General features: G+C 49.4%; 107 protein-coding genes, 3 tRNA genes and 3 pseudogenes (1 of these 113 running past the window's edge). 81 read left to right on the top strand and 32 right to left on the bottom strand.

Going from position 1 to position 115,343, the window contains the following annotated elements; translation table 11 throughout:
• From HXZ99_RS08875 to HXZ99_RS08855, 5 genes are all read left to right on the top strand, one after another.
• A protein-coding gene (locus HXZ99_RS08875; RefSeq protein ID WP_194756935.1) for a DsbE family thiol:disulfide interchange protein crosses the window boundary here: on the top strand, positions 1 to 447 show its 3' portion. Its footprint begins 144 nt before the window's first position; 447 of the gene's 591 nt are visible here — the last part of the coding sequence; its start codon lies beyond the left edge, outside the window; its stop codon occupies positions 445 to 447.
• Entirely contained in the window at positions 444 to 956 is a 513-nt protein-coding gene (locus HXZ99_RS08870) for a cytochrome c-type biogenesis protein (RefSeq protein ID WP_228517850.1), read from the top strand. Before HXZ99_RS08875 ends, HXZ99_RS08870 begins: the two co-directional genes overlap by 4 nt.
• Positions 956 to 2,158 (top strand): c-type cytochrome biogenesis protein CcmI, encoded by a 1,203-nt coding sequence (ccmI, locus tag HXZ99_RS08865; protein ID WP_194756934.1) that lies wholly within the window; start codon positions 956 to 958, stop codon positions 2,156 to 2,158. The genes HXZ99_RS08870 and ccmI overlap by 1 nt, the downstream gene beginning before the upstream one ends.
• 59 nt (positions 2,159 to 2,217) lie before the next feature.
• On the top strand, positions 2,218 to 3,009 hold the full coding sequence (locus HXZ99_RS08860) for an MlaA family lipoprotein (protein WP_331458486.1): 792 nt from the start codon (positions 2,218 to 2,220) through the stop codon (positions 3,007 to 3,009).
• A 129-nt stretch (positions 3,010 to 3,138) separates the two neighbouring features.
• Positions 3,139 to 4,113 (top strand): response regulator, encoded by a 975-nt coding sequence (locus HXZ99_RS08855; RefSeq protein WP_194756932.1) that lies wholly within the window; start codon positions 3,139 to 3,141, stop codon positions 4,111 to 4,113.
• A gap of 75 nt (positions 4,114 to 4,188) precedes the next feature.
• Here HXZ99_RS08855 and galU read toward each other — a convergent pair whose 3' ends face one another.
• Positions 4,189 to 5,094, bottom strand: coding sequence for a UTP--glucose-1-phosphate uridylyltransferase GalU (gene galU, locus HXZ99_RS08850; protein ID WP_194756931.1), 906 nt, complete (start codon positions 5,092 to 5,094; stop codon positions 4,189 to 4,191).
• 1,179 nt (positions 5,095 to 6,273) lie between these two features.
• On the opposite strand from galU, the gene HXZ99_RS08845 reads away from it, so the two are divergent.
• Positions 6,274 to 6,648 carry a DUF6170 family protein gene (locus HXZ99_RS08845; protein ID WP_194756930.1) on the top strand — a complete coding sequence of 125 codons (375 nt, stop codon included), beginning with the start codon at positions 6,274 to 6,276 and terminating at the stop codon, positions 6,646 to 6,648.
• Positions 6,649 to 6,828: 180 nt separating this feature from the next.
• On the opposite strand, the gene cmoB is transcribed toward HXZ99_RS08845, so the two are convergent.
• Both cmoB and cmoA read right to left on the bottom strand, forming a co-directional pair.
• Entirely contained in the window at positions 6,829 to 7,806 is a 978-nt protein-coding gene (gene cmoB / locus HXZ99_RS08840; protein WP_194757028.1) for a tRNA 5-methoxyuridine(34)/uridine 5-oxyacetic acid(34) synthase CmoB, read from the bottom strand.
• 16 nt (positions 7,807 to 7,822) lie between these two features.
• Entirely contained in the window at positions 7,823 to 8,575 is a 753-nt protein-coding gene (cmoA, locus tag HXZ99_RS08835; RefSeq protein WP_194756929.1) for a carboxy-S-adenosyl-L-methionine synthase CmoA, read from the bottom strand.
• Between the two features lie 216 nt (positions 8,576 to 8,791).
• Between cmoA and HXZ99_RS08830 the strand changes: the two genes are divergently transcribed.
• From HXZ99_RS08830 to HXZ99_RS08750, 17 genes are all read left to right on the top strand, one after another.
• On the top strand, positions 8,792 to 10,468 hold the full coding sequence (locus tag HXZ99_RS08830) for a diguanylate cyclase domain-containing protein (RefSeq protein WP_194756928.1): 1,677 nt from the start codon (positions 8,792 to 8,794) through the stop codon (positions 10,466 to 10,468).
• A gap of 86 nt (positions 10,469 to 10,554) precedes the next feature.
• Positions 10,555 to 12,306 carry an aspartate--tRNA ligase gene (gene aspS / locus HXZ99_RS08825; RefSeq protein WP_194756927.1) on the top strand — a complete coding sequence of 584 codons (1,752 nt, stop codon included), beginning with the start codon at positions 10,555 to 10,557 and terminating at the stop codon, positions 12,304 to 12,306.
• A gap of 55 nt (positions 12,307 to 12,361) precedes the next feature.
• The gene (locus tag HXZ99_RS08820; RefSeq protein WP_194756926.1) at positions 12,362 to 13,099 is read left to right on the top strand and encodes a YebC/PmpR family DNA-binding transcriptional regulator; all 738 of its coding nucleotides are present in this window, start codon (positions 12,362 to 12,364) and stop codon (positions 13,097 to 13,099) included.
• 6 nt (positions 13,100 to 13,105) lie between these two features.
• Positions 13,106 to 13,606 carry a crossover junction endodeoxyribonuclease RuvC gene (gene ruvC, locus HXZ99_RS08815; protein ID WP_194756925.1) on the top strand — a complete coding sequence of 167 codons (501 nt, stop codon included), beginning with the start codon at positions 13,106 to 13,108 and terminating at the stop codon, positions 13,604 to 13,606.
• A gap of 46 nt (positions 13,607 to 13,652) precedes the next feature.
• Positions 13,653 to 14,276: a Holliday junction branch migration protein RuvA gene (gene ruvA / locus HXZ99_RS08810; RefSeq protein ID WP_194756924.1), complete on the top strand. Its 624-nt coding sequence runs from the start codon at positions 13,653 to 13,655 to the stop codon at positions 14,274 to 14,276.
• Between the two features lie 15 nt (positions 14,277 to 14,291).
• On the top strand, positions 14,292 to 15,305 hold the full coding sequence (ruvB, locus tag HXZ99_RS08805; RefSeq protein WP_194756923.1) for a Holliday junction branch migration DNA helicase RuvB: 1,014 nt from the start codon (positions 14,292 to 14,294) through the stop codon (positions 15,303 to 15,305).
• Between the two features lie 905 nt (positions 15,306 to 16,210).
• A complete protein-coding gene (ybgC, locus tag HXZ99_RS08800; protein ID WP_228517848.1) occupies positions 16,211 to 16,615 on the top strand; it encodes a tol-pal system-associated acyl-CoA thioesterase in 405 nt (134 codons plus the stop codon).
• Positions 16,605 to 17,324 carry a protein TolQ gene (gene tolQ, locus HXZ99_RS08795; protein WP_194756921.1) on the top strand — a complete coding sequence of 240 codons (720 nt, stop codon included), beginning with the start codon at positions 16,605 to 16,607 and terminating at the stop codon, positions 17,322 to 17,324. Before ybgC ends, tolQ begins: the two co-directional genes overlap by 11 nt.
• A 2-nt stretch (positions 17,325 to 17,326) precedes the next feature.
• Complete coding sequence (gene tolR, locus HXZ99_RS08790) at positions 17,327 to 17,755, top strand: protein TolR (RefSeq protein ID WP_194756920.1); 429 nt, start codon at positions 17,327 to 17,329, stop codon at positions 17,753 to 17,755.
• Between the two features lie 8 nt (positions 17,756 to 17,763).
• Positions 17,764 to 18,663 carry a cell envelope integrity protein TolA gene (gene tolA, locus HXZ99_RS08785; protein WP_194756919.1) on the top strand — a complete coding sequence of 300 codons (900 nt, stop codon included), beginning with the start codon at positions 17,764 to 17,766 and terminating at the stop codon, positions 18,661 to 18,663.
• Between the two features lie 12 nt (positions 18,664 to 18,675).
• Positions 18,676 to 20,028, top strand: a complete 1,353-nt coding sequence (gene tolB, locus HXZ99_RS08780) for a Tol-Pal system beta propeller repeat protein TolB (protein ID WP_194756918.1) — start codon at positions 18,676 to 18,678, stop codon at positions 20,026 to 20,028.
• Positions 20,029 to 20,095: 67 nt separating this feature from the next.
• On the top strand, positions 20,096 to 20,629 hold the full coding sequence (gene pal, locus HXZ99_RS08775) for a peptidoglycan-associated lipoprotein Pal (RefSeq protein WP_194756917.1): 534 nt from the start codon (positions 20,096 to 20,098) through the stop codon (positions 20,627 to 20,629).
• Between the two features lie 122 nt (positions 20,630 to 20,751).
• The gene (gene ybgF, locus HXZ99_RS08770; protein ID WP_194756916.1) at positions 20,752 to 21,510 is read left to right on the top strand and encodes a tol-pal system protein YbgF; all 759 of its coding nucleotides are present in this window, start codon (positions 20,752 to 20,754) and stop codon (positions 21,508 to 21,510) included.
• A 304-nt stretch (positions 21,511 to 21,814) separates the two neighbouring features.
• A tRNA-Lys gene (locus HXZ99_RS08765) sits at positions 21,815 to 21,890 on the top strand.
• A gap of 28 nt (positions 21,891 to 21,918) precedes the next feature.
• Positions 21,919 to 21,994, top strand: a tRNA-Lys gene (locus HXZ99_RS08760).
• 165 nt (positions 21,995 to 22,159) lie between these two features.
• A complete protein-coding gene (nadA, locus tag HXZ99_RS08755) occupies positions 22,160 to 23,203 on the top strand; it encodes a quinolinate synthase NadA (RefSeq protein ID WP_194756915.1) in 1,044 nt (347 codons plus the stop codon).
• 38 nt (positions 23,204 to 23,241) lie between these two features.
• On the top strand, positions 23,242 to 24,102 hold the full coding sequence (locus HXZ99_RS08750; protein WP_194756914.1) for an NAD(P)H-binding protein: 861 nt from the start codon (positions 23,242 to 23,244) through the stop codon (positions 24,100 to 24,102).
• A 211-nt stretch (positions 24,103 to 24,313) separates the two neighbouring features.
• Here the strand turns inward: HXZ99_RS08750 and HXZ99_RS08745 are convergent, their stop codons facing one another.
• A complete protein-coding gene (locus HXZ99_RS08745; RefSeq protein WP_194756913.1) occupies positions 24,314 to 24,442 on the bottom strand; it encodes a DUF3149 domain-containing protein in 129 nt (42 codons plus the stop codon).
• Positions 24,443 to 24,605: 163 nt separating this feature from the next.
• Here HXZ99_RS08745 and HXZ99_RS08740 point away from each other — a divergent pair, with 163 nt between their 5' ends.
• Together HXZ99_RS08740 and HXZ99_RS08735 are read left to right on the top strand one after the other, a co-directional pair.
• Positions 24,606 to 25,994, top strand: coding sequence for an SLC13 family permease (locus HXZ99_RS08740; protein WP_194756912.1), 1,389 nt, complete (start codon positions 24,606 to 24,608; stop codon positions 25,992 to 25,994).
• A 129-nt stretch (positions 25,995 to 26,123) separates the two neighbouring features.
• Entirely contained in the window at positions 26,124 to 26,339 is a 216-nt protein-coding gene (locus HXZ99_RS08735; protein WP_194756911.1) for a DUF2798 domain-containing protein, read from the top strand.
• An 86-nt stretch (positions 26,340 to 26,425) separates the two neighbouring features.
• Here HXZ99_RS08735 and HXZ99_RS08730 read toward each other — a convergent pair.
• The 4 genes from HXZ99_RS08730 to HXZ99_RS08715 all read right to left on the bottom strand — a co-directional run bounded on the left by HXZ99_RS08730 (position 26,426) and on the right by HXZ99_RS08715 (position 29,060).
• Positions 26,426 to 26,516, bottom strand: a tRNA-Ser gene (locus HXZ99_RS08730).
• A 75-nt stretch (positions 26,517 to 26,591) separates the two neighbouring features.
• Positions 26,592 to 27,185 carry a hypothetical protein gene (locus HXZ99_RS08725; RefSeq protein ID WP_194756910.1) on the bottom strand — a complete coding sequence of 198 codons (594 nt, stop codon included), beginning with the start codon at positions 27,183 to 27,185 and terminating at the stop codon, positions 26,592 to 26,594.
• Between the two features lie 160 nt (positions 27,186 to 27,345).
• Positions 27,346 to 27,957, bottom strand: a complete 612-nt coding sequence (locus HXZ99_RS08720) for a 4'-phosphopantetheinyl transferase family protein (protein ID WP_194756909.1) — start codon at positions 27,955 to 27,957, stop codon at positions 27,346 to 27,348.
• Between the two features lie 17 nt (positions 27,958 to 27,974).
• The gene (locus HXZ99_RS08715; protein WP_194756908.1) at positions 27,975 to 29,060 is read right to left on the bottom strand and encodes a methyltransferase; all 1,086 of its coding nucleotides are present in this window, start codon (positions 29,058 to 29,060) and stop codon (positions 27,975 to 27,977) included.
• A gap of 194 nt (positions 29,061 to 29,254) precedes the next feature.
• On the opposite strand from HXZ99_RS08715, the gene HXZ99_RS08710 reads away from it, so the two are divergent.
• The 19 genes from HXZ99_RS08710 (at position 29,255) to HXZ99_RS08620 (ending at position 44,987) form a co-directional block, all read left to right on the top strand.
• Positions 29,255 to 29,962, top strand: coding sequence for a beta-ketoacyl synthase chain length factor (locus HXZ99_RS08710; protein WP_194756907.1), 708 nt, complete (start codon positions 29,255 to 29,257; stop codon positions 29,960 to 29,962).
• Positions 29,922 to 30,719: a lysophospholipid acyltransferase family protein gene (locus HXZ99_RS08705; protein WP_194756906.1), complete on the top strand. Its 798-nt coding sequence runs from the start codon at positions 29,922 to 29,924 to the stop codon at positions 30,717 to 30,719. Before HXZ99_RS08710 ends, HXZ99_RS08705 begins: the two co-directional genes overlap by 41 nt.
• Before the next feature lie 6 nt (positions 30,720 to 30,725).
• Positions 30,726 to 30,980 (top strand): phosphopantetheine-binding protein, encoded by a 255-nt coding sequence (locus HXZ99_RS08700; protein WP_194756905.1) that lies wholly within the window; start codon positions 30,726 to 30,728, stop codon positions 30,978 to 30,980.
• A gap of 12 nt (positions 30,981 to 30,992) precedes the next feature.
• Positions 30,993 to 31,241 (top strand): acyl carrier protein, encoded by a 249-nt coding sequence (locus HXZ99_RS08695; protein ID WP_194756904.1) that lies wholly within the window; start codon positions 30,993 to 30,995, stop codon positions 31,239 to 31,241.
• Between the two features lie 101 nt (positions 31,242 to 31,342).
• Entirely contained in the window at positions 31,343 to 31,804 is a 462-nt protein-coding gene (locus HXZ99_RS08690) for a COG4648 family protein (RefSeq protein ID WP_228517846.1), read from the top strand.
• Positions 31,805 to 31,814: 10 nt separating this feature from the next.
• Positions 31,815 to 33,119 carry an AMP-binding protein gene (locus tag HXZ99_RS08685; protein ID WP_194756902.1) on the top strand — a complete coding sequence of 435 codons (1,305 nt, stop codon included), beginning with the start codon at positions 31,815 to 31,817 and terminating at the stop codon, positions 33,117 to 33,119.
• The gene (locus tag HXZ99_RS08680) at positions 33,116 to 33,496 is read left to right on the top strand and encodes an ApeI family dehydratase (protein WP_194756901.1); all 381 of its coding nucleotides are present in this window, start codon (positions 33,116 to 33,118) and stop codon (positions 33,494 to 33,496) included. The genes HXZ99_RS08685 and HXZ99_RS08680 overlap by 4 nt, the downstream gene beginning before the upstream one ends.
• A complete protein-coding gene (locus tag HXZ99_RS08675; RefSeq protein ID WP_194756900.1) occupies positions 33,496 to 34,239 on the top strand; it encodes a glycosyltransferase family 2 protein in 744 nt (247 codons plus the stop codon). The genes HXZ99_RS08680 and HXZ99_RS08675 overlap by 1 nt, the downstream gene beginning before the upstream one ends.
• Positions 34,232 to 35,185, top strand: a complete 954-nt coding sequence (locus HXZ99_RS08670) for an LpxL/LpxP family acyltransferase (RefSeq protein WP_194756899.1) — start codon at positions 34,232 to 34,234, stop codon at positions 35,183 to 35,185. The genes HXZ99_RS08675 and HXZ99_RS08670 overlap by 8 nt, the downstream gene beginning before the upstream one ends.
• A 34-nt stretch (positions 35,186 to 35,219) precedes the next feature.
• Positions 35,220 to 36,770 (top strand): HAL/PAL/TAL family ammonia-lyase, encoded by a 1,551-nt coding sequence (locus HXZ99_RS08665; protein ID WP_194756898.1) that lies wholly within the window; start codon positions 35,220 to 35,222, stop codon positions 36,768 to 36,770.
• 1 nt (position 36,771) lies between these two features.
• Positions 36,772 to 37,176, top strand: a complete 405-nt coding sequence (locus HXZ99_RS08660; RefSeq protein ID WP_194756897.1) for an acyl-CoA thioesterase — start codon at positions 36,772 to 36,774, stop codon at positions 37,174 to 37,176.
• Positions 37,173 to 37,721, top strand: a complete 549-nt coding sequence (locus HXZ99_RS08655) for a LolA family protein (protein ID WP_194756896.1) — start codon at positions 37,173 to 37,175, stop codon at positions 37,719 to 37,721. The genes HXZ99_RS08660 and HXZ99_RS08655 overlap by 4 nt, the downstream gene beginning before the upstream one ends.
• Positions 37,718 to 39,937 carry an MMPL family transporter gene (locus HXZ99_RS08650; RefSeq protein ID WP_194756895.1) on the top strand — a complete coding sequence of 740 codons (2,220 nt, stop codon included), beginning with the start codon at positions 37,718 to 37,720 and terminating at the stop codon, positions 39,935 to 39,937. Before HXZ99_RS08655 ends, HXZ99_RS08650 begins: the two co-directional genes overlap by 4 nt.
• 26 nt (positions 39,938 to 39,963) lie before the next feature.
• Positions 39,964 to 40,566 carry a DUF3261 domain-containing protein gene (locus HXZ99_RS08645; protein WP_194756894.1) on the top strand — a complete coding sequence of 201 codons (603 nt, stop codon included), beginning with the start codon at positions 39,964 to 39,966 and terminating at the stop codon, positions 40,564 to 40,566.
• A complete protein-coding gene (locus HXZ99_RS08640) occupies positions 40,559 to 41,752 on the top strand; it encodes a beta-ketoacyl-ACP synthase (RefSeq protein WP_228517844.1) in 1,194 nt (397 codons plus the stop codon). Before HXZ99_RS08645 ends, HXZ99_RS08640 begins: the two co-directional genes overlap by 8 nt.
• A complete protein-coding gene (locus HXZ99_RS08635; RefSeq protein WP_194756893.1) occupies positions 41,749 to 42,210 on the top strand; it encodes an ApeP family dehydratase in 462 nt (153 codons plus the stop codon). The genes HXZ99_RS08640 and HXZ99_RS08635 overlap by 4 nt, the downstream gene beginning before the upstream one ends.
• A complete protein-coding gene (locus tag HXZ99_RS08630; protein ID WP_194756892.1) occupies positions 42,207 to 42,929 on the top strand; it encodes a 3-ketoacyl-ACP reductase FabG2 in 723 nt (240 codons plus the stop codon). Before HXZ99_RS08635 ends, HXZ99_RS08630 begins: the two co-directional genes overlap by 4 nt.
• Positions 42,929 to 44,158 carry a beta-ketoacyl-ACP synthase gene (locus HXZ99_RS08625; RefSeq protein WP_194756891.1) on the top strand — a complete coding sequence of 410 codons (1,230 nt, stop codon included), beginning with the start codon at positions 42,929 to 42,931 and terminating at the stop codon, positions 44,156 to 44,158. The genes HXZ99_RS08630 and HXZ99_RS08625 overlap by 1 nt, the downstream gene beginning before the upstream one ends.
• 1 nt (position 44,159) lies before the next feature.
• On the top strand, positions 44,160 to 44,987 hold the full coding sequence (locus tag HXZ99_RS08620; protein ID WP_194756890.1) for a MipA/OmpV family protein: 828 nt from the start codon (positions 44,160 to 44,162) through the stop codon (positions 44,985 to 44,987).
• 38 nt (positions 44,988 to 45,025) lie between these two features.
• Here the strand turns inward: HXZ99_RS08620 and HXZ99_RS08615 are convergent, their stop codons facing one another.
• Positions 45,026 to 45,277 (bottom strand): hypothetical protein, encoded by a 252-nt coding sequence (locus HXZ99_RS08615; protein WP_194756889.1) that lies wholly within the window; start codon positions 45,275 to 45,277, stop codon positions 45,026 to 45,028.
• A 249-nt stretch (positions 45,278 to 45,526) separates the two neighbouring features.
• Between HXZ99_RS08615 and galE (HXZ99_RS08610) the strand changes: the two genes are divergently transcribed.
• On the top strand, positions 45,527 to 46,534 hold the full coding sequence (gene galE / locus HXZ99_RS08610) for a UDP-glucose 4-epimerase GalE (RefSeq protein ID WP_194756888.1): 1,008 nt from the start codon (positions 45,527 to 45,529) through the stop codon (positions 46,532 to 46,534).
• Between the two features lie 46 nt (positions 46,535 to 46,580).
• Here galE (HXZ99_RS08610) and HXZ99_RS08605 read toward each other — a convergent pair whose 3' ends face one another.
• The 13 genes from HXZ99_RS08605 to asnA all read right to left on the bottom strand — a co-directional run bounded on the left by HXZ99_RS08605 (position 46,581) and on the right by asnA (position 55,758).
• The gene (locus HXZ99_RS08605; RefSeq protein ID WP_194756887.1) at positions 46,581 to 47,903 is read right to left on the bottom strand and encodes a complex I subunit 5 family protein; all 1,323 of its coding nucleotides are present in this window, start codon (positions 47,901 to 47,903) and stop codon (positions 46,581 to 46,583) included.
• A gap of 28 nt (positions 47,904 to 47,931) precedes the next feature.
• Positions 47,932 to 49,437 carry a proton-conducting transporter transmembrane domain-containing protein gene (locus HXZ99_RS08600; protein WP_194756886.1) on the bottom strand — a complete coding sequence of 502 codons (1,506 nt, stop codon included), beginning with the start codon at positions 49,435 to 49,437 and terminating at the stop codon, positions 47,932 to 47,934.
• On the bottom strand, positions 49,434 to 50,888 hold the full coding sequence (locus HXZ99_RS08595) for a complex I subunit 5 family protein (RefSeq protein ID WP_194756885.1): 1,455 nt from the start codon (positions 50,886 to 50,888) through the stop codon (positions 49,434 to 49,436). The genes HXZ99_RS08600 and HXZ99_RS08595 overlap by 4 nt, the downstream gene beginning before the upstream one ends.
• Positions 50,885 to 51,169 carry an NADH-quinone oxidoreductase subunit K gene (locus HXZ99_RS08590; protein WP_194756884.1) on the bottom strand — a complete coding sequence of 95 codons (285 nt, stop codon included), beginning with the start codon at positions 51,167 to 51,169 and terminating at the stop codon, positions 50,885 to 50,887. The genes HXZ99_RS08595 and HXZ99_RS08590 overlap by 4 nt, the downstream gene beginning before the upstream one ends.
• Positions 51,159 to 51,848 carry an MnhB domain-containing protein gene (locus HXZ99_RS08585; protein ID WP_194756883.1) on the bottom strand — a complete coding sequence of 230 codons (690 nt, stop codon included), beginning with the start codon at positions 51,846 to 51,848 and terminating at the stop codon, positions 51,159 to 51,161. The genes HXZ99_RS08590 and HXZ99_RS08585 overlap by 11 nt, the downstream gene beginning before the upstream one ends.
• Positions 51,845 to 52,114, bottom strand: a complete 270-nt coding sequence (locus HXZ99_RS08580; protein ID WP_194756882.1) for a Na(+)/H(+) antiporter subunit B — start codon at positions 52,112 to 52,114, stop codon at positions 51,845 to 51,847. Before HXZ99_RS08580 ends, HXZ99_RS08585 begins: the two co-directional genes overlap by 4 nt.
• On the bottom strand, positions 52,111 to 52,398 hold the full coding sequence (locus HXZ99_RS08575) for a cation:proton antiporter (protein ID WP_194756881.1): 288 nt from the start codon (positions 52,396 to 52,398) through the stop codon (positions 52,111 to 52,113). Before HXZ99_RS08575 ends, HXZ99_RS08580 begins: the two co-directional genes overlap by 4 nt.
• Positions 52,395 to 52,676 (bottom strand): monovalent cation/H+ antiporter complex subunit F, encoded by a 282-nt coding sequence (locus HXZ99_RS08570; RefSeq protein ID WP_194756880.1) that lies wholly within the window; start codon positions 52,674 to 52,676, stop codon positions 52,395 to 52,397. The genes HXZ99_RS08575 and HXZ99_RS08570 overlap by 4 nt, the downstream gene beginning before the upstream one ends.
• On the bottom strand, positions 52,673 to 53,191 hold the full coding sequence (locus HXZ99_RS08565; protein ID WP_194756879.1) for a Na+/H+ antiporter subunit E: 519 nt from the start codon (positions 53,189 to 53,191) through the stop codon (positions 52,673 to 52,675). Before HXZ99_RS08565 ends, HXZ99_RS08570 begins: the two co-directional genes overlap by 4 nt.
• A 15-nt stretch (positions 53,192 to 53,206) precedes the next feature.
• Positions 53,207 to 53,677, bottom strand: coding sequence for a bacterioferritin (locus tag HXZ99_RS08560; RefSeq protein WP_194756878.1), 471 nt, complete (start codon positions 53,675 to 53,677; stop codon positions 53,207 to 53,209).
• Between the two features lie 11 nt (positions 53,678 to 53,688).
• The gene (gene bfr, locus HXZ99_RS08555) at positions 53,689 to 54,153 is read right to left on the bottom strand and encodes a bacterioferritin (protein WP_194756877.1); all 465 of its coding nucleotides are present in this window, start codon (positions 54,151 to 54,153) and stop codon (positions 53,689 to 53,691) included.
• 302 nt (positions 54,154 to 54,455) lie between these two features.
• The gene (locus HXZ99_RS08550) at positions 54,456 to 54,692 is read right to left on the bottom strand and encodes a bacterioferritin-associated ferredoxin (protein ID WP_194756876.1); all 237 of its coding nucleotides are present in this window, start codon (positions 54,690 to 54,692) and stop codon (positions 54,456 to 54,458) included.
• 103 nt (positions 54,693 to 54,795) lie between these two features.
• A complete protein-coding gene (gene asnA / locus HXZ99_RS08545; RefSeq protein ID WP_194756875.1) occupies positions 54,796 to 55,758 on the bottom strand; it encodes an aspartate--ammonia ligase in 963 nt (320 codons plus the stop codon).
• Between the two features lie 202 nt (positions 55,759 to 55,960).
• Between asnA and asnC the strand changes: the two genes are divergently transcribed.
• On the top strand, positions 55,961 to 56,407 hold the full coding sequence (gene asnC / locus HXZ99_RS08540; protein WP_194756874.1) for a transcriptional regulator AsnC: 447 nt from the start codon (positions 55,961 to 55,963) through the stop codon (positions 56,405 to 56,407).
• 33 nt (positions 56,408 to 56,440) lie between these two features.
• On the opposite strand, the gene HXZ99_RS08535 is transcribed toward asnC, so the two are convergent.
• From HXZ99_RS08535 to HXZ99_RS08510, 6 genes are all read right to left on the bottom strand, one after another.
• Entirely contained in the window at positions 56,441 to 58,021 is a 1,581-nt protein-coding gene (locus HXZ99_RS08535) for an FAD-dependent oxidoreductase (protein ID WP_228517842.1), read from the bottom strand.
• On the bottom strand, positions 58,021 to 62,499 hold the full coding sequence (gene gltB, locus HXZ99_RS08530; RefSeq protein WP_194756873.1) for a glutamate synthase large subunit: 4,479 nt from the start codon (positions 62,497 to 62,499) through the stop codon (positions 58,021 to 58,023). Before gltB ends, HXZ99_RS08535 begins: the two co-directional genes overlap by 1 nt.
• A 181-nt stretch (positions 62,500 to 62,680) precedes the next feature.
• Positions 62,681 to 63,865: an organoarsenical effux MFS transporter ArsJ gene (arsJ, locus tag HXZ99_RS08525; RefSeq protein ID WP_194756872.1), complete on the bottom strand. Its 1,185-nt coding sequence runs from the start codon at positions 63,863 to 63,865 to the stop codon at positions 62,681 to 62,683.
• Positions 63,866 to 64,000: 135 nt separating this feature from the next.
• Positions 64,001 to 65,008 (bottom strand): ArsJ-associated glyceraldehyde-3-phosphate dehydrogenase, encoded by a 1,008-nt coding sequence (locus tag HXZ99_RS08520; protein ID WP_194756871.1) that lies wholly within the window; start codon positions 65,006 to 65,008, stop codon positions 64,001 to 64,003.
• Between the two features lie 89 nt (positions 65,009 to 65,097).
• Complete coding sequence (gene arsB, locus HXZ99_RS08515) at positions 65,098 to 66,129, bottom strand: ACR3 family arsenite efflux transporter (RefSeq protein ID WP_194756870.1); 1,032 nt, start codon at positions 66,127 to 66,129, stop codon at positions 65,098 to 65,100.
• Positions 66,129 to 66,470: an ArsR/SmtB family transcription factor gene (locus HXZ99_RS08510; RefSeq protein ID WP_194756869.1), complete on the bottom strand. Its 342-nt coding sequence runs from the start codon at positions 66,468 to 66,470 to the stop codon at positions 66,129 to 66,131. The genes arsB and HXZ99_RS08510 overlap by 1 nt, the downstream gene beginning before the upstream one ends.
• 186 nt (positions 66,471 to 66,656) lie before the next feature.
• Here HXZ99_RS08510 and HXZ99_RS08505 point away from each other — a divergent pair, with 186 nt between their 5' ends.
• From HXZ99_RS08505 to HXZ99_RS08495, 3 genes are all read left to right on the top strand, one after another.
• Positions 66,657 to 67,493 carry a substrate-binding periplasmic protein gene (locus HXZ99_RS08505; protein ID WP_194756868.1) on the top strand — a complete coding sequence of 279 codons (837 nt, stop codon included), beginning with the start codon at positions 66,657 to 66,659 and terminating at the stop codon, positions 67,491 to 67,493.
• Between the two features lie 263 nt (positions 67,494 to 67,756).
• Entirely contained in the window at positions 67,757 to 68,341 is a 585-nt protein-coding gene (locus HXZ99_RS08500) for a TMEM165/GDT1 family protein (protein WP_194756867.1), read from the top strand.
• A 129-nt stretch (positions 68,342 to 68,470) separates the two neighbouring features.
• Entirely contained in the window at positions 68,471 to 70,051 is a 1,581-nt protein-coding gene (locus HXZ99_RS08495) for a Na/Pi cotransporter family protein (RefSeq protein WP_194756866.1), read from the top strand.
• A gap of 94 nt (positions 70,052 to 70,145) precedes the next feature.
• Here HXZ99_RS08495 and HXZ99_RS08490 read toward each other — a convergent pair whose 3' ends face one another.
• The gene (locus tag HXZ99_RS08490; protein ID WP_194757026.1) at positions 70,146 to 72,158 is read right to left on the bottom strand and encodes a BCCT family transporter; all 2,013 of its coding nucleotides are present in this window, start codon (positions 72,156 to 72,158) and stop codon (positions 70,146 to 70,148) included.
• A gap of 155 nt (positions 72,159 to 72,313) precedes the next feature.
• On the opposite strand from HXZ99_RS08490, the gene HXZ99_RS08485 reads away from it, so the two are divergent.
• The 8 genes from HXZ99_RS08485 (at position 72,314) to HXZ99_RS08450 (ending at position 82,970) form a co-directional block, all read left to right on the top strand.
• A complete protein-coding gene (locus HXZ99_RS08485) occupies positions 72,314 to 73,282 on the top strand; it encodes a calcium/sodium antiporter (protein WP_194756865.1) in 969 nt (322 codons plus the stop codon).
• 160 nt (positions 73,283 to 73,442) lie between these two features.
• Positions 73,443 to 73,907 carry a DUF3429 domain-containing protein gene (locus HXZ99_RS08480; protein WP_194756864.1) on the top strand — a complete coding sequence of 155 codons (465 nt, stop codon included), beginning with the start codon at positions 73,443 to 73,445 and terminating at the stop codon, positions 73,905 to 73,907.
• Positions 73,907 to 74,779 (top strand): 3',5'-cyclic-nucleotide phosphodiesterase, encoded by an 873-nt coding sequence (locus HXZ99_RS08475; RefSeq protein WP_194756863.1) that lies wholly within the window; start codon positions 73,907 to 73,909, stop codon positions 74,777 to 74,779. Before HXZ99_RS08480 ends, HXZ99_RS08475 begins: the two co-directional genes overlap by 1 nt.
• A 219-nt stretch (positions 74,780 to 74,998) precedes the next feature.
• Positions 74,999 to 76,033: a Fe(3+) ABC transporter substrate-binding protein gene (locus tag HXZ99_RS08470; RefSeq protein ID WP_194756862.1), complete on the top strand. Its 1,035-nt coding sequence runs from the start codon at positions 74,999 to 75,001 to the stop codon at positions 76,031 to 76,033.
• A 13-nt stretch (positions 76,034 to 76,046) separates the two neighbouring features.
• Positions 76,047 to 77,825, top strand: a complete 1,779-nt coding sequence (locus HXZ99_RS08465; protein WP_331458484.1) for an ABC transporter permease — start codon at positions 76,047 to 76,049, stop codon at positions 77,823 to 77,825.
• Positions 77,803 to 78,852: an ABC transporter ATP-binding protein gene (locus HXZ99_RS08460; RefSeq protein WP_407928513.1), complete on the top strand. Its 1,050-nt coding sequence runs from the start codon at positions 77,803 to 77,805 to the stop codon at positions 78,850 to 78,852. The genes HXZ99_RS08465 and HXZ99_RS08460 overlap by 23 nt, the downstream gene beginning before the upstream one ends.
• 298 nt (positions 78,853 to 79,150) lie before the next feature.
• On the top strand, positions 79,151 to 82,165 hold the full coding sequence (locus tag HXZ99_RS08455) for a hypothetical protein (protein ID WP_194756860.1): 3,015 nt from the start codon (positions 79,151 to 79,153) through the stop codon (positions 82,163 to 82,165).
• 127 nt (positions 82,166 to 82,292) lie between these two features.
• Positions 82,293 to 82,970: a hypothetical protein gene (locus tag HXZ99_RS08450; RefSeq protein WP_194756859.1), complete on the top strand. Its 678-nt coding sequence runs from the start codon at positions 82,293 to 82,295 to the stop codon at positions 82,968 to 82,970.
• Positions 82,971 to 83,130: 160 nt separating this feature from the next.
• Here the strand turns inward: HXZ99_RS08450 and HXZ99_RS08445 are convergent, their stop codons facing one another.
• Complete coding sequence (locus tag HXZ99_RS08445) at positions 83,131 to 84,537, bottom strand: MBL fold metallo-hydrolase (protein WP_194756858.1); 1,407 nt, start codon at positions 84,535 to 84,537, stop codon at positions 83,131 to 83,133.
• A gap of 459 nt (positions 84,538 to 84,996) precedes the next feature.
• On the opposite strand from HXZ99_RS08445, the gene HXZ99_RS08440 reads away from it, so the two are divergent.
• Positions 84,997 to 85,242 (top strand): hypothetical protein, encoded by a 246-nt coding sequence (locus HXZ99_RS08440; protein ID WP_194756857.1) that lies wholly within the window; start codon positions 84,997 to 84,999, stop codon positions 85,240 to 85,242.
• A 158-nt stretch (positions 85,243 to 85,400) separates the two neighbouring features.
• Here HXZ99_RS08440 and pgi read toward each other — a convergent pair whose 3' ends face one another.
• Entirely contained in the window at positions 85,401 to 86,906 is a 1,506-nt protein-coding gene (gene pgi / locus HXZ99_RS08435) for a glucose-6-phosphate isomerase (protein WP_194757024.1), read from the bottom strand.
• Between the two features lie 514 nt (positions 86,907 to 87,420).
• On the opposite strand from pgi, the gene rfaH reads away from it, so the two are divergent.
• From rfaH to HXZ99_RS08395, 9 genes and pseudogenes are all read left to right on the top strand, one after another.
• Positions 87,421 to 87,924: a transcription/translation regulatory transformer protein RfaH gene (rfaH, locus tag HXZ99_RS08430; protein WP_194756856.1), complete on the top strand. Its 504-nt coding sequence runs from the start codon at positions 87,421 to 87,423 to the stop codon at positions 87,922 to 87,924.
• Between the two features lie 326 nt (positions 87,925 to 88,250).
• Positions 88,251 to 88,493: a hypothetical protein gene (locus tag HXZ99_RS08425; protein WP_194756855.1), complete on the top strand. Its 243-nt coding sequence runs from the start codon at positions 88,251 to 88,253 to the stop codon at positions 88,491 to 88,493.
• Between the two features lie 118 nt (positions 88,494 to 88,611).
• On the top strand, positions 88,612 to 89,748 hold the full coding sequence (locus tag HXZ99_RS08420; RefSeq protein WP_194756854.1) for a polysaccharide export protein: 1,137 nt from the start codon (positions 88,612 to 88,614) through the stop codon (positions 89,746 to 89,748).
• A gap of 102 nt (positions 89,749 to 89,850) precedes the next feature.
• Positions 89,851 to 90,282, top strand: a complete 432-nt coding sequence (locus HXZ99_RS08415; protein ID WP_194756853.1) for a low molecular weight protein-tyrosine-phosphatase — start codon at positions 89,851 to 89,853, stop codon at positions 90,280 to 90,282.
• A 130-nt stretch (positions 90,283 to 90,412) separates the two neighbouring features.
• Entirely contained in the window at positions 90,413 to 92,677 is a 2,265-nt protein-coding gene (locus tag HXZ99_RS08410; protein WP_194756852.1) for a polysaccharide biosynthesis tyrosine autokinase, read from the top strand.
• A 15-nt stretch (positions 92,678 to 92,692) separates the two neighbouring features.
• The gene (gene tviB, locus HXZ99_RS08405) at positions 92,693 to 93,967 is read left to right on the top strand and encodes a Vi polysaccharide biosynthesis UDP-N-acetylglucosamine C-6 dehydrogenase TviB (RefSeq protein WP_194756851.1); all 1,275 of its coding nucleotides are present in this window, start codon (positions 92,693 to 92,695) and stop codon (positions 93,965 to 93,967) included.
• A 26-nt stretch (positions 93,968 to 93,993) separates the two neighbouring features.
• Entirely contained in the window at positions 93,994 to 95,028 is a 1,035-nt protein-coding gene (locus HXZ99_RS08400) for an NAD-dependent epimerase/dehydratase family protein (protein WP_194756850.1), read from the top strand.
• 208 nt (positions 95,029 to 95,236) lie between these two features.
• Positions 95,237 to 95,759, top strand: a pseudogene (locus HXZ99_RS12240) (integrase core domain-containing protein); the annotation flags it as partial.
• 51 nt (positions 95,760 to 95,810) lie between these two features.
• Positions 95,811 to 97,058 (top strand): lipopolysaccharide biosynthesis protein, encoded by a 1,248-nt coding sequence (locus HXZ99_RS08395; RefSeq protein ID WP_194756849.1) that lies wholly within the window; start codon positions 95,811 to 95,813, stop codon positions 97,056 to 97,058.
• 215 nt (positions 97,059 to 97,273) lie between these two features.
• Here HXZ99_RS08395 and HXZ99_RS12435 read toward each other — a convergent pair.
• Positions 97,274 to 97,378: pseudogene (locus HXZ99_RS12435) on the bottom strand (IS30 family transposase); the annotation flags it as partial.
• 94 nt (positions 97,379 to 97,472) lie between these two features.
• Here HXZ99_RS12435 and HXZ99_RS12420 point away from each other — a divergent pair.
• The 14 genes and pseudogenes from HXZ99_RS12420 to HXZ99_RS08320 form a co-directional block, all read left to right on the top strand.
• Positions 97,473 to 97,775 (top strand): annotated as a pseudogene (locus tag HXZ99_RS12420) (integrase core domain-containing protein); the annotation flags it as partial.
• A gap of 85 nt (positions 97,776 to 97,860) precedes the next feature.
• Positions 97,861 to 99,045, top strand: a complete 1,185-nt coding sequence (locus HXZ99_RS08380) for a hypothetical protein (protein ID WP_194756848.1) — start codon at positions 97,861 to 97,863, stop codon at positions 99,043 to 99,045.
• Entirely contained in the window at positions 99,045 to 100,133 is a 1,089-nt protein-coding gene (locus HXZ99_RS08375) for a glycosyltransferase (RefSeq protein WP_194756847.1), read from the top strand. Before HXZ99_RS08380 ends, HXZ99_RS08375 begins: the two co-directional genes overlap by 1 nt.
• A 561-nt stretch (positions 100,134 to 100,694) precedes the next feature.
• The gene (locus HXZ99_RS08370; protein ID WP_194756846.1) at positions 100,695 to 101,705 is read left to right on the top strand and encodes a glycosyltransferase family 4 protein; all 1,011 of its coding nucleotides are present in this window, start codon (positions 100,695 to 100,697) and stop codon (positions 101,703 to 101,705) included.
• On the top strand, positions 101,705 to 103,054 hold the full coding sequence (locus HXZ99_RS08365; protein WP_194756845.1) for a phenylacetate--CoA ligase family protein: 1,350 nt from the start codon (positions 101,705 to 101,707) through the stop codon (positions 103,052 to 103,054). The genes HXZ99_RS08370 and HXZ99_RS08365 overlap by 1 nt, the downstream gene beginning before the upstream one ends.
• Before the next feature lie 52 nt (positions 103,055 to 103,106).
• A complete protein-coding gene (gene wecC, locus HXZ99_RS08360; RefSeq protein ID WP_194756844.1) occupies positions 103,107 to 104,306 on the top strand; it encodes a UDP-N-acetyl-D-mannosamine dehydrogenase in 1,200 nt (399 codons plus the stop codon).
• Positions 104,307 to 104,315: 9 nt separating this feature from the next.
• Positions 104,316 to 105,449, top strand: coding sequence for a non-hydrolyzing UDP-N-acetylglucosamine 2-epimerase (wecB, locus tag HXZ99_RS08355; protein WP_228517838.1), 1,134 nt, complete (start codon positions 104,316 to 104,318; stop codon positions 105,447 to 105,449).
• On the top strand, positions 105,446 to 107,068 hold the full coding sequence (locus tag HXZ99_RS08350) for a heparinase II/III family protein (RefSeq protein ID WP_194756843.1): 1,623 nt from the start codon (positions 105,446 to 105,448) through the stop codon (positions 107,066 to 107,068). Before wecB ends, HXZ99_RS08350 begins: the two co-directional genes overlap by 4 nt.
• Entirely contained in the window at positions 107,065 to 108,240 is a 1,176-nt protein-coding gene (locus HXZ99_RS08345) for a glycosyltransferase family 4 protein (RefSeq protein ID WP_228517836.1), read from the top strand. The genes HXZ99_RS08350 and HXZ99_RS08345 overlap by 4 nt, the downstream gene beginning before the upstream one ends.
• Positions 108,241 to 108,308: 68 nt before the next feature.
• A complete protein-coding gene (locus HXZ99_RS08340; protein ID WP_194756842.1) occupies positions 108,309 to 109,439 on the top strand; it encodes an undecaprenyl-phosphate alpha-N-acetylglucosaminyl 1-phosphate transferase in 1,131 nt (376 codons plus the stop codon).
• Between the two features lie 105 nt (positions 109,440 to 109,544).
• Positions 109,545 to 110,561 (top strand): UDP-glucose 4-epimerase GalE, encoded by a 1,017-nt coding sequence (galE, locus tag HXZ99_RS08335; protein ID WP_194756841.1) that lies wholly within the window; start codon positions 109,545 to 109,547, stop codon positions 110,559 to 110,561.
• A 135-nt stretch (positions 110,562 to 110,696) separates the two neighbouring features.
• Entirely contained in the window at positions 110,697 to 111,440 is a 744-nt protein-coding gene (locus tag HXZ99_RS08330) for a YjbF family lipoprotein (RefSeq protein ID WP_194756840.1), read from the top strand.
• Complete coding sequence (locus tag HXZ99_RS08325; RefSeq protein WP_194756839.1) at positions 111,433 to 114,564, top strand: YjbH domain-containing protein; 3,132 nt, start codon at positions 111,433 to 111,435, stop codon at positions 114,562 to 114,564. The genes HXZ99_RS08330 and HXZ99_RS08325 overlap by 8 nt, the downstream gene beginning before the upstream one ends.
• 214 nt (positions 114,565 to 114,778) lie before the next feature.
• Positions 114,779 to 115,099, top strand: coding sequence for a hypothetical protein (locus tag HXZ99_RS08320; RefSeq protein ID WP_194756838.1), 321 nt, complete (start codon positions 114,779 to 114,781; stop codon positions 115,097 to 115,099).
• Positions 115,100 to 115,343 lie beyond the last annotated feature (244 nt).

Below are 115,343 nucleotides of genomic sequence, written 5' to 3'. Positions count from 1 at the left end.
TTGCCTGATTTGTACCAGCCTGATGTTACCCATGATAACGCCATTATTGGGTCGCGGCCGCTGTTAATTAATGTGTGGGCCACCTGGTGTCCTACCTGCTATGCCGAGCATACATTCTTAAATCAGCTGCTGGCCGATGAACAGGTGTATATTATTGGTCTTAACTATAAAGACGATTCTCGGGGGGCCGCAGTACGTTGGTTGCAAGATTTAGGCGACCCCTATCAAATTAACTTGTTTGATGAAACCGGTTTGCTCGCCCTCGACCTTGGGGTCTATGGCGCGCCCGAAACCTTTGTGGTGGATCAAGATGGCGTCATTCGCTATCGCCACGTAGGTGACCTCAATGAGCGCGTGTGGCGACAGCGGGTTGGCCCTATTTACTATCAGGCGATGCAAGAGGCGGGGCTTGAAATCCCTGAGCACCGTCGGGAGCTATTGCCATGAACCGTTTAATGGTGATGTTGAGCAGCATGCTGTTTGCGTTGGTGTTAGCGGCTGCGTTAAGCCCGCCCACTCACGCGGCCGGTGAATATTATGCGTTTGAAACAGCAGAGCAGGAACGCCGTTTTACGCAACTTACCGGTGAATTGCGCTGCCCCAAATGTCAGAATCAGAGCATTGCTGATTCCGATGCTCCGTTGGCACAAGATATGCGGCAACGGGTGTATCAGATGATTATGGAAGGGCAAAGTAACGCCGAAATTATCGAGTTTATGAAAGTACGCTACGGTGATTTTGTGCACTACCGTCCGCCAGTAAACCGCAATACGCTAGTGCTGTGGTTTGGACCATTTGCGGTGTTATTGATTGGTATTATCGCTGTGGTGGTGCATGTCCGTGGCAAGCGTCAGGGAAATGCAGAGCTGACCGACGAGGAGCAAGCACGCTTGGCTGCATTTGAAGCTGAGCAGGCGCAACGAGATGAATTAGAGAAGAAGGAGCAAGATCGCTAATGTGGTATCTATTGATCGCACTCCTGTTGGCTTTTGCATTGGTGTTCTTGTGGTTGGCTCGTCGCCAGCAGTGGGAAACCTGGACCATTATTCAAGCCAACAAAGAAGTTTATGAGAGTCGCTTGCAAGAGCTGCAAGAGGATTTAGAGCAAGGGGTTATTTCCGATAAAGAGCTGTTGTTGGCCAAGCAAGAGCTGCAAAAAACCTTTGTCACTGAGATCGACAACCCGGATGAACTGGTACAAGCCAAACCTGCCAATATTTGGGTGTTGGGCCTGATTTTGGTTCTGCTTGCCGGCGGTGTGTATGTTATCGATGGCTCGTGGAAACAACAGCAGCAAGCGGATCGTGCTTGGGACTCATTGCCTCAGCTTAGCGATTGGCTGCTTGGCGACGATAGCGCCGCACCACAAAACGAAGATGATTTGTGGGAATACGCCTTGGGTTTGCGGCAACGTCTGGCAAACGAACCGGAAGAGAACGCGTGGACGCTTTATGGACGCATGATGATGCAGTTGCAGCAGTTAGAGCAGGCACTGGAAGCTTTTGCGCGCTCTCATCGTATGAATCCAAATAATATTAGTAACCTGACTGTGTATAGTCAGGCGCTGATTTTCTCAGGTACCGATCGCGATTTAGCCATGGCAAATCGTTATTTAGGCCGCGTACTAGAACAAGACAACCGCAATGTGGAAGCATTCGGGCTGTTAGGCGTGGTGCATTTTGAGAGGGCGGATTACGAGCGCGCTGTGGCAGCGTGGGATATGGCGTTGATGATGATGGATGAACGTGATCCCCGTTATGCCAGTATTCAAAACTCGCTGCAGCAAGCACAGGATCGCCTCGATGGTACCGTCATGACATTGACCGTCACCATTGATATCTCCGAAACGCTGCGCAACGAGATGCCGTGGACGGCCAACTTGTTTGTTTTTGTGCGTGACCCAGATGGCGGCAGTGCGCCCATCGCGGTGACGCGACAACGCGTGACTGATTTTCCGGTGACGGTGACCCTCACCGACGACGATATGATGCTCGAAGGTGCTAGTTTATCGAATGCGTCCAGTTGGTTGGTGGGCGCACGGTTAACCACCGGCGATACCATGGAGCGTCGCAGTGGTGATTTTGAGGCGCGACCGCGTCTACTTGAACGTGAAACCGGTCAGCAAGTTCGCATTGTTCTTACGGAGTTAATTCCATGATACAAGGGCCCAGTAACGTGCTTCGTAACGGAATACGCTTCACGCTAGGTCTTTGCCTTGTGAGTATCTTACTAGGCTGTGCGAGCAAACCTGCCGAAGAAGAAAACGAGTTTGATTTTACCGATGAGCGTGATCCCTTCGAGGATGTGAATCGCGTCATGTGGGATTTTAATCGCGACGTTCTCGATAAGTATGTTGCCTTGCCCTTGGCCAATGCTTATGAAAATGTGCCCGCGCCAACGCGTCGCGGCTTGTACAATATGACCGAAAATATTCTTGAGCCCGCCTCGGTGGTGAACAATAGTTTGCAGGGCAAAGGCAAGGCGTCGGCCAAAAGCTTTGGTCGTTTCCTGATAAACAGCACCTTTGGCGTGTTTGGATTTTTTGATGTGGCCAGCAAAATGGGTGTTGGCTCAGAAAAAGAATCCTTTGGTGAAACCTTGGCGGTGTATGGCGCCCCGGATGGACCCTATTTGATGTTGCCAGGCGTGGGGCCTACGGTTGTGCTTGATCGCGGCGGCGATTTCGTCGACGACTATATTTGGCCGATGTCATTTATGAGCTTCCCATTAACGCTCACGCGCTACGCTATTCGTGGCCTAGAGCAGCGCATTGAGCTTAAGCAGCTCGAGCCGATGCTGGAAAATGCGATTGATGAATATAGCTTCGTCCGTGAAGCCTATTTCTCCGTATGGTTAGATAAGGTGTATGACGGTGATCCACCCGCCCAAGATGATTGGAACGATTGGGATGAATGGGATGATTGGGATAATGACTGGGACCCGGGCGTACCTACCGCCTATCGTTTAGATTTATCCGCCTATCAGAAAAAGAGCATGGCCGCTCAGTAAAGCGCGAATGTGAAGATTGATTAAAAAGCCGACAATTTGTCGGCTTTTTACGTTTTATTGTCTGTCCATGATTGACGGTTTCCTGTTTGTGAACAATGCTCAAAGGAGCAGTCCGCTTGGAGTACCCTTATGAGCAGAAAGATCCTCATCATCGAAGACGACCCCATCTATAGCGACTTGTTGAATCAATATTTAACGGGTCGGGGATTTGTGACGTCTATTGCAACTAGCGGAAACCAAGCGCTCGACCTAATGCACGAGGTGCATCCCCATGTCGTCCTCTGTGATTTAAATCTTCCCGATATTTCCGGATTGAAGGTACTTGAAAAAATCCTTGTGGAGCCCGACGCAGCCCCTGTCATTGTTATTTCTGCGTCGGATGATATGAAAGATATCCGTGAAGCGGTGCGGTTGGGTGCGGTGGATTATTTAGTGAAGCCAGTGAAGCAATTAGATGTGTTGGAATACGCCATTGAAAACTGTTTAACTCGGGCGTCTCTGGAAGATTCATTTGAGCACGAACGCTGGGAGCTAGATGATCACCTTGATGTGCTCTTTCAGGATAATGCCGTGGTAGAACGGCTCACCCAAGATTTGGTGCCTCACGATTTTCTTAATGTCGGCAAGTTTCAAATCAAGCACAAGCTTGGGGTGGATGATGGCGAGAAAGTATGGATTGATTACTACCGCTTACCTAACGAAAAGGTCGTAATGATTCTGGCCCATGCGAATGCCCTCAGTGGACAAGATGTGGTGTCGTTGTTGGTGCTGAAATCTTTGTTTAATCCTTTTTTGCGTGCGGCGATGTCAGAAGAGCACAATGTGTTGATGTATCCCCATCATTTGCTGGCGCGGCTGAATACCGAGCTGTGTCACTCTCGGATTCGTTCTGCCTTTGATATGACAGCCGTGTGGCTTGATGCGGCGACGGGCGATGTGCTCTGGTGTCAGGCGGGGGATAAAATCATGCTCAGCCATGACGGCAAACCTGATTTGGCACTCGGGATCTGGAACAATGCGAGTTACCGGGTGCATCAAGCCAACATTGCAAATGAGCCATTTTATATGGCGTGCTTAAACTCCCACGTAAAGGCATGGGCTTAATCTGTAAAGCGCATTTTCAGTCGAAGCTGGAGCAATATCGTGATTGCGCCAAGGCTTCGACCGAAATCTGTTTGTTTAGCGCTGAGCAAGCCACTCTTTAAAGGCGTTGCCTAGCTCAGGGTGACGTTCACCGTAAGCGACAATGGTCTGCAAATAACCTAATTTATTACCACAATCATGGCTGCGCCCTTCCATGTAGTAGGCGTTCACGGGCTCTTGGTTCAATAGCATGGCCATGGCGTCCGTTAATTGAATCTCGTTACCTGCGCCCGGTGGTGTTCTTTCTAGCAGTGGCCACAGGTTCGCGGAAAATACATAGCGGCCTACCACTGCGAGGTTAGAAGGCGCCTCGCTCACTTTTGGTTTTTCGACCAGTGCTTTAATCGGTGTTTGTTCACGCGGTTTAAGTTGCACGCCGTCTAAATCGGCAACACCATATTGATCGACACGTTCTTGCGGCACCTGCTCGAGCATCACTTGGCTTGCTCCTGAGCTTTCGAAATTGCGGATCATCTCTGCTAAATTTTCACGCTGGGCATCGTGGGTGTATTCGTCAATCAATACATCCGGTAGTACTACCGCAAAAGGTTCTGAACCAACAACTGCGCGACCACACAATACCGCATGACCAAGGCCTTTCGCCACGCCTTGACGCACGGCGGTAATGGTCATGCCGGGTGGACAAATGGCACGTACCTCATCAAGCAACTTTTGTTTATTGCGCTCAGCCAGTGTTGATTCCAATTCATAGTTCACATCAAAATGATTTTCGATGGCACCTTTACTGGCGTGGGTCACCAAAACAATCTCGGTAATGCCAGCTGCCGCGCATTCGTTCACGATGTATTGAATCAGCGGCTTATCCACGAGGGGCAACATTTCCTTGGCAATCGCCTTCGTGGCCGGCAGCATGCGCGTACCTAAGCCTGCCACCGGAATAATCGCTTTGGTGACACGGCCATGAGGGTATGAGTTCGTCATTTGAGATCCTTTTCATCGTTCCAATAAAAACCAAATACCTATCTTAAACCAAATCCCTCCCGTAACCAACGCACAGGCCCCCTGTAGCCAACGCACCGCATTGGTCCAACTCCGAGCGTTGCCCACGGCCCCCGGCGGTCAGGCAGATATTCAGCAACTTGCGGGACGCCGTGAATACATCCATGTAGGCTTGGGCGCGGCATCCATGCCGCGCACACCCGCCAGCCGCTGAACATCTCCCTCACCGCTGCAACCGATGCACTACATTGCCCAGAACCCCGGTAGCCAACGCATCGCGTTGGTCAAACCCCGAGCGCCGCCCAGGCACCTGTAGCCAACGCACCGCGTTGGTCCAACCCCGAGCGTTGCCCAGAACCCCGGCGGTCAGGCAGATATTCAGCAACTTGCGGGACGCCGTGAATACATCCATGTAGGCTTGGGCGCGGCATCCATGCCGCGCACACCCGCCAGCCGCTGAACATCTCCCTCACCGCTGCAACCGATGCACTACATTGCCCAGAACCCTCGGTAGCCAACGCACCGCGTTGGTCCAACCCCGAGCGCTGCCCAGGGCCCCCGGCGGTCAGGCAGATATTCAGCAACTTGCGGGACGCCGTGAATACATCCCTGTAGGCTTGGGCGCGGCATCCATGCCGCGCACACCCGCTAGCCGCTAAACATCTCCCTCACCGCTGCAACCAACGCACCGCGTTGGTCCAACCCCGAGCGCCGCCCAGGCACCTGTAGCCAACGCACCGCGTTGGTCAAACCCCGAGCGCTGCCCGCGGCCCCCGGCGGTCAGGCAGATGTTCAGCAACTTGCGGGACGCCGTGAATACATCCATGTAGGCTTGGGCGCGGCATCCATGCCGCGCACACCCGCTAGCCGCTGAACATCTCCCTCACCGCTGCAACCGATGCACCGCGTTGGTCCAACCCCGAGCGTTGCCCGCGGCCCCCGGCGGTCAGGCAGATACTCAGCAACTTGCGGGACGCCGTGGATACATCCATGTAGACTTGGGCGCGGCATCCATGCCGCGCACACCCGCCAGCCGCTGAACATCTCCCTCAACGCTGTAGCCAACGCACCGCGTTGGGGTGGAATTCACCGTTTCGTGTTACACTTATTGCCATAAATATGATTATTTTCATCAACTAATACGCAGCAAAGTGAGGATGCATGATCTACTTTTCATCTCGTAAAATAGAAGCCTTGCAAGCATATTCACCCACCGAGCGGGTGGCCATTATCCATCGCGCCACTCAAATGATGCCTTTTGAACGCAAGGCATTTGGTAATACGCTTAAAGTGATTATCCTCGTCGCCTTATTTTGGTCGGTGTTGTATGTGCCAGGTACGGGATGGAAATTATTAGCGATTTTATTACTAGGTTTGCTATATCGCGTTGCTGTGTTACCCGTCAATCTTACGTTAGCTGTGCCGTTTATCCCGCAAGCGATCGCCAAACATGAGGCATCCAAAGCGGCGGGTCGTGACGAGCCGGGCAGCGACAGCGGCGGTCACGATTCCGGTGGCGATAATCAAGGTCACTAGCCAACCCGTTTGAGAATATGCAGTAATGAGCTTTATGATTACGTTTACGTAAGCGTAAACTTTAGAAGCAAACGCATTGTGTTGGTCGGGGGAGCGGTCGAGGTGGATTTAATCCAACGCGATGCGTTGGCTACTCCACACCGAGTTCCACCCCTGGGGCGGAACTCTTAGGCGGAACGCTTAGGGTTTTTCGGCGATGAGCACGGCCCGTTTCGGGGCGGGGTAGCCTTCGATGGTGCGGGTGATGTCGTTCGGGTCGAGGAAATCGGCAAGCGATTGATTTTCCATCCAGTCGGTGCGGCGCTGCTCGTCAAGTGAGGTCGTATTCTCGTCAACAATGCGTACGTTTTTCATGCCTAGACGCTCTGCCCAATGGCTTAATGCGGCCGATGATGGAATAAACCATACATTGGGCATTTGCGCATAGCGTTCGCCGGGCACTAACACCTGGTTTACGTCGCCGTCTATCACTAAGGTTTCGATCACTAGCTCGCCGCCGGGGCGCAACTGATCGATACATTGCTGCAAAAAATCTATGGGCGAGCGGCGGTGATAAAGCACGCCCATGCTAAACACGGTGTCGAACGCCGCAAGTTTGGGCATGTGCTCAATGCCGAGCGGAAGTAATTCGATGTTACGGGCAATGGACTCGGGTACAAAGCGCCGTATCGCTCGAAACTGCATGACAAATAAATGGCTCGGGTCGATGCCGACCACTAAATCGGCGTTAGCGCCGAGCATGCGCCACATGTGATAGCCACTGCCACAGCCAATATCCAACACGCGCCGCCCTGTTAGTGGGGTAAGATGTGGCGCTACCCGATCCCATTTCCAATCAGAGCGCCACTCAGTATCAATCTGCACGCCAAACACATCAAAAGGGCCTTTTCGCCATGGTTTGAGCTGCTGGAGTAGTCCGTGTAAACGCGCTCGCTCAGAGTCGCTCGCCTCATCGACGTGACCCAATTGTACTTGTGTCGCTAAATCAAGCTGTGTTGCTGTGAGTGCGGGTAACTGGTCGATTAAACGTTCCCACTTACGACTATCACCATGTTGGCGCCGGGATTCCCATTGTTGTAATGCCCCAGGCAAGGTTTCGAGCCAATGGGCAAGCGGCGTTTCTGTAAGGCGTGCAAAAAAGGGATAGTAGGCTTGCATACCGCGAGCCGTGGGCTTATTCGAGCTCATTCGTGGTCCCTTTTATGGCAATCCATGAGGTGAAATTAAAACAGCGGAACCAGGCCTGAACGGTGGTGAATCCGGCAGCGCGCAGTCGAGCTTCATGCTCTTCAGGGGTATCAAGGCGCATGACATGTTCAAGGGCTGCACGCTTTTGGCTGATCTCTAAATCGCTATAGCCATTTTCTCGTTTAAATTCATGGTGTAAATCAATTAATAACTCATCCGCAACTGGGTCTTGGTGAGTAATCTTTTCCGATAATACAAGCATTCCTCCCGGAAGAAGTGCATTGTATAACTTATGGAGTAGTTCGTTTCTTTGCTCTCGGTCAATAAATTGAAGTGTAAAATTGAGTACGATAAGCGAGCATGCTTGAAAATTGTAGTCTAGAATATCAGCAACTTGCACATCAATTGGGATAGCGCCGCGGTACGCATTTACATGACTTTGGCAGCGCTCAACCATAGCCGCGGAGCTGTCTAAAGCAGTAATATGAACGCCAGACACAGAGCATTGTTGCTTGATTGATAAGCTCACGGCTCCTAATGAACAACCGAGATCGTAAATACGCGTATTTTCCTGCGCGTAGCGATTCGCGAGACGACCAATGGTGTTTACAATGGTCGCATAGCCCGGTACAGAGCGGTTTATCATGTCTGGAAATACGCTCGCAACTTGCGCGTCAAAGGCAAAATCACTTACTTGGGTAAGTGGTGTGGCGTAAATGGAATCCCGTTGCTTTGTCATGGACGTACTGAGTACCTATTTCGTGTGTAGCAGTGAGAAGCACTGCGAATGATGTTAGGAATGAATGAATTGTACCTTATAGAAGCAAGCCGAACCAGAATCGAGCGCGCGCAAACACATGCCTTTTTAAGGTGGGTGTTGCTATGCGTTGTATTTCTGATCTCAGGCTTCGCTGTTGCACAGGAAGAATCGTCTACCGCTAGTGGGCAGCCAAACATGCTTTATGTATGTTCTGACGACGCCATCCGCAACATAAATGCGCCGCTGGCGGCGTGGGTGATCGGTACCGAGATTGCCGCGGAATTTGAGGCCATCAGTCGGTTACCCAATCTCAGCGTTCGCTTATTTAGCGATGAAGATAAACTGCATGAGGCTATTGAATCCCGCGAACTGATGGCGTGGGTGTGCGACGCTAGCGTCGCGCAACGCCATATAGGTCCGGTATTTGAGTTGGAGATTGATCTCGCCCGTCCGCTAAACGCGGGTCCTCGTGTCGGGTTTTATTCGCGAGATGGCACCCTCACGTTACGCAGCGATGAAGCCGATTTATTGGATCAGATGGAACCATTGATTATTGGTCTTCCCGCCGATTCATCACCGGTTATTTATCGTAATCAGCAAGGTCAGGTGTCGGGGTTAGATGCCGACGTGATGGATAAACTGGCACGGCGGCTAGGACTACCCTACCGTTGGCAAGAGTGTGGAAGCTGGACCGAGTGCGTGGATGCATTGCAGCAGGGCAGTATTGATAGCCTTACGTTTTTCACACCGACGCAAGCGCGTATGCAATTTAGCACGTTTACGGTGCCTTATTGGGATGTGCCTTGGGCTGTGGTTGGAACCGAAAGCATGCGGCGCGTGCGTAGTTTTGGTGATTTAGTTGGCTTGCGCGTAGCCGTGGTAGAAAGTTACAGCATTGTCGATGAGTTAGAACAAATAAATCAAATGGACCTGATTACCGTGGGTTCTGCCGAGGAAGCGTTCTCGGCGCTACTCGATGGTGATGTTGATCTGTACCTCGATTCACTCCCGTTGTTGATTGGCCGCACCCGCGAGCAACACTTATCCCATTTGCGCTTATCGGTATTGCGTGAGGAGGAAGGGGATGCGGTCAGTATTGGTGTCCGCCGCGAGCTAGGCGCATTGATTCCGCTGCTCGACCGGGCCATTTTGTCGATGTCAGATGTGGATAAGGCGACGATCTCACAGCGTTGGTTTGATCCGCAGTATGAGCGCGGCATAGCGCCGGAGCAGCTGCGTAAGTGGGGTGGTGTTGCTCTCCTGGGTATTATTTTCATTGGCGCTGGCGCTGCTTTATGGCTGCAACACATGCGTAAAGAAGTGCATCGGCGCCGTCTGAGAGAGCAAGAAGCGCGCTATCGGGCGCTCCACGATGAGCTTACACAGCTACCTAACCGCGCCAGTATTCAAGAAAGCATTCGTTCGGCGTTAGTCACGCACAAAAATTTAGAGCAGAAATTTGCACTCATGTTTATCGATTTAGATGGCTTTAAACGGGTCAATGATGAAGAGGGGCATGATGTTGGCGATGAACTGCTTATCGCGGTATCACAACGCCTGCAACGGGTGATACGCAAATCGGATGTTGTCGCACGCTACGGCGGTGATGAGTTTGTTATTTTACTCAGCAATATTGAAAACCCAGAACAGGCAAAACAAGTGGGTGAAAAAATACTTCGGCGCATTGCCGAACCCTATAAACTCACTGGGACGGGTGGCGCATTAGACGCAAAAATTGGCGCAAGCATTGGCATCGCAGTATTTCCGGAACATGGGGACACCCTCGATGATTTAATCAAAGCCGCTGATGATGCAATGTACGATGTGAAAGAATTGGGCAAACATGGTGTGTCCTTGGCTTCGCTAAATTAGGCGAGAAGCGGTTACAACGGGTGACTTTTTGCCACGCTCTCCTTTATACTGTGCGCCTTTCTTTTGGAACACGGAATTTAGGTAGCATGCGTAGTCACTATTGCGGACAAGTCACAGAACAGGAACTCGGTAACACAGTCAGTGTGGCCGGCTGGGTACATAAAAGACGCGATTTGGGCGGGTTAATTTTCGTCGATATGCGCGATCGTACCGGGCTACTGCAAGTGGTCTTTGATCCTGATTTTGAAGCGATGTTTACCGAAGCCAACAAGCTCCGTCAGGAATTCTGCATCCAGATTCAAGGCGAAGTGCGCGCCCGCCCCGAAGGGCAAGTGAATGAGCGCATGGCCACTGGCAAAGTGGAGCTGCTCGCCAAAGAAATCACTATTCTCAATCGCTCGGCGCCACTTCCAATCGATTACAACCAACAAGTAAGCGAAGAGCAACGTCTGCGTTATCGCTATCTCGATTTGCGTCGTCCTGATATGAACGAAAAGATCCAGTTTCGTGCGCGGGTGGCAAGCGCCGTACGTCGCTATATGGACAGCCACGGATTCCTCGACATTGAAACACCTATGCTGACCCGTGCTACGCCGGAAGGCGCCCGCGATTACTTGGTGCCAAGCCGCACGCACAAAGGTAAATTCTTCGCGCTTCCGCAAAGCCCCCAGCTGTTCAAACAGTTGTTAATGATGTCAGGCTTTGACCGTTACTATCAGATCGTAAAATGTTTCCGCGACGAAGATTTACGTGCAGATCGCCAGCCTGAATTTACCCAAATTGATATTGAAACCACCTTTATGTCAGCCGAGCAGGTACGCGAGCTGACCGAAGGTTTGGTGCGTTCGTTGTTCCAAGAACTGATGAACGTGGATTTGGGCAACTTCCCCGTGATGGCATATAGCGAAGCTATGCGCCGCTTTGGGTCTGATAAGCCAGATTTGCGCAATCCGCTGGAATTGGTGGATATTGCTGATTTAGTAAAAGACATCGAATTTAAAGTGTTCTCGGGCCCTGCCAATGACGCCAAAGGGCGCGTGGCTGTGATTAAGGTACCCGGTGGCGCATCCTTAAGCCGTAAACAAATCGATGACTACACCAATTTTGTCGGCATCTACGGGGCCAAAGGCTTGGCCTGGATGAAGGTGAACGATCGCGCCGCGGGTATAGATGGCCTGCAATCACCGGTGTTGAAGTTTTTCCCAGAAGACGTAGTACATGCGGTATTGGATCGCGTCGAAGCGGCCGATGGCGATATCTTATTGTTTGGCGCAGACAAGGCAACCGTGGTTTCTGAAGCCTTAGGGGCGCTACGCTTGAAGCTGGGGCAAGATTTCAATTTGGTGGCTGAAGGTTGGAAGCCATTATGGGTGGTTGATTTCCCCATGTTTGAAGATACCGATGAAGGGTTCTTTGCGCTCCATCATCCGTTCACCGCTCCCATTGGCGTGAACGCGCAAGCGCTGCAACAGGACCCAGCAGCCGCACTGTCGAATGCCTATGACATGGTACTGAACGGCGTTGAAGTGGGTGGCGGCTCGGTGCGTATCCACGATAATGAAATGCAGCAAGTGGTGTTTGAAATTCTCGGGATTGGCCACGAAGAAGCGCAAGAGAAATTCGGTTTCTTGTTAGATGCCCTTAAATTTGGTGCACCACCCCATGCGGGATTGGCATTCGGCCTCGATCGTTTGGTTATGCTGATGGTCGGCGCAAGCTCAATTCGTGATGTCATCGCGTTCCCGAAAACCACCACGGCGCAATGTCCGTTAACAGACGCGCCTGGTTATGCGAATCCGGCCGCCTTGGCTGAACTGAACATTCAAGTGAAAGAATAAAGCCGCGCGCAAAGAGCGCGGCACTTTTGCACGAAATATCGAGAGGAAGCTATTTATGGCAGGTCACTCGAAATGGGCCAACATTAAACACCGTAAAGCCGCGCAAGATGCTAAGCGCGGCAAAATTTTCACCAAGCTAATTCGGGAAATCACCGTGTCGTCACGCACCGGCGCCGCCGATCCTGAAACCAATCCGCGCCTTCGGGCAGCGATTGATAAAGCCTTATCCAACAACATGAAACGGGACACTATCGACACTGCGATTAAACGAGGCGCGGGTCAGCTCGATGGCGATAACGTGGAAGAAATCACCTATGAAGGCTACGGGCCCGGTGGTGTGGCTATCATGCTTGAATGTATGTCTGATAATCGCAATCGCACGGTGTCAGATGTGCGCCATGCGTTTAGCAAATGTGGTGGTAACTTAGGCACCGATGGCAGCGTTGCTTATTTATTTAGTAAGCGTGGGGCGCTGAGTTTCGCCCCCGGCGTGAGTGAAGATGAGCTGATGGAAGCAGCGTTAGAGGCGGGCGCCGAAGATGTGGTGGGTTACGCTGATGAATCTTTTGATGTATTTACCACCCCAGAGAATTTTGGCGCGGTGAAAGATGCGCTCGATCAGGCGGGTTTTGCCGCCGATAATGCAGAAGTGACGCAGGTACCAGCCACCAAAGCCGAAGTAGATGACGACACCGCAAAAACCGTGGTAAAACTGATCGATATGCTCGATGATTTAGATGACGTACAAAACGTCTATCATAATGCTGAGCTTCCTGATTCAGCTTGGGACTAACAATTTATGACGCGAATCATTTTGGGTATCGACCCCGGCAGCCGAATTACCGGCTATGGGGTGATTCAGCAGGATGGCTCGCGTTTAAGCTATCTAGGCAGTGGCTGTATTAAGCTGGCGCGGGCCGGAGGCTCGACGTCCATTACCTTGGCCACGCGCTTGAAAATGATTCACGATGGCGTGAGCGAACTTATTCAGCAGTTCCATCCAACCGACTTTGCTATCGAACAAGTGTTTATGGCTCGCAATCCCGATTCGGCATTAAAGCTGGGGCAGGCGCGGGGCGCTGCTATCGTGGCCGCTGCAGTGGCGGGACTGGCGGTAGAAGAGTACGCGGCGCGGGCGGTGAAGCAGGCGGTTGTGGGTACCGGCGGTGCCGATAAAGAGCAGGTGCAGCACATGGTAAAGCAACTGCTTAAGTTACCTCGTATGCCGCAAGCGGACGCTGCCGATGCGCTGGCCGTTGCGATTTGTCATGCGCACAATACAGGTGTGCAGTGGCGATAGTTTCGCTATGATAAACATAGACCAATAACAACAACGGGATTTTACTGTGATAGGACGCTTGCACGGCACTATTGTAGCCAAACACGCACCTGAGTTGCTGCTCGACGTAAACGGGGTGGGCTATGAAGTGCACTTGCCCATGACATGTTTTTACGACCTTCCTGAGATTGGCGCGTCCGTTACCTTATGGACACATTTTGTGGTGCGCGAAGATGCCCAATTGTTGTTTGGTTTTAATAATGCCGATGAGCGTGCGTTGTTTCGCTTGTTAATTAAAGCGCAAGGCGTTGGCCCGAAGATGGCACTGGGCATTATGTCGGGTATGAGTGCCAACCAGTTTATTCAGTCGGTGCGTCAGGGCGATTTAACCACCTTGGTGAAGATTCCCGGTGTTGGCAAAAAAACCGCAGAACGTTTGTTGGTTGAAATGAGAGATCGCCTCAAAGATTTCACCGGTGCTGATTTTGATACCGGCGGATTAAAAGGCACGGCGCCGTATATAAACGACATTGAGCGCACGCCTGCTGCTAGTGCTCGAGACGAAGCGATGAGCGCGTTGTTGGCACTCGGCTATAAAGAAAATCAGGCCACTAAAGTAGTGAAGCAGGTTGCAACTGATGCCATGAGCGCGGAAGATATGATTCGTGCTGCCTTAAAAGCCATGATGTAAATTCAGGAATAAACCATGATTGAAGCGGATCGTATGATGCCAGAACGTCCTGTCCAAGCGAAAGCCACTGGAGAGGATGAAGTCATCGATCGTGCCATTCGCCCGAAGCGGCTTGCCGACTACACCGGTCAGGCACACGTGGTGGAGCAATTAGAAATTTATATCGAAGCGGCCCGTGGGCGCGACGATGCCCTTGATCATGTACTTATTTTCGGCCCGCCCGGCTTGGGTAAAACCACGTTGGCAAATATTGTAGCCAACGAAATGGGTGTGGGCATTAAAACCACATCAGGGCCTGTGTTAGAGAAAGCCGGTGATTTGGCGGCCCTGCTAACGAACCTAGAACCGCATGATGTGTTGTTTATTGATGAAATACATCGTCTGAGCCCCGTGGTGGAAGAAGTGCTCTATCCAGCCATGGAAGATTATCAGCTCGATATTATGATCGGCGAAGGGCCAGCAGCGCGCTCGATTAAGCTTGATTTACCGCCGTTTACCTTAGTGGGTGCCACCACGCGTGCGGGAGCGCTCACCTCGCCACTCCGTGATCGCTTTGGCATTGTCCAGCGTCTCGAGTTTTATTCGGTGGATGAACTCACTACTATTGTGCGTCGCTCCGCGGCTTTTTTAACGATGGAATTAGCCGACGATGGTGCCCGTGAAGTAGCCGCTCGTTCGCGAGGAACGCCCCGTATTGCCAATCGTTTGTTGCGCCGAGTGCGTGATTTCGCGCAAGTAAAATCAAGCGGTCCAATTACCGCTGAGGTTGCAGCAGCCGCGCTGGATATGGTCGACGTCGACAAAGCCGGCTTCGATTATATGGATCGCAAACTACTCAGAGCGATTATCGAGAAATTTATGGGTGGCCCCGTGGGTCTAGAAAACCTGGCCGCTGCTATTGGTGAAGAAAAAGATACCATTGAAGATGTGCTCGAACCCTACCTAATCCAACAAGGCTTTATTCAACGCACCCCGCGCGGACGTATTGCCACCCCCCATGCCTACACCCATTTCGGCCTGAAACCGTAGCCAACGCAACGCAATGGTTCGTTGCCGCATGCGGACACGGGGTCAGGAATGCCACCGCGCGGGACGCTGCAAGTACATCCCTGTAAGCTTGGGCGCGGCATCCATGCCGCGCACACCCGCTCGGCACCATGTCCTAATCCCGTATCCCATCGCTAACGCACCGCGATGGTTCGTTGCCGTATGCGCACACGGGATCAGGAATGTCACCACGCGCTGCGTAAATGAAACGCAAAAAAAAGCCCACTCAAGGATGAGTGGGCGAAGTTGTAACAACAACAAGGAGGAAGTTAAATCCAGGAACTACCGATGAAAAAGATGTTTATCCGTTCATCTGTTTCACCGTATTAAGGAAAGCGACAATCGATCCTTAAAACTGGTTGTCAGAGCGTTGCCCTGAACATGGGGCGTATTATAGGGGTTATCCGACCAGTCTCAAGCGAGAAAAACTGCCATTTCGCATTAGAAAAAATAATGTGTTAAAAGTTTGTATAGAATAAAAAACAAACAACTTTTCTTTAACAAATCCCTCTAACTCTTTTAATTTCGCTATTTTTGTAATTCTTCTGTAATTTTTAAAGATTAAAAAAAGTCTGGTGAAACTCTTCTGCTAGGATAATGTCATAGCGTCGATATTGCACCATTTATAGAACAGAGTTCCGCCCTAGGGGTGGAACGGGTTTCGCGGGGTGTAAAACGGGACGAAAACAGAGTTATACCCCAGGGGCGGAACTGTTGTAGCCCATGCGGAGCGGCGTTTTTTTGAGTTTTGAAAAGGGACGAAAACAGAGTTTCACCCCAGGGGCGGAATTGTTTAACGCATTCGTGGCGTGGGCTCTTTAATTTGTGCGCGTAACTGCGATATAGTACGTTGCTGTTGCAACCAATGGCTCATAGGGGGAGTGAGGTTGGTGGATTTTTCTTGGCCCGTTCGTGTGTATTACGAAGATACGGACGCAGGCGGTATTGTCTACTACGCCAATTACCTGAAGTTCTGTGAGCGAGCGCGCACGGAATGGCTTCGTGCAGCGGGTGTGGAGCAAGATATATGGTTGCAGCAAGGGATTGGTTTCGTGGTACGTCATGTGGCCCTAGATCTGCAGGCGCCGGCACGGTTTAACGATACCCTGACCGTCACGGTGGAACCAAAACGAATCCGTCGCGCCTCTATTGAGTGCCAGCAACAAGTTTTTAATGCCGCGGGCGAGCTTTTATGTGTAGCTGATGTAAAAGCCGCCTGTGTGAATTTACATACGATGAAGCCGGTGGCGATCCCCGGTCCAATTCTAGAGGTTATCGGACGTGGAAGCTGAATTATCCTTTTTTGATTTATTTTTAGAAGCCAGTTTGGTTGTACAGCTGGTTATGATTCTGCTCGTGCTGATGTCAATTTTGTCATGGGCACTGATCTTCCAACGTCGCAAAGTATTGCAACAAGCGGAACAAGAAGCGCATAAGTTCGAGGAGCGTTTCTGGTCGGGTGTCGATTTAGCCAAGTTATACAAAGAAGTAAGTGCCAAAGGTAAGAAAATCCAAGGCACCGAACATTTATTTCACTCTGGCTTTCGTGAATTTGCGCGCCTGCGTCAGGTACGAAATGCCGACGGTGTGATGGTGATGGCCGGTACTCAACGGGCGATGCGGGTAGCTCACTCGCGAGAAATGGATCGCTTGGAAACCCATTTATCGGTGCTCGCTACCATCGGTTCAATCAGTCCTTATGTGGGCCTGTTTGGTACGGTTTGGGGGATTATGAACGCCTTTATCGCCCTTGGCTCGGTGCAGCAAGCTACACTGCAAATGGTCGCTCCAGGTATTGCCGAGGCATTGGTTGCAACGGCGATGGGTCTCTTTGCAGCGATTCCAGCGGTTATTGCATACAACAAATTCTCTGCGCAAGTGGGTTCTATCGACGGCAACTACATTAACTTTGCCGAAGAGTTTACGTCGATTTTGCAGCGCCAGACCATGGGCGGCACCGCGGCGACCAATAGCCCGTTATCGCAGGGGCAGGAGGCCTAATCATGGAGGCCTTTATCCAGCGCCGCAAGCGCAAAGCCATGTCAGAGATGAACGTTGTACCTTATATCGACGTCATGCTGGTGCTGTTAATTATCTTTATGGTGGCCGCCCCGCTGATCACTCAGGGTGTGGATGTGGAGCTGCCGCGGGCTGATGCGGAACCTTTGCCCGACGATAACCGTCAACCGTTAGTAGCAACGGTTGATCGCGAGGGTAACTATTTTTTGAATATGGGTGACAATCAGGATGCGCCAATGTCAGCGGTCGATTTGGCAACCTTGGTGGCAGCCCATTTGCAGTTGGATCCAGAAACACCTGTGGTAGTGCGCGGTGATGGTCAAGTGGCCTATGCGCAAGTGGTCCAACTCATGGTATTATTGCAGCGAGCGGGAGCCCCGAAAGTGGGCTTGATGACGCAGCCGCCGGAGTAATGAAACAGATGAAGAACGTGGTAAAAGCAGGAGCCATTCCTTGGCAGCCCATCGGTTATTCGGTCGGGCTGCACGTGGTGATCGGGGCGCTGCTTTTGGTCAGTATGGAATTTACGCCGGCAACAGATACCTTGGCGCAGCCTGAGTTTGCGGCGCCGGAAGTGGATATTGTTGAGGCGGTAGCGGTAGACGAGAGCCGGCTACAAGAGCAAGTGCAACGGTTGCAGCAACAACGCGATGCAGAGCGCCGTGCCGAAGAGCAGCGTGTTGCCGATATTGAACGGCGTGCTCGAGAAGCGGAACAGCAGCGGCAGCGAGAGCAGCAGCGTGCGCGGGAACTGCAGGCGCAGCGCGAGCAGCAAGAGCGTGATCGTCAGCAAGCGGAACAGCAAACGCAACGGGCACGTGAAGAAGCCGCGCAAGCTGAACGTCAACGCCAAGAAGCAGCTGAGCGGCTAGAGCGTCAGCGTGAGCAAGAACGTCAGGCGGAAGCGGAACGTCAGCGTCGCGAAGAAGAGCGGCAACGGCAGGAACAAGAAGCGCGCGAGCGCGCTGAGCGAGAGCGGCAGATCCAAGAGCGTCTTGAACGCGAGCAAGCGGAGCGGGCTCGGGTGCGGCAACAACGCGTGATGACCGAAGTGGAGCGCTATCAAGCACTCATTCGGGCCACGGTGCAGCGCCACTGGATTACCAGTTCAAGTATGCGCGGGCAGTCTTGTGTATTGACTATTAGTTTGGCGCGCGATGGCTTTGTAACTAATGTTCAGGCCGGCGATGGCGACCGCGCGGTATGTGATTCAGCACGGGCTGCGGTAATGCGGGCCGGTAATTTGCCGATGTCAGATGACCCTGATGTGGCAGCACAGTTTAGAAGTTTTACGATGCGGTTCGAACCGCGTTTTGATTAAATTGGAGTGATGATGAAACGTTTACTCGCAGGATTATTAGTGTGGATGGCCGCGTTTACTGCGTTTGGCCAAGGCTCGACGTTAGAGATCGTGATCACTGAAGGTCAGGATCGTGCCCGCCCACTGGCGATTGTACCGTTTCAATGGCTAGGCGAAGGGGAAAGACCCTATGACTTCGCAGAAGTGATCGCCGCCGACTTAACCCGAAGCGGTCAGTTTAGCCCGCTTGCGCGCAATCAGTTGCCGGCAACACCGGGCAAGGATACCGAAATTGCTGATTACAGTCGCTGGGCCCGGTTGGGAGTAGAGGCGGTATTGGTCGGTGAAGTGAGCCCATTGTCGGGTAATCGCTTTCAAGTGACCTATGAGTTAATTGACCCGTTGCGCGGTCAAATTACCGGCGGCACAGCGCAAGCCATGGTGGATGGTGAGTTGATTAATAGCAACGACCATATTATTGAAGGGCGTAGCTCGGTGGTGAGCCCGAATCAATTTCGCCAGTATGCCCATCGCATCTCGGATGTGGTTTACGAAGCATTAACCGGTGAGCGAGGCGCATTTTTAACCCGCATCGCCTATGTTTATATTGATTGGGATGCGGAAAACCCGTATCACCTCATGGTTTCCGATTACGACGGGTATAACGAACGTGTGTTATTGCGCTCGCCAGAGCCGTTGATGTCGCCTACGTGGTCTCCTGATGGCAACAAAGTGGCCTATGTTAGCTTTGAGAATGGTCGTCCGGAAATATTTATTCAGGATATTTACACCACCCAGCGTGAGAAACTAACATCATTCCCAGGCATTAATGGTTCGCCAGCTTGGTCGCCGGATGGTACAAAAATGGCCATGGTATTATCGAAAGATGGTGCCCCAGATATCTATGTCATGGATATCGCCAGTCGTCGTTTAACCAAAGTAACCGACCATTGGCGCATCGATACAGAACCGAGCTGGACGCCGGATGGAAAATCTTTAGTGTTTACCTCAGAAAGAGGTGGTCGCGCGCAAGTGTATCGCGTAGATTTAGACACAAAGCGAGTAAATCGAATTACCTTCGAGGGGGAATCTAACCTCGGAGGAAACGTAACGCCCGATGGGAACGGAATTGTGGTGGTTCACCGAGCGGGTGGTTTATTCCACATTGCTCGTCAGGACTTCCCCCGTGGGAATTTACAGGTGTTGACGCAGACTAGCTTGGATGAGTCTCCGAGCATTGCACCAAATGGCAGTATGATCATCTACAGCACAACGTACCGAGATCGTCAGGTCTTGGCATTAGTGTCGATGGATGGACGGTTCCGGGCGCGCCTACCTGCACGCGAAGGCGAAGTGAAAGCGCCGGCCTGGTCACCGTTTCTCTGATGATTTAAAACATGTTAGTTTATAACGGTTGTACTATTTCAAACTCGAATGTTAAAGGACAGCAATCATGCAGTTAAATAAAGTTGTGAAAGCTCTGGCGTTTGCCATCCCGGTGTTAGCACTTGCAGCCTGTTCAAGCACCCCAGATGCTGACAGCGATACCACTGGAACTACGGATACACAAACGTCGCAAGACCGCCGTGGCGTTGAAGTTGGCGGTGCAGATCGTATGCGTAGCCCAGAAGAGCAGCGCCAACAGCGCTATGCTGAGCTTCGTCAGGAAACCACCATCTATTTTGATTTCGACGACTCAGGAATTCGCAGCGAATTTGCGGAACTGCTGTCGGCGCATGCAGACTACTTAGTGCGTAACCCGTCGGTATCTGTTGTGATCGAAGGCCACACAGATGAGCGTGGAACGCCTGAGTACAACATCGCCCTAGGCGAGCGTCGTGCGAAAGCAGTAGGCGACTACATGCGTAACCTCGGTGTGCAATCTTCGCAGATCACCACTGTATCTTACGGTGAAGAGAAGCCAGTTGCCCGTGGTAGTAATGAGCGTGCTTGGTCACAAAACCGCCGTGCGGTATTAGTGTACTAAGAACGACTTTTCTGACGGAGGAAGTGAATGCTTCCTCCCGATGAAAACCCAAGCACAGTATTTCGGTCCTCACTGTGTTTGGGTTTTCTGGACCTGACACGATAAAACGGAATCTTATGCTGATGAGAATTTCTGGATTGGCAATTGCACTAACATTTGCTGGCGTCGCTTTGGCCTCCGGTCCGGCGCCTGTGGTGAGTGTGGCAAATGCCCAAGGCACCGAGAGCACAAGCCAGCGCTTAGATCGCTTAGAGCGTCTTATAGAGGCGCGCTCGCAAGGGCAGATGGCCATGCTCGAGCAACTGAATCTGTTACAGCGCGAACTGAGTGAATTACGCGGCATTGCAGAAGAGCATACCTTTCAAATCGAACAGATATTGCAACGCCAACGGGATATCTATCAAGAATTAGATCAACTCGGCCAGCAGGTGCGCAGCGGCGCAGGAGCGGGCACGGGTTCAGCGGCCGCGACCGTACCAACAATAGATATCGCCTATTCTGACGATTTGAGTGAGAACGAAGCCTACGATCGTGCGGTGCGTTTGGTGTTGGAAGAACGCCGTTATGATCAGGCTATCCCTGAGTTTCAAACGTTCTTACAGAATTATCCAAATTCAACCTACCGCAGCAATGCTTTATATTGGCTCGGTCAGCTGTATTATGCCCGTCAAGATTACGATCAAGCGGAAAAGCATTTTACCGATGTGATCGAGAATCATCCGAATTCAACCAAGCGAGCCGATTGTATTTTGAAGCTTGGCATGATTGCGCGTGCACGCGGAAATACCAGTGCCGCCCGCACACACTTTCAAAAAGTGCGCAGCGAATATCCAAACTCAACCGAAGCAGGTTTGGCGGCGCGTCAATTGGAATCACTGTAACCAACGCATTGCGTTGGCTTGGGCCGGGCATGGACACGGCGTCATGCCCGGCCGTATTCCGTCGCTAACGCACCTCATTGGTTAGAGGTGCGCAATATCTGCATGATTAAGTTAAAGAAAAGTTGAGAAAATAGCGGCTTCGCTCATAAATTGCGCGAAAAGCGGCTAAATTCCAAAAAATTGAAAAATAACCTGCGATTGGTCCTTGCATCAACGCGATAATTCAGTAAACTATGCCGCCGTTGTTAGGGCATTCTGACAACGCGCAAACCCCCTCATTTTCGGGGTTTGCATTTGGAAAAGTGGGTCGTTAGCTCAGTTGGTAGAGCAGTTGACTTTTAATCAATTGGTCGCAGGTTCGAATCCTGCACGACCCACCACTTCTCCAAAACCGCACCTTTTTTAGATGGGTCGTTAGCTCAGTTGGTAGAGCAGTTGACTTTTAATCAATTGGTCGCAGGTTCGAATCCTGCACGACCCACCATCTTTCCCCGTTGTCTCCAAAATGATCGAAACCTTGCGTTCTGTGCGTAGTCTAACGACGTACAGCATAGATGAATTTTTCTACGAATTTGGCTATACTAGCCGTCCTCCAGCGCTCCATAAAAAGCGCGGTTAAATTGATGATTGCAAAGAGTGTGATGTAACTATGACTCAGGCACAAGTATTGCCTCCGTTGGAGTTTGATTTCCCAGCGAAACCTAAGCCTTTAAGTGAGGCGCAAAAACTTGCTCACCGTGAGCGCATTAAAACACTACTGAAAGAGAAAGATGCCGTATTAGTGGCGCACTATTATACGGATCCGGAAATTCAGGCATTGGCCGAAGAAACCGGCGGATGCGTGGCCGACTCCTTGGAGATGGCCCGTTTTGGTGCGCATCATTCTGCCAAGACGTTGATTGTTGCCGGTGTGCGCTTTATGGGCGAGACCGCCAAAATCCTCACGCCTGAGAAAACAGTGCTGATGCCCACCCTTGAAGCGACCTGTTCGCTCGATTTGGGCTGTCCGATAGAAGAGTTCTCTAAGTTTTGTGACGCGCATCCCGACCATACGGTCGTCGTGTACGCCAATACCTCAGCGGCGGTGAAAGCGCGGGCCGATTGGGTGGTGACTTCGTCTATCGCGGTAGATTTAATCGAACATTTAGATAGCAAGGGCGAGAAGATCTTGTGGGCGCCAGACCGTCACCTTGGCGGCTATCTTGCCAAGAAAACGGGCGCAGACATGCTGTTATGGCAGGGCGCTTGTATTGTTCATGACGAGTTTAAGGCGAATTCCTTGCGTCAGCTTAAGGCCCAGTATCCAGATGCGGCAGTGCTGGTGCATCCGGAGTCGCCAGCGGCGGTGGTAGACATGGCGGATGCGGTGGGTTCAACTTCCCAGTTGATTAAAGCTAGCCAAACTATGCCTAACGAGCGCTACATTGTGGCGACCGATAAAGGTATTTTCTACAAAATGCAGCAACTGTCGCCGGAGAAGCACTTTATTGAAGCGCCAACGGGCGGTAACGGCGCAACGTGTCGTAGTTGTGCACATTGCCCGTGGATGGCAATGAATGGCTTAGCGGCCATTGAGAGCGCTCTCACCGATGGTGGCGACATGCATGAAATTCATGTCGACGCGAAGCTCGGAGAGCGGGCTATGTTGCCATTAAACCGCATGTTGGATTTCGCAAAAACCCTAAACCCTTGATTCATTGAAAGGGTGTTGAAGCAAGGCGAGGATTGGTCATGACAGAAACGCCCCATGTGCTTTTAGTGGGTTACGGCGACATCGCATGTCGCCTGACACCGCTGCTGTTTGATCGCGGTTTCGCTGTTACCGGCGTACGTCGCCATCCCGAGCGCGCCAAACTCCCTGAATTACACGCCAACAGTCCTCAGTTTTCACTGGTGCAAGGCGATGCGAGCTCCGATGAGGACTGGCAGCGTCTGCTTGAAACCCGTTTTGATGCCATTATTTTCACCCTGACACCGAGCGAGTTTAGCGAGCTAGGCTATCAGCAAGGTTATGTGGAGCCGGTGCGGGCGATGTTGTCGGCGCTAAGTAGCTTTACTGCAGAAATGCTCCCCACGGTGCTCTATGTATCCAGTACCGCCGTGTACGGTGAGCGCGATGGTGAATGGGTAGATGAACTAACACCTACCCAGCCTACCGGATTTGCGGGGCGCCAGTTGCTTGCGGCCGAGAACCTGTTGCAAGCAAGCGGCTTACCCCATGTGCTTGTGCGCGCCTCAGGCATATACGGACCAGGGCGAGAGCGTATGCACAAAGGAATCCAAGAAGGGACTTATACGATTACGCCCGCGTGGACGAATCGCATTCATGCGGATGATCTCGCCCGCGCCCTCGATCATTTGTTGATGCTGAAGTTTAGTGGCGAGCCGATGGATGAACTGTATTTGGCAACGGACGACGAACCGCTTCTTGCAGAAGAATACGTGCGCCGCGTAGCAGAGCGCATTGGTGCCGACGCCAGCAATTTGCCTCGCAGCAACGAGATCGGCCCACGCGGCAGTAAACGCCTCTCTAACGCCCGACTCTCAGCCACCGGCTTTGATTTCCTGCACCCAACCTATCCCGTCTCGTAGCCAACGCACCGCGTTGGTCAGGTAGCTGTCACATCCCGTAGCCAACGCACCGCGTTGGTCAGCTGGCTGTGCGTGGACACGGCGTCAGGAATGACCCCGTGAGGGACGCCGCGAGCCCATCCCTGGGGGCTTGGCTGCCGCATCCCTGCGGCAGACACCCTCACGAAGCCAAATCCTAACGCCGCATCCCGTAGCCAACGCACCGCGTTGGCTACTCCGCGTGTTGGACTTTATAGATAAAATAAATCGCGTAGAAAATACAGATGGCCAGCACCACAGCGAGGCCTGTAAATGAGAAGAAAATAACCGGATCACTCAGAAATTCGCGCCATAGGTTCATTGCGATTCCCTCCTTACTTAGTTGATGTTCTTAGTATATCGACGCAAATATTTGCTGATATGACGTGGATCAAGCTTCCCTCCGATTGCCGAATCGACGCTGGTGCTATGCTGCAACGCAGGTATAATCAAGAAAAATAAGAAAAACAAAACAAGGACAAGCTATGGTGGGCGCCCTCGCACAATCGCTCAAACCCAATCACATGATAATTGGCCCAATCGTCGCATTGCTTGCGTGGCTGATTGCTACGGTGGCAGGTATGGAAGCCCCTGCAGCTTGGACTTTGGCTGTGGTGGTATGGGTGGCTTGGTGGTGGATTACTGAGGCACTCCCGCTCCCGGTTACCTCATTGCTCCCGTTTATCCTACTTCCCCTTGGCGGCATTCTCGATTTTCGTGAGGCGAGCGGATCACTGGGTGATCATGTCATCGTGTTATTCATGGGCGCATTTATGCTCGCCAAGGCGGTGGAAGCGAGCGGTGTGCATAGGCGTATCGCGCTGACTCTTGTCGGTTGGATCGGCGTTACCGAGGGGCGACGCATTGTGTTGTCGTTTATGTTGGCGGTGGCCGTGCTTTCCATGTGGATTTCCAATACTGCCGCGGTATTAGCCTTGCTGCCGGTTGCCTTAGCTATGGCCGACGCCAGTGATAACCATCGTTTTCAGCGCGCCTTGCTGCTTGGTTTAGCCTACTCTGCGTCACTCGGCGGCGTGGCCACGCTTATTGGCACGCCCCCCAACCTTATTTTTGCCTCCATTTATGAAACTTACTCCGGAGATACCTTCGGTTTTGGTCGCTGGATGCAGATTGGTATTCCCATGGTGGTGCTCGGATTGCCGGTCATCGGCTGGTGGCTTACACGTGGATTAACGTTGTCGATGCCTTTAGAACTGCCAAAACAAGGTCCGATGACCGCCTATGAAAAGCGTGTGCTGATGGTGTTTGGCGCGGTCATTTTTCTTTGGGTGTTTCGTACCGAACCCTTTGGCGGCTGGACAGGAGTGACCGGTATCACGGGTGTCGGCGACAGCACCATTGCTCTTGCCGGCGTAGTGGCTATGTTTGTGGTGAGCAATGGTCATGGTGGGCGCTTACTCACTTGGGAGCAGGCAGTAAACATTCCATGGGGGATTTTGCTGCTGTTCGCAGGTGGCATCTGCTTAGCCGCTGGCGTCATGGCCTCAGGCTTAAGTGATATCATTGGTTCGGGCTTGGGCGGCATGATTGGCATTCCAATCTGGTTGCTGATATTTCTATTGGCCCTAAGCGTGTCCTTCCTCACAGAAGTGACTTCCAATACCGCGACCGCCACCTTGCTCATGCCCATATTGGCCGCAACCGCGGGTTCCGCCGGTTTGCCCATCGAGCTACTGATGATCCCCGCCGTGATCGCCTGTAGCTGCGCATTCTGTATGCCCGTGGCAACCCCACCGAACTCCATCGTCTTTGCATCCGAGAAAATAACCATCAAAGAAATGGCCCGCGAAGGCGTTGTACTCAACGTCCTCCTCGCAGGAGTCATCACCATCGTCGCCATCCTCTTCGTATAAAAACACAGTTCCGCCCCAGGGGTGGAACTGTTGTTTCTTTTACATTTCAACGAGGTAGATAAAAGCCGCGAGGGACGAAAACAGAGTTACACCCCAGGGGTGGAACTATTGCTAGCGAAAGGAAGAAGAATGAAAAAATTAGTTTTTCCCATACTCATGTCATTGTACATGGCGTTTCTAATGACAGGCCTGATTACCTGGATAAACACTGGGCTAGGCGAGGGTTTCTTTGGCCGCTGGTGGCAAGCGTTTTACATCGCTTGGCCGATAGCGGCAATACTCGTATTCATTGGCGTCCCGAAAATACGCGCGCTCAGCGACACCATCAGCAAGCGCTTCAACTGACGAACACAGAGTTACACCTCAGGGGTGGAATTGTTTGGAAGGGATAACGAAAAAACCCGCCAAAAAGGCGGGTTCTTTCGTTATTCTGGCGGATAGGGAGGGATTCGAACCCTCGATACGGGATTACCGTATACACACTTTCCAGGCGTGCTCCTTCAGCCACTCGGACACCTATCCTGCAAGCCGCGCTATGTTAGGGAATTCGCTCGGTGGAATCAAGGAAAAGCGTGAATTTTTAAGAAAAAACCGAGGCTATAGAAATAGCTTCGGTAGGTTCTCGGTAAAAATGCCACGCGTGCATAGCGCAGTATTTCCAATCACTGTCCATGCGTCGCTAGTTTCGTACTTTTCCCGACCAAAACTACTGGCGTGTGTAATATCGATCTGAATCCGCGGTTGAAAGGTCGCGAGCTCACACAGGATATCGAGAGCCTCGTCGGTGCGTCCCTCCAACAACGAGCAACCGCATTCGGCAAAGCGATTATCGCTCGTGCGATAGGCAAAGCTCCAAAGAAAATCATCGATAATCCAGTGTTCATTATCACGCACTAACATGAAATAGCTAAAACGCTCTTCCATAAAGGCCGGATAATGGTGAGAGCTTGTATAAAGTGCATTGATTTCGTTGCCGACGGTGAGCTCCGGGGTATGGCTTTCAACAATGCGAAAGCGGTAATTGTAGATTTCGTTCACGCAGTAGATAAGGTCGTCGGAATTCTCGCATGGCAGCATTTCATGGCCTATATACTCGGCGACCACGGGATGAAAATCGTCATACATGGCAGACGCGGTAAATGATGCAAATAACAGCAACATGACTGATATTTTTTGACGTAAAGATCCCATACAAATCCCCCGAAGTAAGGCCAACGATTTAGCATCGCAGAACTTCATCAAAAACACAAAAACATAGTTCCACCCCTGGGGCGTAATTGTTGTACCGCTGGTGAAATCAGAGTTGTACCCCAGGGGCGTAACTGTTGAGGTGGGATGGTGAGTCTGTTCTTTATTTGATCTTGAAGGGGGGAGTAGCTAACTCTTTTATTTGTACATCTTGATGTGAAGCGGCTGCCCAGCAGTAATCATTATCTTGTCCATGGCTTATTCTATGCTCGGTAGGCAGAATAAAAGGTTGATTGAGTAATTCAACAACGGCAATTTTATTGAATTTAGCGTAGGCCTCTAACGCGACCCAGCGGGAATAAAAAGTATCAACAGTGCAATCTTTGAAAACGGAATACTCGGTGATAAAAGCGGAAGTGTTTCGGTTCTTACTGGTAAATTGGATATCGACCCCAACGGAGTTATCGCGACTCACTGCGGCTAGAATAGCGCCCTCAGAATGCGAGATAGACAGATGCCAGGGGGAACGATTTACAGATAAACTTGGGGGTGACAAGCTTGGTAGTGAAATCTCAATGCCATCAAAGCAAAGGTTCCCAGTTTGGGCAACTAAGTACCTTACCAAGGCTCGACCTAAGGCAAACTCCCAAGCTCTCTTAATATTCTTCTGCTGGCAGGCATACTCAAGTTCAACTGAATGAAGATAGGTTCGTATAGGCGCGAAATTCATCTCACAAAATGGAGGCCAAGGCTGCGGAATACGTAACTGAGCCATCCAAATCATAGGAAACCTTACTTCTTTCGGCATATAAGAAGTGTATGCCCATAACCGATATGATCTGTTCGTGACTCCACCTCGAAACCGGCGTTATCTAAACACTGAAGCATGGCTTCGATGCTGTAGAATCTGCTGTTTCCGTTGGCCATAGTAGTGAAGTATAGAGAGGCGGCATTGAGGGAGAGTGCTGCTGCTTCGAATTTTTGACAATTCCAGAACAGCTCTAAAATACCAATGCGAGCATTAGGTTTTGAAGCCGCATGTATCTTTTTCAGAATATTGGTAATCTGTTCTTCACTAAAGCAGTCTAAAAACTGGCTCATCCACCAAAAGTCGGCACTCGATGGAAGCGTTTCCTCAGACAAAATATCAATCGGAAAGGTAGCGATGCGGTCAGCCCCCGGTTGACCACTATTTTGTTGCTCAGCAGTGCTGCACTGAATCGGTAAGTCTACAATAGTGACTTCGACCTCTGGATCGTAAGCGACGCACGCGCGGGCCCATTTTCCAGTATTTCCTCCTACATCGAACATTTTTTTGGGGCTTGAAGCGAAAACGAGAGGGAGTACAGAGCTAAAGGCGTTATCCGAGTAATAGTGGTCATAAGCAAACCAGCTTTCTTTCGCTGGGCTGGGTAGTTTACTAAGAACCGGATAAATCGTCGGTGAATCGATGAGCTCCTTTAAACCCGCCGGAGTTTCTGTTGAAAATGCTTCTTCTAAATGTTGCATTCCTAAATAACAGACATCCCGAGAGAAGTTCATATTCACTATAGTCATGGGATCATGAAGGAGGAAATGACCAACTTTTCCCAGATGATAACGCTGTTCAGTGTAATAAATAGCTTTAAGACTGAGTCCGTTATCGAGCAATAACGACAGAGCATAAGTGCTTAGGTTTATGCGTTCGCTCAGTTCCTCAATGTTAATACCTTTATCTCCAGCACTCTCAATGGCCTCCAATATTCCTTTGTCACGTAATAGACAAGCCACAAAAAAGAACATAGGTGCATGGGCGATTCGCTGTGCTTCCGAGATCGCGTCAAGTGCAGAAAGCGAATCTCGCTCATATCCATATGAAGAAGGAATATTTATATTCATGATTATATTTTGTATCCGTAACAAGGACCTAGAAAGGTGAACTGAAAGTCTGCCGAAGAAGGCCTAGAAGTGCAAGAAGCAAAGCACTTTAATATCGCGTCTCTAACTTTACATTTACAGTCGATTTACATAAGATTGCGCAAAAAAGAGGGGGTGATTAGCCTCCCATGTTTGCTAGCGAATTAGGTAATAATATGAATCTGACTGTGCAGGGGTGGTCGGCTTGGACACCGCATTGGTCTCACCCATCAATGCACGGCGAAGCTATGCTTGGAAAACCTGATGTAAGTTGGGTTCCGGCAAATGCTAGGCGGCGCCTCAGTTCATTTACCAAAATGGCATTTTTTGTTGCCAAACATGCAAGTTCTCTCGAGAAGCATGAAACTATATTCGCATCGCGTCATGGTGATTTGTCTAAAACCTTGGTGCAACTACAGAACCTAACGAAACACGAGCCACTTTCACCGACTCAATTTGCGTTATCAGTGCATAACGCGGTTGCTGGTCAGTATTGCATTGTGACGGAAAATCAAAAGTCATCTTTGACATTATCTGCCGGAATTCAGAGCTTTGATGCGGCCTTGCTGACCGCTTATGCCCGTTTGCATGCGGATGGGGAATTGAAAGAGGTTGTCGTGGTTTTTGCCGATGAACGGATACCTGAAATCTATGAGGGCAAAGGAGTAACGACTGAGCAGTCGGTAGCATTAGGTTTGCGTGTAGCGCGACATGAAGGATTCGAACAAGGCGACGTCACTCTCAGAATTGAACGGAGCAGTGTAATTTCGAGCGATGTGCAATGTGTATCAAATGTGCACAACGTGCTTCATTTCTTGGAAAAAAATCAAATGGAAGTGAGCTATGCAGGTGCAGGATATAACTGGCGTTGGCAGCGCACGTAGCTACGCTCAGCGCGTGAACCGAGCCTGGAGGGTATGCGCAACGGGCTTGAGTTTCTTTACCTTCGGTTTAGGCGGTGTTGTGCTCTCGGTAACACTAATTCCTTTACTGTACTTGTGTATTTGGAAGAGCTCGCTGCGTAAAAAAGTGGCCCGAGAAAGCGTTCGGTTAGCTTTCCAATGCTTCACATGGTGGATGCATTTTCTCCGAGTTATTGATTACGATTTTGATGCGTTGCCGCTAAAAACAGCGCGTGGGAAGATGGTTATTGCAAATCACCCCACGCTCATTGACGTTGTTGCACTCATCAGTATGACACGAAGTCCTGATTGCGTGGTAAAGGCCGATCTTTTTCGCAATCCGTTTGTCCGGCTAATTATACGAAGTACGGGCTATATCAGTAACTCAGATCCTGAGTTACTGATAAAAGAATGTCGAGATTCGTTAGCAGAGGGCAATAATTTAATCATTTTTCCCGAGGGCACACGCACAAAAAGCGGACAGCAAGTTCGGTTTCAGCGCGGAGCGGCACATATTGCTTTGCGTACGAAAGCGCGAATTATCGCCGTTGATATTTCTTGTGTTCCGGAAACATTGCGCAAAGGAGAGCCTTGGTATTGTAGTCCCCTCTCTAAGCCGAAGCTTACGATCAAATACGTGCAGGAAATAAATGTGGACGAGTACCTATATGATCGCAGTACTTCCCAAGCTGTACGCAGATTAAACCGTGATTTAGAAACAATTTATAAACAGGTGTAGTGGAGCATGGAAACATTAAAACAAGAAATTAAAGAGCTTATTGTCGCATCGCTTGAGCTGGAAGATATTCAGCCAAACGATATTGATGACAGCGCGCCCCTGTTTATTGAGGGGTTGGGCTTAGACTCAATTGACGCTTTGGAACTAGGTTTAGCTATCAAAAAGAAATATAACGTCAAACTTGATGCTAATTCAGAAGAAACAAAGCGCTATTTTGCTAGCGTTAATAGCTTGGCTGAGTTCATCAGCCAAGCTCGGTAAGAGAGAAGAAACATGAAAACAAGAGATGAAATATTTGTCGTCCTCCAGAATATTTTGGTCGATGAGTTTGAAATCGATAAAAATAAAATCACTAAAGATGCGAATCTCTATGAGGAGTTGGACCTCGATAGTATTGATGCGGTTGATCTCGTAGTGAAGTTACGCGAAATCACCGGAAAGAAGATTGATCCAGAAGCATTCAAGGCTGTGCGTACTGTAGATGATGTCGTAGCGGAAGTGCATCAGTTGGTCGTTGCCTAATCATGGTATCAAGCGCACGGTTGTGGCGAGTGTTCCTGTCAGTCGTTCTGATTTTATACCCACTGTATGTTTGGTGGGCGGTTCGCTATTTGCAGCCAATCGTGGCGTTGGTTCCCTTGATCTTAATTCTCGCCCTTAGAGGTTTTTTCACTTCTAGACAGAGCGGACCGACAAGGACATTCTACCTACTTACCGCCATTGTTTTGGCGATAGCGTTAAGTTTCAGAGAAGATGAGCGAGCATTACTGTTTTATCCTGTGTGGATAAACTTGGGAATGTTAGCTCTCTTTGCTTGGTCTTTGTTGCGGCCCCCCACTGTGATTGCTCGCATTGCTAGGTTTATGGAAGGCGAACTTGATCCTAAAGGACTAGCCTACACAACACGTGTTACTCAAGTCTGGTGCGGATTTTTCATAATAAATGGTGGTATTGCGCTATTTACAGCGGTGTATGGAAATTGGGATCTGTGGGTACTTTATAATGGCATGCTGTCTTATGCCCTTATGGGGTTATTGATGTTTGTTGAATGGCGAGTTCGAATCCGTGTTAAAGCAAGTCAATAGGCTCATGAGGTTGAGCTGGATTTCACCAAGCCAACCTCTTTTCATTGCGTCATTCCCCAGTCATTTAGAGACTATTCCGGTTGCTCAATTTTTGCATGACGTCACGTTAGCGACGAAAAAATGTGAAGAGTTTGGCAGTCGTGTACTTCTTAATCGGACTGATTTTTACGAGTTTGCTGTCTGGTTTATTGCGCTAGCTAAGCTCGGTAAAACAATTGTGCTACCTCCCAATGCTCAGCCAACCACACTCACTCAAGTTGAGACGCATTGTGACTCGGTGTGTTCCGCTGTTTTACTTCAGGGAGAGGCGGTCGCTCCTGCTGAGATTTATTTAAGTAACAATACCAAGGTTGTTTTTTTTACCTCAGGAAGTAGTGGTGAGCCAAAGTTAATCACCAAAAAAATAGATCAACTTTGGTTAGAGTCTCAGCAGTTAGAACGCGTATTTTCGGAACAACTCGTTGAGAGCGCGGTGTTTGCCGCAACGGTTCCGGTTAACCATATTTATGGCTTGCTGTTCCGTCTTTTATGGCCGTTGCAAAGTGGTAAAACAATGTATCGGTTGTCTCTGGAATACAGTGAAACTTTGCAGCAGTTACTGAAGAAACATGCTGTTACTCTCATCGCCAGTCCGGTTCATCTAGTGAGGTTTGCACAAGCTCTAGAAACATCAAATGAGCATAACCATGGGCTTACTATTTTTAGCTCTGGAGGTCCGTTATCGGCTGACACAGCGAGTACATACGAAACGTGTCTTGGTAATTCGCCTATCGAGGTATTCGGAAGCACAGAAACAGGAGGCATCGGTTGGCGACGCAATGCAGGTGGCGAAACTCCGTGGAGGCCGTTCCCTCAAATAAGCATTAAGCTAAATAGTCAGCGGTGTCTTGAAATAAAATCGCCCTACATCGACTCAGAAGCATGGTTCACTACGCAAGATAAAGCCGAGCTTATAGGCGCCGAGGAGTTTCGTTTGCTTGGTCGCTCCGATAGAATTGTGAAGGTTGCCGAGAAGCGAGTATCGTTACCGGAAGTGGAATCTTTTGCAAAGCAGTTACCGTGGGTAGCGGATATAAAGGCAATCCTTTTACAGGGGAAGCGAGATTATCTCGGGGCAGTGATCGTGTTGAATGACATAGGGCGCCAACAATTAGAAAGTGGCGGAAAGCTGTTCTTGAACCAGCAAATACGAGATTGTTTAGCGCAGCGATTTGATAGAGTCGCCTTGCCTCGTAAGTTTCGTTACGTAGATGCATTGCCATGTGATGAACGCGGAAAAACTCCGCTGCGGTTTTTAGAGGAATTATTTGAATGATACCCATGGTGGACGAGGGCGACTTTCCAGAGAAAGAAATCCTTGAGCAGAGCGAAACGCTGATACGAATGCGTCTTGTGCTGTCAGAAAGTTTGTCCTACTTTGATGGGCACTTCCCGGGCCATCCTATTCTTGCGGGTGTGGTTCAAGTTCACTGGGCGGTTATATATTGCAAAACATTCTTTCCTGAAATGGTAGAGGTTCTCTCTGTAGACGCTCTCAAATTCCAGCAAGTTATTACCCCCGGGCAACCCTTGGAGCTTGAACTCTCTAAATTGGCCTCCGGTAAGCTGCATTTCAGCTATTGGCTTAATGGTAAGGCGGCATCATCAGGGCGCATTCGCTTTAAACAGAATAATTCAGAGTTGGAGACGTAATGCAGCGGTGTTTTATTATTCCTATCTACAATCATGGCGAAACTATCGAAACGACGGTGCAAGGATTGACCGGTTTTGGTTATCCAATTTTTATCGTTGATGATGGCTCAGATGAAGCAACGAAGGCGATTCTCGAACGTCTGGCTGCCAAGGAGCCACTTGTTCGCTTGCACTCCCATTCAGTGAATAAGGGTAAAGGTGGGGCAGTGATGACGGGAATAAGCGCTGCCTCAGAGCAGGGGTTTACCCATGCTCTGCAAGTAGATGCAGACGGGCAACATGATCTCTCAGATATTAAGCCGATGTGGGCGTTGTCAAAGAAATATCCTGAGTCGCTTATTAGTGGCCAACCACAGTATGATGAGAGCATTCCAAGAGGTCGACGGATAGGCCGGCACATTACTCACGTTTGGGTGTGGATTGAAACACTGTCCTTTGAAATTCGGGATACGATGTGTGGTTTTAGGGTGTATCCCCTAGCTCCGTGTGTTGACCTAATGGCTCGCAAGCGACTTGGTGAGCGTATGGATTTTGATATTGAAATTATGGTGCGTCTGTACTGGCAAGGTCTATCCATACGCTTTTATCCTACTCGCGTCATTTATCCCGAGGACGGTTCCTCTCATTTCCAGGGGTTTCGCGATAATGTACGTATTTCTTGGCTGCATACCCGTTTATTCTTTGGAATGCTTTTAAGAGCGCCAATGCTTTTGTTCTGGCGGAAAGGAAAGGGTGATGGCTGAAAAGCATTGGGTGGACTATAAGGAACGAGGAAGTTATTTTGGTATCCGCATTCTGCTAGGTTTTTATCGGCTTGGTGGGCGTTTACTAGTCAAGATTGGACTTCTACCGATACTTTTATACTTTTTCTTGAGCTCTCGAGCCACCCGATCTGCATCCTTGGATTATTTAGGGCGTGTTTATAAACACTTCGGTGCGACACCTCATCTTCAAACCTACCCCACATGGAAAGAGAGTTTTTTGCATTTTTGGCGATTTGGTCAGGCAGCGGTTGATAAAGTCGATGCCTGGGTCGGCAAGTTGCGAATCGAGGACTTAGAGCTCGGTGATGTCTCTCACTTTGAATCTCAGCTCTCTCAAGGTAAGGGTGCGCTTCTTATCGCTAACCACTTTGGCAATGTGGAAGTATGTAGAGCCTTAGTGAAAGAGCGTTTTTCAGTCCGCATGAATGTTATTGTGTTTACCGAGCATGCGGCGAATTTTAATCGAATTTTAAAGGACGTGAACCCCAGTATAGATGCGGACCTGATACAAGCCAACGCTATCAGCCCGGATTTAGTCATCATGCTGAAAGATAGAGTGGAGCGGGGCGAGTGTGTTGTGATTGTGGGCGACCGTGTTTCCGTGGATTCACCGAACAATGTTGTTTGGACGGATTTTCTTGGGAAATCAGCACCTTTTGCAATAGGGCCGTGGATCTTAGCGAGCGTCTTGTCATGTCCGGTTTATTTGATGTCATGTATGCAAGTGCAAGGTAAGTATCGCTTGGATTTACAGTTTCTTTCGGAAGAAATACGTATTCCGCGGCGCAATAGGAACGACGAGTTAGCACACTGGGTCAAGCGATATGCAACGCATCTCGAGCACTTAGTGAAGACAGACCCATTGCAATGGTACAATTTTTATAATTTTTGGTGCTTGCCTGAAAGCGACGGTAGAGAGGATTAAGACGTTGGAAATGAACGCAACTCAAACAGCTCCTATGCAATTAGAACCAGTAACTTTCGGCAACACCTGGTTACAAATTGAAGACATCTGTGCAATTGCGGCACAAGGAGCAGTAGCGCAATTTAGTAATAATCCAGACTTCTGGCAGAAGATCGACGCCGGGGTTGAGTTTCTAGATAAACTCCTGCGTGAAGACGGTGTCATTTATGGAGTCACAACGGGGTATGGGGATAGCTGCACAGTAAGAGTCCCATTGAGCCAAGTTTGGGAATTGCCTATTCATTTATCACGTTTTCATGGCTGTGGGCTGGGTCAAGATTTTTCGGAGGTGGAAGTTAGAGCGATTCTGTCGGCGCGTTTGGCCTCATTGTCTCAAGGCTATTCAGGCGTGAGTCGCGAGTTAGTGGAACGTTTAGCGTTTTATCTTAATCATGGTATTCACCCTCGAATACCACAAGAGGGAAGCGTTGGAGCTAGTGGTGATTTAACTCCGTTATCGTATCTAGCCGCGAGTTTAATGGGTGAGCGTGAGGTTTATGCCAATGGACAACTGAAACCAACCCGCGATGTACTGAGCGATCTTAACATTGAACCTCTAACCTTGCGTCCGAAAGAGGGCTTAGCTCTAATGAACGGCACAGCGGTGATGACAGCGCTCGCTTGCCTAGCCTTCCAACGAGCGGAGTACTTAACTCGTCTTGGGAGTCGTATTACGGCATTAGCGAGTATCGCAATGCAAGGCAATAGCCACCATTTTGACGAAATCCTCTTTTCGGTTAAGCCGCACCCGGGACAAATCGAAGTAGCGAAATGGATTCGCGATGATCTCAATCATCATGAACATCCGCGTAATTCTTCTCGCCTACAGGATCGGTATTCAATTCGCTGCGCACCGCATGTAATTGGGGTGTTGCGAGATGCATTGCCATGGTTTCGAAGCTTAATTGAAAATGAATTAAATAGCGCGAACGACAATCCTATTATCGACGGACTTGGTGAACACGTGTTGCATGGGGGGCATTTCTATGGAGGCCACATTGCAATGGCAATGGATAGCATGAAGACAGCGGTGGCGAACTTAGCTGATTTGCATGACCGGCAAGTTGCCCAACTTGTGGATACCCGCTTTAATAACGGGCTTCCCGCAAATGTTTCGGCCGCATCAGAAGATCGGATGCACTTGAATCATGGGTTTAAAGCAGTGCAAATAGGTTGCAGTGCGTGGACAGCTGAAGCGTTAAAATTGACCATGCCAGCCAGCGTGTTCTCGCGTTCCACTGAGTGCCATAATCAAGATAAAGTTAGCATGGGAACCATCGCGGCTCGCGATTGCCTGCGAATACTGGAGCTGACCGAGCAGGTTATGGCTGCATCTTTATTGGTAACGCAGCAGGCAGTGCAAATCAGATTAAATCGACAAGAATTAAATCTATCGAGCTTGAGTCCGAATGTTGCCAGCTTTGTAGAAGCTTTCCAGAAAAGCTATCCATTACTCACAGAAGATCGGCCGTTGGAATCAGAGTTACGTTGTTTAATCCATCAAATACAACAGCGGCACTGGCCTTTGTATAGTGAGGAGAATTAGGATGCGCCAGGCCGAGGTTATCGTGGAAGTGCCTTTTTTTGATGTCGATGCAATGGAAATTGTGTGGCACGGCCACTACGTCAAATATTTTGAACTGGCGCGTTGTGAGTTCTTAAAGCAAATTAACTATGATTACCTGCAAATGGCAGAATCAGGCTACGGTTTTCCAATTGTGGATATTCGACTTAAATACGTAGCCTCGGCAACCTTTGGAAGTGCGATTCGAGTGGTTGCAGAGTTAGTGGAGTGGGATTGCTATCTTAAATTCCACTACATAATTACTGATGTAGCGTCGGGCAAAGTTCTCACTAAAGGGATGTCTAAGCAAGTTGCTGTATCTCGGGAAACGGGAGAGATGTGTTACGAGTCGCCGGAAATACTACTGCATAGACTTGGAGTGAAATGATGCCAGCCGTGTTTGTGTTACTGTTGCTTTCATATTGTTTTTCCGCAGTAGTCCCTGCTGCCTTTGCATCCGACCAAATCGACACTGCTCCCATCGTTCAGGGGTTCGAGTTTGAACAAGAAAAACAGCTGCAAGGTTTACCACGTCCCATCCGGAGCACAGGTCGGTTAACCGTTTATAAAGATCATATGTACTGGATTGTAGAGCATCCGGTCGCGACCACTATTCGAGTGGATGGTGATGGCATTCAAGAAGTGGTCGAAGGAGAAGGTAAATTAGTATCGGGAAGTAAGTTTGTTGCACGTTTGCTGATGGCCGTGATACAAAATGATCGTGAGTTTTTGAAAGATCACTTTGAAGCAAGCTCGTGCACAATTGAGGCAGAAAACTGCACTCGATTTATTCCATTATCGCAGCAGATCTTAGATTATTATCAAGATATCAGCGTTTACGGACAGCCTATTCTAAACGGAATCGTGCTAAACGAAAGTAACGGCAGTATTACTACAATAAAGTTAAGTCCCCAAAAGAGTAGTGAAGAGTGAACGATAATAAACTCGCTACAGTTTTAGTGCTTTGTTGGGCGATTCTTTTAGCTTTTGCCGCCCTTCAGTTTCCAAATACGCAATGGCAAAGCAGCATTCTGTCATTTTTACCGTCTCAAGAAGATCAATTAGAACATCAAATTCTGCAGAAAAACCCAACTCATCAGCATATTCGTTTGGTCCTGAGAAATGGCACTGTCGAAGAGTATAAATCTTTTGCGCAGGAGCTTAGAGACACAACAAATGGTGTGGATTGGCTCAACCCAGAGCGGGAATTTGCCGATCTACAAGACACCTATAGGGCTTATAGCGGCGCCTTCATAAGCGATGCGCAATCGAAGCAGCTAAACGGGCGCGAATTCGATGTGTTAATAGAGAATGCGTGGCGCCTATTAAGTGCGCCAACGCCAATTGTCGTCAGTAACTTCACCCAAGATCCTCTCTTATTAACAGAAACAGCCGTGCGGGCCCGTTCGAATCCTTATGCTGGATACAACGTATACGGGTTTGAGATTGCAGATTTACCTCCAGAATGGATGCTTCTGGGGATCATAGCAGCAGATGGCTTAGACCGAACACTGGCGCAAAACATAAGCACAGCAGTGCAGCGACTCGAAGAAAAAACACAAACACAGAACGAAAACTTTCAAGTACTCCGCAGTGGCGTTGTTTTTCATACAGCCGAAGCAGCGACACAAGCTGAGAAGGAAATAAATCTTTTTGGAGCTCTCTCTCTGCTTGGGGTGATTACTCTCATGTGGGTTTGTTTTGGTCGCCTCAAACCACTAGCGGTATCTTTAGGTGTTCTCTTCTTCGCTTTAACCAGCGGCTTTGCAGCGGTTATCGCTGTTTTCACCGAGGTGCATCTGATTGCTCTCGTATTCTCTACAACCCTTATTGGTATCGCAGTCGATTATACGATCCATGGAATTCTAGCAGCAGGCTTCGGAAAGGGAGCATTTCAACGAATGCTCCCTCATTTGAGATTGGGAATGTTAACAACATTGCTAGGCTACTTGGCCATATCGCTTTTGCCTTTTGCATTGTTCCAACAAGTCGCGGTATTTATAGCAGTGGGTCTTGTTGCAGCCTACGCTGCTGTGCATTTTGGTTTAGTAAAATTTGCTGGGCACGATTCATTTGAACCACGCAATCACGTAAGAATGTTAGCCAACAATTATGTACGACAATGGGCGAAGATACCCTCAAAAGCAATTTATATAGTACTTGCGTTTATGGCTTTGGTCGTCGTTTTGGGGATAACACAAATTCAGTTCAATGACGACGTACGGAAGCTAACACGGAGCTCTAGTGGCCTGTTACAACAGGAATTAGAAGTTCAGAAAATAGGGGCAGCGCATTCTGAAGCTGGACAAAAATGGCTCTTACAAGAAGGCGATGACCTAGAAGCGATGCTGCAAGAGCAAGAGACTTTAAGAGGTACTTTGCGAACGTTAGAGTATGTCTATGATTGGCAGATGTTGGCTGATCAACTGCCTTCGAAGGAGCGTCAACAAGCAGCCCTACACCTACAAGGTGAATTTTGGGAAAGTGAGTCAGGTCAACATTATTTGAATCAGCTGGGACTGTTAAAGCCGGAGACGTCCTATTTAATGGGGCTCGAGGATTTAACTGAATGGCAACAGCAATTGTTGAGCGAGCAAGAAGACGGTACTTACGTGAGCTTTATCCAGTTACACGCAGATCTGGGAGACGCAGAACTGGCAGACCTCAACTTACCCAATTCGATACGCTGGTTTAATCCGCTTGATGATGCCGAGAACGCGTTATCCCATTTACGACACCAGCTTTATCTCTGGATTGTCATTGCCTTGTTTGTAACCTTCCTGATGTTAATGTGGAAGCGAAGTTTATCAGTGGCATTCACGGGCATTCTCTATTTAGCTTTTGTATTGGTCGCTGCGCTCTCGTTGAGTCAATGGTTCAACCTTTACCTGACTGTTTTTCATTTGGTGGCCGCAATCCTAGTATTGAGTTTAGCCATTGATTATCTAATTTTTTTCAGCGCACCACTTGAACCCTCATATGTGCAATTGGCCGTTGCCATGTCAGCGATCACGAGCTTACTTGCCTTTGGTGTTTTAACAATGAGCACGACCCCAGCAATTGCGGGATTTGGTATTACCGTACTTTTTGGTATTCTCTTAGGCTCATTGCTGGCGCCTCTTTTTACTCGAATGCGGCCAAAATTTTAATAGGTATAACGTCAGGGAGAATGGTCGTGATTGTATGGATGCGTAAGTTGTACTTGCTAGGGGCCGTTCTCGTAATTAGTTTAGGGACTGCTTGCCAATCATTACCATCAAGTAACTCAATGGTCGCCTACGAAGGTGGTTATTTTCAGATTGCACACAGCTGGCCAAATGCCGACATACAGTGGACACAGCATGCGGTTATAGAGTTTGGTAATGAACGGCAAGAGCTTTTATTGTCGTCTTTGTTTACTCAAGAGAAGTTGGTTGTGGTCGCCTTGACGCTTACGGGTCAGGAGCTATTTCGCGTACGAGTTGAGCAAAATACACTGGAAGTATTGGGTGGAGATACGCTGCCAGACCCGCGCCTCCCGTTACGGATGGTCGTTGAAATGCAACTCGCACTGTTGCCCGAGTCTACGCTTGAAAGGCAGATGCGGGGGGGGTTACGGATACGTCAGGACGACCATGGAGAATGGCGAAGGCATATTTATAATGAAAACGAACGGGTCCTTACAATCTCTGCTGACGAGCACCCCTTGCAAGCACAGGCCATAAAAATTAAACACACAGAATATCATTTAACGATTACAACGCTTGATCGCGAAATCATGGAAACTAGCAATGAGTGACATGCAAATTTGGATGCGTGACTTAGGAATTTGTTGTGCGCTAGGGAGTGCCCAGCAGGAGGTGCTGCAAGCGAGCCTTAAAGGTGATCAAACAGGTATGTGCAGTGAACATCATTTTCTCCATGATGGGTCTCCTACCGTTGTCGGTCGCGTAACTGCAGAGCTACCATCTGTGAGCAATTTTGATAGGAAGTTTCATAGTCGTAATAACCAAATTGCGCTGCATTGTTTACAGCAAATTGAAATATCGCTAAAGCAAGTTAAAGATGAGTTCGATGCTCACAGAATTGCGGTGGTAATCGGTACCAGTACCTCGGGTATTTCAGAGGGTGAATGCGCGTTAAGTGCTAAGGGCGAGCAGGTATCACTGGTAGACGATTTTAATTATTGTGTGCAAGAAATGGGGAATGTCGCGGAATTTGTACAAGTTGCTGCAAAGGTGTCCGGGCCGTCATTTGCGATTTCTACAGCATGTTCTTCGAGTGCGCAGGCTTTGCTAACGGCGCGGGATCTAATTGCCAGTGGTGTCGCAGACGCAGTAATCTGTGGCGGAGTCGACTCACTATGTGAGCTTACATTAAATGGATTTCACGCATTGGAAAGTTTGGATCTGCAACTATGCCAGCCGTTTAGTGCAAATCGAAAAGGCATCAATATTGGCGAAGGTGGTGCATTGTTCATCGTGCAGCGCGGGAAAGGGGAAATTCAACTCTTAGGCGGAGGAACGGCTTCCGATGCGTATCATATGTCGGCACCTCATCCGGAGGGTCGAGGCGCACTAACAGCAATGAATAAAGCCTGTAAAGAAGCAGACGTGATACCAAGTGATATTGGCTACATTAACCTGCATGGAACAGCCACGCCCCTAAACGATGCAATGGAAAGTTTAGCGTTACAACGTCTCGGTGCGGGTTCGGTCTTGGCAAGTTCAACCAAATCGTTAACTGGTCATACGCTTGGTGCCGCTGGAGCCATCGAAATTGGTCTGTGCTGGTTACTACTATCATCGCATAACACCCAAGCAAAGGTGGTTCCCCATGTCTGGGACCAGAGCATTGATGACAGTATTGTCCCATTGCGTTTTGCAACTGACACAGACGTGTTAGAAAAGAGCGTGTGCATGAGCAACTCTTTTGCATTTGGGGGCAGCAATGTATGTGTCATTATTGGGAAAAGTGAACAATGAACGGATTGCGCGTAGAAGATGTGATTCCCCATAAAGCGTCCATGGTTTTGCTCGACGAGCTTATTGATGCAACGTCGACGGGTGCATTTTGTCAGGTACATATCTCGCCTAAGAGCTCGTTTTACACGGAAGTACTAGACGGTGTGCCGGCATACATAGGGTTAGAGTATATTGCCCAAACCATTGCAGCATATTCTGGTGTTGTGGCACGACAAGGCGGAAACAGCCCGCAGATTGGTCTTTTGCTAGGCACCCGAAAATATGAACCAACAAAAAGCCATTTTTCCAACGGCGATATTTTGCACGTAAAAGCAGATAAGTTACTTGAAGATAGTAATGGACTTAGTGTGTTTTTGGGAACTATTGCGGTAGGAACGGAAGATAACGTTGTTGTTCGGGCAAAGATTAATGTGTTTCAGCCCGAGAATGCAGAGAATTGGTTGCAGGAGAAGATATGAAACGAGTTCTAGTTACTGGGGCGAGTCGAGGGATTGGTCGAGCGATAGCCGAAAAACTTGCAGCGGATGGATTCAACATTACTGTTCATTATCGCTCCGGTAAAGAAGGTGCTGAGCAAGCCGCTGCGGAAATTTCAAAGGCTGGGGGACACGCGAACCTACTGCAATTTGATGTATCTGACCGAGCGCAAACTCGTGCCGCACTGGAGCAGGATATCGCTGAGAATGGAGCCTATTGGGGCGTGGTTTGTAATGCAGGCATTACCCGAGACAATGCTTTTCCAGCGCTCTCCGAAGAGGATTGGGATAATGTCATTCATACTAACTTAGATAGTTTCTACAACGTTATTCATCCGCTCGTCATGCCGATGATTCAATTACGAAATGGTGGTCGTATTGTTACAATTGCGTCTGTTTCTGGTATTGCGGGGAATCGAGGGCAAGTAAATTACAGCGCGTCAAAAGCAGGATTGATTGGCGCAACCAAGGCATTAGCATTGGAGTTAGCCAAACGCAAAATTACAGTGAATTGTGTGGCACCGGGACTCATTGGCACCGATATGGTGGATGATCGCGTTGCTAATGAAATCATGAACATGATACCAATGCGTAGAGCGGGAACGGTTGAAGAAGTGGCTGCGACAACGAGCTTCTTATTCTCTAACGGTGCCGCTTATATGACACGGCAGGTACTTTCGGTAAATGGTGGTCTAATTTAATGAAACGTGTAGTAGTTACCGGTATGTCAACAGTGACTGCACTAGGTCATGATTGGCTTACCTTTAAAGAAAATCTCAAGGCTGGTGAAAATGCGGTAACCGTATTTCCAGACTGGGAACGCTTTGATGATATGAACACACGCCTAGCGGCCCCTATCCTCGACTTTCAAAAACCTGCGCATTTTTCTCGGAAAATGGTCCGATCAATGGGACGTGTTGCCCTAATGGCCACTGTTGCTGCAGAGCGCGCGTTGGAGAATGCTGGACTGTTGGATCACACTTCGTTAACCGACGGAAGCTGCGGTGTTGCTTATGGTTCATCAACGGGCAGTACGGAGCCAGTGCTAGCGTTTGCCAATATGATGCACCAAGGCACCATGGCTGGTGTGACGGCAACGAGTTACATTCAGATGATGGGGCATACGGCACCGGTGAATATTGGTGTTTTCTTTGGCCTCAAAGGACGTGTGATTACAACAAGCTCCGCCTGTACATCAGGCTCTCAAGGCATTGGTTACGCCTACGAAGCAATCAAATATGGAAAGCAAAAGCTAATGGTTGCAGGGGGAGCGGAAGAACTGTGTCCTACCGAAGCGGCAGTGTTTGATACTTTATACGCCACGTCCACAAAGAATGAAACGCCGGAGCTGACACCGCGTCCTTTTGATGTGAATCGAGATGGACTCGTGATCGGAGAAGGCGCGGGTACGCTAATCCTCGAAGAGCTTGAGCATGCTCAGGAGCGAGGGGCTAACATTATTGCCGAATTAGTCGGATTTGGAAGCAACTCTGATGGTATGCATGTGACCCAGCCCACATCTGACACCATGGAGATTGCTATGCGCTTGGCTTTGCAAGATGCAGGCTTGCAACCGGAATCTATAGGCTATGTGAATGCTCATGGTACGGCCACAGACAGAGGGGATATCGCAGAGAGTAATGCGACTCATCGAGTCTTTGGTTCAAAGATGCCTATAAGCTCACTGAAAAGCTATTTGGGGCATACATTAGGCGCTTGCGGAGCGATTGAGGCGTGGGCAAGTATCGAAATGATGAGAGATCACTGGTTTGCTCCAACCATTAATTTAACGGAGATAGATCCAGCCTGTGGCGAGCTCGATTATATTGTGGGGGACGGTCGCTCTCTGACTACCGATTATGTGATGACTAATAATTTCGCATTTGGTGGGATTAATACATCTTTGATTTTTAAGCGTTGGCAGTCTTAAAGTGAAATCGAAAGTCTATCTAGGCACCGTATTATTGTTCTTATGGGCCCAATGTTGGTCTGCCAACGCACACGCTGAGCGACTCAGTGATTATATCCCCGAGGATGCGGAAGTGCGTTTGGGCGTTGGTGTTCTAGGTAGTCATTTTCCCGACTATCCGGGGTCAAAACACTCGAGCTCGTTGTATTTACCTTTCCCATTTTTTACATACAAATCAGAGCAACTAGAAGTCGATGGCTCTGAAGTGGTGGGTCGGGTATTTGCAGGCGATAATTGGGAAATAAACATGAACTTTGCCGGTTCAATCCCAACACGCAGTGAGAACAACGCCCGCGCTGGAATGGACGACTTAGGGTGGATTGGAGAAGCGGGACCCTCTCTTGATTTCATACTTCTGGAAAACGATTCACATGAACTAACACTTCGCATACCAGTGCGTGCAGCTATCGCTGCTCGTGGTTTTGATTTTAGCTATTTAGGCTTGCGCTTTGATCCGCAGGTGCGTAATCGGATGACTTTAGGTGATAAACTTGAGTGGGACACCACGATTGCCGCTACATTTAGTGAGCGCCGATATCATCAATTTATGTATGGTGTTGAGTTTGTTGACGCCACTACTAATCGCCCTGAATACCAAGCCCAGGGAGGATACTCAGGATTAAGAGTTTCTACGGGTTTAAGTATGCAATTGAACGACAAATGGTGGATTGGAGGGTTCGTACGCTATCAAGCGCTGCATGGTGTGGTATTCGAACAAAGCCCTTTGTTTGAAAGGAGAAACGGAGTCAGTGTGGGTCTTGCTGTGGCTAGAATTCTCTTTGAACAATGATCGGTCGCATTGCGACCGATCATGCCGAGATTTCGAGATTAATCAAGGATCGCAAGATTAAACTGGCGTCGAATATCGTTGTCGAGGTAATAAACCCAGCGGTTATAGTTTCGATGAATCATATTGGCCCGCTGTCTCAGATTGTCTGAACTATCGTAAACAATAGAGTATTGAGTTTCTGAATAAGGAATTACAACGCGAGCTTTGTGAGTACGAACGATGATTGATGCGATAATTTGAGTATCGGTCGCTTCTTCAACGAGCCAGCCACGCATCGTTGCTGCTGTCATGATAGCGGTTCTTACTTCTTCGTGAGAAAGATTGGTGGGTACAGGCGCATTCCTAATATTTTGGATTGGTTGTGTATTTGCACAAGCTACTAGTGCGAATGAAAAGAACAATAATAATGTTAGTTTAATCGATGTATGCACTGGAGTTCCCTTCTGTGGTTAGATTAGGCCAATGAGTGGCAATATTGTTGCTGGAACAATGTTATCCGAGACAATATATAATTCAACTAGTTTTTAAGTGACTTATCTATGATTTTAGTGACTGGCGGCGCGGGCTACATTGGATCGCATATCGTTGTCGAATTGGCGAATGCTGGTTACGACTTCTTGGTCTTCGATAATTTTTCAAATAGTTCACCCACAAGTATTGAACGTGTATCCAAACTGACTGGATGCGGCGTAAAATGGATCCAAGGTGATGTGCGCAGCCACTCTGATTTAAATCGGGTATTTTCTGAATACTCAATTACCGCAGTGTTGCACTTAGCGGGTTTGAAGATTGTTTCCGAAAGCATAGAAAAACCCCTTGAGTATTACGATAACAATGTTCGCGGGAGTCTATGCCTTCTTGAAGTCATGGGTGCTCATGGCGTGAAGAGAATAGTGTTTTCTTCGTCTGCAGCGGTGTACGGAGAGTCTGCCAGCATGCCTATCACTGAAAATGCGGCTACTGGAAACACCTCTAGTCCGTATGGTGCAAGTAAATATATTGTGGAGCAACGGCTTCAGGAATTGTGCCATTCAGACCCTCAGTGGTCAGCATTTGCGTTGCGTTACTTTAATCCAGTGGGAGCACATCCAACGGGCTTGATTGGCGAAGAAAACCTTGCAAGTGCAACCAACATTTTCCCATCGGTTATTCGAGTCGCTCAAGGACTTTCTGAATACTTCGAAGTTTACGGTAATGATTATCACACCCCAGATGGAACCGGGATTCGTGATTATATTCATGTCGTAGATCTCGCTCGCGGGCATATTGATGCGATATCAGCGATGACACAAAGAAAAGGATTCCACGCTTTTAACCTTGGCACGGGGCGAGGATATTCAGTTCTTGAGGTGCTTCAGGCTTTTGAGAAACACATCCAGCAAACCATTCCGTATCGCTTTTTGCCCCGTCGGGATAGTGATATCAGTGAGAGCTATGCCGCATCGGATCTAGCAGAGGAGACGCTAGGCTGGAAAGCAAATTTCGATCTCGTCGATATGGTACAAGATGTATGGCAATGGACCACTAACACCACTACAAAAACATAGTTCCACAAAAACATAGTTGTACCCCTGGGGCGTAATTGTTGAGGGGTTAGGTTTTACGCAGGAGGTAGAAGTAGCGGAGCATGAGGGCGGTGGTGGCGAGGGCGCCGGCGCTGAAAATGGGGTAGAGCAGGCCAACCGGTAAATCGGCGATTACGGCTTTGAATAAGTCTTTGGCATATTCGCCGCTGCTGAAGGGCACGCCGATGAGGTTCAGAGCCGGTATGAGTAAGAGCACCAAAATTAAGGTCGCGGCGCGGCCTGAAAGCGCTCCGACCCAGCCCACTCCGAAGAACAGCACGCCTTTGTTGAAACCATGATGCACCGAAAACACCACAATGGCCGCGAAAACCGCTTCCCAAGCAGCATCGTAGAGCCAGCCGGTGCCGAGCATCACGGTAATCATCCCCATCTGACTGACGCTCGAATAAGCCAGCACGGCTTTGGCTTTCTTGGCGAACACGCCCATGATAGCAGCCCCAAAGGCACCTACTAACCCCAAGATCACAGCCAAGGATGCAATGGAGGCGAAATTGCCCCCGGCGGCGAACTCGCCAAGGGGCAGCGTAAGTAGCCAGCCCACTAAGCCGGCTTTGATCATGGCGCCACTAAGTACAGCGCTGGCGGGAGTTGGAGCGACCGGGTGGGCCAACGGCAACCACCAATGAAGGCCTGCCAAACCGGCTTTTACGCCAAAACCTAAAAACAACAACAAGGCGATCCAAACCCCTTGGGCACTGGCTGCGATGGCGCCCGGTAAATGCGTCAATAACGGCGCGGTCGGGGTTAACTCGCCGGCCGCTGCGTGCGCTGCTCCCCAAATTAAGCCGCTCAACAGCAGGCCTTCACCAACCACTGCGAGCACGATATACACTTTGCCTGCAAACAGCGCGTTCTTGGTCTGTGTGTGTATCACCAAACCAAAAGCAGCGAAGGTCATAAGTGCAAACAGGGTATAAAACGAGGCAATGTCACCGGCCACAAGCAAACCAATATTGCCGGTGAGGGTGAGCAACCAGCAGCGCAGGTACCGGGCTATGTGCGGTTCTTCGGCACCGCCGCTGCGCAACTGTTGCCACACATAGGTGCCGGCAGCGGTCCAAAGCAAGGTAGTCATCAATAAGATGGGGGCTAACGCCGGATCAATGCGCCAATGCAGGCCGAGCATCAGCCACGGCACTTCAGTGACAAACTCAGGCTGTCCGTAGCCGTACCACAACAGTAGCGCTAAGAGCATCGGGATAGGTGCGGCAATGAGCATCCAGCCACGACGACGGACGGTATTGGTGTGCACGAAAGCAACTAGCACTAGTGGAAAAATCACCAGCAACGGTAACGGCACCTGATGAAGTAAATACATCAGCAGCGTCATATTAGGCCACCTTGAACACGCACAATCATCATGGCAAATACTCCCGGAACGCAATCAAGCTAGACCAGCTCAACGGACTCCAAGCATGGGCTGCGAACAAGCCTGCAGCGAGCGAAAACACGGCAGTGGCGACGGTCGGCCACAGCAAAAGCCCATGCGTCTCAAAGCGTCCGCGGGGAATATGCTCATCTGGCCAAGGCTCTCGTCGAGATTTAAACCACAAGCGATACACAATCGGCAAGAAATAACCGGCATTGAGCATGCTACTAAGAATCAACACGCCAATCACCCAGCTCATCCCCGCATCGAGGGCGCCAATGCCCAAATACCACTTACTGATAAAGCCGGCGAGCGGCGGCACCCCAATCATACCAAAGGCCCCTAAGGTAAAAGCGATACTGGTTAACGGCATACGCGCGCCGGCGCCATCGAGGTCTTTAATCTTATGAATCCCTAAGGTTTCTGCATAGTTACCAGCACAGAAAAACAGGGTCACTTTCATAATGCCCTGGTGCAGCAAATGGACAATGCCGCCGATGGTCCCCACCGGACCAAATAAGCAGGCACCCAATGCAATATACGACACCTGACTTACCGTCGAGTAGGCCAGTCGCTTTTTCACTTCCACTTGCTGCAAGGCACGTAGCGATCCCCAAATAATGGTGATCGACGCCAAAATGGCGAGCGGCAGCAACACGCCCAATTGCCAGGCAAACTCCACCCCGTAAATATTGTAAATAACGCGGACGATGCCAAACGCACCGGCTTTTACCACGGCAACTGCGTGCAGTAACGCGCTCACGGGCGCAGGGGCAACCATGGCGATCGGGAGCCAGCCGTGCAGGGGCACTAATGCCGCTTTCACCCCAAGGCCGGCAATCAGCACAAAAAAGATGACCGCTAAAGTGAAATGTTGCTCACTGGGTATCGCAGCCAGAGTACCGGTTTCAGCGAATTCGGTCATGCTGCCGGTTTGGTCCACCAACCCATACATGAGCGCCACCCCAACCAAGAGTACCGCGCCCCCGCCTAAGGTGTATTGCAAGTAGGTGCGGCCGGCTTTAAGGGATTCTTCTGTGCCCCGATGCACCACTAAGGGGTAGGTCGATAAGGTGAGAAGCTCAAAGAAAATCAGAAATGTGAACAGGTTCCCTGCCAAGGCAATGCCCATGGTGCTTGCCACACACAAGCTAAAGAAGCCGAAGAAACGGCTCCGATTCGGTGCCCCCTCCAAATAGCCAATGGCGTATACCGTGGTAAATAGCCAAAGAACACTGGAAAGTCCGGCAAATAACATCGACAGCGCATCAGCGCGCAGGATTAAATCGATGCCGGGTAAGAGCTCATAGCGAAACTCATAATCGACCTGATTGGCGATACCGGCAACCATCACGGCAACGAGCACAATTTTCAAAAGGGCGGCAGTCAGGTTAAGGCCGATACGTAGCCGAATATGGCGCTCAGGCAGAACAAAAATAAGCACCGCGGTAATCAGCGATGTGGCGAGCACAAATACGGGCAGGAGGGTGGTCATGGCGATCCTCCTGGTGACGGTGTGAAATCGGTGAGGTTCATAAACGACATCGGTATTTCGCTCGCAAAACCTAACCCAATCGCCATAAGTGCCAAGGCCAGCGCACTAAATTGAAGTGCTGGGTGGGTTTCTTGAATGTCGTGTTTTGCCGTTTGCACGAAGGAGACGCGAAACACGCGGAACACATAGGCGGCGGTGAGTAGGCCACCGATCACCATCACCACAAACCAATGCCACTGACCGCTCGCAATGGCCGATTGTAATAACAGCCATTTGGCGTTGAAACCACCGCTCGGTGGCAAGCCCATCAAGCTGACGGCGGATAATCCAAAGGCGAAAAGCGCGACCGGATTACGCTGTGATACGCCACCAAAATCATTGATGCGACCATGACCGAGGGCAAGGACTAAGGTGCCCACAGCCAAGAACATGGCCGCTTTGGCAAACGCGTGAGCCAGTAAATGCAAAACAGTGCCTTGCCATGCCAAATGTGCGGCGGCTTCGCTCACGCCAATGGCGAGCGGGAACAACAGCATTAAATAGCCGAGTTGGGCCACGGTGGAGTAGGCCACCAGCATTTTAATCTGCCGTGTTTGAAAGGCCTGCCAACTACCCCAGAAAATAGCGCCTGCACCTAGAAAACCCATGGCCTGAGCCGCATTGACGGTTACGGCGAGGGCGCCAACATCAAGCCATAGCAGGGCTAGAATATAAAATGAGGCTTTCACCACCAATGCGGACAGTAGGGCACTCACCGGTGCTAGAGCGCCACCATGGGCGGGCGGCAACCAATAATGCAAAGGGAAAATGGCAGTTTTAAGCAGCAGGCCGACGGTCATTAGCCCCAAGGCCACTTGCGTGGTTGGATTCGCTGCGGCCATTTCACTTAATTGCACAATCGAAAGGGTTCCGTACGCGCCATACAGCAACGCAACCCCAGCCAGATACGCCAAAGAGCCAAACAGCGCTGCATAAAGATAATCGAGAGCGGCCTTTAACGTGGTTTTCTCGGCAGTGAGCGCCACCATACCCACGGCACTTAAGCCGAGCAGTTCCAAGCCCACATATAAATTAAATAAATCGCCGGCGAGCCAAATGCCATTAAGGGCGGCTAATAAAAACCAAAATAGTGGCCAAAAGTAGCGCTGTTCGCGCGGATAACGGGTTAAAAAATACTGAGCGTAAACCGCACAAAGGGCGGCAACGAGCGAGGTAAGTGCAAGCAAGGTGACGCTGAAGCCATCGGCAATAAGACTAATACCGAGGGGCGCTTGCCAATCGCCAAGGGCGTAATCTTGCGGTCCATCGTGATATATTTGAATGCACAGCAAGACCGCTGCGCCCACTTGCAACACCAATCCCGGAATAATGGTGGCGCGTGCCCAGTTACGCGGTAGCAGCAACGTGAGAATGGCAAACGCCAAGGGAATAATTAATAAAATCGGCGTCATGGGGCGGGGTTCCCTCCCGCACGCACGTAGCGACGTAAAATCACCAAGGCCAACGCAGTGGCGCTTACCGCCACAACAATTCCAGTCAGCACAAGCGCCTGTGGCACCGGATCAACGCCATGTTGATGTTGTGGCAGGCCCACCATAATCAGAAATACCCCTGAGCCCATAATGTTAAAGGCCAATAATTTCTTCATTAAATGTCGACTGGTGAGAAACGCAAAAACTGACAGCGCGACAATAATGCTACCGACAATGGCGTACCAAAGATCAATCGTCATCGTCACCTCCCCGGGGGCTAGAATCGCCTGGCGCGTGTACGAAAAGGCTAATGAGAGTCAGACCGATGGAGAAGGTGAGCACGGCTTCAATTAAGAAAATAAGCGAGCCGGCCCAACCTTCTGGGTAATTGAGGAAAGGACGGCCCCCGAACATGGCGCTCACCGCTACGGTTAAGAACAAGATAAAGCCGAGGGCGAGGCCAAGGCGTAGCAATACATCGGCGCGGCTGGCGATGTCGTAGCCGGCCAAGCGCGCAATCACGCCGGCAGCCGCCACTAAGGCACCGGCCTGAAATGCGCCGCCGGGTGCATAAGAGCCCGACCATAAAATGTAGACGCTGGTAATGAGCAGCAAGGGTAAAAGCCGACGGGTGAGGGCATGCAGCATGGGGTCGCGGGCTTGCTCTGTGTGCGCGGTTAACGCATCACGTTCGCGCAACGCCAATCCGGTAACAACAGCCACTAACAGCACTGCGACTTCGAGCAGGGTGTCATAGCTACGAAAATTCAAAAGAACGGCGGTGATGGGATGATCAATGCCACTTTGTTCAAGGTTGAGCGCCACTTGCTGCGGCAAATTCACCTGCATTTGCGGCGCGTTAAGCACTGCAAGGATGAGCGCATACAAGGTGCCAAAGGCGACGATACCTGCTGCCGCGATTCGCAAAGACCGACTCATGAGTGCGTCTCCTTTTTGCGATGACGCTTGTGCTTGGCTTTGCGCAACGTTCCTAAGGTATCGAGGAAGAGAACACCGGTGAGGCCGGCGCCAATCGCGGCTTCGGCCAGCGCTAAGTCAGGGGCTTGCAGGCGCGTCCAGGTAATCGCCAAAAGCAGTCCAAACACCACAAAAAGCACCACAGAACGAAATAATTGGGCGGATAGAAACACCCCGCTGGCAGCGAGAATAAGGCCGATACCGAGCAAGATATCGAAGACAATCATCGCGCCTCCTTAGCATCGGCGGCCCGTTGTCGTGTAGCGACCAAATAGGCTGCCACGGAGCTGGCACCAAGCACTAAAAACCAGCATAAAATAAGTTTGAGCGCTTGGGCGATGGAACCGGTGGAAGGTAATAAACCCAACACAATCAAACCCATACCGAGGTTGTCCGCTTTGGTAAGAGCATGAATGCGCGTGTACACATCAGGAAAACGCAGCAGGCCGACGGTGCCCACCAGAAAGAAAAAGGTGCCAGCGCAGATAAGAAGAATTTGCAGGTACATCATGACCGTTTCCTTCTTTTCGCTGGTCTGGCGCGACCTACGCGGCGCACAAAAGCGATGGTGGCGACGGCGGCAAGCAGTGCCAAGATAAAGGCAATATCAATGATCGCCCGTTGCTCGGTGGCAATGGCCAGAATCAGTAAAGTAGCAACGCCCGTGGTGCCAAATAGTTGCGCTGCGAGCATGCGGTCGGCTTCGTTTGGACCGCGCCATACGCGAAACAGTCCAATGAGCAATGACAACAGAAGAATGCTTGCAACAATAAAGAGAAAGGTCGTCATTTGGCTTCCTCTTGCAGTGTTTTATTGTGGAACAAGCGTTGAAGCACGCTTACGGTGCGGTCACAGTCTTTGCTTACATCACTGCCTGTATCCAGCACATGCAAACGAATGCCGGTTTCGGTGAGTTCTGTAGCTAGGGTGCCGGGGAGTAAACTCACCACGGTGGCGAAGAAAATACGGGGTTTGCCTTGCGGTAGATCGAGTGGGTAATCAATGAAACCGGGCTTGAGTTGCAGCGTGGGATGCAAGGTGCGATAGGCCACATCCACCCCAGCGAGCAATGAACGATAGCAGAAATGGCCCAGAAAAAGGGGAATGCCGCGGACACGAATTCGGTTTGCGGGGCGCTCGGGCTGCAAACGTATCGCCAGCCACGCACAGAACAGGGCAGCGGGAATGCCAATCAGCCACGGGCCGAGCAGGTCACGGTTGGCTGCCGCCGTATCAAAGGTAAGCAACCACCAGAGGATGGCCATCAGTAAAAACGCTAACGCAAACCGCCTAAAACTAAGCATAGAGCTTCCCGCCCATTACATCATTGCTTGTAAGAAACGCTCCAAACCGAGACGATGGATCAATCCGAGTTGTTGACGCAACCAATAAGCGTGATCTTCTTCCGTGTCTCTGAGAATTTGCACTAAGGTATCGCGGGTCACAAAATCTTTCTCGCTTTCACACAGCTGAATAGCGGCTTTGAGGGCAGAGGCATTTTGCCGTTCTAGTTCAAGATCGGCGGCGAGCATCTCTGGCACTGTGTCTGCATCCGGCAGGGCATGACGGCTTTCCATGTCAGGCTCTGCACCGAGATAAAGAATTCGCTCAATAAGCATTTTCGCGTGCAGACGCTCGTCATCCGCTTCGTGAGAAATTCGCTCGGCGAGCTTAGAAAAACCCCAGTCTGCGTACTTCTCCGAATGGTCGGTGTACTGATCGATGGAGGTGAGTTCCCACGCGAGCAACCCATTCAGTGCATCGGTGATTTTCGAATGCGTTTTCGACATCAAACCACTCCTTAAAGCTGCTGTTGTAGATAGTTTTCCACGCCAAGAGTATCAATCAGGCCACATTGGGTGTCGAGCCAATCTTGATGCTCTTCTTGTTGCTCTAAAATGGTCGCAAGTATTTTGCGACTCACGAAATCTTGCTCCGACTCACATACGGCAATGGCATCGCGAATATGCCGAATATCTTCTGTTTGCAGTTTGTCGTCGAGCTTGAGCATTTCCGCCGGCTCTTCGCCAATATAGAGTTTGCCGAGCTCTTGCAGGTTCGGCAGGCCGTCGAGCAATAAAATGCGCTCAATGACGTCATCTGCATGCTTCATTTCTTCGATAGAGGCTTTGTAAATACGCTCATTCAGGGCAGAAAAACCCCAGTTTTTGAACATACGTGCATGCAAGAAATACTGATTAATTGCTGTCAGCTTTCGGGTCAGCACTTTATTCAGTGCCGCCATCACCACCGAGTTTCCCCGCATAGCTTCCTCCAATGATTAAATGACTTTTTAGCGCTTGTGAGGCGAAAGCTCAAAGCGTCTATAAGACGAGGGGAAAATAGCTGATCTCGCCGCAGCGAGACAATGCAATTTAAGCCCCCGAAAGACTCCGCTAATGTATTGTCACATCAACAGAATTCATCCATTAAGAGTAGGTGCAGCAGCCCCCGAATTCAAGCACCCTTTACAACAAACAACAATTACGCCCCAGGGGTACAACTCGGATTTCGTCGGCGGTGGGGCAGTTGTGCCCCGAGGGTGGAACTCGGATTGGGGGGAAGGAATTAAGAGTAAAGGACGTCGGCGTTGAAAGGGGCCGCGGCATCGCGGACAGGAACTTCAATAACATCAGGACGAGCATGCAAAGACTCATGCAGCACGTCACGGGCGTGGCAAGTACATTTTCCGCATTGGGTGCCCACACCAAATTGCTGGCGGAGGTCACGCATAGTGCAGGCGCCGTTTTCTACCGCGCGAGTAATCTGCTTGTCAGTTACACCTTTACATAGGCAAACGTACATAAAACCACCTCATATATCGATGCGCTAAGTATAAACACAAATGAGAATGGTTATCAATACTTTCTGGTGAAAAACAGTTCCACCCCTGGGGCACAACTCTGTTTTATAGCAAGTCGGCGAACTGAGTTTTTGTTTTTGAGCACCAGACCCCATGCTGAACGTAACCGATATGGGGTTTTTGCATCATCCACATGCACAAGCGGGACTGTCCAATTCCGCCGCCAATAGTTTGCGGCAAATGGCCGGCCAGGAGTTTTTGATGCCAAGGTAAAGATTCGCTTTCGACACGACCGGCATGGGCGAGTTGTTTGAGTAATGCTGCGCGATCGACTCGAATACCCATGGAGCTTAACTCAAGTGATTGCTTTAAGATCGGGTTCCATACAATGATATCGCCGTTCAATGACCAATCGTCATAGTCGGGGGCGCGAACATCGTGAATGCTTTGATCGCTGAGTTCACCGCCAATACTCTCAACAAATATCGCGCCAAACTTTTCGGCCGCGGCATGCTCGCGCTCTTTCGGAGTCAGTTCTGGATAAGCCTGAAGTAAGGACTCGCTAGTGAGAAAAGTAATCTGCTCGGGCAGTGCCAGTTCGCTTCCAAAGCCCGTTTTATAATCGGCTAATGTGGCAAGTAAAGCAGCATAAATAGCCCGAACGGTGGTGTGAAGTTGCGCTTGAGTGCGCAGCTCAGGGCGAATGACTTGCTCCCAGTCCCATTGATCAACAAACACCGAGTGCACCGCGCTCAAGTGTTCCTCATCCGGTCGCAGCGCTTTCATTTGCGTTACAATGCCTTCTCCCGGCTCAAACCCGTACTGTGCAAGCGTGGCTCGCTTCCATTTCGCCAGCGAATGGACCACTTCAAAATCACGCTGCAGGGCTCTTACCGGCACCTGCACCGCTTTCTCAAAACCCGACAGAGTATCCTGTACGCCCTCAGTAGGGTCTGTGAGAATCGGTGCTTGAATTTCGGTGAGATTCAAAGCTGCACAAAGCTCTTCCGTAAATTTTTGTTTTATATAACGAATTTCATGTTGCTGAGTTAAGAATACGGCTTTCATAGTGCACCTCTGATTTGCTTTTACTTAATTTGCGGACCTTGCTGGGTAAAGTGCGCATTCGATGTAAATGTTTTATCGTCAAACAGAGGTTGCATTCAATACTGTTTTATACAAAAGTGATTGTGTGATATTTAATTTAAATAAAAAGTCGTTTTAGGTAATGAATCGTTAGATGTTGTTCTGTTTTTTGGAGTGTCATTAAATGATCGATAATTTAGACCGAATCATTTTGAACGCCTTAAGCGATAACGCCCGCCTTTCCTATGCGGAAATCGCAAAAGCAAATGGGGTATCGCCTGCGACTGTGCATGTGCGCGTTGAGAAAATGCGCAAAGCAGGGATCGTGACAGGCGCCAAATTGTCGGTGGACCATCGCAAGCTCGGCTACGACATTTGCTGTTTTATCGGCATTATTTTGCGTCAAGCGGGCGACTACCCATCGGCACTTGAGAAGCTAAAAGCACTTCCGGAAGTGACCGAAGCCTATTACACCACCGGGCAATACAGCGTGCTCATTAAGGTGCTCGTAAAAAATATCGACGATTTACAGCGGCTCCTGATCGAGCGTCTGCAAGTCATCGACGAAATTCAATCCACCGAAACATTAATTTCCCTGCAATCGCCAATTCAGCGCAATATTCGCGCTTAAAACAGAGTTCCACCCCAGGGGCGGAACTCTGTTTTATGTGAGGTGGTCGGTGATGGCGTTGGCGGCGGCGCGGCCCTGTGCGATGGCGGTGACGACGAGGTCGGCGCCGAGCACCATGTCGCCGCCGGCGAATATTTTAGGATTGGTGGTTTGCAGAGGTAGCGGTTCGGAAGCTGTTGCTGGCCTCGAAGCCCCGGCCCCCGAAGAAGCCCCAGACCCCAAAGAAGCCCCGGCCCCCGAGCCACCAGCCCCAGCCGCTGGCCAAGAACCCACCGAACCTGCCGAAGCTGAAAAGCCCGCCGAAGCGGAAAAACCAGAAGAACCTTGCGAATCAGCATCCGTAGCACCGGCCATCACCAATCCCCACTCATTCACCTCAACACCGGCCTCTAACAACCACTGCGGTGGATTGGCTTGATAGCCGAAGGCAAGCACAACGGCGTCGGCAGCCATCACAAATTCCGAATCAGGCACGGGCTCTGGTTTACGGCGGCCTTGCGCGTCGGCGGGTCCAAGCGCCGTGCGCACAAAACGAACCCCGGTCACCTTGCCGTTCTCAGACTCCACCGCTAAGGGCTGCAGGTTAAATTCAAATACCACGCCTTCTTCCCGCGCATTCTGAACTTCTTTACGCGAACCGGGCATATTTTTCTCATCGCGACGATACGCGCACACCACGGACGTCGCCTGCTGACGCACAGCGGTACGCACGCAATCCATCGCGGTGTCGCCGCCGCCCAAAACCACAACCCGCTGGCCGGATAGCGAGATGTAAGGATAAGAACCCATCGCCATCCGCTCCACCTGAGCGGTATTGCCAATCAAATAGGAAAGGGCAGGATGCACGCCACTGGCATCAAGCCCAGGCAGGTTTCCATCAACGGCCTTATACGTGCCAAGGCCCACAAAAACCGCGTCGAACTCATCCAAGATATCGGCAAAGGACACATCGGTACCCACATCACAGCCAAGACGAAATTCGATTCCCATGCCCTCAAAAATCTCTCGGCGCTGAGTCATTACCGCCTTCTCCAACTTAAACGCCGGAATGCCAAAGGTGAGCAGGCCGCCAATTTCCGGATAGCGGTCAAACACCACGGCATCAATGCCGTTGCGAGCAAGCACGTCGGCACAAGCAAGCCCCGCCGGCCCGGCACCTATCACCGCAACGCGCTTATCGAGCCGCTGCACCGCTGACAAATCTGGCCGCCACCCAGCGGCAAACGCGGTGTCATTAATATGCTTTTCAATGGCGCCAATGGTCACCGCGCCAAAATCATCGTTCAAGGTGCAAGCACCCTCGCACAAGCGGTCCTGCGGACATACCCGCCCACACACTTCCGGTAAGCTATTGGTTTGATGAGACAACTCGGCGGCCTCAATATATTTTCCGGCAGCCGCCAACTCGAGCCATTGGGGAATGTAGTTGTGCACCGGACACTGCCATTCGCAGTAAGGATTGCCGCAATCAATACAGCGATCCGCCTGCCCAGCCACTTGCTCGCCGCCCATGGTCTCGTGAATCTCAACAAATTCGATTTTCCGCTCGGCTAGCGACCGTTTCGGCGGATCCACTCGGCGCACATCCACAAACTGGTATACGTTGCGGCTCATTACATCACCTCCACGCGAATAGAACCGCTCGAACGCGGCCGATGCCCAAGCATGTCACCCACGGCTTGAGATTTGGGTTTCACCATCACAAATTTCGGCAACCATTGCTCCAAGTTCGCCAAAATATCGCGCGCCCGCTCGCTGCCGGTCGCCTCCACGTGATCATGAATATGGCTGCGCAGGTGCTCCACTAAAATCTGTTGTTGTACGGGCACGGTTTCAACCAAACCGCTATTCATACGCGATTCAAAATCGCCCGACTCGTCGAGTACATAGGCCATACCGCCGGTCATGCCCGCTCCGAAGTTGATGCCGGTAGGCCCGAGTACGACCACCACGCCGCCGGTCATATATTCGCAGCCATGGTCGCCGATGCCTTCCACCACAGCAGTCGCGCCGCTATTGCGCACTGCAAAACGCTCGCCGGCAACGCCCGCGGCATACAAGCGCCCGCCGGTCGCGCCGTACAAGCAAGTATTGCCCATAATTACGGCCTCGTGGCTGGCGAACTCCGCCGCCGGATCTGGCGCAAGCACAATCTGACCTCCGGCCATGCCCTTGCCAACATAATCATTGGCATCACCAATCAGGTTCAAATGCAGCCCCGGTGCGTTCCACACGCCAAAACTTTGCCCGGCAGTGCCGGTAAAGGTAAGCTGTAACGGCGTTGCGCTCAGACCTTTCAATCCATGCGTTCGGGCAATCAAACCGCTCAAACTGGCGCCGACCGAGCGATCATCGTTACGAATGGGAAACGCAAATTGCGCGGACTCACGCTGCTCAATACTTTCAGCACACTCTTTCAACAGCCGAGCATTCAGCGTTCCGGTATCGTGCGGCGGGTTCGATTCAGTGCAATGAAGCGGCAGGTCAGAAGTGACACCCGCCGATGCCAAAATAGGCTGAATATCCACTTGTTGCTGCTTTTTCGAGAGTCCATCGGTGACTTTAACAAGCAAATCTGTTCGCCCAATTAGGTCGGTGAGCTGTGCAACCCCAAGTTGCCTTAAGTAAGTACGCACTTCGTCGGCAAGTAAGTGAAAATAGTTCTCCACCTTCTCGGGCAAGCCGGAGAAATAGTGATCCCGTAAGTTTTTATCTTGTGTTGCGACACCGGTCGCACAATTATTTAGGTGGCAAATACGTAAGTATTTACAGCCTAGTGCCACCATAGGAGCAGTGCCAAATCCAAAACTTTCGGCCCCCAAAATGGCAGCTTTAATCACATCCAACCCGGTTTTTAGGCCACCATCCACCTGCAGCCGTACTTTATGGCGCAGACCATTGGTCACTAGCGCCTCATGCACTTCGGCAAGGCCTAGCTCCCACGGCGACCCGGCATATTTTACCGATGTCAGAGGGCTGGCGCCGGTACCGCCGTCGTAGCCCGACACGGTAATCAAATCCGCATACGCCTTGGCAACGCCAGTGGCGATGGTGCCGATGCCCGGCTCCGACACCAGCTTCACGGAAACGAGGGCCTCAGGGTTCACTTGCTTGAGGTCAAAAATAAGTTGAGCGAGGTCTTCAATGGAATAAATATCATGATGAGGTGGGGGAGAAATCAGCGTGACGCCCGGCACCGAGTAGCGTAGTTGAGCAATTTCTGCCGTCACTTTTTCGCCGGGCAGTTGGCCGCCTTCGCCAGGCTTGGCCCCTTGCGCAATTTTAATTTGCAGCACATCCGCGTGCACCAAATAATGTGGAGTCACCCCAAAGCGACCCGATGCGACCTGCTTAATACGCGAGTTCTTTAAGGTTCCAAAGCGTTTCGGATCTTCGCCGCCTTCGCCGGAATTACTGTGTCCACCAAGGCGGTTCATCGCCACCGCGAGGGCCTCATGAGCTTCCGGGCTCAAGGCACCAATCGACATCGCAGCGCTGTCGAAGCGTTGGAATAACTGCGAGCTGTTTTCTGGCTCGACGTCCGCGGGTTTTTCAGGGGGAACCAATGCCATTAGATCCCGCAACATAGCCACAGGCCTCTCATTCACGGCCTTGCAATAGCGCGCGTAGGCCTCGGCATCACGGTGATTCGCGGCTTGCTGCAGACTGCTCACCACATCCGGGTTGTAGGCATGGTACTCACCGCCATGTACGTATTTGAGCAGGCCACCATGAGAGATGGGCTTGCGCGGCAGCCAGGCAACATGGTGCAGGCGCAGCAAATCCTGCTGAATATCATCAAAACAGATTCCGTTAATGCGGCGGTGACACACGGGGAAGCAGAGCTGATGCATGGTATCGCTGACGCCAACAAGCTCAAATAAACCGGCGCCGCGATAGCTGGAAATGGTAGAAATGCCCATTTTCGAGAGAATTTTAAGCAGGCCTTTATTGATGCCCAGTCGGTAATTAAGCACCGCATCGCGCACCGGTAAATCAATCCGATGCTGCTCGACCCCTTGCTCAATTGTTTCATAAGCCAAAAACGGATACACCGCGGTGGCGCCCAAACCAATAAGTACGGCAAAATGGTGCGAATCCCGGGCTGACGCAGTTTCCACGATGATGTTGGCATCACAGCGCAGCTGCTCGCGCACCAAACGGGCCTGCACCGCGCCGGTCGCCATCGCAGCAGGAATGGGCAGTTGACCCTTGGCGATGTTTCGGTCGCTGAGGATGACGATTACCACTTTTTGCTCACGCACCGCCTCAATGACTGCATCGGTAAGGCCTTCCACCGCTTGCTGCAAGCTTTGCTGTTCGGGATCAAAATAGAGGGAGAAGCTTTGCCAGGCGTAATGTTTATCGTCGAGCGCTTTAAGTTGTTTCAGATCCGTGTACATCAACACCGGCGATTCGAACAGCACGCGATTGGCATAGCCGGAGGTTTCATTGAACATGTTTTGCTCGCGACCAATGCAGGTGGCTAGCGACATCACGTGTCGTTCGCGGATAGGGTCAATCGGCGGATTGGTAACTTGGGCAAACTGCTGGCGAAAGTAATCGTAGAGCTGGCGCGGTTGATTTGAGAGTACGGCGACCGGCGTGTCGTCGCCCATTGAGCCTGTGGCCTCCTGACCATCTATGGCTAACACCTTGATGACCTGCTCAATTTCTTCGCGGGTATAAAAGAATTGCTTGTGGAAGGTGGCCATGGTGGTGTCATCAAACAGGCGCTTGCCGAGCTGACTGGTATCGGCCTCTTCAAAGGGCGTGAGCCGCAAAATATGCGCATCGAGCCAATCTTTGTAGGGATGACGCGATTGCAAATCCATATCAATGGCCCGGGAGCGCCAGATTTTGCCGTTGTAGGTATCCACCGCGAGCATTTCGCCAGGGCCGAGTCGGCCTTTGTCGACCACATCCTCGGGCGCATAATCCCAAGTACCCACCTCCGACGCCACAGTGAGGTAATCGTCTTTGGTAATGACAAAACGGGCAGGGCGCAAGCCATTGCGATCCAAACTGCAGGCCACGTGGCGACCGTTGCTTAACACCACGCCAGCTGGCCCGTCCCAGGGTTCCATGTGCATGGAGTTGAACTCGTAGAACGCGCGCAGTTCTGGGGCCATGGTCGGATCGCCCTGCCATGCCGGCGGGATGAGTAAGCGCATGGCTCGGAACAGATCCATGCCACCAGCGAGGAGTAGCTCGAGCATGTTGTCGAGCGAGGACGAATCCGACCCGCGATCGCTCACAAAAGGTGCTGCGTCGTTTAAATCGGGCAATAGGGGACTATGCATTTTGTAGCTGCGAGCCCGCGCCCATTGCCGGTTGCCCGCCACCGTATTGATTTCGCCATTGTGGGCGAGGAAACGAAACGGCTGTGCGAGCGGCCAACGGGGTTGAGTGTTGGTGCTAAAACGTTGATGGAACACACAATTGGCAGATTTAAGGCGGGAATCGGCAAGGTCCGGATAAAAGCTAGCCAAATCTTCCGGCATCATCAGACCCTTGTACACAATCACCAAGCACGAGAGCGAACAGACGTAGAAATCGGGGTCATCGTTGAGGCGTTTTTCCGCACGACGACGGGCCATAAATAGCCGTCGTTCCAAATCTTTCTTCCGCCAACCCGGTTGCGCCGTTACAAAAACCTGCGCCATGGCCGGCAGCGTTGAGCGCGCGATATCACCGAGCACATCAGGGTTGTTCGGGGTGTCGCGCCAACCGTTAATTGTTAGGGTTTCTTTCTCTAGCTCTTCTTCGAGGATGGCCTTTGCGCGGGCTTGCTTGTCGGGGTCGGGGCTTAGGAAAATCTGACCAATGGCAAACTTTTTACCGATCGACCAATCACTTTCTTCTGCTATGGTGCGAAAAAAATCAGTGGGGAGCTGCATTAGAATGCCGCAACCGTCGCCGGTTTTGCCATCGGCGCCAATCGCGCCGCGATGCATCATTCGAGTGAGCGCCGTGATGGCTCGTTGTATCAGCGAATGACTCGCCTCACCATTCAGATGCGCGATCAGACCAAAGCCGCAATTATCACGGACATCGTTCGCTGACGTATTCGCACCGTACAAACCCACCATACAAGACCCCCAATATTGTATACCTTCTATTCACCATATCAGAAAATCACAACAACATGCATAAATCCCCTGAATGCCAACTATCCCCCACCCCGCACCAACAGTTGTGCCCCTGGGATGGAACTCGGTTTTTGTCCGTAGTTCAACAGTTGTGCCCCTGGGGTGGAACTCGGTTTTTGTCCTAAAGTCGGCGGACAATGATGGTACTGGTGGCGAGGAAGATCACAGAAACGAGCAAGCAGGCGACAAATCCGGCGGTTTGGAAGATCAGGCCGGATAAAACCGTGCCAATAAGGCGTCCCATGGCGTTGGCCATGTAGTAGAAACCGACGTCGAGGGAAACGCCGTCGGCATTTGCGAAGCGAATAATGAGATAGCTGTGTAGTGACGAATTGACCGCAAACATAAACGCGAAGAGCATAAGGCCAGTAACGATAATCCATTGCGGGGCCACGCCGGCGTTAAGCAGCAAGGCGATGCCGAGGGGAATGAGGGTCAAGCCCGCTGCCCAAAGTACCGCAGCGTTGCGATCGGGGCCATGTTCGACACCGGCCTGATCACGCCCAGTCAAACGCGGCGCGATACCCTGAATAAACCCATAGAAAATAACCCAAATGGCGAGAAATGCCCCCACCTGCCAGTGATCCCAGTTAAATTGCTGGCTCAACACAACGGGCAGCGCAATGACAAACCAGACATCTCGGGCGCCAAACAAAAACATACGCGCAGCTGATAAAATATTGATTGCTCGGCTTTTTGAGAAAATCTCTTTGAATTTAGGCTTGGCTTTCGCCTTGCCCAACTCGCTTTGTAACAAAATAAGGCTGAGCAACCAGGTCACCAGCAGCAGTGCCATTAATGTGTAGAGGGCGCCGACGAATCCAAACAGGGTGAGCAGCAAACCACCCAAAAAGAACCCCACGCCTTTGAGCGCATTTTTCGATCCCGTTAAAATAGCGACCCACTTATACAAGGTGCTTTGGGCGTTATCAGGAACCAGTAGTTTGATCGCGCCTTTCGCGCTCATCTTATTGAGATCTTTAGCAATTCCGGATATAGCCTGGGCGGCCATAACCCACAAAACGGTGAGATATTCGGTAGGCACGGTAAGGGCGGCAAGGGCAATAATTTGCAGTACCAAACCAATCTGCATAGTGCGATTGAGGCCGATGCGTGCGCCCAAATAGCCGCCCACAAGATTTGTAACCACCCCAAAAAACTCGTAGAAAATAAACAGCATGGCGATTTCGAGCGGTGAGAATCCGAGCTGATGGAAAAACAAAACCACCAGCATACGAAGGGCCCCGTCGGTGAGCGTAAATGCCCAATAGTTCCCCGTAATCACTAAATACTGTTGCAGATTCATAGTTTTTAATTCTCAATCAACCGACGAAAACAGAGTTCCACCCCTGGGGCAGAACTGTTGCAGCCGAGGCGGGGCGCGGTTTTTGCCGTTTTTCATTGCCGACAAAAACCGAGTTGTACCCCTGGGGCGTAACTGTTAGCGGGTGGCGATGCGTTTGGCGAGGTCGATGACGCGGTTGGCGTAGCCCCACTCGTTGTCGTACCACGCGTAGATTTTCACGTGGGTCTCGTTGACCACGAGCGTAGAGAGCGCATCGACAATGCTTGAACGTGGGTCGGTTTTGTAATCGATGGAAACCAAAGGTCGCTCTTCGTATCCTAAAACGCCTTCAAGTTCTCCCGCTGCAGCCGCTTTCAACGCAGCGTTTACTTCCTTCGCCGAGGTTGGTTTTTCCACCTCAAACACCATATCCGTCAGCGACGGGCAGTCGAGAGGAACACGCACCGCGTGGCCATTAATCCGACCTTCAAGCTCAGGAAAAATCATGGTAATTGCTTGCGCGGAACCCGTTGTTGTTGGAATCAAGGAACTGAGTGCGCGGGCCCGGCGAATGTCTTTATGAGGCGCGTCTAGAATACTTTGGGTATTGGTGAGCGCATGAATAGTGGTCATCGACGCATGTTTAATGCGGAAATGCTCGTTGATCACGGCCACCACCGGCGCCAAGCAGTTAGTGGTACACGACGCCGCGCTCACAATGGAATGCTCGAGCGGGTCAAAATCCAAATCGTTGACGCCCACAACCACGTTAGGCACACCCTTACTTTTAACCGGAGCGCTTACCACCACATGGTCGACGCCCTGATCAAGATAGGCCTGAATGGCTTCGGCGGTTTTGAACTTGCCCGAGGCTTCAATCACGATATCGCAGCCCGACCAGTCGCCGCTGCCAATTTCCTTATGCTGGGTGTAGCGCAGGCGCTGCTCGTCGATGGTAATGGAATTCGGATCACTGGTGATATTGCGCTTCCAGCGGCCGTGGGTGGAGTCGAACTCCAACAAATGGGCCATTAAATTACCGTCGCCGCCCGGGTCGTTAATCATAACGAACTCAAACTCATCAGAATCAAAACCCGCCCGAAGCGCGAGCCGTCCAATACGGCCAAACCCATTAATCCCAACGCGAACCTTTTTACTGCTCATAAATCATTCCTTCTGTTGCGATGCCATAAACCTCGGCGACATTCCACATTACTAAATATACGCATTAAGTTACAAATTCGCGTATAGCGCTAAGTTTTTTTGCTGCGTGCGTTGAGATATGGGGCAATGCGATTGGAGAGCGCCACCAAGGTGAGCATTACCGGCACCTCAACTAAAACGCCAACAACGGTAGCAAGAGCCGCGCCCGAGGTTACCCCAAAAACGCCGATGGCGACTGCCACGGCCAGCTCAAAAAAGTTTGACGTGCCGATAAGACAGGCCGGTGCCGCAATGCGCGAGGGCAATCGCAAGAACCAGGCGCCGCTTAGCGCGATACCGTAAATCATATAGGTTTGCAGGATCAAAGGGATGGCGATTAACAGCATCACAAACGGACTTTTGATAATGGATTGCGCCTGTAACCCGAATAAAATTAATACCGTAAGGCAAAGCCCAATGACCGCGGCTGGCTTCAAACGTTGCTGAAATTGAGCTAGTGCTTCCGGGCCTTTGCGCAGTAGCCAAGCGCGAGCGACGAGGGCGGCGATAAGGGGAATGACGACGTATAAAAGTACCGACAACGTGAGTGTGGCCCAAGGTACGGTGAGATCGGTAAGGCCGAGCAGTAGACCGGCAATGGGGGCGAAGGCGAAAATTAAAATGACATCATTTACAGATACTTGCAGTAACGTATAGGAGGCGTCGCCGCGCGTTAATTGGCTCCAAACGAACACCATCGCAGTGCACGGGGCCACGCCTAGCAGAATTAACCCGGCCAAGTATTGGGCTTGGTCTTCTGGCGAAATGAAATCGGCAAACACCATGTAAAAGAAGAAATAGCCGAGGGCGAACATGGTGAAAGGTTTAATAAGCCAGTTAACGACCAGCGTAAGAATGAGCCCCTTTGGCTCTCGCGTGGCCATTTTAATCGAGGTGAGATTTACCTGCGTCATCATTGGGAAAATCATGGCCCAAATCAGCACCGCAACAACCAAATTAACTTGTGCAAACTCGGCTTCGGCAATCCAATCAAACATCGCAGGCGCAAGAATGCCCAATGCAATGCCACCGACGATACAAAACCCGACCCACACCGATAGATAACGTTCGAAAATCCCCATTAACAACAGCGCTCCGGAATCGGATTCATGGTTTTTAGATTGGTTGTGGCCACAGCGATTTTCTCTGGCGATTGCGCAATCACGTCTTCTGCAAGCTGATTAATCCAGTCGGGAAGCTCTTGATTTAACGTATAAAACATCCATTGGCCGCGACGCGTGGTCGTCACTAAGCCCGCCGTACGCATAATCCCCAAATGGCGTGACATCTTAGGCTGCGGCTGCTCTAACGCACAGGTAATTTCACACACACAAAGCTCGCCTTTAGCATGCAACAACCCAAGCAATTCCAACCGATGCGGATCTGCTAGTGCTTTCACTTGTATTGAAATCTGCTCAATCATATCTATATATCCTAATATACGCATATACAAATATAACAGCCCCCACCCCGAAAAACAATTACGCCCCAGGGGTGGAACTCTGTTTTCGTCGGTTGTAGCTCTGGGGTGGAACTTCCGATCTTGCGGGTTTTATAACCTGTTCTACACTAATGATGAGGCTCATAACCATTAACCAAGGAGGCCCTCATGAGATGGCTGTCCGGAATGTTGTTAGCACTAGCGGTAACCATGTTCACTGCCTGTAGCCCAGCAGAACGTGAAGAAATTCAAGCACCTGAACGTGGAGTAACGCAAGCTTCATTAGAGCGGGAGACCACACCTCCATGTCAACTAACCCTCGGCTTTGAAAGCTGGGAGCCCTATCAGTACTTAAGCGCCGGCGGTGAAGCGGGTGGCGTGGATATCGAAATTGCAAAACGCGCGCTGTCACACATGAATTGTACCCTTCGCGCCCAACAAGGGAGCTGGATGGAGCTCATTGAGTGGATTCAAAATGGCGATATCGATTTTGTCATGGGGGCCTCAAGAACCGAGGCGCGTGATGAATACGCTTTATTTTCGGTTCCTTATAGAGACGAGCAGTTCAGTTTGTTTGTGCGAGGCGACCGCATGTCGCGGTATGATCAGGATAGTGTCGAAGAGTTCCTGGCGGCAGGATTTCGAGTAGGCACGGTAAATGAATATTACTACGGCGAAGAACTGCAAAACTTGATGTATGAATCTGAATATACGACACAATTTGTTGGAGCAATGCTCAATGAACTGAATGTTGCTCGGCTTCTTGATGGCGAAATTGACGGCTTCCTCGAAGATAATCTGGTGGCGGCATCAATGATACGTCGTCGAGGACTCGGGGCATTCATCGATCGTCATGAGATAAGCCTTCCGGCAACGGAAGTGTATGTTATGTTTAGCAAAGAATCGGTGGATGAAAGCCAAGTTGAGGAGTTTAACGATGCGCTGCAAGTGCTGCTAGATGAAGGCTTCATCGATCACGTCATGAGCCGCTACAGCGTTTACTAAACATTTCACCATAAACACCGAAAGCCTTGTAAGTTTAACTACAAGGCTTTTTTATGCGCAAAATATAACTTCCGATTCAGGACAAAAACAGAGTTCCGCCCCAGGGGCGTAACTCAAGAACCCTTGTTCTGTAAGGCCTACGAGGGAATGGGCAAAGGACAAAAACAGAGTTGTACCCCAGGGGCGTAACTGTTGGGGTAACTGTAAAAGAGGCTGTGGTATTATGACGATATTCGAAAGCATAAGAGTATAAGACACTAAAGATGGCGGAGTTTTTTACGGCGTTGCTGGCGGTGGCGTTTGCTGAATTGGGGGATAAAACGCAATTCATCGCGCTCGTTTTAGCAGCACGATATGCGCATCAGAAATGGGCAATTGTTATTGGGCTAATCGCTGCTGCGACGCTAATGCATGGCATCGCTGGCACCCTCGGCTATTTTGTTGGCGACCTCATTAATGGCCCCTGGGTAACTCTCATTGTCGGTGTGATTTTTGTCGTTTTGGGCTTGGTTATTTTATTAACATCGAACGAAAACCCTGAAGAAAGCGAAGATATTCCAAAGAAATACATGCACCTAGGTGCGCTAGTTGGGAGCTTTTTACTCTTTAGCGTTTCGGAGATTGCCGACAAATCTCAGGTTGCCACCATGATGCTGGCCGCGCACTACGATAGCATTCTGCGCGTATCTTCGGGCGCAGCGCTTGGCATGGTGCTGGTGGTGCTGCCGGTTATATTTTTTGGCGCATGGCTGACGAAAAGACTGCCGATGCGCGTCATTCGCTATATTGGTAGCGGCGTGTTTATCGTCATCGGTATGCTAAGTTTGTACGAGTATTTCAGAGGTTAAAGCACCCTGAAATCCGAGTTGCAGCCCAAGGGAAGAACCGACGAAAACAGAGTTCCACCCCTGGGGCGGAACTGTTGTAGGCGGAACTGTTGTAGGCTCAGGGGCGGGATGGTTAGCGGAGGTTAGGCGATGTCGTGGGTTGTGGTGACAATGGCGTTGGGCGGGCTAGGTCTGTTGCTGCTGGGCATGGGCATGATGACCGATGGTCTTAAATCTGCCGCGGGCAACAAGCTTCATCTGTTTCTCGAGCGCTCGACGCAAACAAAGATGCGGGCGGCCCTTACCGGTTTTAGCATCACGGCGTTAGTTCAGTCATCGTCGGCGGTTATCGTCGCTACGCTCGGTTTCACCAATGCCGGCATGCTGCGTCTAAAACAAGCCGCGTGGGTGGTGTTTGGCAGCAACGTTGGCACCACCATGACCGCATGGATCGTGGCGCTGGTCGGCCTCAAACTCAAAGTTGAGATCATCGCTTTGCCATTAATCGGCATCGGCATGTTACTGCAATTATTTTTGAAAAAGTCGCGCTGGGCCCATATCGGTCTCGCCTTAGCCGGCTTCGGCGTGCTTTTCCTAGGGCTTGGCTTGCTCCGCGATGGCTTTATCGACGCCGCTGAATGGATTCCCATCGAGCGCCTAGGCGCAACGGGCTGGTACGGAATCTTGCTCGGGGTGATTGCTGGCGCCGTTCTCACCGCTTTAATTCAAAGCAGCTCGGCCGCGCTGGCGATTATTCTAACGGCCTCGGTTACCGGTGTTCTGACGCCACTGCTCGGCGCGTCGCTCGTGATCGGCGCCAACCTCGGCACCACAGCCACCAGCATGCTCGCATCCATCGGCGCCACCACCAATGCACGGCGCCTCGCTCTCGTGCACTTACTGGAAAAAATATTCACCGGAACCATCGCTCTGATCCTGCTAGTGCCCCTGTGGTGGGTGTCGAATTGGCTCGCCGGCGGCGACGGTCGCACCAACATCAGCACCGGCCTGGCGCTGTTTCACACCTTATTTAACGTCCTCGGCATTGTGCTGATGTGGTTCTTGGCCGACCACTTACTGCGCTTCGTCGAGCGCATGATTAAACAACCCGAGCTCACCTCGGAAAAGCCGCGCTACCTCGACGACACCGTGCTCGCCATGCCAGCCATGGGCGTGCCCGCCATGCATTCGGAAATTAAGCGCGTGTTCAAACAATTGCTAGCCCGAGGCCGCAAGGCCATCGATGAAGGCGCAGAGCCGGCCCCGGAAGACGATTTAAATACCAGCGCATTGCTCGACGCTATCGGACAATTTTCCAATAAACTCGGGGCGCAGGGTAGTTTGGAGGAGTTTTCTGAGAGCTTCCTTAACCTCAATTGGGCGCGTGAAGAATGTGTGCAGTTGCGGGTACTCTTTCACGAACTACAAGACACCCCGCGCGAGGATATCGAAGCGGCCCTCACGCCGGAGCTAAAAAATGCTTTTATGGAGTTGTTGCTCACCGGTTCACTTAAACAACTGTCGACCGAGCAGCGCAAGAATGCGATTGCCAACGTGAAGGCATTGCGAAAAAGCCGCCGTGCGAGCCTCTTAGCGCAGACCCGCGCCGGCGAGATTTCAGCCCCCGAAGTTACGCGTCGCCTGCAGGTGATCGCGCTATTCGAAGAAAGTACCAAGCGTGTGATGCGCATCGCCGACGTCATATATCCGGTGCCGGTGAATGACGAATAGTCATGGCGACGGGGCCGCCAGCAACCCACGCACAGCGTTGGTCACCACCCCGAGACACCGCCAGTAGCCAACGCACCGCGTTGGTCACCAATAATTACCGCACTGCGTCGAGGAACAACCAGTGGCGCTCGTACTGCTGCAAGATATCCGAAATCACTTGGTCTTTGCTCCAACCATAGATGTCGTAATCTTGCCCGCCTTCGCGCAAGTGAACCTCGGCTTTGAAGAACTTCAGCTTTTCGTCGCGGCTCTTGCGCATATCACGCATGACAAAACTCGGTGGGTGATACTCGCGGGGGCGCACTGAATAGAAGAAATCCATCTCGTCGCCGTGCTCGGTTTGCAGCCAGGCCCGACCGTCGTCGCCATATTCCACTTTCACCTGAATGTTTTGCTTTTCAAGCTCCGCGGCGACCGCTTTCATGGCGTCTGTGGCAGTGCCTTTAATAAAGGTCAGCACCTCGTCTTTGCTCGGTTGACGCACTAAACGACGCAACTGTTGCTGCCAATTACCTTGGGCCGTTGGCGCATTCAATGCCGACTCCAGCGATACCCGCTTCACGACTTCCAGTCGCAGGGCGCGTATCAGACCCCAACACATCAACAGCATGACAATCGAGAAGGGCAGCGCCGAGGCGATGGAGGCGGTCTGCAAGGCCCCCAAGCCGCCGGCAAGTAGCAGCGCGATAGCGATTAACCCCTCCAAGGCACACCAGAAAATCCGTTGCCACGTGGGAGAATCTTCATCGCCACCACCGGAGGTAATGATGTCGACCACGAGCGAGCCGGAGTCTGACGAGGTGACGAAGAAGGTCACCACCAAAATCGTGGCCACGACAGATGCGAGGGTGGAGAAGGGCAGCGCGTCGAAGAACTGGAACAAGGCCACCGATGAATCGGCCATAACAGCGACGCCTAGCGAGGTCATGCCCTCCATTAAAATAAGGTGGATGGCGGTGTTCCCGAAGAAGGTCATCCACATAAAGGTGAAGCCCATGGGCACTAACAGCACGCCGGTGACGAACTCGCGGATGGTACGGCCGCGCGACACGCGTGCGATAAACATTCCCACAAACGGCGACCATGCAATCCACCAACCCCAGTAGAACAAGGTCCAGCCGCCCAACCAGGTGTTGGGTTCGCAGTCCACACAACCCTCCTGCATGCCGTAAGTGCTTGGATCATAGGAGTAGAGGTTGAAGGTCATGCTCACAATTGATGACAAATAGGTACCGATGTTTTGCACGAGCGATTGCAGCAAGTATACCGTCGGGCCGGCAAATAATACGAAGATAAGCAGGCCAACGGCCAAGAATAAATTAAGCTCGGAAATGCGGCGGATACCGCCGTCCAGGCCAAGCACTACGGAGACTGTTGCAATGGCGGTGATAGCCACGATGAGCGCGATTTGCACCCAAATGGACTGATCGATACCGATTAACGCGTTCAAGCCCGAGTTGATTTGTAGCACCCCGAACCCAAGTGAGGTGGCCACCCCGAACAAGGTCCCGACCACTGCAAAAATATCAACCGTGTGGCCGATCGGACCATAGATGCGATCGCCAATTAAAGGATAAAGCGACGAGCGTATGGTGAGCGGCAAGTTATGGCGGAACGCAAAATAGGCGAGCGACAGGGCGACCACGGCGTAAATAGCCCATGCGTGCAAACCCCAGTGGAAGAAGGTGATGTTCATGGCTTCCCGGGCGGCATCGAAATTTTCGCCGGCGCCAACGGGAGGGGCGATGTAATGCATCACCGGCTCCGCGACCCCGAAGAACATCAGGCCGATACCCATACCGGCGCTGAACAGCATGGCAAACCAGCTTTTGTAGCTATAGTCGGGCTGAGAATGATCCGGCCCCAACTTAATTAAGCCAAATCGCGAAAAGGCCAAGTAGGTGACGAACAGCAGGAAAAGGGCAACCACGAGCACGTAATACCAACCCGCCGTTTCCATAATCCACGATTGCACCGCGGTAAAGGTCGCATTCGCAGTTTCCGGCACAAAAATACCAAACAACACAAAAATAGCAGCAATAACCCCCGACCCAATAAAGACCGGCGGATTCATCAAAATGCGCCGCTTCCCAGATACATCGCTCATCATCACCCTCGCTTTTTTGTTATAACTCCGCAAAACAGTTGTGCCCCAGAAAACAGTTGTGCCCCAGGGGTGGAACTCTGTTTTTATCCGCAGAGACGAATACTTGTTTTTTCAGTATGATAGCAGAAGATGAAATTTTCGAAGGGAATGCGAGCATGTTGTTGGCGTTTATTGCGATAGTTTTTGGCTTGGCCTTGTTGATTTGGAGCGCAGACCGATTCGTCGAAGGCGCCGCAGTGTCGGCGCGGCATTTCGGGATGTCGCCATTGCTCATCGGTATGTTGGTTATCGGTTTTGGTACCTCGGCGCCGGAAATGGTGGTCTCAGCCTTTGCTGCCGCGCAGGGGAATCCGGGGCTGGCGCTTGGAAATGCGTTCGGTTCGAATACCGCAAACATTGGTTTGGTACTCGGGCTTACCGCTGTGCTCGCGCCCATCACGGTGCGCTCTAACGTGCTACGGCGGGAAATGCCGGTGCTTATCGGGGTCACCGCACTGGCGGGGTTAATCGTCTGGAACCTGAACATCACTCGCCTTGATGCTATTGTTTTACTGTTGGTTTTTGTGGCGGTGATGCTGTGGACGGTGAAACAGAGCTTTAGCGGCGATGATAATCTTGGCGCGGAAACCTTGACTGACATCGATAGCCACGCCATGCCCATTCAGCGCGCCATGATGTGGCTGTTCGTGGGCCTGTTTTTGCTTATCGCCAGTTCGCGAGTTTTAGTGTGGGGCGCAGTGAGCGTCGCCGAAGCCATGGGTGTGAGCGATTTAGTGATCGGTCTCACCATCGTTGCCATCGGCACCTCATTACCGGAGTTGGCCAGCGCCATCGCAGCCATCCGCAAGAACGAACACGATTTAGCCTTGGGCAACGTGCTCGGATCGAACTTATTTAACACCCTGGCCGTAGTAGGGATAGCAGGCGTGATTCATCCATTTAGCTTTGAGGCCGCGGTACTCACACGCGATTATGTGGTGATGGCGCTGTTCACCTTAGCAGTATTGGTGTTTGCGTTTCGCCTACCGCGATCCAAGCGACCGGGGCGGATTAATCGCGTCGAAGGCGGACTTTTCCTGCTCGTCTACATCGGCTACTTGGCTTGGGTCGCCCTCGCACGTTAAAGTGCGCCTCCGCCCTCGGGACGAAAACCGAGTTGCGCCCCAGGGGTGGAACTGTTGCAGCCCACGTAATACGCGGGATTTTGCATTTTTGAAATCGGACGAAAACCGAGTTGTGCCCCAGGGGTGGAACTGTTGTCAACGTGAAGAAAAAGGGGTTTGCATGAGTCAGCACAGTATGTCGGAAGATGCCATTGTTACCGCAAGTCGGCTTACTTGGGCCGGGGTGGTGCCGTTTATTGCTACTGCAATTGTCGGGGCAATCGGCTTCTATCAAGCCCAATTTCTATCTGTATTTCTTATATATAGCGCGGTGATTCTGTCGTTTATGGGCGGCATCCATTTTGGATTAGTGATGGCCGGCAAGCTCGAGCGTCCGCAAGGAAGCTTGATTAACAGTATGCTCCCGCCATTAGCGGCGTGGGCAGCGTATGCTTTTTGGCCGCCACTGTGGACACTCGGTCTTCTAAGCCTGATGTACCTTTTTTGGCTCAACTATGACCTTTCGCGGGTGAGCGACAAATGGTATCAAAACCTGCGTCGGCCGGTGACGTTCGTGGTCGTGGGCTCTCACTTCCTTTGGTTTATCACCGTAGCCTCTGAAATGCGGGTCGGGACGGTTTCATAATGGCGCAGCGCATCCACGTATTGGGTTGTTCCGGCGGTATGGGAGCGGAGTCGGGCTCAACGTGCATTAGGGTTGGCGAGTCGGTGCTCATTGATGCAGGCACCGGACTGAGCACTCTACGCGTTGATGAAATGCGTAAAATAAAGCACGTGATCCTCACGCACGCGCACATGGACCACATTGCGTCCTTGCCCATGTTTCTCAGCAATATGTTTGAGGGTGTGAACCATCAAGTGCAAGTTTATGCGTTGTCTCATACTATCGAAAAGCTTAAAAATCATATATTTAATGATGAAATTTGGCCCGACTTCACGCGCTCGATGGGCCCATGCGGGCCTGTTTTAAATCTGCACGAAATTCAACCCAGAGACGAGCTGCAGCTTGAGGGCACCACCTTCACTTTGTTCCCCGTTGACCACACGATTCCGACGGTCGGGGTGAGTGTGCGCGGAGATCTCGATTTCGCCGTGGCGTTGTCTGCGGGAGAGGGGCTCGGTGCTTCTGGGGCGGCAGCGACTTCCGAGGCTTTGAATAATTCTGGGACGGCCGCGACTTCCGAGGGTGCAACACCCACCGGGGCCACTAAACCTGAATCGGCGAAGGCTCATTTCGTGTTTACGTCAGACACCACCGCCGGTGAGCTTCTCAACCATGAACTCAACAAGCTTGGAGACATTGATGTCCTCATGATTGAGTGCTCTTTCCCAAATGAAAATCACGAACTCGCTGTACATACCAAACACATGACACCAAAAATGGTCGATGCCACGCTCCGCGCCCTGGAAAAGGCGCCACGAAGCGTATGGATCACCCACCTCAAGCCTTCTTTCGAAGCCAAGCTTCGCCAACAACTCCACCACCACATCTTGTAAACACCAGTTCCGCCCCTGGGGTACAACTCGGTTTTCGTCCGTCGGTAAAAGCCGAGTTTTCCTTACCCCGCTTGGGCTAGAACAGTTCCACCCCAGGGGCGTAACTCGGTTTTTGTCCGTTGTTTCTAAGGGGGAAGGGGCGGTGATGCAAATGATAACGATTGTCATTTCGGAATAAGTCTTTTACACTAACGCTATCTGTTGAAAGGAGTTTTTAAAATGAACTTAAAAGTAGTGTTCGCAGGTTTTACTATCGTGTTGGCCTTTGCTCTGAGCATCACCGCGTGTAGCCCGCGTGACATTGAAGAAGTGAACATATACTCCTCGCGTAACGAAGGACTCATTAAGCCGTTACTCGATCAATTCTCTGAAGAAACAGGCATTCGCGTAAATTTGTTGACCGGGTCGGGCGATGGTCTACTGTCGCGCTTGCAAAACGAAGGACGCAATAGCCCAGCCGACTTGTTTCTGACGGTCGATGCCGGTGCGCTGCATCGTGCAAAAGAATCCGGTTTGTTTCAACCGGTGCACAGCGACATTCTCGACAACGCCATTCCCGCGCATTTACGTGATTCCGACCGTCTCTGGTATGGCTTAAGCATGCGTGCGCGGCCTGTTTTCTATGCTATCGACCGCGTAAACCCCGAAGAAATCACCGATTATCTGAGCTTAGCTGACCCCAAGTGGCGCGGTCGCATTTGTGTACGCTCGTCCGATAATGTGTATAACCAATCAATGGTCGCGGCGATGATTGCGCATCATGGTGAGGAGGCGACCGAGCAGTGGGCGCGTGGTTTAGTGGCCAATTTCGCCCGCAATCCTGTCGGCGGTGATCGTGATCAGATTCACGCAGTGGCTTCAGGACAGTGCGATATCGCGTTAGCGAACACTTACTACTTTGGCGGGATGACGCTCAGTAGCGATGCCACAAACCAAGATACGGTGAGCAAAGTTGCCATCGCATGGCCGGCGCAAGAGAGTCAGGGCGTGCATGTGAATGTGTCTGGAATTGGTCTTTTGCAACATGCTAGCAATACAGATAACGCGCTGAAACTAATGGATTTCTTGGCGGGCGTTGAAGCGCAAGCATGGTATGCAGAGGTGAATTCTGAGTATCCGGCGAACCCGAATGCGCCTTGGAGCGAAGTGCTCGAAGCGTGGGGCGAGTTTAAGGCGGACGAGTTGCCGATGAGCGCGTTAGGCGACAACAATACTGCCGCAGTGCGCCTGATGGACAGAGCCGGCTGGCGCTGATTTCGGAGATTAGATGGTTGAAATGATTCGCAGCGGATTGGCGGCTGCAGGCAATAATTTGTGGAAACAGTTACGCGACTGGTCGTTACCGCTAGTCGCGTTGCTGATCTGCCTGCCGTTGTTGGTGGTCGTGGCGAGCTTTTTTCTCGGGCTCTTTGGCGCTGAGCAGCGCGAAACCCTGAGCCATTTATTTAGCACAGTGGTTGGCGAATACGTGCGCCATTCGGTCATTTTGCTCGTTGGCGTCGGCTTACTCACCCTCGTCATCGGTGTCACCGCGGCCTGGCTCACCACCGCGTGCGAGTTCCCCGGCGTGCGCTGGCTACGCTGGGCACTACTTCTGCCGCTGGCGATGCCCGCTTACATCACCGCGTACACTTACAGCGGCATGCTTAGCTTCGAAGGCCCGGTGCAAGGCGCATTGCGGGCAATTACCGGTTGGCAAATCGGCGATTACGCCTTCCCCGAAATCCGCTCTCTCACCGGCGCGGTACTCGTAATGGGCTTCGTGCTTTTCCCTTACGTCTACCTCATTACCCGCGCTGCATTTATCGAGCAATCCCGCGCTGCCATCGAAGCTGGACGAACCCTCGGCCTCGGACCCTGGCAAAGTTTTTACCGCGTCGCGTTGCCCATGGCACGCCCGGCCATCGCCACCGGCGTCACTCTCGCGCTTATGGAAACCCTCGCCGATTACGGCACGGTTCATTTTTACGGCGTGACCACATTCACAACGGGCATCTTTCGCACTTGGTACGGCATGGCCGACCCCGTCGGTGCGCTGCAATTGGCTAGCATTTTACTGAGCGCGGTTGTGGTATTAATGCTCGTAGAGCGCATTTCCCGCAAACAATCGCGCTACCATCACGCCGGACGCAGCTCACAAACTACGCGCCCGATGCGCCTCAAAGGCTTCAAAGCAGGTCTCGCATTTATCGCCTGTTTCCTACCGGTGTTGTTTGGCTTCGCCCTGCCGGCGTTGCAGCTCGTTTTCTGGTCTGCGGACCGCTTCGGAATTTGGAGCGACCCTAATTTCTGGATTCTCGTGCGAAATAGCTTAATTTTGGCAAGTCTTGCCGCCTTTATCACGGTGATGCTGGCACTCTGGCTGTGCTACGGCAAACGCGAAGCGGCGCTCAATGGACGTCGAGCGGCAAATAACCGACTCACTCGCGGCAGTGTCGCCTTCGCATCCCTCGGCTACGCGATTCCCGGGGTGGTTATCGCCGTCGGCGTCATGGTGCCGCTGGCCTGGCTCGACAACCGCATCATCGATGTCGCCGAAGCATGGTTCGGATTCAACCCCGGCCTGCTATTATCTGGCACGATCGTGGCGCTATTATTCGCGTATACGGTGCGATTTTTATCGATCTCCATTCAAACGGTCGACTCTGGTTTGAGCCAAATCAGCAAAGCAATGGACGAATCAGGGCGTATTTTAGGCCTAAAATCGCGAGAAATGCTCACCCGCATTCATTTTCCGCTATTGCGTACAAGTTTATTGACCGCCGGCATCTTGGTGTTCGTCGATGTCCTCAAAGAGTTACCCGCAACCTTGGTATTAAGGCCTTTTAATTTCAATACCTTAGCCGTGAGAGCATACGAAATGGCAGGCGACGAGCGCCTTGCCGACGCTGGTCCAGCCGCCCTCATGATAGTGCTCGCGGGCCTGATTCCGGTGATATTATTGAGCCGAGCCATGAACCGCCGTCAGCATTTACAGAACGAGATTCGCGCGGGCGAACCGAAACCTGGAGAGATCTATGAGCCTGTTAAAACTCAGTGGAACTGAGGTCGGTTTCGGCCGAACCACAATCGTCGATGACGTCACCCTCTCGTTGGATGAGGGCGAAATCGGCTGTCTGCTGGGGCCAAGTGGCTGTGGAAAAACCACCTTACTGCGGGCCATTGCAGGCTTCGAACCAGTGCAGGGCGGGCGCATCGAACTCAATGGCCAATTGGTTAGTTCACCCGCTCAACTAGTACCGCCAGAAAAGCGCGGCGTGGGCATGGTTTTCCAAGATTTCGCGTTATTTCCGCACCTTACCGTGTTCGAGAACATCGCTTTTGGCATCCGCGAGCAGTCGCAAGATGAGCAAAAACGGCGGGTCCATCAGCTGCTCGATCATGTCGGTTTGGCCGGCTACGGACCGCGTTACCCGCACCAATTAAGCGGCGGTCAGCAGCAGCGCATCGCGTTGGCCCGTGCATTAGCTCCGAAACCAAAACTGCTATTGCTCGATGAACCTTTCTCGTCGCTCGACGCTGAATTGCGTGAATCTCTTGCCACGGAAGTGCGTGCCTTACTAAAGGAAGAGGGAATCACCGCGTTACTGGTGACCCACGACCAACAAGAGGCCTTCGCCCTCGCTGACAAAGCCGGCGTGATGTATCACGGTCGCTTGCTGCAGTGGGACACGCCTTATGGTTTGTACCACCGTCCGGCGCACCATTTGGTCGCTGACTTTATTGGCATTGGGGTGCTTTTACATGGCTCAGTCACTGAAGATCTGAAAGTGGATACCGTGCTTGGATTGCTCCATGGCGACGAAGTGCAACGCGGTACCGAAGGCGAAGCAGTTGATGTACTGATTCGGCCCGACGATATCGTGATCGACGAGAGCAGCGAGCGTCGTGCCAAGATTGTCGCCCGCGGTTTCCGTGGCGCTCACTTTTTGTACACCGCAGAATTACAAGACGGCAGCCACCTTATCTGCATGGCCCCGTCCCACCACGAATACAAGGTTAATCAAGAAGTTGGCCTGCGCCTCAACATGGATCACCTCGTCCTCTTCCCCGCCGGCTACTGCGATACCTAAAAGCCGTAGCCAACGCACCGCGTTGGTCCGCAAAGTTCCGCCCCAAAGGAGTTCCACCCCAGGGGCGTAACTCCCAAACCCGCCGACGAAAACAGAGTTCCACCCCTGAGGCGGAACTTCCCTGGGGGACGCGCCCCAGAGCCCGGAAATCGAGCTGGGGGCTAAATGTAATCACTATGTTTACAGAATGTTACATTTACAGGGGTGCAATACGTAGCCAGATTTGTAAGAATGTTGTGAACACGGCACGGATTCTGCCTTTGTGGGACGCGTGCGCACACAACAAAAGGAAGTAAGCATGAGAAAACAGTATCCTCTTATCGCCAGTTCACTGGCACTACTAGTACTCACTGCGTGTGGCGGTGGCGGCTCTGGTGGTGGCGGAGACGGCGGCGGCGGTGGTGGCGGCGGTGGTGGAACCACTCCGACCAACTACACTGTATCAACGAACGTCGGCACGGGCGCATCCATTTCTCCCACATCAGCAACCGTCCAAAGCGGCAATACCGCAGAATTCACAATCAGTTACGATGACGGCTACGAGTACAACAACGCCCATGGTTGCGGCGGTTCGTACGATAGCGGCACCTACACCACGGGCGCCATCAGCAGTAACTGTACCGTTACCGCCACCGCGCGTCGCATCCAATTCACCGCGACTGCTACCTTACAAGGCGGCGGCACCATTACCCCAGGCAGCGATACCGTCAATTCCGGTGAAACCATCACGTTTACCGTCGAGCTTGATGAGCACTACAGCATCACTAACGTCGCTGGCTGTAACGCACAAACGCCAATTGAAGCGGGCGAGCAAACTTTCACCATCGAAACTGGCCCCATGGAAGCAAACTGCGAACTTGAAGTTACCGCAGAAACTCCAGGACCAGACGTATTCTATGATGTCACCGTCGAGATCCTGGGCGAAGGCACCGTTGATCCAGAAAGTGCGCGCGGCAACTTTGGCGATACGTTCGAATTTGAATTAACCCCAGCCGAAGGCTTTGAGCTTGGCGGCGCAATGGGATGTGAAGGTACGCTGAACAACAACGTATTTACCACAGGCGCCTTGGTCGCAGATTGTACCGTGAGCGTACGTTTCGTCGATGAAGAAGCTGTATTTTTCGCAGACAGCAACCTAGAGGCGGCGCTACTTGATCACTTCGGTTATCCAGAAGGGTCGAGCATTACCACCGAAGACATGGAAACGCTAACGTCGCTGAACCTCGACGACAAGAGCATCGTGATGCTCACAGGCATGGAAACGGCGGTGAATCTGCATACTTTAAGTTTGTTTCGCAACCGTCAGCTCAGTAATTTGCAGCCTCTGCGCGATTTACCAATTACGAACCTGAATCTTAACGATACCGCTGTAAATACCTTAACCACGGTGGCAGAGATGCCGATCGTTAACCTGCGTGTTCAAGATACTCAGGTAACCGATCTCGAACCGCTACGGACCAAAGCAACGCTGCGCGATCTCTACGTGTCGTACACCGGAGTGAGCTCGCTCCGTGCGCTAGAAGCGAACGACAACCTACGCACAGTGTTCTTCTACGACACGCCAATTCGCGACATCCGTCCATTGGTTGCGTCGGGCATGACGAGCGGTAACGTGCAAGGCTTCGGTTGTTTGAGCAGCGCCCATCGCGCCACCGCAAATGCCATTGAAGCGCTTCAAGCACGCGGCAACTCGGTGTCCACAGTGAACCGCCAAACGCGTCAAGATTGTCATAACTACCGTCCAGACATTGATGGTGACATCGAAGTAGCTTTTGTAGACAACGAGCTACAAATCGACTGGACCATGACATCGAACGCGGATTTAAGCGATTTAGGCTGTGAAATTCACTTCGATTTATATGACCAAACGCCACGGGTTCCGCACCAACTCATCGAGTCGTGCCCAACCACTGGTAACTTAACGGTAGAAGCCACGCAGTCGGCGTATCGCGTTACCGTGTTGTTCGACGATGGTATTGACGCCCAGCATCGCGCCGATGCACCACGGGTTCAAAAAGATGGCGTCGCTCACGACGTACGTTTTGAAACCGCGGATTGGGGTCAGGTGATGTTGAAAACCTCGCCGTACTTAGTGCCAAATCGTGCCGCTATGTTCCGCGCCCACGTGGCCGGTCCTGCTGCAGCGACAGTGCCAAATGGAACCTTAGAGCTGAGCTTGAACGGCAATAGCACCACGTTAAACCTTACCGCCCCGTCTGGCTTGGTGAGCAACAAGGTGCATCGCAGCCTGAACAACTCGTTCCATACCGAAGTGCCAGCCCAGTGGATGCAAGAAGGTCTTACGGTGCGCGTTCGCATGGACGGTGACGTTGTGCACGAGCAAACGCCAACCTTCTCACCTGAGATTCCGCTGTACATCACTATTGTACCTATGATCATGAACGGCGTGGCGCCGGTAATTCCGGACGACCAAACCTTGATTGAGCAATTACAAGTGCATTGGCCACTCAGCAATATTCAGATTCGTCACCGTTCTGCATACACGGTTGCAAATCAAAGTAGCATCGACGGTGCAACTGATCTGCTTTATCAACTGCGCGATCTGCGCAGTGCAGATGGCGAAAGCAACGGTAGTCACTACCACGGTTTCTTCAACTTTGAAGAAGTGGGCGGTGGTGCTGCTGGTGTAGCCTTTGTTGGCGGTACCTCTGGTGTAACTTGGGATCGGGCGAACCGCCTCGATACGTTCAGTCACGAAATGGGCCACAACTTCTCAGTGCGTCATATCGATTGTGGTAACCCATCCGGTGCAGAAGCAGATTACCCGTACGATCCGCGCACCATTGGTAGTGTGGGTGTAAATCTTGCGAACGATGAAGTTATTTCGCACACAGACTTCTCAGATGTAATGAGCTACTGTAGCCCACGTCACATCTCGGATTGGGTGTACGAGAAAGCGCAAGACTATCAAATCCTCACGCCATCACGTCCGTTTGCGACAGGTGGTGACGCAGCATTGTCGGAAGTTACGGAAACCGTTACACGCATTAGTGGTGTAGTGCATCCGTTCAATGGCACTGAAGTGCGCAGCGTGATGGAAGTGGCCCGCCCGGCAGTACTCGACGGCAACAGCCCATATACCATGCTTGCCACCGATGCCCGTGGACAACAGTTCAGCGTGCCCATCAGCGTGTTTGAAGACAGCATCACGCAAGGCACCAATGCTGGCTACTTTGAAGCCTACATCGATATGCCGCTTGAGTCTGTCGAGTACTTGCAGATTTTCCGCGGCGACGCAGTACTGCTCGATACCCGCCTCGAAGAAACCGAAGCGCTGTATTGGAATCAGTAAAACGTAAAGATCGACCAAAAGGGGTGCATTCGCGCCCCTTTTTTCTACACTGGTAGTCAACGCACTGCGTTGGTCAGGGGCGGAAGAAGGCGCGAGGCCCGAATCAATAAAGTATGAGGGAAGTCGAATGAAATTAACCCACGGATTAAGGATTTTAGGGATTGTCACAGCAGCGACATTGCTCGCCGCCTGTGAAGACCCAAGCGACCAAGTCGGCAGCTACGACGCAGACAAGCCGTCGAAATCAGGTGCTGAATGGCTTGAAGATGCGCAAAGCTTAACCATTACCGGCACCATCAGCGAAGACAACCGCAGCGCTCGGCTAAATAACGTCGTGTTGCAAAGGTCACCCGCAAGAGCGTCGGAAGGTATGTACGTGCTCGTAACAGAAACTTCCGAGGGCGTGCGCAATCAATACAGCTTTGGCGTAGAACAAAGTTCGAAAAATGGCCGCGAAAGCTTCAGCGTCACCATGCCGGTAAAAGATATCTACACCCTGCGAATTTTCCTTGGCCCGGATGAGTTGCTCGCGATTACTCAACATCAAACGCCGGAAATGGACCAAGAGGTGCTCGACGCCATCAACGTATCCCGCAGCAATGGTCAGATTTGCTTTAAGTGGCCCGCCGATGTGTTTCCACAAGCAGGTCTAGCTTGGCGTGATGATAATCAACATCGCCACCTCATGTACGCCGATGCCGCCGACAGCCAAGCCTGCACCGCCGACACCGATGTGCCTGAGAACGTCTATTACGTCGTTACCCTGCGTAATCAGTTATTCGTACGTCAAGCGTTGGTGAGGTAACCAACGTACCGCGAGGGCCCGAGGGATATTTAGCGACTTGCGGGGCGCTACAAGTACATCCATGTAGGCTTGGGCGCGGCATCCATGCCGCGCACACCCGCCAGTCGCTAAACATTCCTCGAACCCAAATCATCAAATATACGGCGGCTTCTACCGCACTCTAAACATCCGTCGCACAAGAAACCTGCAAATCAGGAAAGCGCTCGAGCAAGACCTCCCGAAACTTACGCTGCACAGCCGCATCGCCATGCACTAGCCGAACTTCCCGTACATACGCCTCGCCGGTAGCCAAATCCCCAACAAACTCCATCAGCTCACGCTGACCCGCATGGGCGGAATATCCCCCAAGAGTATGCACTTGCGCTCGGATATCGATGCGTTCGCCATCAAGCTCAACCCAGCCACCGCGCGGGCCGTAGCGCTGAATATCGCGCCCTGGTGTGCCCTCTGCTTGAAAGCCGACAAAGAGCACATCCGTACGCGGATCAGGCAGAAGTGCCCGCAGGTAATTCACCATGCGCCCGCCGGTACACATGCCACTGGCGGCAATTACAATGCACGGATCACCCGTGCTGCGTAGGTAATTCACAATACGTACATGCTCGTCGTGGCTATTCACCGTATGCAATCGAGCAAAATTCAACGGATGCCGATTTTCCTCTATGCGCTGAGTCGCCTCATCATCCCAAAGCGCCTTCATCTGTCGATACTGCTTGGTAAACTCCGCGGCCATCGGCGAATCCACAATCACCACCATTTTCTCCCACACCCCGCGGTGGGGCGACTCCGGATCCTGCTGTTCGCGATAAATAATGTCTTCGAGCTCATACAACAGTTCTTGGGTGCGCCCAATACTGAAGGCCGGAATTAAAATTGCACCGCGATCACGCACGCAATGCTCAACAATGGACTTCAAGCGATCAGCCCGCTCCGCGCGATTCTCATGGTTGCGGTCGCCATAAGTACTTTCAAGCACCAAATAATCCGTATCCGCGGGCACAGGGCAGGGATCCGGCAATAGAGGCGAGTTCTTACAGCCCAAATCGCCCGAGAAAACCACCCGTTTCGCAGGTAAACCCACCTCGCACTCCACAAAAGCTGAACCCAAAATATGCCCAGCCTGATGAAAACGAATTCGCAAATCGTCATGCACGGATACCCAATCCTGATAGTCCACCGGCACCAATAACTCAGATACCACTGACGTGATGCGCTCTATCAGCGCGCCATTGCGGGTCATGCCCACTCGCAAGGCATCGGCGATAACCAAGGGCAACAAGTGTGCGGTGGCGCGGGTGCAGTAAATCGGTTTGCGAAAACCAGCGATAAGCAACCAGGGCAGGCGGCCGACGTGATCGATATGACAGTGGGTAACAATCAGCGCTTCGATATGTTCAATCGGGAAATCAATGGCTTGGTTGTCTTGCGTGGCTGCGCCCGGAGAGGTTTCTGCTCCTTGAAACAGGCCAATGTCCACCAATACCGATTGCTTTTCGTTAATCCATAACTCATGACACGAGCCGGTAACCCCGGTGCGGGCCCCGTGATGGGTGATAGTGACGTCCATGTTGCTTCCTTCTGTATGATTTTCATACAAAAACTTAACCTAAGTTGCCACGCAATGGAAACCTTTTGTCACCATCCTCCCCGCCCAACTCACCACGAAAACAGAGTTCCACCCCAGGGGCGTAACTGTTGAAGCTGCGGGTGGCGCGGGGTGTAGAAAAATTAGCAACTGATGAAATAAGAGTTGCACCCCTGGGGCGGAACTCTGTTTTAAAGAGGCGAAAAGTGAGGGAAATTATGCGTATATGACGATCGTCATATGCTAAAAATAGTGAATATAATCAGGAGTATAGGGGTTTCCCCCTATAGAATCTTTACAATCCGTTTACATTGGGTGGAATTCTTAAAGCCTAGGCGTCAAAATATAAGTTGTTGCTGAAACAGCATAATTAACAAGGACGTATTCAACCCCAGAGACGGGTGTCATGGTCGAATAAGAAGAGAAATTATGGATTTGCCAATGACCGACATAGTAGCTTACGACAAATACCGAGTTTGCATCATGAAAGGTGATGAAGTGGTGCAGAAACTTGGCGTGCCGTCTAAACGTTCAGTGTTCCGCGTGGTCGAGGTGGCTCATTATGAGCTCTCGCGTGTAACTACCGCTACCCACGCCATGATTCGCGGCCTCGACGGTAACGAAATAACCCTGTATGCCGATGACGGTTGGGTGAAGTCGAAAGTCAAAGCAATGAAACTGAAGTAAAGATTAAAAAAGGCAGGCTCCTTTATCAGAGCCTGCCTTTTTCTATGCTTGGGGTCATCGGGGGACCCAGGGGTCGAATAGGAATGTTCGGCCCTTTTTTCTGCCCGCGATTTGACCGTACCCAACGCACCGCGTTGGGTACGTCGAGGCCCCCAGCATCAAACCATCTTAATAATGGCGTCGGTGGAGGGATCGAAGGAAAGCGATTCGCCGTGCAATGCGCGGAAGGTGTCGAGAGCCACTTTCTTGCCTTGCTCCACGCCGGGCTGGTCAAACGAATTCAGCCCCCAAATCAGCCCCTGCACGAAGATTTTATGCTCGTAGGCGGCCACAATGGCGCCAAAACTCTCTGGAGTCAGCTCGCGCAACGCCAACAAAGATGTAGGGTGCCCGCCAGGATAATGCTCAGAAGGGGTGTCGGATTGCGAACCAAACGCCATCAAGCGGCGATGGGCCAAACAATTGGCCACCGCCAAGCGCTGTTGCTCGGCTAGCGCGGTTTGTACCCGCTTGGAAAAACGCTTATCGGTACGGTGCAGTACCAACACAAAATCGGCGGTAAATTGGTCGTAGCCCTGATGTAAATGCTGGAAAAACGCATGCTGCCCGTTCGGTCCAAAACCACCCCACACAATCGGCCCAGTAGGGCGGTCAATCGTTTGGTTCGTATAGCTGAACTGCTTGCCGTTCGATTCCATATCCAACTGCTGCAAATACGACGGCAACATCCGAAAACGCCCGTCGTAAGGCAAGATCGCCAGATTATTAATCTCGCGTTCTTCTCGGTTATACACGCCAATCAGCGCCATGAGCATGGGAATGTTTTCATCCACCGGCGCAGACGCAAAATGCTCGTCCATGAGGCGCGCGCCCTCCAGCATTTGCTGAAATACCTGCACACCGCAGGTGGTGGCTATGGATAAACCAATCGCCGACCATAGTGAAAAGCGCCCACCAATGGATTCCGGAAACACCAGCTGATTGGGTGCGGGAATACCATAGGCGTCCATTTTCTTGGCGTTCGCCGAAACCCCAATAATATGATGCTCAAACCAATCGCTCGCATCTAAGCCAAGAGGCTCAAAGGCCTCGAGCATCCACTCCCGGGCGGTATCTACGTTGGCAAACGTATCAATGGTGCCAAAACTCTTCGACGCCACAATAAACAGGGTGGTTTCTGGGTCGCAAATAGGTAACACCGCATACAGTTGGCCGCCGTCCATCGACGACACAAAATGCGTATACACATGGTGCTCATGAATATCGGTGGCGAACTCACGCAAGGCAAACGACGCCATTAAAGGGCCTAAATCGGAACCGCCGACACCAATATTCACAATATCGGTAATAGGCTTGCCGGTGGCGCCCAGCCACTTACCAGAGCGCAGTTTGCGTACAATTTTGGCAAACTTGGATTTATCCCCCTCGCGCAATACCGAATGACGGGAGCGGGAGAGTACGTGGGTGACTTCGCGGTTTTCGGATGGGTTGGAATAGGTTCCCGTTAACAAAGCGTCGCGCGCTTGTTTAAAATGCACAGGTAACCGTTTCTTTGCGAACGATTTGATCTCATCGGGAGTGAGAAATTGATACGACCAATCATAAACGAGGCCATTGAGTGTAGTTTGGCTACAAAGGGGGTCATCAAACTCGACTTGCTGCATTGTACCTTCGTGGATGGCATGTACTTTCACAAAATCACCTTTCTCATTCCGTTGTTTTTACACAGTAATTCTTAAAACTTTACCACATCTCTCAGATTTTGCGCTGTGAATTCAAAATCATAGCCAATACCCCGTAACCAACGCACCGCGTTGGTCCGTTATGGATATATTCCTAAGAATAAAATCTAGCGGCGAGGCTTCTATCGATACCTGACCAAAGCAATGCGTTGGGTACAAAGCATCGGATTACCAACACAGCGGGCAAAAAAACCACAGAACTCAGCAATTTACTCAACGCTTACAATGAAATGCGCCATTTTGTTACAAAATATGCGAAATTAAGCATAGAAACGGTTGGAAGCCTACCCCCTGTTGAGTACAATAGGGCTCATAATACGAAGGGATTCAAGAAGTTTCGGATGAAAGTGGGCCGTTAAGTTCACGATGAGCTTACTCTCAGAAAAGAGTCCGCCACCACCGAGGTCAATCTTATTAATAGGGATTTGCTAGCTGTATGGAATCTTGGTACCTATTGCACTGTAAGGCTCGCGAAACAGAGCGAGCAGAATGGCACTTGGCGAACCAAGGCTTTTCCACTTTTTGCCCCCGCACGAAAATCACCAAACGGTTACGTGGTAAACGTAAAACCGTGATTGAACCCTTGTTTCCAAATTATTTATTTATTCAGCTCGATATCGGCCAAGAGAATTACACAGCACTGCGCAGTACCCGTGGTGTGAATGGTTTTGTGCGCTTTGGCGGCTACCCGAGTGTGGTGCCCGATAACGTGGTGGAATCCTTGCGCGAGCGCAGTGTTACCGAAACCAGCGATGGCGCGGTAGGGGAGTCACCTAGTTTATATAAAGCCGGAACCGTCGTTGAAATTGTGCAGGGGCCGTTTGCGGGCTTAAAAGCTGTGTATGAAATGCCCGACGGCGAAGAACGCTGTTTTGTGTTGCTCGATATGCTCGGCAAACAACAGCGGATTAATATAGAAGAAGTAGAGATTAGCGCCTGATTCGTACCCAACGCATTGCGTTGGCCCGGGCATCAGGTAGCCAACGCACCGCGTTGGTCCGTTATCGATTAAAGCGCAAGAATTGTATCAACACCTGACCAACGCAATGCGTTGGGTACAGCGACACCAATCCAACGCAATGCGTTGGCTACAACATAACGAAGGGATATTGGGGCCCGTAACCCACGGGCGGTAGCGTGTCTATCGCAGTGAAAAAAGGGGTTAAACATCCTACAGTAACGCATTAGAACTCAATGGATACGAGCTACTGTTGCTGATAAAACGCCAACGTAAGAAAAATAAAGTACCATAGGGAATTGAAAGAAATGGCAACACAACAGCACGATCGCTATCGCATAGAGATTTATAAAGGTGACGAGCTTATCACCAAGCTTGCGGTGCCAAAATCGCGAACGCGGTTTCATACAATGGAAATAGCCCGCAAAGAAGTTGCGCGGGTGCCAACCGCAACCCATGCGCGTGTGCGTAGCCTAACTGGGCATGAGGTTGAGGTATATCAAGGCGACAGCTGGCTATCAACGCAAATTACTGCATTGAAAATGCGCTAATAACGCCTTGAAAACACGCTTATTTGTGCTTTCATTCGGCCGCTCAATTTTTTAAACTTAGATGAATTTGCGCTTTCTACTAGTAGACGCATAAGAAAATAATAAAAGGCAGATTATAATGGATTCATTAAACCTAAATGCTCCTTTAAAACAGCTCGTAGTAGCAGCTGCCGCGGCATTTGCCCTTTCCGGTTGTGTGATTATGCCGGGCAGTCAGATGTCGGCCAATCAAGAAACAGTGAACGCAAAAGAAGATTTGAGTGAGCAAGTTCGGGTATATGCCATTACCCCTAGTTTAGTGCATCAACTGCGTGCTCCAGCGTCAACGCCTGCGCCAAACCCTGAGCTTGAGCGCATGCGGGCCGATTACGATTATGAGGTCGGTCCAGGGGATATTTTGAATATCACAGTTTGGAACCACCCTGAACTCACTATTCCGGCAGGTTCAATGCGTAGCGCACAAGAGGCCGGTAACTGGGTGCACAACGATGGCACCATTTTCTATCCTTACGTGGGCAAGCTCCCTGTAGCAGGCAAACGCGTAACCGAGATTCGTGATGAATTGCTTAATCGCTTAAAAAATTATATCGAAGACCCTCAAGTAGACGTTACGGTTGCCGCGTTTCGCAGCAAGCGCGTGTATATAACCGGCGAAGTCATGCAGCCGGGCACGCTACCTATCACTAACGTACCGCTTACTCTGCTCGATGCGATTAATAGCTCTGGTGGCATTACCGAAATGGCCGACTGGCAAAATGTTGTGCTGACTCGTGAAGGTCGTGAATATCGTTTTTCACTGCGTGATTTATACCAGCGCGGTGATACGCGTCAAAACGTATTACTGAAATCGGGCGATGTGCTGCATGTTGAGCGCAACGACGCGAATAAAATTTTCGTGATGGGCGAAGTAAATGAACCGCAAAGCGTGATGATGGGCCGCGCGGGTATGACACTCGCCGAGGCCATTTCTGATGTGGGTGGCATTAATAATATGCACGCCAATGCATCGGGCGTTTTCGTGATGCGCTTAGCGCCTGAAGGCTCTGAAAACCTCATTGATGTATTCCAGCTCGATGCACGGCAAGCATCGGCCCTAGTTATGGCTGATCAGTTCCGCTTGCAAGAGCGCGATATTGTGTATGTAACCACAGCGCCAATGAGCCGTTGGAACCGCTTGATCAGCCAGTTATTGCCTACAGCGCAAACGCTTTACTTCATGACTCTAACCGAAGATCGCATTACACGTAGTAACTAGTAGCCAACGCACCGCGTTGGTCAGGTGCCGATAAAACCCGGCAACACGCAATCAATAACGGACCAACGCAATGCGTTGGGTACAAAGGACAACAAGAAAACCATGTTCGAAAAGATCCTCGTAGTATGCATCGGAAACATCTGCCGTTCCCCCACGGCAGAGTTTTTATTACAACGAGAGCTACCCAACAAACACGTAGCCTCAGCCGGCCTATATGCCATGGTTGAGCACGACATGGACGCACAAGCGCGCAAAATAGCTGAGCAGCACGGACTGATATGCCCGCCGCACAAAGCTCGCCAATTCAGCGCAGAGCTAGCCCGTGAATTCGATTTAGTATTAGTGATGGAAAAACGCCATCGCGATGATATTGCCAAACGCTTCCCCGAAGTGTTGGCCAAAACCATGCTACTCGGGCAATGGGAAGGTGGAAGAGATATTCCCGACCCATACAAAAAAAGCGATGAAGTGTTTCAACAGATTTATAAGTTAATCCATGCCGCCTCTAGCAGCTGGGTAAAAAAATTGTCGTAACCAACGCACTGCGTTGGGGGCCAAAGCCCACGTAGCCAACGCACTGCGTTGGTCAGGAACCAATAGAGTAACCAACGCACCGCGTTGGCCATAACACCCATATTCATAAATTTAACCGAAGCGAACCCGAATGACAGATTCTACAAAACCAACACCCGTAACCCGCGAAAGGCAAACATCCGACGAGATCGACCTAGGCCGCTTAGTAGCCACCTTATTCGATTTTAAATGGTGGATCATAGGCTGCACCTTCGCCGCCGGCGTTATAGGAGCCAGTTACGCCATATTGGTGAATCCCACCTATCAAGCTGACGCACTGTTACAAGTAGAAGAAAAATCATCAGGAATTCCAGGGTTAGGTGATTTAGGTGACATGTTCGCGCAGGAAAGCTCCGCCGTTACCGAAATTGAAATTATTCGCTCGCGTATGGTGATTGGCACCGTCGTTGACCAACTTCGCTTAGACATCAGCGTAGAGCCAAAGCGTTTTCCCTTGGTTGGTAACTGGATAGCGCGCCGCCACGGCGATAATGAACCTAAACATGCTCGTGTATTTACCAGTTATGCTTGGGGCGGAGAAACGCTCGAAATTGTGGAGTTACGTTTACCACGGAACTTAATTGGCGCCGAGCTTACGCTTACGGCAGGCCGAGGGTTAGATAGTCACCATGGTGAATTCACGTTAAGCCTCGATGGCCGTGAGATTCTCACCGGACGTAGCGGTGAAACCATTGATACCAATACTCAATTTGGCCAGGTTCTCATTCGCGTAGCAGAATTAGACGCGCGCGAAGGAACGAAGTTTTACGTACAGCAACGCAACCGTTTGCGGGTTATTAATGCGCTTCAGGGGCAAGTTCGGGTGAGCGAACGTGGCCGCCAAAGCGGAATTTTAAGTGCAACACTCGCAGGCGAGAATCCTCGTGATGTTCAGGATATTCTTCATGCCATTACCCAAGAATATTTGCTGCAGAACATTCGCCGCAATGCAGCAGAAGCCGAGAAGAGCCTAGAGTTTTTGCAAGAGCAACTGCCTGAAGTACAAGCCGAGCTACAACGGGCCGAAGACAGACTTAATGCGTATCGCTTGCAAAGTGAATCGGTCGATATTCAGCTAGAAACTCAGGGTTTACTACAGCAAATAGTAGAGCTCGAAAAACAAATAAACGAGCTGGCATTTAGAGAAGCTGAACTAAGCCGCTTATATACGCGCAACCACCCTACTTACAAAGCACTAATTGAGCAGCAAGAGAAACTAAGAGCCGACAGAGATGAGCTGCGCCGACAAATTCAGAGCTTGCCGGAGACCCAGCAAGAAGTGTTGCGCTTAACCCGCGATGTGCAGGTAAACCAAGAGATTTATGTGCAGCTACTTAACCAAACACAGGAATTAAACATTTTACGTGCCGGCACCGTAGGGAATGTAAGGATTATTGATGAAGCCGCGGTTGGTATAGAGCCTATTGCCCCTCGCAAAGCGTTGATTCTTTTATTGTCACTTATGTTAGGTGGCATGATAGGCACTGGCATTGCCTTGCTTCGAGCCTATATGCACCGTGGTATTGAAACGCCGAAAGAGCTTGAAGATGTAGGTATTTCTGTGTACGCCTCTGTACCGCTTTCAAACCAACAGCAGAAAATTGAAGAGCGAATTCGCCAAGCAGTGCGGCGCACAAGAAACCACGCACAGAAGCAGAAATTCAATACATTGCTATTAGCACGGGATAACCCAGAAGATACCGCGGTAGAAGCATTGCGCTCACTTCGCACTAGCTTGCACTTTGCCATGTTAGAAGCGAAGAACAAGGTGGTGATGATTTCAGGCCCAAGCCCAGAAGTAGGCAAAACCTTTATTACCTCCAACCTTGCGGTAGTGCTCGCCCAAGCAGGTATGCGCGTACTTCTGATAGATGCGGATATGCGCCGCGGTTATATGCACACAACCTTTGATTTACCCAATGAAAATGGCTTATCCGATTTACTGGCGAATCGCGTAGAGCGACAAAAAGCTATCGTAAAAACCTCGGTAGAGAATTTAGAATTTATTCCACGGGGCGTGGTGCCACCGAACCCTTCTGAATTACTGATGCATAAGAACTTTACCGAGTTACTTAGCTGGGCAGATGACACCTACGACATAGTGCTCGTAGATACCCCCCCGATTCTTGCGGTAACCGACCCGGCAATTGTAGGCCGTTTATGCGGAACCAATCTAGTGGTTGCGCGCTTTATGAAAAACCCTGTGAAGGAAATTGAATACACTATTGAGCGCTTCGAGAAGTCGGGTATTGAGGTTAAGGGTGTGATTCTTAATGGGATCGAGAGAACAGCTCGTAGCTCTTATGGGTATGGGAGTTATGGGTATTATTCTTACGGGTATGAGAGTTCGAAATAAGGATATTTAAACAATATGAATTTAGATAAAGTGAATATAGCCGTAATAGGATTGGGCTATGTGGGATTACCCTTAGCTGTCGAGTTTGGAAAGAAATATCCAACCATCGGATTCGACATTAACCAAAAACGTGTTTCGGAACTAAAAAACGGAATTGACCACACATTAGAAGTCGAGAAGCAAGAGCTTCAACAAGCTTTAAGATTATCATACAGTTGCAATCCCAAAGATTTAAAAGCAGCAAACGTATATATTGTTACAGTTCCAACACCAATCAACAAATTTAAGCAACCCGATTTAACTCCGCTGATTAAAGCTTCCGAAACCATTGGTAGCATTCTCAAACCTGGTGACATTGTTATTTATGAGTCGACTGTTTATCCGGGAGCAACCGAAGAAGACTGTGTACCAGTATTAGAAAAAGTATCAGGGTTGATTTTTAATAAAGATTTCTATGCAGGTTATAGCCCTGAACGTATAAATCCAGGTGATAAAGAACATCGAGTGACTACTATTTTAAAAGTCACCTCAGGTTCTACTTCAGAAGTGGCGCAGTTTGTTGATGATTTGTACGCATCGGTTATTACGGCTGGAACGCATAAAGCTGAGAGCATTAAAGTGGCAGAGGCTGCTAAAGTTATTGAGAATACTCAACGTGATGTGAACATAGCATTGATCAATGAATTGGCGATGATTTTCAATCGGTTGGGAATCGATACCGAAGCTGTTTTAAAAGCGGCGGGAACTAAGTGGAATTTTTTACCTTTTCGGCCAGGTTTGGTCGGCGGCCACTGTATTGGTGTTGACCCTTATTATCTAACACATAAAGCAGAATCAATCGGATATCACCCCGAAATGATTCTTGCTGGGCGGCGAATAAATGACAATATGAGCCGTTACGTTGTATCCGAGTTTGTTAAAGCTCTCTTACAGAGGGGTATAATTGTAAGAGGTGCAAGAGTACTAATCATGGGGCTTTCGTTCAAGGAAGACTGCCCGGACATTCGAAATACTAAAGTTATAGATATTGTCTCCGAGCTGAACCAGTACGGTATTCTAGTCGATGTATATGACCCTTGGGTAAATGCGGAAGAGGCGTTCTCTGAATATGCCTTATCATTGACTACTAAGCCTGCTTCACAAACTTATGATGGAGTAATTGTTGCCGTGGCACATAAACAGTTTAAGCTACTTGGTATCAAAGGAATAAAAGAAATGTGTAAGCCTAATCATATAATTTACGACCTTAAATACATCGTTGACAATAACGCAGCTGATATTCGGTTGTAGTAAAATTCAAAATAAAGGTTATAAGTATGACAAAGTACGACGAATTAAAGACGCAGCTTCAAAAAGAGCCAAAAGTTTGGCTGGTAACCGGTGTCGCAGGCTTTATTGGTTCTAACTTGCTTGAGGCTCTTCTTAGGCTGAATCAATCCGTTGTTGGATTAGATAATTTTTCTACTGGGTTTCAACGCAACCTCGACGAAGTTGAAGCTAGCGTAAATCCAGAACAATGGAAACGGTTTCAATTTGTCGAAGGTGATATTACTGATTTAGAAACCTGTAAAGCCACTCTGGAGCATGAATCAGCAGGTCGAGTGAACTATGTACTTCATCAAGCTGCACTTGGTTCAGTACCTCGGTCTATAGATGACCCAATTAACACAAACAAAAGCAACATCGATGGTTTTTTAAACATGCTTGTAGCGGCTAAAGACGCACGAGTTGATAGTTTCACTTACGCAGCAAGTAGTTCAACCTATGGGGATCATCCAGCGCTACCAAAAGTTGAAGAAAATATAGGAAATCCTCTATCGCCTTATGCAGTGACGAAATATGTTAATGAGCTTTATGCAAGCGTTTTCGCACGTGTTTATGATTTCAAAACTATAGGGCTACGCTATTTTAATGTATTTGGACCGCGTCAGAACTCTGATGGTGCATACGCTGCGGTTATTCCGAAATGGTCGTCAGCCATGATTAAAGGCGAAAGTGTTTATATTAATGGAGACGGAGAAACGAGTAGAGACTTTTCGTATATCGATAATGCAATTCAAGCAAACATTTTAGCAGCCACAGCAGACGATTCGGCAAAGAACGAAGTTTATAATATGGCTTTAGGAAATAGGACTAGTCTAAATCAACTATTCAACGATATTAAAGAAGCTCTATTGAACAACGGTGTTTGCTATACCTTGGATCCACTTTACCGGGATTTCCGTCCCGGTGATGTTAGACATTCTCAGGGGGATATTTCTAAAGCCATGACCAAGCTAGGTTTTTCGCCGACACATAGAATAAAGGACGGTGTAAACAAAGCCATGCCTTGGTATATCAAAACACGGTAGTGAGTTTTTTAAATGCATGATTGCCTAGCCCTAGAAAGCTTGTCAAGATGAACAGAATTCTTATTTTTAGTGTATCTGTGGATAATACCCTCAAATCATTGTTTTTCAAGCTAGTTGTCACCATCAGGCCGTTTAAGCGGCCTGATGGTGACAACTAGCTTGAAAAACACCGAGAGGTACGCGCACCAACAACCCTAGCGCAGTATATCGCAATCCACAGCCGCTGACTGATCCTGAGTCGCTAAACCAAAGTTGGTCGGCAAACTTTAAGAAAGATGCATTGGATTGTGATTGGCGCTTTCAGACCTTTAACGTGGTGGACCATTTTAACCGCGAAGCGCTAGTGATAGATATTGATTTAAATTTACCATAAACAGGTTCGAGTGGACCAAGGGCCCGAAGTCACTTCGATTGCATTAGCTGAGTAGGTTGAGCCTAACGAGGCTCATCTCGAGTTTATAAAGCCCGGAAAGCCAACGTATAGTTCATAGTTTGAACGCTTCAACCGAACTTACCGCAAAGAAGCGCTTAATTAATATATATGCAAAAGTCTGAGAATGGTCCGAGTTATATTTGAAAGCTAGTTGCCATCATATAATGATGAGCGACCACATGAATCACTAGGTAACCTGATACCGTCGGAGTATCGATTGGTAAAACGAACGAGCAGACCTCTAAAGGTGCAAGGCACTCACGAGGAGATGCTTTCAGAACGATATAAAGGACGATAGAAGTTGTTAAACAAGGCTCTCGGATTTTGGAGGAATACATTCGCTCGGAATGTGGCTATCGTAGCAAGTGGTACGGCGATTGCTCAAGTCATAACTCTTCTTTCTGCACCTATAATAACCCGTATTTATGGTCCTGAGGCATTCGGTATTCTAGGTGCCTTTAATGCATTGCTTGTGATGACGACTCCGCTTGCGGCACTCAGCTACCCCATTGCAATTGTATTGCCCAAGAATGATCGTGACGCACTTGGCTTAGTTCTCCTATCTCTAAAGATTTCACTACTAACATCTTTACTTGTAGCCTTCGTTTTTATCGTAGCTAAAGATGCTGTATTGCAAATGTTAAATTTAGCTGAAGTGGGAGATTTTATATGGTTGCTTCCCTTAGCGATGGTGCTGTCGGTTCTACTAGCAACAACAACACAATGGGTAGTGCGTAAAAAACTCTTTAGTCTAAAAGCTAAGGTCGCAGTCGCTCACGCAGTATTACAAAATGGCTTAAAAATTTCTTTAGGATTGATTGCGCCCGTATTCTCTATGCTTATTACGGTAGCGACTTTTGGATACGCAATCAATGCTATTCTATTTTACTTTGGAATAAGAAGAAGTAAAAAGGGGGCTGTTAGTAATTCAGATAGCCCTCAGAATAGCCAAATAGTCTTAGCTAAAGACTATAATGACTTTGCTTTGTATCGTACCCCCCAGCTTATTATTAGCGCTGTTGGTCAAGGTATGCCGGTACTTATGTTAACTGCACTATTTGGACCAGCTGCTGCAGGTTTTTACGCTTTGAGCAGGTTAGTTCTGGGTGCGCCGGCGCAACTGATCGGACAGTCTGTCCAAACTGTATTTTATCCACATTTTAACGAAACGATTCGAAATGGAAAATCCGGCTTACGCCTCCTTATAAAGTCTACAGCATCGTTAATGGTAGTTGGTATCTTACCCTTCACAATAGTAATTGCTATAGGACCTTGGCTATTTTCCAGTGTTTTCGGGCCTGATTGGCAGGTCGCGGGTGAAATTTCTCAATGGCTTTCTGTTTGGATGTTTTTTAGTCTTGCTGCTCGCCCTGCGATATCGGCCATTCCAGTTTTAAGGCTTCAGGGACTTTTTTTGTTTTTTGAAATCACGTTTACACTCTTACGTATTCTTTCGCTGTATTTAGCATATATTACTTATGGAACGTTAATGAGTGTAATTATTTGGTATGCATTATCAAATGTCCTAATATACTTGACTTTGATCCTATGGGTGGGTCATAGCTCCAAGTTAAATACAAAGAACCTAAATTATTGAAAGAGTTGTAATTTTGTTATAACCGTTTTTCTAGAGCTAAGTTTCTACCTGTTTCTATTCTATTTGAACGCTGTCTATTGAAAGAACATCGTAGAGTAGAATTTAAAAGTTTAACCGCGCGAGAAAGGCCCTTTTAGTTCATTGTTAAATTTTTGAACTGGTCTAATGAATCCGGACACTTTAATTAGTGACAATACTAAGCCTAGATTCAACCAATAACTGGAACACTCGCTTTGCGTGTAGTGCAATTGCTCTTTAAAAACCATATCCGGTTGCTTAAGACCCAATGCCCTTCTCGGTCTGAACCGCTGACCAATTTTGTACGGAAGACAGACTAAACCCGCAGCACGCGAGATATTGTCGGTAATGCTTGAATCGATTTAAGTCCCCGCTCTCCGTAATAATCATTAATGCGATGATGGGTCCGAGTTTATTTCAATAGCTTTAGCTGAGAAGGCGGAAGAAAACAGAGTTCGCCTTGAGTTCATAAAACCCGAAAAGTCAACGCAGAATTCATGCGTCGAACGATTCAACCGAGCTTACCGAAATGAAGTGCTTGATTACTATGCATTCGGAAGCTTGACGGAAGTTCGAGACATAACTAAAAACTAGTTGCAATAACATAACAACGAGCGACCACACGAATCACTCGGTAACCTGACACCATCAAGATATCAACTGGTAAAAACGAACGAGCAAAACTCTAAAAAAACCTGACACTAATTAGGGGATGTTTACGATTATCACCAAGTCATAACGAGAAATTTTCATAATGTAAATTAAAAAGGTGCTGGATTAACGGATGTATTTCTATATTGTTGTCTATATTCTCCTAACATCTCTAGTTTCTACTCCGATTGTTGTTCAAGGCGTAGGGGTTGCGTTTGGTACTATTGCCTTGCTCAAAATGCGGCATAGTCTTTCTGAGTTGGTATTATTTGTCTTCCTTTGTATTTCGCTAATACTTAGCTGGTTTTTCGTGGGGTTTTATTCAGACAACTACGTACATGCGTTTGTTGATGAAGTACGCACGAACGTACTTATTCGCTGGTTCCTTTCATTATTGTCAGCATACATAGCTTTAAAATTAATTAGGCAAGCATTTAGTGAGCCTAATGAATCAAAGCTTACGTCTGCCTTAGAGGTGGTTCTCACAGTCCACCTAGCAGCGTTCATTATTCAAGCGTTGTTTTGGAATATAACTGGAGTAGTTATAGATTTTTCTAGTCTTCTCGGAGGGCAAGAGGCGCGATATCAGTATAGAGAATATGTGCGCCTGACTGGGTTGTTGTTAGAACCGTCGACATATGCAAGTGTTATTTTTGCCTTATCAGCTACACTTAGCTTGCTATATTATTCAAAATCTAATGAATTAAGCTTAGGAAGGGGGATCTTGTTAATAGCTTCAGCGATATCCGCTCTTGCGTCCCTAGCTACCGCAAGTATCATCTACGGTTCGATACTTCTTGTAACGTTGTCCATTCTCTTCTTAAAGAAGGTGCGCGTTTCCAGAGTTATTATTACACTTACAGTTTTGGCGAGTGCTATCTTATTTAGCGTTCTAAATGAAGAACTGATCCAAGTTCTACTCGTTGAAAAATTTTATGCATCTTCCGGTATAAGAGTTAACTTAGTTTCATATATGATGATAGAGAGAGATATTTTCCTAAAATTAGTTGGCTCAAGCCTAATGGGTATTGAGCAATACCTTTACGATTCAACTATACCGCAGGAGAGTGGATCAAGGTACTACTCTAGTTTGAATGATGCTGGGACTTTGGTATTTGGTATGGCGTACTTCGGTTATATATTTTTTGTGCTCAGCATAATTATTTCGATTTATATCCTACGGAAGTCAGTGCCTGTTTTCCTACTATTCGTTGGTCTCTGGTTAATAAAGATAAGCTTTACTCATTTCATGTTTTTCTTGCCGTTATTTGCAATTCTTTTATTTAAAAAGCCTGCTTTAAAGCAGGAGGTCAAATAATGAAGCAAAGACAAACTCAATCTGTAATGGTCATTCTTCCCAACTTCAATGCTGGCGGAGCAGAAAGAGTGGCTATAAACTATATAAATCATTTGTTTCATCAGAATATGAAGGTGTATGTTGTTATTTTCGAAGATAATGGAGCGTTCAAAAGCCTATTGCCTGACGAAATTAATGTGATATGCCTTGGAACAGTGCGAACAAGTCAATCTTTTGGTAGCTTAGCGTTAATTATTTATAAATTAAAGCCGGATGTGGTATTCACTACACATTCAAGGACAGCATTGCTTGTGGGTATAGTTAGGTTATTTACCTTCCGATTCGTGCATATAGCAAGGATGCAAAGCATGCCAAGCCTAGAGAGAGCTTCAAAGTCCTATGGTAGAATACGGCGCTATATGTATGCTTTCGGGTTTAAACAAGCAGATCGAGTTATTGCCCAAACTGAAGCGATGAGACTAGATGCTATAAGAGTGTTCGGTTTACAAGCCTATAGAGTTAGGGTTTTGCCAAACCTCGTAGACGTTCGTAGTATAGAATTGTCTTTGTTGGGCCAAATGTCACCTTTCGATCACAGTAAGATTAATGCCGTAGCTGCAGGTAGACTATGCAGAGCGAAGGGATTTGATGTTTTAATTAAGGCTATTCCGAAAGTCATTAATTCGCTTCCAAATTTCAGGTTGCATATACTTGGAGGTGACGGGGGAGATATTAAAATCTTGACGAATCTCATCGATAGCTTAGGGATGCAAGGATATGTAAAAATTTTAGGTCACATAACTAACCCATATATCTATTTTGCCAACTGTAGTTTATTTATTTTATCTTCCCGTAGAGAGGGTTTCCCTAATGTATTGTTGGAGAATTATACGCTAAATACTCCAATAGTCGCGACGCAATGTGTTCCAGTTGTTGATGAGCTGATTAAAAACGGTGTTAATGGATATACTGTTCCGACGGATGACGTAAATAAAATGGTCCTTGCAATATTAAAATGCAGCGAAATCAAGCGCGATGGCATAAAAAACTCTGCATACATGCCGGGTGATATTGTATCACTTATACATGAAACGATTTCAATAGAATAGATGTTGAGCATCTTAGACGGTGAAATAAGTTGATATCGCGAACATTTATTGACCAGTTGAGCTCCTACATAAACGATCGATTTGAAGATCAGTTCCAGTCGTGATCATATACTCTCTTCTGCGGAGAGCCCTGATGAGCATGACTTTGTTGATTGACCACTTCGCCGACATTGAAGACCCAAGGCAAGTGTAAACATCCCTCAAACTAGGACCAGTGATTTTTAAGTGTGTCTGTGGATAATAGCCTTAACCACGGAGACATCATAATGACATCTCTGAAGCGAAATAGACGATTCTATGTTACCCGTAAGGCGTCTAGCAAAAATGAAAAAGGTTAGCTACTTCAATATGTTCCAAAAAAACAGCTTGTCTACAATAACCACGATTTGTTGGCTAAGATATATAATCTAATTAATCTCAGGCTTTGTAAGGCCATAGGTTTTTAGCAACTGAATTTAATCATTAAAGCATAATCTCAGTGCACGAAGTTCGAGGGCTGATATTATTAGTTTAATCTAGGTTTCGTATACTTTCTATGTTTTCTATAGGCGCATGCCAGATATGACAATTCTTTTAATAGGCCCAAGACTAACACCAAGTAAGCAGCCAGGCGGGATAGTAGTATCCTTTGAGCTGCTCGTTAACAAATTGCGAGAGTTTGGATATGATGTGAATGTTATTGATAACGCTCCAGAATCAGGGGTGAAAAAAATGTTATTCCCATTTCGATTTGTTTTTGAGCTTCTTTTTAAATTGAAATCTTGTTCACATGTTTCATTTCACGGGACAGCGCGCCAATTTGTTTTTTTATCACCCTTGGTTGTTTTCTTCTCAAAACTCTTTAACAAAACTGTTTCTCTTAGGAAGTTTGCAGGAAGCTTTGATGCATATTACTTTAGATCTAACTGGCTTTGTAGAACGTTGATTAGGTATTCTCTAACTAATGCAAATGCAAATTTCTTTCAAACTCTATATCTAGTGAAGTTTTTTAAAAGATTTAATAAGAACACATTTTGGCTACCAACATCAAGGCAGCGCTATTTAGGAGCTAAACGGTGTTTCGCCTTCAAGAAGCGATTTATATATATAGGTCATGTGGCTCGAATGAAAGGGATCCTGGAGCTAGTGGAGGTGATGAAAAGACTGCCTGAAGATTATAATCTCGACGTTTACGGGCCTTTGGTTGAGAAAGATATTCTTCAATTTTTAGAAACCTCTAGGATCATGTATCGTGGAGTTTTAAGGCCAGAACTCGTGACGGCTAAGCTGTGCGAATATGACGTATTGGTGTTGCCTACTAAATGGAAAACTGAAGGCTATCCGGGCGTTATCATTGAGTCGTTTAGTGTGGGTCTTCCAGTGATTGCGACTAATTTAAGGGGGATTTCAGAAATAGTAGAGCATGCATCAAATGGATTTCTTACTCCAATTGGAGACGTCGATAAATTAACTGAGTGTTTTCTGAGTTTCAATGAAGATAATTATCGCGATTTTTCGATTCGAGCGCATGATAGTTTCGAAGTTTACGATATCGATACGACTACAAAGTTTTTTATATCAAAGGTTGTTTAATGAGTTCTACGTTGATGAAACTTTATTATAACTTGCCGCATAAAGTGCAGGATTTATTAATCACTTGCTATGGAGTTAAATTGCACAGGCGTCGTTATAGTTCCTTATTCTTTAGGCGCTTGGAATTTTTGAACGATTCATTGCATTGGTCCGCATCTGACCTAGAAGAATATCAAAATTTAAGACTTCGGAAGCTTGTTGAACATTGCTATTATAATGTTCCTTATTATACAAACCTCTTTAATAAGCTTGGAGCGATTCCTAGTGATGTTAAATCAACCAAAGATTTAAAGATACTTCCAATTCTAACGAAGAAACAACTATTACAGAACCCAGCCTCATTCTTATCTTCAAGTCCGGGATCTAAGGTTGTATCCCAAAGCACAAGCGGGTCTTCTGGAACTCCACTTCAGGTTTTTTCAACAGACATTGCGCTAGCATATTATTATGCGGCGAGCTGGCGGCAAAGAATGATTGCTGGAGCTGAATTACGAGACCCTCATGCGACTTTTAACGGAAGGATGGTGTGCGATCCGACACGCCCAACAAAGAGACCATTTCGAAAAAATTGGTATAGCAATCAAACACTGTTTTCATTGATGCATTTAGATAAGGTTCATCGTGAGCGCATGGCTCGAGAAATTATTAATTCTGACTATGTTTATTTGAATGGATATCCCTCTACATTACACTTTTTGAGCTTAAGTCAAAGTTTTTTGTTAAAGAAGCCAAGTAAACTTAAGTTCATTTTAACCTCGTCGGAAACTCTGAGTAAAAGGCAGAGGAAAGACATTGAACTCGGTTTTGGTGCGCCAGTGTTAGATTATTATGGAAATGCTGAGATGGTTTGTTCGCTTTGTCAATATGAAGATGGCTTATATTACCATGATTCTGAAGATTCAGTAGTCGAGTTAATCGAAAATCGTGAAGGTAGTAGTAATATCGTGTGCACTGGGTTGAATAATTATGCAATGCCCTTGTTGCGCTATGATATAGGAGACAGGGCAACTGAACACCGAGGACCTAAATTATATGATCGACTCGCGCTTAAGTCGATTGATGGCAGAGATGATGATGTCATTATTACTCCTACAGGTAGAGTTATTGGTAGATTGGATCATATATTCAAAGGTATTGTTAATATACATAGAGGACAATTAATTCATAGTGACAAACATCATGTAAAAATACTTGTAGAGCCCCTTTCTGGTTTTAAGGAAAAAGACAAGGAAGCCTTATTAAGAAACGCAAGCGAGAGGATTCCAGAGTGTGTCATCGATATAGAGCTGGTCGATGAAATTCCTCTCGAAAAGAATGGCAAACTAAAATTTGTGAAGCGGATTTTCTGACTGTTAGAAGATAACTCCGTGTTCATAACTCAATCTGATATTAAGGAGAAGTATGTCGAAATCTATTTGCATCATAGGTCTCGGTTATATAGGTTTACCTACAGCAGCATTGTTAGCTAAATATGGCTACAACGTGCTAGGTGTCGATGTATCTCCAGAGGTTGTGGATATCATAAACGAAGGGAACATACATATAATTGAGCCGGATTTAGATTTCTATGTGGCTTCTGCGGTTTCTAGAAAGGCTCTTACGGCTTCTCTATCTGTTAGAGCCGCTGATGTATTCATTCTCGCCGTACCTACGCCTTTCCATGATGGTCATGTACCAAATATAGATTATGTTGTATCAGCAACTCGCTCGATAGCGGGCGTGGTTAAGGCCGGTGATTTGGTAATCCTTGAGTCGACATCTCCCGTTGGTACTACAGAACGACTAGCAGAAGTGCTTGAAGAAGAAGGCGTCGACACATCGTCGCTACATATTGCTCATTGCCCTGAACGTGTTCTTCCAGGTCATATTATACGGGAGTTGGTGGAGAACGACCGAATCGTAGGCGGTCTCACTAAAGAGGCTGGCGAGAAGGTCGCGGAGTTCTATCGCACATTTGTATCGGGTGATGTGGTGGTCACTGACGCACGTACAGCCGAAATGACAAAACTCACGGAAAACAGCTTCCGCGATGTCAACATCGCTTTTGCAAACGAACTTTCCATTCTGTGTGACAAGTTCCAAATTGATGTGTGGGAGCTGATTCGCTTAGCCAATCGCCATCCTCGTGTAAACATTCTGCAACCTGGCACTGGCGTCGGTGGACATTGTATTGCGGTTGACCCTTGGTTCATCGTGCACGCTGGCGGTGACGATGCCCGTATTATAAGAGCGGCGCGTGAGATTAACGACTATAAAACTGAGTGGGTGATTGAGCGCATTCTTTCTGAGGTAACGGCGTTTAGTAGGAAAGAGGGTCGGGAACCCGTAGTTGCCTGTATGGGGTTAGCCTTCAAGCCAAATATTGATGATTTGCGAGAGGCACCTGCACTCGAAGTGTTTCAAGCGCTTGTAAGAAATGATGTCACTACATTAGCGGTCGAACCGAACTTGAAAAAGCATAAAAGTATTGCCTTAACTGATTATCATACTGCAGCTTCAGAGGCTGATTTAGTTATCTTTTTAGTTGCACATAATGAATTTAAGCAACTTAAAGTTTCTGGAAGAACCTTAGATTTTTGCGGTGTAACTGTTAATAAGTAAGGCAATATTATGAAAGTTTTACTGGCGTTCGGTACTCGTCCAGAAGCAATAAAAATGGCACCTTTAGTGAAAGCCTTGCAGGCAGATGAATATTTTTCTGTCGTGGTTGCGGTAACAGCTCAACATCGTGAAATGCTCGATCAAGTCCTCGACCTATTTGAGATTAAGCCTGATTACGACCTTGATCTTATGAAAGCGGGGCAAGATCTATTTGATGTGACATCGGGTGTGCTGATGGGCATGCGCGATATCCTTAATGGTGCGAAACCTGATGTTGTGCTTGTGCATGGCGATACCGCAACCACGTTCGCTGCTACATTAGCGGCTTTTTATGCGCGTATCCCGGTTGGTCATGTTGAAGCTGGCTTAAGAACACATGATTTGTACTCACCTTGGCCTGAAGAGGCGAATCGTCAACTAACAGGACGCTTAGCAACGTGGCATTTCGCACCAACCGAGCGTAATCGCAAAGATTTGCTTGCCGAGCATGTTAAAGACGAATCGATTGTTGTTACAGGCAATACGGTAATTGATGCCTTGCATTGGGTTAGCGATAAGATCTCGACAGATACAAGGCTGCAAAGCTCAATTCAAAAACAGTTGGGTGATGCTGGTCTTTCAGTTGATTTGGCTGGCAAGAAATTTGTTTTAATTACTGGCCATCGTCGAGAAAACTTTGGGCAAGGATTTGAGAATATCTGCCAAGCACTTCGCGATTTAGCTACAAAGCATCCTAGTGTACACTTTGTTTATCCAGTACACCTAAATCCGAACGTTCAAAAGCCCGTTAAAACCCTGCTTGCAGGTTTAAATAATGTGCACCTTATTGCGCCGTTGGGATACGAACCCTTCGTTTATTTAATGCAAAACAGCTATCTCGTTCTCACGGATAGCGGAGGTGTACAAGAAGAAGCACCCGGCCTTGGGAAGCCCGTTTTGGTAATGCGCGATACCACGGAACGGCCAGAAGCAGTTGAAGCCGGAACAGTAAAATTGGTGAGTACAAACACAAATGCGATCGTTTCTAACGTAGATTTGTTGCTAACAGATACGCTGGCTTATGCTGAAATGTCTCGTGCTCATAATCCTTACGGTGATGGCAAAGCTTGTGGCCGTATAGCTAATTATTTGAAAGTACAGTGAAACAGCTAGAGAAACTTTTGCTACTGATTAGAACGGTGCGCCACCTTCGTTTGCGTCAGGTTGCGTTTCAACTTTGGTATCGACTTCGCCCCAAGCCTTTTATTCGTGCATCGACTGGAGCGAAAACTGCAGCCCGACCTGTATGGAATGGAGCTCTATACTCTAAGCAATCGTATTTTACGCCAAACCGGTTTGAATTTCTGAATAAAACAGGTCAAGTGCTCGAATCAGCTGATTGGAATAGTGAGCAATTCGATAAACTGTGGCTGTATAACCTGCATTACTTCGATGATTTGAATGCTGTCGAGAGCGACTCCCGAGTGCAGGAGCACTGTGCGCTGATTCATCGTTGGATCAGCGAAAACCCTGTGATGACAGGAAATGGTTGGGAGCCTTACCCGTTGTCACTACGCATAGTTAACTGGATAAAGTGGTGTTGGCGTAATCCGACCGAAGTAGATCAAACTATTGTAAATAGCTTACACACGCAGGTAAAAGCTTTAGAAAAACAAATCGAATATCACATATTGGCGAATCACTTGTTCGCAAACACAAAGGCTTTGGCATTTGCGAGTCGCTTTTTTGAGGGTGCAAGCTCATTAAAGTGGGGGAAAAAAGCCAGCCAGCTACTCACTCATGAGCTTGATGAGCAATTCCTGGATGATGGCGCCCATTATGAACGCTCACCCATGTATCACTGTATTTTGCTGTGGGATTTGCTCGATCTCTATTGCTTATACAAGGGAGCGACTGAGTCCTCGGAAACATGCCTACTCTTAAAAGTTCGAGCTGAACGAGCATTAGGTTGGCTAAATGCGCTTGTACACCCAGACGGGGAAATTCCCTTCTTCAATGATACGACGTTTGAAATTGCCCCAAAGGTGACTCAAATCCATGACTATGCTCAGCATCTAGATCTTAAATGTGGAAATATCTCGTTAAATGCAAGTGGTTTCGCTCGAACTACGAAAGGGCGATTCACACTGATTGCAGATGTAGGACAGATCGCTCCCCGTTATCAGCCGGGTCATGCCCATGCCGAGGCTGGTTCATTTGAGCTTTCTTGTGGTGAGCATCGTGTGTTCGTAAATTCTGGGATCAGTGAATATGGCATGGGAGACACACGCAAGCAACAACGCGCTACATCAGCACATAACGCGGTGGAAGTAAGACGGGCTGAAAGAGAGCTTAATAGCTCTGAAGTTTGGTCGGGTTTCCGTGTTGCTCGAAGAGCAAGAGTAAAAGCAGAAAAAGCGGTTAGTTCTCTGCAGTGCGTAATCGAAGGTTTTTGGCATAAAAATAAGATGGCTGTGCACAAGCGTGAGTTTCTACTCGGTGAAGCCGGCAGCAATGAAAATGAGATTATTATTCGAGATTTTTTACTTGGTGCAGACGGTGGCAAAGCATACTTTCATCTGCATCCGGAATGTAAGGCACAACATTCTGATAGCTCAGTTGAAGTAAACATTCATGGGCACTCAGTGCAAATGGAATTTTCAGGGATAGTAAAAAAAGTGACGCTGAAAAATGGGTACTGGTATCCCGCCTTCGGTAAAGCTGAACCAAACTTGTATATTTGTGTAGAGTTTGAGGACAAATTGGTAACTAAAATTTCATGATAAAAGTTTTATTTCTTACCTATTATTTTGAGCCAGATTTATCTGCTGGCTCCTTTCGCGCCTCCGCATTAGTAAAGTCATTAATCGAAAAATTACCGACTGGAAGTGAAATAGACGTAGTAACTACGCAGCCCAATCGCTATCACTCTTTCGAATCGAAATCGGAAAGTTGTGAGCAGCGCGATAACTTAACAATCCATAGAGTACAGCTCCCAGCTCATAAGAATGGTTTTGTGGACCAGGCACTAACATTTCGCCATTACGCACAATTCGCTAGACGGATAGCTAAGGGTAAATCGTATGATATTGTGGTTGGCACCTCCTCTCGCCTAATGACCGCTGTGCTGGCCTCGTATATGGCTCGCAAATTAAACACTAAGCTGTATTTAGACATCCGTGACATATTTGTTGATACCATTTCAGATGTGTTTCCCCGGTACATTACGTCTTGGGCTGTTCCGGTTTTTGGACTGTTAGAGAAGTATGCAGTTCGGCGCGCAAACCATGTAAACTTGGTGAGTGAAGGGTTTCGTCAGTATTTTGAACCAAAGTATCCAAACACCAATTTCAGTTATTTTACAAATGGTATTGATGACGTGTTTGTTAATCACTCTTGGGCGACAGTTACGAGAACGGACTTTCCTAAGACGATTGTGTACGCTGGCAATATGGGAGATGGACAAGGACTTCACTTCATTATTCCTGAACTTGCGCAGAGATTAGGTCCTGATTTCAGGTTTCGGCTTATAGGGGATGGCGGTAAAAAGGGTGTCTTGCTTCAAAAGGTGCGAGCACTCAAGCTTACGAATGTTGAAGTACTGCCCCCTGTCAAAAGAGATGCTTTGCTTTCCGAGTATGTTAAGGCAGATATTTTATTTCTTCATTTAAACGACGTACCTGCGTTTGAAAAAGTACTGCCTTCGAAAGTGTTCGAATATGCAGCTACAGGTAAGCCAATTCTGGCTGGTGTTTCAGGTTACGCCTCGGAGTTCATATCTAACTATATTGAAAATGCAATGGTGTTTAAGCCATGTGATTATCAAATGGGAACTGAGGCGATAAAGAGGCTAGAATACCAATATACGGATCGAGGTGAGTTCATCTCAAGTTATGCACGATCGAAGATTTGCGATGAACTAGCACACAACATTTGCAGGATGCTTGAGAAGTAATGCGATTTACTGAGCGCAACAGGTTTTGAGCACGGTAGGGGTCTATAACCTTGGAGTAAAAAATTAAGATGGAATTTGTTGTAGTTTTGCTTTCCACATTAGCCGTTACTTGGTTGTTGCAGGCATTGCTGGTTCCTCTGGCCGCAAAGTATGGGCTTGTCGATAAGCCGTGTTCTCGTAAACAACACTCTGGAGAGATCCCTCTTATAGGCGGATTGGCGTTAGCGCTTACATTTTTCCTAGTTGCGTCCATTATATTTGAAATTAATTTTCAGTTTGTTTGCGTTATTGTCTCCTCGGTTTTGATGGTTACCACCGGTGTACTCGATGACAGATTCGACTTAAGCGTAAGACTTAGAATCGTCATGCAGCTGATCGCCGCAAGCATCCTAGTTTTTGGTGCAGGCATTCAAATAACCACTCTGGGTAACCTTTTTGGCTTTGGCGTTATTGATTTAGGTGACTGGGCCGCGCCGTTTACGGTGTTAGCGATCATGACGGCCATGAATGCCTATAATATGATTGACGGTATTGATGGACTGTTAGGTGGGCTTTCAATTGTCAGTATGATAGGTATTGCAGCACTGGCTATTCTCCACCAACAAACGACACCATTTTTCTTTAGCTTAATTTTACTATCAGCGCTACTCCCTTTCCTCCATAGAAACCTACAGAAAAACGGTACTCGAATTAAAAAAGTATTCATGGGTGATGCCGGATCGATGTTTATAGGTCTGGTTGTCGTTTGGCTTCTCGCGTTGTTAACCAACCCAGAGCTATCAAACAAGTATGTTCTTCAGTATGGGGAGAGCTATTTTGGAGGTGCATCCGAGTCGAAGGTTCGTCCGGTTGCTGTATTGTGGCTAATCGCGATTCCATTAATGGATATGCTTGGGATCATGGTTAGACGGGTCGTTAAAGGGCAAAACCCATTTAAACCTGATCGCGATCATTTGCATCATATTTTTATGCGCGCTGGATTCACCCCTCGAGAAGCTTTAACCGTTATTACTCTTTCGGCTATTTGGTGGATGTTTGTAGGCCTATATCTTGAGTATCTTCAGGTGCCGGAAGTTATTGTACTAGCTGCCTATTTTTGTGTTTTTGGAATTTACCTGCTTTGCTTAAAGTATTGTTGGCGTATTTCAGCTTTAGTGCGAAAGGTTCGCAAGGTTGAAACGAAGCAGTCGGTTAGGTAACTCAGGTTCTTGGAAACAACGCACTGCGTTGGTTAAGGATGGTCTGATGGCATCTTGCCCATAGCCTTACTTTCTCGCTCTACTTAAAGTGATTTTGAGAACATTATGACAATTTTAGTTACAGGTGGAGCCGGGTACATCGGCTCTCACACGGTGCTTGAACTATTAAATAGCAACCAACAAGTGTTGGTGTTGGATAATTACTCCAATAGCACAAGAGAAAGTCTTGAGCGCGTGACGAAAATCGCAGGAAGGAAGATTGACGTTGTTCGTGGTGATATTCGAGATGCATCGTTATTAAAAAGTATTTTCAGTTCATATAGTGTTAGTTCCGTAGTGCACTTTGCTGGCTTAAAATCAGTAGGCGAGAGCGTCGAGAAGCCTTTGGAATACTATGATAACAATGTTGTAGGAACCCGAGTACTTCTCGATGTTATGAATAGTTTTGGATTGAAGAAAATCGTTTTTTCTTCCTCAGCGACGGTTTATGGAGATCCTGCAGAAGTTCCTATTCGTGAAGGCTTCCCGACGGGTGCTACCACCAATCCGTATGGTACTTCTAAGCATTTTGTTGAGCGAATGCTGATGGATTTATGCACAGCAGACCCCAAATGGCATGCAATATCTTTGCGATATTTTAATCCTGTAGGCGCGCATTCGTCTGGATTAATAGGGGAAGACCCAAACGATATCCCAAATAATTTGATGCCTTATGTTTCTCAAGTAGCAGTGGGGAAACTTAAAGAGTTAAGTGTTTTTGGGAATGACTACTCTACACATGATGGCACGGGCGTGCGAGATTACATTCACGTGGTTGATCTTGCTCTTGGTCATTTAGCGGCGCTAAATAAAATTGAAAGCTTGAGTGGGTTCACAGCGGTAAACCTGGGTACAGGAAAGGGCCATTCAGTGCTTGATATGGTTCAGGCATTTGAAAATATCACTGGTAAAAAAATTCCTTATAAAATCGTTTCGAGAAGACCGGGTGATATAGCTATCTGTTATGCTGACCCGTCCTATGCTGAAAAGATTCTGGCATGGAAAGCAACACGAGGGCTTTCTGACATGATTCGTGACACTTGGAACTGGCAATCTAAAAATCCCAATGGATATAAGGGATAGTATCGTTTAGACCAACGCAATGCGTTGGGTACGAAAAATTCCCATACAAAACAATTACGTTCTCAACGTGGTTGAACCCAAGATCTCTCGCTATACTCGTTTCTTTCATGGAACCAAAATAATAAAGAGGATTTCGTGCGCTTTGTAACCCTAATCATAATGGGCTTGGCCATAGGTAGTATTGCCGGTTGCAGCTCAGTACACTCAGATATTCGCGAAACTGCTCGCCTTTTTTTCGCTGAAGGTGAAGATACAACCCTATCACCAGAGGAAATCGCTGCTTTTCCTTACACCGCTATTTACGTGCGCAAAGACGATCAGCCTCGTACCCTTATTGTCTTAGGTTTTGTCGATACTTACGTTCAGTCGGGCTCAGTGGGTGATCACTCGGTACTCCAATTACATTGGATATCGAGCGACTCGATAACCCTTGTGACTGAGTATGGCCGAATTGTACGCACTCAAGGGCTTACATCCGGTGATGCAGAGGCCTTTGTGGGGCGTAATGATTTACACGCCACATCGAACCGGGGGGATGATCCGCTTCGCTGCATTATTACGCAGCCTTCACAGTGTCCTACCGAATGGCGACGCGAGCTCGAATATATACAAGGTAACCATGCTCATAGCGTGCGCTTAACATCAACCTTTGATGTTACGCCGAATATCTCTGTTGAGCTTCCTACACGCACAACCACCACCTCGCATATTGTTGAACATGTTGCAGTGCTGGATGCGAAGGGAACGCCCATTCACACCTTTACTAATGAGTTTTGGGCAGAATCGAATGGACATGTTGTGAAAAGTAAACAAACGATATTCCCCAGCGAAACTAAATTTGAGATCACACAAATTAAATGGGGCTCGGGTGATGAGTAAATTATATAGTTGTGCCTTATCCCTTTCGTTTCTCGTTATGGGCTCATTTGCCCTCTTAGCATCGACTACGGCTAGTGGCCAAGAGCAACAAGAATCAGCACTTTCAAGTACCCAGCACCAAATAACTGTTGAGTTGCAAGCGCCTCTGCGTCTCGACGCTTTTTTGCAATTCGCCCTTGAGCAATTTGCCGCTCAAGATGTTCGGCTTTCCGAACCCTACTGGCCGAACGCCCGTTTAGTGTTTAATGATCGCGCGCAGCAAGCAGAACAGGCGAGAATTCAGGTATTGCGCGATCTTGACGCAATTGCGACCTATCATCCAAACATTGCCGCGTTACTCAAAGCGCAAATAGAAAATTGGCACGTGGGTGTTCAGCCTTATGGCGAGATTAGCTTGGAGCGCGCTCGGTTATCTCGTGAACATAATCCATTGTTGCCTGCGGGCAGTTATACCTTATATGTGCCTGAACGCAATGCTGCGGTGCATCTGTATGGTTTTACCGAATCCTATGGCAAGCAACGGTTTATCTCAGGGCAAACACTGCGAGGATACGTGGCGGAGAATTCAGGATTATTGGCTGAGGCGAGCCGAGATTCGGTTACCGTGTTGCGTAATTCGGGTTCGGGGGTAGAGCGAGCGCGGGTGCGTGCAGATGTGCCGTGGGGGCCCCATAACGCCACCAGCATAGAGTTACTGCCCGGCGATGTGGTGTGGCTTGGACCGCGCGATGCCTCCGCTCATGGTTTGATACCCTTGGGTACGCTCGGACATGGTTTATCCCGCGATGCCCGCAAAGCAGCTCCTAACTTTGCTGCGCATATTGAGCATTTGCTTGAACACTTTGTATACGACGACTCAGGTGCCCGAGTGTCGGTGAATCAAGGTGCTGGCGCAGGAAGAATATCTCGCTTTTCATCCCATGGAGGCTGGCAACGCGATGTTATGGATACTGCGACCGGTATTCACTCTGATGAACATCGTCGCGTTACGTTAAGTAACTATGGTCAGGCGGGATTAATTCAAATGCCGACGGCACGAATGGTCGATGCTGGAGAGATCACCCTTAGCTATAACGATATGGACATTTATCGGCGCTATACGGTGAATTTACAGGTATTTGATTGGCTCGAAGCCTCGGCGTTTTATGTTCGCGTTCCAAGTCGGTTATATAGCTCTGTGCCAGGATTTAGTGGCGATCAGATGTATACTGATAAGGGTTTTGACGTAAAAATCCGTTTGTGGGAAGAGAGCTATTATTTGCCTGAAGTGGCCGTGGGATTACGAGATTTTGCAGGCACGGGCTTATTTGATGGTGAGTTTATTGCGGCTAGTAAAGCTTGGGGCCCGTTTGACTTTACTTTAGGGATGGGCTTTGGGCGCATGGGAACGCGCGATCATTTTAAAAACCCATTTTGTAATTCTTCAGATAGTTTTTGTGAGCGCCCGACGACCGTTTCTGGTAGGGGCGGCGAGCTAGAGTATGACCAGTGGTTTCGAGGCTCCACCGCGCTTTTTGGTGGCGTAGAATATCAAACCCCATGGCAGCCTTTGCGCTTAAAGCTTGAATATGATGGTAATGATTACTCTGATGATTTTGCGATAATTGAGAATCCCCCCCGCACCCCATGGAACGTTGGGCTTAATTATCAACTCAACAACGCCATTGATTTACGCTTAGGCTATGAGCGGGGTGATACGCTAACGTTTGGTTTTAACATCCGTAGCAACTTCAACTATCTCAGTCAGGCAAAGATCACGCCTGAGCGGGTTCCTGCACAAGATCCGAAGGTTTCCTCAATTGAGGAAGTGTCCTGGCCCGATGTACGTCAGGCCTTGCGTGATCATTATAGCTACGCCGGCACGCAGTTTTACGTTTCCGAGAATGATTCTGGTAGCCAACGCAATGCGTTGGGTACGGAGGATGAGGCTGGTAGCCAACGCAATGCGTTGGGCACAGAGGCCGATGGTGCTCACACGGTGACTATGTACGGGAGTCTTTGGCGACATCGGGATGCCGATCAGTATCTTGATCGTACCGCACGCATATTAGCAGCAGAGCTGCCCGCTTCGGTGGAGCGCATAGAGATTGTTGAGCAGATATATAATCGGCCAATGGTGAAGTACGAACTTGATTTATCTGAGTATCGTCGGCAGTTAAATTACGAAGATCCCGACGTGCGACCACAAGATGCATGGCAAGGCTTTACCCGCACTGAGCCGGAGGCCAAGCCTGAGCGCTCGGCAGAAGGTTGGGTCGAAGAATATCCTGAATATGGTTCACGACGCCCTTCCTATGGTTGGAGCCCCCATCTTCAGCAGAGCTTTGGTTCACCGGAAACCTTCTATTTCTATCAGGTATATCTAACGACCTTTGCTAATTGGCAGATCAATGAAAACTTCAGCATTAATGGGAATGTGGGCATTAATGTGCATAACAATTATGATCGCTTTAATTTCACTGTCGATGGGCAACCATCGCCGCTGCCGCGCGCGCGAACCTTCATTCGTGAGTATATGCAACAGGATGTGTGGCTAACGCGGTTGCAAGCGAATTACTTTACTCAGCTGAGTAACGACTGGTATGCGCTCGCGTATGCTGGTGTGCTTGAGCGGATGTATAGTGGTGTGGGTGGTGAGCTGCTGTATCGTCCGCTCGATAGCCCTTGGGCAGTTGGCGCGGATATTAACCGAGTGCGCCAACGTGATTTTAGCGGTGCCTTTGGCCTGCGCGATTACGAGGTAACTACTGGGCATGTGTCGGTGTATTACGATATGGGTCGGGATTTTGAATTCTTTAAGGGTAGCTTGCTTACTTTGAATTTTGGTCAGTTTTTGGCAGGCGACCGCGGTGTGAATGTCGACTTCAAACGTCAGTTTGATAGTGGCATGACAGTAGGGGCCTTTGCTGCCTTTACGAACGTATCTTCAGAAGACTACGGCGAAGGTTCATTCACCAAGGGGTTCTATGTTTCAATTCCGTTTGATCTGATGACAATACGGCCGTCGCGGGTTCGTGGAACCTTTGGTTGGAGCCCTATATATCGTGATGGCGGCCACATGCTTGACCGACGTATGCAGTTACACCCGATTACCCATGAACGGTCACCGTTTTATGACCGATAAGTCGCTGTTATACCGGGTAAATGTTCTTAGGTATTGAATTCGTGCTTAACACATTGCGTTGGTTACAAAGTGTACTGTATACTGCTGGCAAGGTTTATTAAATTTTTATGTTCTTTACGCTGCGGCGCTTGATTTTTTTTAGGCAAAGCCCATACTTATCGGTGATTGTTACGGAAAAGCAATCAATACATGTATTGAAAGAAGGAAGTATATAATGAAAAAGTTAGCAGTCATTTTAGCTGTTTGTGCGTTGTCGCTGACTCCAGCAATGGCGAATGCGGCTGTGGATCCAACTGATCCTGGTTATGCTCCTAGTACTCCTCAATCTGGTCCTGCTCCTAATCCTAGTCCTAGTCTTGGTCAGGGCTTCGGTCTAGGCCATGTTAGTGGCATTGGTCTGGGTGGTTCACTTTTCGGAATGGGAATCTTAATTGTGGTAGTGTCCCAGGCTAATGAAGATGCGGAAGATGAGATTACGGGCCCAACAACGCCACCAACAACACCACCTACAACAACGACAACAGTAACCAACTAATTTTCGTTGTATTGATAGAGCTCTATAAAAACCGCCTTCGGGCGGTTTTTTATTGCCCCGCCAGCAGTTCCTCAACAGTTCCGCCCCAGGGGTAAAACTCTGTTTTTGTCCGCCGCCCCCTCCGCCGCAGCCCAACCCCCACGCGGAATTCATAATTGTGCCCCTGGGGTGGAACTCTGTTTTTGTCGGGGAAGTGCTTGGGGGTGGTGGTTTTAAAATCAGACGGGGTCTATATGCTACACTT

The organism is Aliidiomarina indica, from assembly GCF_015354615.1.
GTDB classification, from domain to species: Bacteria; Pseudomonadota; Gammaproteobacteria; order Enterobacterales; family Alteromonadaceae; genus Aliidiomarina; species Aliidiomarina indica.
This window is presented reverse-complemented; position numbering and strand designations above follow the sequence as displayed.

Coding starts and splice junctions, on each gene's coding strand:
- HXZ99_RS08870 (WP_228517850.1), top strand. CDS start 444: ATGAACCGTTTAATGGTGATGTTGAGCAGCATGCTGTTTGCGTTGGTG.
- ccmI (WP_194756934.1), top strand. CDS start 956: ATGTGGTATCTATTGATCGCACTCCTGTTGGCTTTTGCATTGGTGTTC.
- HXZ99_RS08855 (WP_194756932.1), top strand. CDS start 3,139: ATGAGCAGAAAGATCCTCATCATCGAAGACGACCCCATCTATAGCGAC.
- galU (WP_194756931.1), bottom strand. CDS start 5,094: ATGACGAACTCATACCCTCATGGCCGTGTCACCAAAGCGATTATTCCG.
- HXZ99_RS08845 (WP_194756930.1), top strand. CDS start 6,274: ATGATCTACTTTTCATCTCGTAAAATAGAAGCCTTGCAAGCATATTCA.
- cmoB (WP_194757028.1), bottom strand. CDS start 7,806: ATGCAAGCCTACTATCCCTTTTTTGCACGCCTTACAGAAACGCCGCTT.
- cmoA (WP_194756929.1), bottom strand. CDS start 8,575: ATGACAAAGCAACGGGATTCCATTTACGCCACACCACTTACCCAAGTA.
- HXZ99_RS08830 (WP_194756928.1), top strand. CDS start 8,792: ATGCTTTATGTATGTTCTGACGACGCCATCCGCAACATAAATGCGCCG.
- aspS (WP_194756927.1), top strand. CDS start 10,555: ATGCGTAGTCACTATTGCGGACAAGTCACAGAACAGGAACTCGGTAAC.
- HXZ99_RS08820 (WP_194756926.1), top strand. CDS start 12,362: ATGGCAGGTCACTCGAAATGGGCCAACATTAAACACCGTAAAGCCGCG.
- ruvC (WP_194756925.1), top strand. CDS start 13,106: ATGACGCGAATCATTTTGGGTATCGACCCCGGCAGCCGAATTACCGGC.
- ruvB (WP_194756923.1), top strand. CDS start 14,292: ATGATTGAAGCGGATCGTATGATGCCAGAACGTCCTGTCCAAGCGAAA.
- tolR (WP_194756920.1), top strand. CDS start 17,327: ATGGAGGCCTTTATCCAGCGCCGCAAGCGCAAAGCCATGTCAGAGATG.
- tolA (WP_194756919.1), top strand. CDS start 17,764: ATGAAGAACGTGGTAAAAGCAGGAGCCATTCCTTGGCAGCCCATCGGT.
- tolB (WP_194756918.1), top strand. CDS start 18,676: ATGAAACGTTTACTCGCAGGATTATTAGTGTGGATGGCCGCGTTTACT.
- pal (WP_194756917.1), top strand. CDS start 20,096: ATGCAGTTAAATAAAGTTGTGAAAGCTCTGGCGTTTGCCATCCCGGTG.
- ybgF (WP_194756916.1), top strand. CDS start 20,752: ATGAGAATTTCTGGATTGGCAATTGCACTAACATTTGCTGGCGTCGCT.
- nadA (WP_194756915.1), top strand. CDS start 22,160: ATGACTCAGGCACAAGTATTGCCTCCGTTGGAGTTTGATTTCCCAGCG.
- HXZ99_RS08750 (WP_194756914.1), top strand. CDS start 23,242: ATGACAGAAACGCCCCATGTGCTTTTAGTGGGTTACGGCGACATCGCA.
- HXZ99_RS08745 (WP_194756913.1), bottom strand. CDS start 24,442: ATGAACCTATGGCGCGAATTTCTGAGTGATCCGGTTATTTTCTTCTCA.
- HXZ99_RS08740 (WP_194756912.1), top strand. CDS start 24,606: ATGGTGGGCGCCCTCGCACAATCGCTCAAACCCAATCACATGATAATT.
- HXZ99_RS08735 (WP_194756911.1), top strand. CDS start 26,124: ATGAAAAAATTAGTTTTTCCCATACTCATGTCATTGTACATGGCGTTT.
- HXZ99_RS08725 (WP_194756910.1), bottom strand. CDS start 27,185: ATGGGATCTTTACGTCAAAAAATATCAGTCATGTTGCTGTTATTTGCA.
- HXZ99_RS08720 (WP_194756909.1), bottom strand. CDS start 27,957: ATGGCTCAGTTACGTATTCCGCAGCCTTGGCCTCCATTTTGTGAGATG.
- HXZ99_RS08715 (WP_194756908.1), bottom strand. CDS start 29,060: ATGAATATAAATATTCCTTCTTCATATGGATATGAGCGAGATTCGCTT.
- HXZ99_RS08710 (WP_194756907.1), top strand. CDS start 29,255: ATGAATCTGACTGTGCAGGGGTGGTCGGCTTGGACACCGCATTGGTCT.
- HXZ99_RS08705 (WP_194756906.1), top strand. CDS start 29,922: ATGCAGGTGCAGGATATAACTGGCGTTGGCAGCGCACGTAGCTACGCT.
- HXZ99_RS08700 (WP_194756905.1), top strand. CDS start 30,726: ATGGAAACATTAAAACAAGAAATTAAAGAGCTTATTGTCGCATCGCTT.
- HXZ99_RS08695 (WP_194756904.1), top strand. CDS start 30,993: ATGAAAACAAGAGATGAAATATTTGTCGTCCTCCAGAATATTTTGGTC.
- HXZ99_RS08680 (WP_194756901.1), top strand. CDS start 33,116: ATGATACCCATGGTGGACGAGGGCGACTTTCCAGAGAAAGAAATCCTT.
- HXZ99_RS08675 (WP_194756900.1), top strand. CDS start 33,496: ATGCAGCGGTGTTTTATTATTCCTATCTACAATCATGGCGAAACTATC.
- HXZ99_RS08670 (WP_194756899.1), top strand. CDS start 34,232: ATGGCTGAAAAGCATTGGGTGGACTATAAGGAACGAGGAAGTTATTTT.
- HXZ99_RS08665 (WP_194756898.1), top strand. CDS start 35,220: ATGCAATTAGAACCAGTAACTTTCGGCAACACCTGGTTACAAATTGAA.
- HXZ99_RS08660 (WP_194756897.1), top strand. CDS start 36,772: ATGCGCCAGGCCGAGGTTATCGTGGAAGTGCCTTTTTTTGATGTCGAT.
- HXZ99_RS08655 (WP_194756896.1), top strand. CDS start 37,173: ATGATGCCAGCCGTGTTTGTGTTACTGTTGCTTTCATATTGTTTTTCC.
- HXZ99_RS08640 (WP_228517844.1), top strand. CDS start 40,559: ATGAGTGACATGCAAATTTGGATGCGTGACTTAGGAATTTGTTGTGCG.
- HXZ99_RS08635 (WP_194756893.1), top strand. CDS start 41,749: ATGAACGGATTGCGCGTAGAAGATGTGATTCCCCATAAAGCGTCCATG.
- HXZ99_RS08630 (WP_194756892.1), top strand. CDS start 42,207: ATGAAACGAGTTCTAGTTACTGGGGCGAGTCGAGGGATTGGTCGAGCG.
- HXZ99_RS08625 (WP_194756891.1), top strand. CDS start 42,929: ATGAAACGTGTAGTAGTTACCGGTATGTCAACAGTGACTGCACTAGGT.
- HXZ99_RS08615 (WP_194756889.1), bottom strand. CDS start 45,277: ATGACAGCAGCAACGATGCGTGGCTGGCTCGTTGAAGAAGCGACCGAT.
- galE (WP_194756888.1), top strand. CDS start 45,527: ATGATTTTAGTGACTGGCGGCGCGGGCTACATTGGATCGCATATCGTT.
- HXZ99_RS08605 (WP_194756887.1), bottom strand. CDS start 47,903: ATGACGCTGCTGATGTATTTACTTCATCAGGTGCCGTTACCGTTGCTG.
- HXZ99_RS08600 (WP_194756886.1), bottom strand. CDS start 49,437: ATGACCACCCTCCTGCCCGTATTTGTGCTCGCCACATCGCTGATTACC.
- HXZ99_RS08595 (WP_194756885.1), bottom strand. CDS start 50,888: ATGACGCCGATTTTATTAATTATTCCCTTGGCGTTTGCCATTCTCACG.
- HXZ99_RS08590 (WP_194756884.1), bottom strand. CDS start 51,169: ATGACGATTGATCTTTGGTACGCCATTGTCGGTAGCATTATTGTCGCG.
- HXZ99_RS08585 (WP_194756883.1), bottom strand. CDS start 51,848: ATGAGTCGGTCTTTGCGAATCGCGGCAGCAGGTATCGTCGCCTTTGGC.
- HXZ99_RS08580 (WP_194756882.1), bottom strand. CDS start 52,114: ATGATTGTCTTCGATATCTTGCTCGGTATCGGCCTTATTCTCGCTGCC.
- HXZ99_RS08575 (WP_194756881.1), bottom strand. CDS start 52,398: ATGATGTACCTGCAAATTCTTCTTATCTGCGCTGGCACCTTTTTCTTT.
- HXZ99_RS08570 (WP_194756880.1), bottom strand. CDS start 52,676: ATGACGACCTTTCTCTTTATTGTTGCAAGCATTCTTCTGTTGTCATTG.
- HXZ99_RS08565 (WP_194756879.1), bottom strand. CDS start 53,191: ATGCTTAGTTTTAGGCGGTTTGCGTTAGCGTTTTTACTGATGGCCATC.
- HXZ99_RS08560 (WP_194756878.1), bottom strand. CDS start 53,677: ATGTCGAAAACGCATTCGAAAATCACCGATGCACTGAATGGGTTGCTC.
- bfr (WP_194756877.1), bottom strand. CDS start 54,153: ATGCGGGGAAACTCGGTGGTGATGGCGGCACTGAATAAAGTGCTGACC.
- HXZ99_RS08550 (WP_194756876.1), bottom strand. CDS start 54,692: ATGTACGTTTGCCTATGTAAAGGTGTAACTGACAAGCAGATTACTCGC.
- asnA (WP_194756875.1), bottom strand. CDS start 55,758: ATGAAAGCCGTATTCTTAACTCAGCAACATGAAATTCGTTATATAAAA.
- asnC (WP_194756874.1), top strand. CDS start 55,961: ATGATCGATAATTTAGACCGAATCATTTTGAACGCCTTAAGCGATAAC.
- HXZ99_RS08535 (WP_228517842.1), bottom strand. CDS start 58,021: ATGAGCCGCAACGTATACCAGTTTGTGGATGTGCGCCGAGTGGATCCG.
- gltB (WP_194756873.1), bottom strand. CDS start 62,499: ATGGTGGGTTTGTACGGTGCGAATACGTCAGCGAACGATGTCCGTGAT.
- arsJ (WP_194756872.1), bottom strand. CDS start 63,865: ATGAATCTGCAACAGTATTTAGTGATTACGGGGAACTATTGGGCATTT.
- HXZ99_RS08520 (WP_194756871.1), bottom strand. CDS start 65,008: ATGAGCAGTAAAAAGGTTCGCGTTGGGATTAATGGGTTTGGCCGTATT.
- arsB (WP_194756870.1), bottom strand. CDS start 66,129: ATGGGGATTTTCGAACGTTATCTATCGGTGTGGGTCGGGTTTTGTATC.
- HXZ99_RS08510 (WP_194756869.1), bottom strand. CDS start 66,470: ATGATTGAGCAGATTTCAATACAAGTGAAAGCACTAGCAGATCCGCAT.
- HXZ99_RS08505 (WP_194756868.1), top strand. CDS start 66,657: ATGAGATGGCTGTCCGGAATGTTGTTAGCACTAGCGGTAACCATGTTC.
- HXZ99_RS08500 (WP_194756867.1), top strand. CDS start 67,757: ATGGCGGAGTTTTTTACGGCGTTGCTGGCGGTGGCGTTTGCTGAATTG.
- HXZ99_RS08495 (WP_194756866.1), top strand. CDS start 68,471: ATGTCGTGGGTTGTGGTGACAATGGCGTTGGGCGGGCTAGGTCTGTTG.
- HXZ99_RS08490 (WP_194757026.1), bottom strand. CDS start 72,158: ATGAGCGATGTATCTGGGAAGCGGCGCATTTTGATGAATCCGCCGGTC.
- HXZ99_RS08485 (WP_194756865.1), top strand. CDS start 72,314: ATGTTGTTGGCGTTTATTGCGATAGTTTTTGGCTTGGCCTTGTTGATT.
- HXZ99_RS08480 (WP_194756864.1), top strand. CDS start 73,443: ATGAGTCAGCACAGTATGTCGGAAGATGCCATTGTTACCGCAAGTCGG.
- HXZ99_RS08475 (WP_194756863.1), top strand. CDS start 73,907: ATGGCGCAGCGCATCCACGTATTGGGTTGTTCCGGCGGTATGGGAGCG.
- HXZ99_RS08470 (WP_194756862.1), top strand. CDS start 74,999: ATGAACTTAAAAGTAGTGTTCGCAGGTTTTACTATCGTGTTGGCCTTT.
- HXZ99_RS08465 (WP_331458484.1), top strand. CDS start 76,047: ATGGTTGAAATGATTCGCAGCGGATTGGCGGCTGCAGGCAATAATTTG.
- HXZ99_RS08455 (WP_194756860.1), top strand. CDS start 79,151: ATGAGAAAACAGTATCCTCTTATCGCCAGTTCACTGGCACTACTAGTA.
- HXZ99_RS08450 (WP_194756859.1), top strand. CDS start 82,293: ATGAAATTAACCCACGGATTAAGGATTTTAGGGATTGTCACAGCAGCG.
- HXZ99_RS08445 (WP_194756858.1), bottom strand. CDS start 84,537: ATGGACGTCACTATCACCCATCACGGGGCCCGCACCGGGGTTACCGGC.
- HXZ99_RS08440 (WP_194756857.1), top strand. CDS start 84,997: ATGACCGACATAGTAGCTTACGACAAATACCGAGTTTGCATCATGAAA.
- pgi (WP_194757024.1), bottom strand. CDS start 86,906: ATGCAGCAAGTCGAGTTTGATGACCCCCTTTGTAGCCAAACTACACTC.
- rfaH (WP_194756856.1), top strand. CDS start 87,421: ATGGAATCTTGGTACCTATTGCACTGTAAGGCTCGCGAAACAGAGCGA.
- HXZ99_RS08425 (WP_194756855.1), top strand. CDS start 88,251: ATGGCAACACAACAGCACGATCGCTATCGCATAGAGATTTATAAAGGT.
- HXZ99_RS08420 (WP_194756854.1), top strand. CDS start 88,612: ATGGATTCATTAAACCTAAATGCTCCTTTAAAACAGCTCGTAGTAGCA.
- HXZ99_RS08415 (WP_194756853.1), top strand. CDS start 89,851: ATGTTCGAAAAGATCCTCGTAGTATGCATCGGAAACATCTGCCGTTCC.
- HXZ99_RS08410 (WP_194756852.1), top strand. CDS start 90,413: ATGACAGATTCTACAAAACCAACACCCGTAACCCGCGAAAGGCAAACA.
- tviB (WP_194756851.1), top strand. CDS start 92,693: ATGAATTTAGATAAAGTGAATATAGCCGTAATAGGATTGGGCTATGTG.
- HXZ99_RS08400 (WP_194756850.1), top strand. CDS start 93,994: ATGACAAAGTACGACGAATTAAAGACGCAGCTTCAAAAAGAGCCAAAA.
- HXZ99_RS08380 (WP_194756848.1), top strand. CDS start 97,861: ATGTATTTCTATATTGTTGTCTATATTCTCCTAACATCTCTAGTTTCT.
- HXZ99_RS08375 (WP_194756847.1), top strand. CDS start 99,045: ATGAAGCAAAGACAAACTCAATCTGTAATGGTCATTCTTCCCAACTTC.
- HXZ99_RS08370 (WP_194756846.1), top strand. CDS start 100,695: ATGACAATTCTTTTAATAGGCCCAAGACTAACACCAAGTAAGCAGCCA.
- HXZ99_RS08365 (WP_194756845.1), top strand. CDS start 101,705: ATGAGTTCTACGTTGATGAAACTTTATTATAACTTGCCGCATAAAGTG.
- wecC (WP_194756844.1), top strand. CDS start 103,107: ATGTCGAAATCTATTTGCATCATAGGTCTCGGTTATATAGGTTTACCT.
- wecB (WP_228517838.1), top strand. CDS start 104,316: ATGAAAGTTTTACTGGCGTTCGGTACTCGTCCAGAAGCAATAAAAATG.
- HXZ99_RS08345 (WP_228517836.1), top strand. CDS start 107,065: ATGATAAAAGTTTTATTTCTTACCTATTATTTTGAGCCAGATTTATCT.
- HXZ99_RS08340 (WP_194756842.1), top strand. CDS start 108,309: ATGGAATTTGTTGTAGTTTTGCTTTCCACATTAGCCGTTACTTGGTTG.
- galE (WP_194756841.1), top strand. CDS start 109,545: ATGACAATTTTAGTTACAGGTGGAGCCGGGTACATCGGCTCTCACACG.
- HXZ99_RS08325 (WP_194756839.1), top strand. CDS start 111,433: ATGAGTAAATTATATAGTTGTGCCTTATCCCTTTCGTTTCTCGTTATG.
- HXZ99_RS08320 (WP_194756838.1), top strand. CDS start 114,779: ATGAAAAAGTTAGCAGTCATTTTAGCTGTTTGTGCGTTGTCGCTGACT.